Origin of the sequence: Kribbella sp. NBC_00889 (genome assembly GCF_045207705.1) — a bacterium.
In the GTDB taxonomy this organism is placed as follows: domain Bacteria; phylum Actinomycetota; class Actinomycetes; order Propionibacteriales; family Kribbellaceae; genus Kribbella.
The window spans coordinates 1,365,938-1,478,583 of sequence record NZ_CP108783.1 but is presented as its reverse complement, the minus strand read 5'-3'; the positions used below and the strand labels follow the sequence as shown (position 1 = coordinate 1,478,583).

Annotated in this window: 112 protein-coding genes (2 of these 112 running past the window's edge); 41 read left to right on the top strand and 71 right to left on the bottom strand. The window is 68.4% G+C overall.

All coding sequences use genetic code 11. The features are described from left to right. The 5 genes from OG817_RS07230 to OG817_RS07210 all read right to left on the bottom strand — a co-directional run. Positions 1 to 2,799 carry the 5' portion of a vitamin B12-dependent ribonucleotide reductase gene (locus OG817_RS07230; protein ID WP_406052933.1) on the bottom strand. Its footprint begins 105 nt before the window's first position, so only the first 2,799 of its 2,904 coding nucleotides appear in the window; its start codon is at positions 2,797 to 2,799; the stop codon falls past the left edge of the window. Between the two features lie 98 nt (positions 2,800 to 2,897). Next, on the bottom strand, positions 2,898 to 3,392 hold the full coding sequence (gene nrdR, locus OG817_RS07225) for a transcriptional regulator NrdR (RefSeq protein WP_406052932.1): 495 nt from the start codon (positions 3,390 to 3,392) through the stop codon (positions 2,898 to 2,900). A 280-nt stretch (positions 3,393 to 3,672) separates the two neighbouring features. Continuing rightward, positions 3,673 to 5,361, bottom strand: a complete 1,689-nt coding sequence (locus OG817_RS07220) for a dihydroxy-acid dehydratase (RefSeq protein ID WP_406052930.1) — start codon at positions 5,359 to 5,361, stop codon at positions 3,673 to 3,675. Further along, positions 5,358 to 6,245: a dihydrodipicolinate synthase family protein gene (locus tag OG817_RS07215; protein ID WP_406052929.1), complete on the bottom strand. Its 888-nt coding sequence runs from the start codon at positions 6,243 to 6,245 to the stop codon at positions 5,358 to 5,360. The genes OG817_RS07220 and OG817_RS07215 overlap by 4 nt, the downstream gene beginning before the upstream one ends. An 85-nt stretch (positions 6,246 to 6,330) precedes the next feature. Beyond that, a complete protein-coding gene (locus OG817_RS07210; RefSeq protein ID WP_406052928.1) occupies positions 6,331 to 8,046 on the bottom strand; it encodes a GH39 family glycosyl hydrolase in 1,716 nt (571 codons plus the stop codon). Positions 8,047 to 8,327: 281 nt separating this feature from the next. Between OG817_RS07210 and OG817_RS07205 the strand changes: the two genes are divergently transcribed. Beyond that, positions 8,328 to 9,020 carry a GntR family transcriptional regulator gene (locus OG817_RS07205; RefSeq protein WP_406052927.1) on the top strand — a complete coding sequence of 231 codons (693 nt, stop codon included), beginning with the start codon at positions 8,328 to 8,330 and terminating at the stop codon, positions 9,018 to 9,020. Between the two features lie 25 nt (positions 9,021 to 9,045). Continuing rightward, a complete protein-coding gene (locus OG817_RS07200; protein WP_406052926.1) occupies positions 9,046 to 9,996 on the top strand; it encodes a nucleoside hydrolase in 951 nt (316 codons plus the stop codon). Here the strand turns inward: OG817_RS07200 and OG817_RS07195 are convergent. Next, entirely contained in the window at positions 9,989 to 10,579 is a 591-nt protein-coding gene (locus tag OG817_RS07195) for a TetR/AcrR family transcriptional regulator (RefSeq protein ID WP_406052924.1), read from the bottom strand. The genes OG817_RS07200 and OG817_RS07195 overlap by 8 nt on opposite strands. Positions 10,580 to 10,660: 81 nt before the next feature. On the opposite strand from OG817_RS07195, the gene OG817_RS07190 reads away from it, so the two are divergent. Together OG817_RS07190 and ubiG are read left to right on the top strand one after the other, a co-directional pair. Further along, a complete protein-coding gene (locus tag OG817_RS07190) occupies positions 10,661 to 11,230 on the top strand; it encodes a GNAT family N-acetyltransferase (RefSeq protein WP_406052922.1) in 570 nt (189 codons plus the stop codon). A gap of 9 nt (positions 11,231 to 11,239) precedes the next feature. Continuing rightward, positions 11,240 to 12,016, top strand: a complete 777-nt coding sequence (ubiG, locus tag OG817_RS07185; protein WP_406052921.1) for a bifunctional 2-polyprenyl-6-hydroxyphenol methylase/3-demethylubiquinol 3-O-methyltransferase UbiG — start codon at positions 11,240 to 11,242, stop codon at positions 12,014 to 12,016. 7 nt (positions 12,017 to 12,023) lie between these two features. Here ubiG and OG817_RS07180 read toward each other — a convergent pair whose 3' ends face one another. Continuing rightward, positions 12,024 to 12,560, bottom strand: coding sequence for a LysM peptidoglycan-binding domain-containing protein (locus OG817_RS07180; protein WP_406052920.1), 537 nt, complete (start codon positions 12,558 to 12,560; stop codon positions 12,024 to 12,026). A 355-nt stretch (positions 12,561 to 12,915) separates the two neighbouring features. On the opposite strand from OG817_RS07180, the gene lexA reads away from it, so the two are divergent. Together lexA and OG817_RS07170 are read left to right on the top strand one after the other, a co-directional pair. After that, entirely contained in the window at positions 12,916 to 13,692 is a 777-nt protein-coding gene (lexA, locus tag OG817_RS07175; protein ID WP_406052919.1) for a transcriptional repressor LexA, read from the top strand. A gap of 48 nt (positions 13,693 to 13,740) precedes the next feature. Beyond that, complete coding sequence (locus OG817_RS07170; RefSeq protein ID WP_131354846.1) at positions 13,741 to 14,250, top strand: glutathione peroxidase; 510 nt, start codon at positions 13,741 to 13,743, stop codon at positions 14,248 to 14,250. A gap of 189 nt (positions 14,251 to 14,439) precedes the next feature. Here the strand turns inward: OG817_RS07170 and ligD are convergent, their stop codons facing one another. The 5 genes from ligD to macS form a co-directional block, all read right to left on the bottom strand. Further along, a complete protein-coding gene (ligD, locus tag OG817_RS07165; protein WP_406052918.1) occupies positions 14,440 to 15,417 on the bottom strand; it encodes a non-homologous end-joining DNA ligase in 978 nt (325 codons plus the stop codon). Next, the gene (locus OG817_RS07160) at positions 15,414 to 17,411 is read right to left on the bottom strand and encodes an ATP-dependent DNA helicase (protein WP_406052917.1); all 1,998 of its coding nucleotides are present in this window, start codon (positions 17,409 to 17,411) and stop codon (positions 15,414 to 15,416) included. Before OG817_RS07160 ends, ligD begins: the two co-directional genes overlap by 4 nt. Positions 17,412 to 17,475: 64 nt before the next feature. Further along, the gene (gene secD, locus OG817_RS07155; RefSeq protein ID WP_406052916.1) at positions 17,476 to 19,776 is read right to left on the bottom strand and encodes a protein translocase subunit SecD; all 2,301 of its coding nucleotides are present in this window, start codon (positions 19,774 to 19,776) and stop codon (positions 17,476 to 17,478) included. A 73-nt stretch (positions 19,777 to 19,849) separates the two neighbouring features. Beyond that, on the bottom strand, positions 19,850 to 20,485 hold the full coding sequence (locus OG817_RS07150; RefSeq protein ID WP_360452126.1) for a response regulator transcription factor: 636 nt from the start codon (positions 20,483 to 20,485) through the stop codon (positions 19,850 to 19,852). After that, positions 20,482 to 21,603 carry a MacS family sensor histidine kinase gene (macS, locus tag OG817_RS07145; protein ID WP_406052915.1) on the bottom strand — a complete coding sequence of 374 codons (1,122 nt, stop codon included), beginning with the start codon at positions 21,601 to 21,603 and terminating at the stop codon, positions 20,482 to 20,484. The genes OG817_RS07150 and macS overlap by 4 nt, the downstream gene beginning before the upstream one ends. A 227-nt stretch (positions 21,604 to 21,830) precedes the next feature. Between macS and OG817_RS07140 the strand changes: the two genes are divergently transcribed. Next, the gene (locus tag OG817_RS07140; RefSeq protein WP_406052914.1) at positions 21,831 to 24,206 is read left to right on the top strand and encodes an immune inhibitor A domain-containing protein; all 2,376 of its coding nucleotides are present in this window, start codon (positions 21,831 to 21,833) and stop codon (positions 24,204 to 24,206) included. Positions 24,207 to 24,268: 62 nt separating this feature from the next. Here OG817_RS07140 and hflX read toward each other — a convergent pair whose 3' ends face one another. After that, positions 24,269 to 25,759, bottom strand: coding sequence for a GTPase HflX (gene hflX / locus OG817_RS07135; RefSeq protein ID WP_396394135.1), 1,491 nt, complete (start codon positions 25,757 to 25,759; stop codon positions 24,269 to 24,271). A 529-nt stretch (positions 25,760 to 26,288) separates the two neighbouring features. Then, the gene (gene dapF, locus OG817_RS07130) at positions 26,289 to 27,131 is read right to left on the bottom strand and encodes a diaminopimelate epimerase (protein WP_406052913.1); all 843 of its coding nucleotides are present in this window, start codon (positions 27,129 to 27,131) and stop codon (positions 26,289 to 26,291) included. Positions 27,132 to 27,155: 24 nt separating this feature from the next. Between dapF and OG817_RS07125 the strand changes: the two genes are divergently transcribed. Continuing rightward, complete coding sequence (locus OG817_RS07125; RefSeq protein ID WP_406052912.1) at positions 27,156 to 27,419, top strand: hypothetical protein; 264 nt, start codon at positions 27,156 to 27,158, stop codon at positions 27,417 to 27,419. Here OG817_RS07125 and OG817_RS07120 read toward each other — a convergent pair. From OG817_RS07120 to OG817_RS07100, 5 genes are read right to left on the bottom strand one after another with little or no spacing between them, the layout of a single operon-like run. Beyond that, positions 27,406 to 28,959 carry an amidohydrolase family protein gene (locus tag OG817_RS07120; RefSeq protein ID WP_406052910.1) on the bottom strand — a complete coding sequence of 518 codons (1,554 nt, stop codon included), beginning with the start codon at positions 28,957 to 28,959 and terminating at the stop codon, positions 27,406 to 27,408. The genes OG817_RS07125 and OG817_RS07120 overlap by 14 nt on opposite strands. Further along, positions 28,956 to 30,389, bottom strand: coding sequence for a Na+/H+ antiporter NhaC family protein (locus tag OG817_RS07115; protein ID WP_406052909.1), 1,434 nt, complete (start codon positions 30,387 to 30,389; stop codon positions 28,956 to 28,958). The genes OG817_RS07120 and OG817_RS07115 overlap by 4 nt, the downstream gene beginning before the upstream one ends. Before the next feature lie 16 nt (positions 30,390 to 30,405). Then, positions 30,406 to 31,521 (bottom strand): o-succinylbenzoate synthase, encoded by a 1,116-nt coding sequence (gene menC / locus OG817_RS07110; RefSeq protein WP_406052908.1) that lies wholly within the window; start codon positions 31,519 to 31,521, stop codon positions 30,406 to 30,408. Beyond that, positions 31,511 to 32,155: a MurR/RpiR family transcriptional regulator gene (locus OG817_RS07105; RefSeq protein ID WP_396394129.1), complete on the bottom strand. Its 645-nt coding sequence runs from the start codon at positions 32,153 to 32,155 to the stop codon at positions 31,511 to 31,513. The genes menC and OG817_RS07105 overlap by 11 nt, the downstream gene beginning before the upstream one ends. Then, positions 32,148 to 32,816 carry a GNAT family N-acetyltransferase gene (locus OG817_RS07100; RefSeq protein WP_406052907.1) on the bottom strand — a complete coding sequence of 223 codons (669 nt, stop codon included), beginning with the start codon at positions 32,814 to 32,816 and terminating at the stop codon, positions 32,148 to 32,150. Before OG817_RS07100 ends, OG817_RS07105 begins: the two co-directional genes overlap by 8 nt. 101 nt (positions 32,817 to 32,917) lie before the next feature. Between OG817_RS07100 and OG817_RS07095 the strand changes: the two genes are divergently transcribed. Next, positions 32,918 to 34,009: a M20/M25/M40 family metallo-hydrolase gene (locus OG817_RS07095; protein WP_406052906.1), complete on the top strand. Its 1,092-nt coding sequence runs from the start codon at positions 32,918 to 32,920 to the stop codon at positions 34,007 to 34,009. Here OG817_RS07095 and ggt read toward each other — a convergent pair. The 4 genes from ggt to miaA form a co-directional block, all read right to left on the bottom strand. Next, positions 34,002 to 35,855 carry a gamma-glutamyltransferase gene (gene ggt, locus OG817_RS07090; RefSeq protein ID WP_406052905.1) on the bottom strand — a complete coding sequence of 618 codons (1,854 nt, stop codon included), beginning with the start codon at positions 35,853 to 35,855 and terminating at the stop codon, positions 34,002 to 34,004. The genes OG817_RS07095 and ggt overlap by 8 nt on opposite strands. A gap of 68 nt (positions 35,856 to 35,923) precedes the next feature. Beyond that, positions 35,924 to 36,610: a hypothetical protein gene (locus OG817_RS07085; protein ID WP_406052904.1), complete on the bottom strand. Its 687-nt coding sequence runs from the start codon at positions 36,608 to 36,610 to the stop codon at positions 35,924 to 35,926. Positions 36,611 to 36,616: 6 nt separating this feature from the next. Next, positions 36,617 to 37,135, bottom strand: coding sequence for a SigE family RNA polymerase sigma factor (locus tag OG817_RS07080; RefSeq protein WP_131354892.1), 519 nt, complete (start codon positions 37,133 to 37,135; stop codon positions 36,617 to 36,619). Continuing rightward, positions 37,122 to 38,111 carry a tRNA (adenosine(37)-N6)-dimethylallyltransferase MiaA gene (gene miaA, locus OG817_RS07075; RefSeq protein WP_406052903.1) on the bottom strand — a complete coding sequence of 330 codons (990 nt, stop codon included), beginning with the start codon at positions 38,109 to 38,111 and terminating at the stop codon, positions 37,122 to 37,124. The genes OG817_RS07080 and miaA overlap by 14 nt, the downstream gene beginning before the upstream one ends. Before the next feature lie 160 nt (positions 38,112 to 38,271). Between miaA and OG817_RS07070 the strand changes: the two genes are divergently transcribed. Both OG817_RS07070 and OG817_RS07065 read left to right on the top strand, forming a co-directional pair. Next, entirely contained in the window at positions 38,272 to 38,511 is a 240-nt protein-coding gene (locus OG817_RS07070; protein ID WP_360452156.1) for a hypothetical protein, read from the top strand. 110 nt (positions 38,512 to 38,621) lie between these two features. Then, the gene (locus OG817_RS07065) at positions 38,622 to 38,864 is read left to right on the top strand and encodes an antitoxin (RefSeq protein WP_396394122.1); all 243 of its coding nucleotides are present in this window, start codon (positions 38,622 to 38,624) and stop codon (positions 38,862 to 38,864) included. A 249-nt stretch (positions 38,865 to 39,113) separates the two neighbouring features. Here OG817_RS07065 and OG817_RS07060 read toward each other — a convergent pair whose 3' ends face one another. Continuing rightward, positions 39,114 to 39,530, bottom strand: a complete 417-nt coding sequence (locus OG817_RS07060) for a GNAT family N-acetyltransferase (RefSeq protein WP_406052902.1) — start codon at positions 39,528 to 39,530, stop codon at positions 39,114 to 39,116. Positions 39,531 to 39,658: 128 nt separating this feature from the next. Between OG817_RS07060 and OG817_RS07055 the strand changes: the two genes are divergently transcribed. After that, positions 39,659 to 40,495: an alpha/beta fold hydrolase gene (locus OG817_RS07055; RefSeq protein ID WP_406052901.1), complete on the top strand. Its 837-nt coding sequence runs from the start codon at positions 39,659 to 39,661 to the stop codon at positions 40,493 to 40,495. On the opposite strand, the gene OG817_RS07050 is transcribed toward OG817_RS07055, so the two are convergent. After that, positions 40,467 to 41,000, bottom strand: coding sequence for a hypothetical protein (locus tag OG817_RS07050; protein WP_406052900.1), 534 nt, complete (start codon positions 40,998 to 41,000; stop codon positions 40,467 to 40,469). The two genes, OG817_RS07055 and OG817_RS07050, sit on opposite strands and share 29 nt — an antisense overlap. 52 nt (positions 41,001 to 41,052) lie before the next feature. Beyond that, positions 41,053 to 41,541: a GNAT family N-acetyltransferase gene (locus tag OG817_RS07045; protein WP_406052899.1), complete on the bottom strand. Its 489-nt coding sequence runs from the start codon at positions 41,539 to 41,541 to the stop codon at positions 41,053 to 41,055. Positions 41,542 to 41,665: 124 nt separating this feature from the next. Here OG817_RS07045 and OG817_RS07040 point away from each other — a divergent pair, with 124 nt between their 5' ends. After that, entirely contained in the window at positions 41,666 to 42,118 is a 453-nt protein-coding gene (locus OG817_RS07040; RefSeq protein ID WP_406052898.1) for an NUDIX domain-containing protein, read from the top strand. 68 nt (positions 42,119 to 42,186) lie between these two features. After that, positions 42,187 to 44,022, top strand: coding sequence for a LamG-like jellyroll fold domain-containing protein (locus OG817_RS07035; RefSeq protein WP_406052897.1), 1,836 nt, complete (start codon positions 42,187 to 42,189; stop codon positions 44,020 to 44,022). Here OG817_RS07035 and OG817_RS07030 read toward each other — a convergent pair. Both OG817_RS07030 and miaB read right to left on the bottom strand, forming a co-directional pair. Then, on the bottom strand, positions 44,019 to 44,681 hold the full coding sequence (locus OG817_RS07030; protein ID WP_396394116.1) for a phosphotransferase: 663 nt from the start codon (positions 44,679 to 44,681) through the stop codon (positions 44,019 to 44,021). The two genes, OG817_RS07035 and OG817_RS07030, sit on opposite strands and share 4 nt — an antisense overlap. After that, positions 44,678 to 46,150, bottom strand: a complete 1,473-nt coding sequence (gene miaB, locus OG817_RS07025; protein ID WP_396394115.1) for a tRNA (N6-isopentenyl adenosine(37)-C2)-methylthiotransferase MiaB — start codon at positions 46,148 to 46,150, stop codon at positions 44,678 to 44,680. The genes OG817_RS07030 and miaB overlap by 4 nt, the downstream gene beginning before the upstream one ends. A 101-nt stretch (positions 46,151 to 46,251) precedes the next feature. Between miaB and OG817_RS07020 the strand changes: the two genes are divergently transcribed. From OG817_RS07020 to OG817_RS07000, 5 genes are all read left to right on the top strand, one after another. Further along, positions 46,252 to 47,802, top strand: coding sequence for an amidohydrolase family protein (locus OG817_RS07020; RefSeq protein ID WP_406052896.1), 1,551 nt, complete (start codon positions 46,252 to 46,254; stop codon positions 47,800 to 47,802). Between the two features lie 121 nt (positions 47,803 to 47,923). Next, positions 47,924 to 48,685, top strand: a complete 762-nt coding sequence (locus OG817_RS07015) for an amino acid ABC transporter ATP-binding protein (protein ID WP_406052895.1) — start codon at positions 47,924 to 47,926, stop codon at positions 48,683 to 48,685. 50 nt (positions 48,686 to 48,735) lie between these two features. Then, the gene (locus OG817_RS07010; protein WP_406052894.1) at positions 48,736 to 49,578 is read left to right on the top strand and encodes a glutamate ABC transporter substrate-binding protein; all 843 of its coding nucleotides are present in this window, start codon (positions 48,736 to 48,738) and stop codon (positions 49,576 to 49,578) included. 80 nt (positions 49,579 to 49,658) lie between these two features. Further along, positions 49,659 to 50,348 carry an amino acid ABC transporter permease gene (locus OG817_RS07005; RefSeq protein ID WP_396394111.1) on the top strand — a complete coding sequence of 230 codons (690 nt, stop codon included), beginning with the start codon at positions 49,659 to 49,661 and terminating at the stop codon, positions 50,346 to 50,348. Beyond that, the gene (locus OG817_RS07000; protein ID WP_406052893.1) at positions 50,345 to 51,256 is read left to right on the top strand and encodes an amino acid ABC transporter permease; all 912 of its coding nucleotides are present in this window, start codon (positions 50,345 to 50,347) and stop codon (positions 51,254 to 51,256) included. The genes OG817_RS07005 and OG817_RS07000 overlap by 4 nt, the downstream gene beginning before the upstream one ends. A 61-nt stretch (positions 51,257 to 51,317) precedes the next feature. Here the strand turns inward: OG817_RS07000 and OG817_RS06995 are convergent, their stop codons facing one another. After that, complete coding sequence (locus tag OG817_RS06995; protein WP_406052892.1) at positions 51,318 to 52,607, bottom strand: aspartate aminotransferase family protein; 1,290 nt, start codon at positions 52,605 to 52,607, stop codon at positions 51,318 to 51,320. Between the two features lie 66 nt (positions 52,608 to 52,673). On the opposite strand from OG817_RS06995, the gene OG817_RS06990 reads away from it, so the two are divergent. Continuing rightward, positions 52,674 to 53,768 (top strand): LOG family protein, encoded by a 1,095-nt coding sequence (locus OG817_RS06990; RefSeq protein ID WP_406052891.1) that lies wholly within the window; start codon positions 52,674 to 52,676, stop codon positions 53,766 to 53,768. Here the strand turns inward: OG817_RS06990 and OG817_RS06985 are convergent. Continuing rightward, on the bottom strand, positions 53,761 to 54,222 hold the full coding sequence (locus tag OG817_RS06985) for a GNAT family N-acetyltransferase (RefSeq protein ID WP_406052890.1): 462 nt from the start codon (positions 54,220 to 54,222) through the stop codon (positions 53,761 to 53,763). The two genes, OG817_RS06990 and OG817_RS06985, sit on opposite strands and share 8 nt — an antisense overlap. Positions 54,223 to 54,261: 39 nt before the next feature. On the opposite strand from OG817_RS06985, the gene OG817_RS06980 reads away from it, so the two are divergent. Continuing rightward, on the top strand, positions 54,262 to 54,966 hold the full coding sequence (locus OG817_RS06980) for an alpha/beta fold hydrolase (protein WP_406052889.1): 705 nt from the start codon (positions 54,262 to 54,264) through the stop codon (positions 54,964 to 54,966). Between the two features lie 6 nt (positions 54,967 to 54,972). Here OG817_RS06980 and rlmN read toward each other — a convergent pair whose 3' ends face one another. The 3 genes from rlmN to OG817_RS06965 all read right to left on the bottom strand — a co-directional run bounded on the left by rlmN (position 54,973) and on the right by OG817_RS06965 (position 57,063). After that, positions 54,973 to 56,094, bottom strand: a complete 1,122-nt coding sequence (rlmN, locus tag OG817_RS06975; RefSeq protein WP_396394105.1) for a 23S rRNA (adenine(2503)-C(2))-methyltransferase RlmN — start codon at positions 56,092 to 56,094, stop codon at positions 54,973 to 54,975. A 67-nt stretch (positions 56,095 to 56,161) separates the two neighbouring features. Continuing rightward, positions 56,162 to 56,560: a LysR family substrate-binding domain-containing protein gene (locus tag OG817_RS06970; RefSeq protein ID WP_406052888.1), complete on the bottom strand. Its 399-nt coding sequence runs from the start codon at positions 56,558 to 56,560 to the stop codon at positions 56,162 to 56,164. Positions 56,561 to 56,580: 20 nt separating this feature from the next. Further along, the gene (locus tag OG817_RS06965) at positions 56,581 to 57,063 is read right to left on the bottom strand and encodes a LysR family transcriptional regulator (protein WP_406052887.1); all 483 of its coding nucleotides are present in this window, start codon (positions 57,061 to 57,063) and stop codon (positions 56,581 to 56,583) included. Between the two features lie 71 nt (positions 57,064 to 57,134). On the opposite strand from OG817_RS06965, the gene OG817_RS06960 reads away from it, so the two are divergent. Continuing rightward, positions 57,135 to 57,989: an oxidoreductase gene (locus OG817_RS06960; protein WP_406052886.1), complete on the top strand. Its 855-nt coding sequence runs from the start codon at positions 57,135 to 57,137 to the stop codon at positions 57,987 to 57,989. A 36-nt stretch (positions 57,990 to 58,025) separates the two neighbouring features. On the opposite strand, the gene OG817_RS06955 is transcribed toward OG817_RS06960, so the two are convergent. Then, the gene (locus tag OG817_RS06955; RefSeq protein WP_406052885.1) at positions 58,026 to 58,709 is read right to left on the bottom strand and encodes a C39 family peptidase; all 684 of its coding nucleotides are present in this window, start codon (positions 58,707 to 58,709) and stop codon (positions 58,026 to 58,028) included. A gap of 201 nt (positions 58,710 to 58,910) precedes the next feature. After that, positions 58,911 to 59,825, bottom strand: a complete 915-nt coding sequence (locus OG817_RS06950) for an LLM class flavin-dependent oxidoreductase (RefSeq protein WP_406052884.1) — start codon at positions 59,823 to 59,825, stop codon at positions 58,911 to 58,913. A gap of 61 nt (positions 59,826 to 59,886) precedes the next feature. On the opposite strand from OG817_RS06950, the gene OG817_RS06945 reads away from it, so the two are divergent. Together OG817_RS06945 and OG817_RS06940 are read left to right on the top strand one after the other, a co-directional pair. Next, positions 59,887 to 60,291: a MarR family winged helix-turn-helix transcriptional regulator gene (locus tag OG817_RS06945; RefSeq protein ID WP_393397090.1), complete on the top strand. Its 405-nt coding sequence runs from the start codon at positions 59,887 to 59,889 to the stop codon at positions 60,289 to 60,291. Positions 60,292 to 60,322: 31 nt separating this feature from the next. Beyond that, positions 60,323 to 61,324 carry an LLM class flavin-dependent oxidoreductase gene (locus OG817_RS06940; RefSeq protein ID WP_406052883.1) on the top strand — a complete coding sequence of 334 codons (1,002 nt, stop codon included), beginning with the start codon at positions 60,323 to 60,325 and terminating at the stop codon, positions 61,322 to 61,324. Here OG817_RS06940 and OG817_RS06935 read toward each other — a convergent pair. The 6 genes from OG817_RS06935 to rpsB form a co-directional block, all read right to left on the bottom strand. Beyond that, positions 61,314 to 61,904, bottom strand: a complete 591-nt coding sequence (locus OG817_RS06935; protein WP_406052882.1) for a GNAT family N-acetyltransferase — start codon at positions 61,902 to 61,904, stop codon at positions 61,314 to 61,316. The two genes, OG817_RS06940 and OG817_RS06935, sit on opposite strands and share 11 nt — an antisense overlap. A gap of 4 nt (positions 61,905 to 61,908) precedes the next feature. Next, on the bottom strand, positions 61,909 to 62,757 hold the full coding sequence (locus tag OG817_RS06930) for a phosphatidate cytidylyltransferase (RefSeq protein ID WP_406052881.1): 849 nt from the start codon (positions 62,755 to 62,757) through the stop codon (positions 61,909 to 61,911). Then, entirely contained in the window at positions 62,757 to 63,311 is a 555-nt protein-coding gene (gene frr, locus OG817_RS06925) for a ribosome recycling factor (protein WP_360452262.1), read from the bottom strand. Before frr ends, OG817_RS06930 begins: the two co-directional genes overlap by 1 nt. Positions 63,312 to 63,450: 139 nt before the next feature. Further along, on the bottom strand, positions 63,451 to 64,212 hold the full coding sequence (pyrH, locus tag OG817_RS06920) for a UMP kinase (RefSeq protein ID WP_238163420.1): 762 nt from the start codon (positions 64,210 to 64,212) through the stop codon (positions 63,451 to 63,453). 55 nt (positions 64,213 to 64,267) lie between these two features. Beyond that, positions 64,268 to 65,086, bottom strand: coding sequence for a translation elongation factor Ts (tsf, locus tag OG817_RS06915; RefSeq protein WP_131354969.1), 819 nt, complete (start codon positions 65,084 to 65,086; stop codon positions 64,268 to 64,270). A gap of 84 nt (positions 65,087 to 65,170) precedes the next feature. Beyond that, positions 65,171 to 66,196, bottom strand: a complete 1,026-nt coding sequence (gene rpsB, locus OG817_RS06910) for a 30S ribosomal protein S2 (protein WP_406052880.1) — start codon at positions 66,194 to 66,196, stop codon at positions 65,171 to 65,173. A gap of 300 nt (positions 66,197 to 66,496) precedes the next feature. On the opposite strand from rpsB, the gene OG817_RS06905 reads away from it, so the two are divergent. Next, positions 66,497 to 67,138 carry a M23 family metallopeptidase gene (locus OG817_RS06905; protein ID WP_406052879.1) on the top strand — a complete coding sequence of 214 codons (642 nt, stop codon included), beginning with the start codon at positions 66,497 to 66,499 and terminating at the stop codon, positions 67,136 to 67,138. 8 nt (positions 67,139 to 67,146) lie between these two features. Here OG817_RS06905 and OG817_RS06900 read toward each other — a convergent pair whose 3' ends face one another. The 3 genes from OG817_RS06900 to OG817_RS06890 form a co-directional block, all read right to left on the bottom strand. Next, positions 67,147 to 67,548, bottom strand: a complete 402-nt coding sequence (locus OG817_RS06900; protein ID WP_406052878.1) for a VOC family protein — start codon at positions 67,546 to 67,548, stop codon at positions 67,147 to 67,149. Between the two features lie 68 nt (positions 67,549 to 67,616). Next, positions 67,617 to 68,096, bottom strand: a complete 480-nt coding sequence (locus OG817_RS06895; RefSeq protein WP_131354981.1) for an Rrf2 family transcriptional regulator — start codon at positions 68,094 to 68,096, stop codon at positions 67,617 to 67,619. Positions 68,097 to 68,159: 63 nt separating this feature from the next. Beyond that, positions 68,160 to 69,101, bottom strand: a complete 942-nt coding sequence (locus OG817_RS06890) for a tyrosine recombinase XerC (RefSeq protein WP_406052876.1) — start codon at positions 69,099 to 69,101, stop codon at positions 68,160 to 68,162. 136 nt (positions 69,102 to 69,237) lie between these two features. Between OG817_RS06890 and OG817_RS06885 the strand changes: the two genes are divergently transcribed. The 4 genes from OG817_RS06885 to dprA all read left to right on the top strand — a co-directional run bounded on the left by OG817_RS06885 (position 69,238) and on the right by dprA (position 74,276). Further along, positions 69,238 to 70,866, top strand: a complete 1,629-nt coding sequence (locus OG817_RS06885) for an APC family permease (RefSeq protein ID WP_406052874.1) — start codon at positions 69,238 to 69,240, stop codon at positions 70,864 to 70,866. A 76-nt stretch (positions 70,867 to 70,942) separates the two neighbouring features. Then, positions 70,943 to 71,299 (top strand): YraN family protein, encoded by a 357-nt coding sequence (locus tag OG817_RS06880; protein WP_360452222.1) that lies wholly within the window; start codon positions 70,943 to 70,945, stop codon positions 71,297 to 71,299. Beyond that, positions 71,299 to 72,876, top strand: a complete 1,578-nt coding sequence (locus tag OG817_RS06875) for a YifB family Mg chelatase-like AAA ATPase (RefSeq protein ID WP_406052872.1) — start codon at positions 71,299 to 71,301, stop codon at positions 72,874 to 72,876. The genes OG817_RS06880 and OG817_RS06875 overlap by 1 nt, the downstream gene beginning before the upstream one ends. Before the next feature lie 122 nt (positions 72,877 to 72,998). Then, positions 72,999 to 74,276, top strand: a complete 1,278-nt coding sequence (gene dprA, locus OG817_RS06870) for a DNA-processing protein DprA (protein WP_406052871.1) — start codon at positions 72,999 to 73,001, stop codon at positions 74,274 to 74,276. 28 nt (positions 74,277 to 74,304) lie between these two features. Here dprA and OG817_RS06865 read toward each other — a convergent pair whose 3' ends face one another. The 11 genes from OG817_RS06865 to OG817_RS06815 all read right to left on the bottom strand — a co-directional run bounded on the left by OG817_RS06865 (position 74,305) and on the right by OG817_RS06815 (position 82,493). Beyond that, complete coding sequence (locus tag OG817_RS06865) at positions 74,305 to 74,628, bottom strand: DUF2469 domain-containing protein (protein WP_012922325.1); 324 nt, start codon at positions 74,626 to 74,628, stop codon at positions 74,305 to 74,307. A 76-nt stretch (positions 74,629 to 74,704) separates the two neighbouring features. Then, entirely contained in the window at positions 74,705 to 75,403 is a 699-nt protein-coding gene (locus OG817_RS06860; protein ID WP_131517714.1) for a ribonuclease HII, read from the bottom strand. Between the two features lie 82 nt (positions 75,404 to 75,485). Then, the gene (gene lepB, locus OG817_RS06855) at positions 75,486 to 76,250 is read right to left on the bottom strand and encodes a signal peptidase I (RefSeq protein ID WP_131355009.1); all 765 of its coding nucleotides are present in this window, start codon (positions 76,248 to 76,250) and stop codon (positions 75,486 to 75,488) included. After that, the gene (gene lepB, locus OG817_RS06850) at positions 76,247 to 76,876 is read right to left on the bottom strand and encodes a signal peptidase I (RefSeq protein WP_238163422.1); all 630 of its coding nucleotides are present in this window, start codon (positions 76,874 to 76,876) and stop codon (positions 76,247 to 76,249) included. The genes lepB (OG817_RS06855) and lepB (OG817_RS06850) overlap by 4 nt, the downstream gene beginning before the upstream one ends. A 144-nt stretch (positions 76,877 to 77,020) precedes the next feature. Continuing rightward, a complete protein-coding gene (gene rplS, locus OG817_RS06845) occupies positions 77,021 to 77,380 on the bottom strand; it encodes a 50S ribosomal protein L19 (protein ID WP_131355015.1) in 360 nt (119 codons plus the stop codon). Positions 77,381 to 77,564: 184 nt separating this feature from the next. After that, on the bottom strand, positions 77,565 to 78,764 hold the full coding sequence (gene trmD, locus OG817_RS06840; RefSeq protein ID WP_406052868.1) for a tRNA (guanosine(37)-N1)-methyltransferase TrmD: 1,200 nt from the start codon (positions 78,762 to 78,764) through the stop codon (positions 77,565 to 77,567). Continuing rightward, the gene (gene rimM / locus OG817_RS06835; RefSeq protein WP_406052866.1) at positions 78,764 to 79,312 is read right to left on the bottom strand and encodes a ribosome maturation factor RimM; all 549 of its coding nucleotides are present in this window, start codon (positions 79,310 to 79,312) and stop codon (positions 78,764 to 78,766) included. The genes trmD and rimM overlap by 1 nt, the downstream gene beginning before the upstream one ends. Positions 79,313 to 79,407: 95 nt before the next feature. Further along, the gene (locus tag OG817_RS06830) at positions 79,408 to 79,659 is read right to left on the bottom strand and encodes an RNA-binding protein (protein ID WP_131356518.1); all 252 of its coding nucleotides are present in this window, start codon (positions 79,657 to 79,659) and stop codon (positions 79,408 to 79,410) included. 5 nt (positions 79,660 to 79,664) lie between these two features. Further along, positions 79,665 to 80,228: a 30S ribosomal protein S16 gene (gene rpsP, locus OG817_RS06825; RefSeq protein ID WP_406052864.1), complete on the bottom strand. Its 564-nt coding sequence runs from the start codon at positions 80,226 to 80,228 to the stop codon at positions 79,665 to 79,667. A 172-nt stretch (positions 80,229 to 80,400) separates the two neighbouring features. Then, on the bottom strand, positions 80,401 to 81,744 hold the full coding sequence (locus OG817_RS06820) for a 6-phospho-beta-glucosidase (RefSeq protein ID WP_406052862.1): 1,344 nt from the start codon (positions 81,742 to 81,744) through the stop codon (positions 80,401 to 80,403). After that, entirely contained in the window at positions 81,741 to 82,493 is a 753-nt protein-coding gene (locus OG817_RS06815; protein WP_131355030.1) for a DeoR/GlpR family DNA-binding transcription regulator, read from the bottom strand. The genes OG817_RS06820 and OG817_RS06815 overlap by 4 nt, the downstream gene beginning before the upstream one ends. 130 nt (positions 82,494 to 82,623) lie before the next feature. On the opposite strand from OG817_RS06815, the gene OG817_RS06810 reads away from it, so the two are divergent. The 4 genes from OG817_RS06810 to OG817_RS06795 are packed head-to-tail and all read left to right on the top strand — an operon-like array spanning position 82,624 to position 86,613. Next, positions 82,624 to 83,571 (top strand): carbohydrate kinase family protein, encoded by a 948-nt coding sequence (locus tag OG817_RS06810; protein ID WP_406052861.1) that lies wholly within the window; start codon positions 82,624 to 82,626, stop codon positions 83,569 to 83,571. A gap of 5 nt (positions 83,572 to 83,576) precedes the next feature. After that, entirely contained in the window at positions 83,577 to 84,863 is a 1,287-nt protein-coding gene (locus OG817_RS06805) for an extracellular solute-binding protein (protein ID WP_396394085.1), read from the top strand. Next, positions 84,860 to 85,792 carry a sugar ABC transporter permease gene (locus OG817_RS06800; protein ID WP_360452242.1) on the top strand — a complete coding sequence of 311 codons (933 nt, stop codon included), beginning with the start codon at positions 84,860 to 84,862 and terminating at the stop codon, positions 85,790 to 85,792. Before OG817_RS06805 ends, OG817_RS06800 begins: the two co-directional genes overlap by 4 nt. Next, the gene (locus OG817_RS06795; protein ID WP_406057393.1) at positions 85,792 to 86,613 is read left to right on the top strand and encodes a carbohydrate ABC transporter permease; all 822 of its coding nucleotides are present in this window, start codon (positions 85,792 to 85,794) and stop codon (positions 86,611 to 86,613) included. Before OG817_RS06800 ends, OG817_RS06795 begins: the two co-directional genes overlap by 1 nt. Here the strand turns inward: OG817_RS06795 and OG817_RS06790 are convergent. Both OG817_RS06790 and OG817_RS06785 read right to left on the bottom strand, forming a co-directional pair. Then, complete coding sequence (locus tag OG817_RS06790) at positions 86,579 to 88,825, bottom strand: caspase family protein (RefSeq protein WP_406052859.1); 2,247 nt, start codon at positions 88,823 to 88,825, stop codon at positions 86,579 to 86,581. The two genes, OG817_RS06795 and OG817_RS06790, sit on opposite strands and share 35 nt — an antisense overlap. A 1-nt stretch (position 88,826) precedes the next feature. Then, complete coding sequence (locus OG817_RS06785; RefSeq protein WP_406052858.1) at positions 88,827 to 89,210, bottom strand: hypothetical protein; 384 nt, start codon at positions 89,208 to 89,210, stop codon at positions 88,827 to 88,829. A 119-nt stretch (positions 89,211 to 89,329) separates the two neighbouring features. On the opposite strand from OG817_RS06785, the gene OG817_RS06780 reads away from it, so the two are divergent. Then, positions 89,330 to 89,524: a hypothetical protein gene (locus OG817_RS06780; protein ID WP_360452250.1), complete on the top strand. Its 195-nt coding sequence runs from the start codon at positions 89,330 to 89,332 to the stop codon at positions 89,522 to 89,524. A gap of 27 nt (positions 89,525 to 89,551) precedes the next feature. Beyond that, positions 89,552 to 90,901, top strand: coding sequence for an SPFH domain-containing protein (locus OG817_RS06775; protein ID WP_396394083.1), 1,350 nt, complete (start codon positions 89,552 to 89,554; stop codon positions 90,899 to 90,901). A gap of 9 nt (positions 90,902 to 90,910) precedes the next feature. On the opposite strand, the gene OG817_RS06770 is transcribed toward OG817_RS06775, so the two are convergent. From OG817_RS06770 to ffh, 7 genes are all read right to left on the bottom strand, one after another. After that, positions 90,911 to 91,549 carry a response regulator transcription factor gene (locus OG817_RS06770; protein ID WP_131355058.1) on the bottom strand — a complete coding sequence of 213 codons (639 nt, stop codon included), beginning with the start codon at positions 91,547 to 91,549 and terminating at the stop codon, positions 90,911 to 90,913. Beyond that, positions 91,540 to 92,769 carry a histidine kinase gene (locus tag OG817_RS06765; protein WP_406052855.1) on the bottom strand — a complete coding sequence of 410 codons (1,230 nt, stop codon included), beginning with the start codon at positions 92,767 to 92,769 and terminating at the stop codon, positions 91,540 to 91,542. Before OG817_RS06765 ends, OG817_RS06770 begins: the two co-directional genes overlap by 10 nt. 108 nt (positions 92,770 to 92,877) lie before the next feature. After that, complete coding sequence (locus tag OG817_RS06760; RefSeq protein WP_406052854.1) at positions 92,878 to 94,218, bottom strand: N-acetylmuramoyl-L-alanine amidase; 1,341 nt, start codon at positions 94,216 to 94,218, stop codon at positions 92,878 to 92,880. 180 nt (positions 94,219 to 94,398) lie between these two features. Beyond that, complete coding sequence (locus OG817_RS06755) at positions 94,399 to 95,487, bottom strand: amidohydrolase family protein (RefSeq protein WP_406052852.1); 1,089 nt, start codon at positions 95,485 to 95,487, stop codon at positions 94,399 to 94,401. A gap of 24 nt (positions 95,488 to 95,511) precedes the next feature. Continuing rightward, positions 95,512 to 96,654, bottom strand: a complete 1,143-nt coding sequence (locus OG817_RS06750) for a lytic transglycosylase domain-containing protein (protein ID WP_406052851.1) — start codon at positions 96,652 to 96,654, stop codon at positions 95,512 to 95,514. Positions 96,655 to 96,885: 231 nt separating this feature from the next. Continuing rightward, positions 96,886 to 98,220, bottom strand: a complete 1,335-nt coding sequence (locus OG817_RS06745; RefSeq protein ID WP_406052850.1) for a lytic transglycosylase domain-containing protein — start codon at positions 98,218 to 98,220, stop codon at positions 96,886 to 96,888. Between the two features lie 164 nt (positions 98,221 to 98,384). Continuing rightward, a complete protein-coding gene (gene ffh / locus OG817_RS06740; protein WP_406052848.1) occupies positions 98,385 to 99,956 on the bottom strand; it encodes a signal recognition particle protein in 1,572 nt (523 codons plus the stop codon). Between the two features lie 135 nt (positions 99,957 to 100,091). On the opposite strand from ffh, the gene OG817_RS06735 reads away from it, so the two are divergent. Further along, positions 100,092 to 100,976, top strand: a complete 885-nt coding sequence (locus OG817_RS06735) for an arginase family protein (RefSeq protein WP_406052846.1) — start codon at positions 100,092 to 100,094, stop codon at positions 100,974 to 100,976. Here the strand turns inward: OG817_RS06735 and OG817_RS06730 are convergent. Genes OG817_RS06730 through OG817_RS06715 form a run of 4 tightly spaced genes read right to left on the bottom strand, consistent with a single transcriptional unit; the run spans position 100,965 to position 105,950 of the window. Continuing rightward, entirely contained in the window at positions 100,965 to 101,990 is a 1,026-nt protein-coding gene (locus OG817_RS06730; protein WP_406052845.1) for a DUF2332 domain-containing protein, read from the bottom strand. The genes OG817_RS06735 and OG817_RS06730 overlap by 12 nt on opposite strands. A gap of 10 nt (positions 101,991 to 102,000) precedes the next feature. After that, positions 102,001 to 104,265, bottom strand: coding sequence for a [protein-PII] uridylyltransferase (locus tag OG817_RS06725; RefSeq protein WP_406052843.1), 2,265 nt, complete (start codon positions 104,263 to 104,265; stop codon positions 102,001 to 102,003). Continuing rightward, positions 104,266 to 104,604: a P-II family nitrogen regulator gene (locus OG817_RS06720; protein WP_329479584.1), complete on the bottom strand. Its 339-nt coding sequence runs from the start codon at positions 104,602 to 104,604 to the stop codon at positions 104,266 to 104,268. Beyond that, a complete protein-coding gene (locus OG817_RS06715; protein ID WP_406052840.1) occupies positions 104,601 to 105,950 on the bottom strand; it encodes an ammonium transporter in 1,350 nt (449 codons plus the stop codon). Before OG817_RS06715 ends, OG817_RS06720 begins: the two co-directional genes overlap by 4 nt. A 254-nt stretch (positions 105,951 to 106,204) precedes the next feature. On the opposite strand from OG817_RS06715, the gene OG817_RS06710 reads away from it, so the two are divergent. Beyond that, entirely contained in the window at positions 106,205 to 106,876 is a 672-nt protein-coding gene (locus OG817_RS06710; protein ID WP_406052838.1) for a TetR/AcrR family transcriptional regulator, read from the top strand. Here OG817_RS06710 and OG817_RS06705 read toward each other — a convergent pair. From OG817_RS06705 to OG817_RS06695, 3 genes are read right to left on the bottom strand one after another with little or no spacing between them, the layout of a single operon-like run. Further along, on the bottom strand, positions 106,805 to 108,043 hold the full coding sequence (locus tag OG817_RS06705; protein WP_396394070.1) for a hypothetical protein: 1,239 nt from the start codon (positions 108,041 to 108,043) through the stop codon (positions 106,805 to 106,807). The genes OG817_RS06710 and OG817_RS06705 overlap by 72 nt on opposite strands. Continuing rightward, the gene (locus tag OG817_RS06700) at positions 108,040 to 108,546 is read right to left on the bottom strand and encodes a sigma factor-like helix-turn-helix DNA-binding protein (RefSeq protein ID WP_396394069.1); all 507 of its coding nucleotides are present in this window, start codon (positions 108,544 to 108,546) and stop codon (positions 108,040 to 108,042) included. The genes OG817_RS06705 and OG817_RS06700 overlap by 4 nt, the downstream gene beginning before the upstream one ends. 26 nt (positions 108,547 to 108,572) lie before the next feature. Continuing rightward, positions 108,573 to 109,517 carry an NAD(P)/FAD-dependent oxidoreductase gene (locus OG817_RS06695; RefSeq protein ID WP_406052837.1) on the bottom strand — a complete coding sequence of 315 codons (945 nt, stop codon included), beginning with the start codon at positions 109,515 to 109,517 and terminating at the stop codon, positions 108,573 to 108,575. Between the two features lie 76 nt (positions 109,518 to 109,593). Here OG817_RS06695 and OG817_RS06690 point away from each other — a divergent pair, with 76 nt between their 5' ends. The 4 genes from OG817_RS06690 to OG817_RS06675 all read left to right on the top strand — a co-directional run. Beyond that, on the top strand, positions 109,594 to 110,169 hold the full coding sequence (locus tag OG817_RS06690; RefSeq protein ID WP_406052835.1) for a helix-turn-helix domain-containing protein: 576 nt from the start codon (positions 109,594 to 109,596) through the stop codon (positions 110,167 to 110,169). Between the two features lie 55 nt (positions 110,170 to 110,224). Continuing rightward, positions 110,225 to 111,184 carry an asparaginase gene (locus tag OG817_RS06685; protein WP_406052833.1) on the top strand — a complete coding sequence of 320 codons (960 nt, stop codon included), beginning with the start codon at positions 110,225 to 110,227 and terminating at the stop codon, positions 111,182 to 111,184. A gap of 189 nt (positions 111,185 to 111,373) precedes the next feature. Further along, the gene (locus tag OG817_RS06680; protein WP_406052832.1) at positions 111,374 to 111,763 is read left to right on the top strand and encodes a group 1 truncated hemoglobin; all 390 of its coding nucleotides are present in this window, start codon (positions 111,374 to 111,376) and stop codon (positions 111,761 to 111,763) included. A gap of 5 nt (positions 111,764 to 111,768) precedes the next feature. Then, positions 111,769 to 112,646: the 5' portion of a globin domain-containing protein gene (locus OG817_RS06675; protein WP_396394064.1), read on the top strand. 259 nt of this gene lie beyond the right edge of the window; 878 of the gene's 1,137 nt are visible here — the first part of the coding sequence; its start codon is at positions 111,769 to 111,771; the stop codon falls past the right edge of the window.

The following is a 112,646-nucleotide window of genomic DNA, read 5'->3' as shown; positions in this document are numbered from 1 at the left end:
GCCGGTGATGAGCTCGAACATCTCGGCGGTGGTGCGGACCTCGGAGGTGTCGAGCGGCTTGGCCGCGGCCGCTTCCGCCACGACCGGCTTGTCGGCGCTCTCGGCGGCCGGCTCGACCGACTTCAGCGACTCGGCCTCGGAGATCTCGACCGGCGCCGGCTCGTAGGAACCGGTGTCGAGCTGCCGGGACCGCTCGTCCGCGGAGTAGATGCCCAGGGCGGCCCGGTCGTCGAACGGCAGGTAGTCCAGGGCCAGGCGCCGGAAGATGTAGTCCATGATCGACTGCGCCATCCGGACGTCCGGGTCGTCGGTCAGACCGGCCGGCTCGAACTTCAGGTTGGTGAACTTCTGGACGTAGGTCTCCAGCGGTACGCCGTGCTGCAGCGCGATCGAGATCGCGATCGAGAAGGCGTCCATCACCCCGGCCAGGGTCGAACCCTGCTTGCCCATCTTCAGGAAGACCTCGCCCAGACCGTCGTCCGGGTAGGAGCCGGCGGTCATGTACCCCTCGGCGCCACCGACGCTGAACGACGTGGTCCGCGACGGCCGCGACTTCGGCAGGCGCTTGCGGGTCGGCCGGTACTCGATCACCTTCTCGACGATCTTCTCCGCGACGGCCTGGGTCTCGACCGCGGCGGCCTCGGAGGCCTTCTTCGCCTTGGCGTCGGCCAGCGGCTGGCCGACCTTGCAGTTGTCGCGGTAGACCGCGAGCGCCTTCAGGCCGAGCTTCCAGCCCTGGAAGTAGACGTCGGCGATCTCCTCGACCGTCGCGGTCTCCGGCAGGTTCACCGTCTTCGAGATCGCGCCGGACAGGAACGGCTGCGCGGCCGCCATCATCCGGACGTGGCCCATCGGCTTGATCGCCCGCTCACCCATCGCGGTGTCGAAGATCTCGTAGTGCTCCGGCTTCAGGCCGGGAGCGTCGACCACGTGACCGTGCTCGGCGATGTACTCGACGATCGCCTCGATCGTCTCCTCGGTGTAGCTGTACTGACGCAGCGCCCGCGGCACCGTCTGGTTGACGATCTGCATCGAGCCGCCGCCGACCAGCTTCTTGAACTTGACCAGCGAGAAGTCCGGCTCGATCCCGGTGGTGTCGCAGTCCATCATGAAGCCGATGGTGCCGGTCGGTGCGAGCACCGAGGCCTGCGCGTTCCGCCAGCCGTTCTTGCCGCCGACCTTCAGGACGGCGTCCCACGCGGCAGTGGCGTGCTTGTGCACGTCCTTGTCGATCTCGTGCAGGCTGCGGATCGCGTCGTTGGCCGCGGCGTGCTTGCGCATCACCCGGGTGTGCGCGTCCTTGTTCCGCTCGAAACCGTCGTACGGGCCGACGACGCCGGCCAGCTCGGCCGAGCGCTTGTACGACGTACCGGTCATCAGTGAGGTGATAGCGCCCGCCAGTGCGCGACCACCGTCGGAGTCGTAGGCGTGACCCGTTGCCATCAGCAACGCACCGAGGTTCGCGTAACCGATACCGAGCTGCCGGTAGGCGCGGGTGGTGTCGCCGATCGCCTCGGTCGGGAAGTCGGCGAAGCAGATCGAGATGTCCATCGCGGTGATGATCAGCTCGACGGCCTTGACGAACTTCTCCGAGTCGAACAGGTCGTCGTCGCGCAGGAACTTCATCAGGTTCAGCGACGCCAGGTTGCAGGACGAGTTGTCCAGGTGCATGTACTCCGAGCACGGGTTGGACGCGGTGATCCGGCCCGTCTCCGGCGTCGTGTGCCAGTCGTTGATCGTGTCGTCGTACTGCAGGCCCGGGTCGGCGCAGGCCCACGCGGCCTGAGAGATCTTGTCGAACAGCGACCGCGCGTCGACGGTCTCGATCACGGAGTTGTCCAGCCGTGCCCGCAGCCCGAACTCACCCTTGTCCTCGACCGCGCGCATGAACTCGTCGGTGACCCGGACCGAGTTGTTGGCGTTCTGGTACTGCACCGAGGTGATGTCGCGACCGCCGAGGTCCATGTCGAAGCCCGCGTCGCGCAGGACGCGGATCTTCTCCTCCTCGCGCATCTTGGTGTCGACGAACTCCTCGATGTCGGGGTGGTCGACGTCGAGCACGACCATCTTGGCCGCGCGCCGGGTGGCGCCACCGGACTTGATCGTCCCGGCGCTCGCGTCCGCGCCGCGCATGAAGCTGACCGGGCCGGACGCCGTACCGCCGCTGGACTGCAGCAGCTCCTTGGACGAACGGATCCGGGACAGGTTCAGACCGGCGCCGGAGCCGCCCTTGAAGATCAGGCCCTCTTCCTTGTACCAGTTCAGGATCGAGTCCATCGAGTCGTCGACGGCGAGGATGAAGCAGGCCGACACCTGCTGCGGCGACGAGGTCCCGACGTTGAACCAGACCGGCGAGTTGAAGCTGAAGTACTGGTGCAGGAGCATCCAGGTGAGCTCGTGCTCGAACACCTCGGCGTCGGCCGGGGTGGCGAAGTACCCGTGCTCCTCACCGGCCTTGCGGTAGGTCTTCACGACCCGGTCGAGCAGCTGCCGCAGGCTCCACTCGCGGTTGTCGTGACCGACCGCGCCACGGAAGTACTTCGTGGTGACGATGGTGGACGCGTTCACGCTCCAGTAGTCGGGGAACTCGACCCCGCGCTGCTCGAAGACGGTCTCACCGGTCTTCCAGTTCTGCTGTACGACGTCGCGGCGCTCCCACGTCACCTCGTCGTACGGGTGCGCACCCTCGGTGGTGAAGATGCGCTCGATGGTGAGTCCCGCTGGCGCGTTCTTGCGCCCACGGAACCCGGCCGCCGACCTCTTGGTCGACCCCGAGTGGCCGGTCACCGTCTCTGTCATGGTTGCTCCTCGCCGTGTGTCTGCACTGCCGCGGTCTGTCGGGACCGCCCCGTTGAGTAACGCCAGGTGTTGCAGATGGTGGTGCTGAAATCCCCGATTTATGTCTGCTGGGTCGGCTTCAGCGGGCGCGGCTCGGTGCCCTCAGGCTCCTTCTCCGCCCGCAGCAGCGCGATCTCCGTCTCGAAGTCGTCGGCCGACTCGAACTGCCGGTAGACGCTCGCGAACCGCAGGTAGGCGACCTCGTCGAGCTCCCGCAGCGGCCCGAGGATCGCGAGTCCGACCTCGTGCGCGGGCACCTCCGGCGAGCCGCTCGCCTTGAGCGCGTCCTCGACCTTCTGGCCCAGCCGGGCCAGCGCGTCCACGTCGACCGGCCGGCCCTTGCAGGCCTTGCCGACGCCGTTGATGACCTTCTCCCGGCTGAACGGCTCGGTCGCGCCGGAGCGCTTCACGACCGTGAGCTGCATCTGCTCGACGGTGCTGAACCGCTTCTCGCACACCGGGCACTGCCGGCGGCGGCGGATCGCTCCGCCGTCCTCGGCCACCCTGCTGTCGACGACCCGGGAATCGACGTGCCGGCAATACGGACAGTGCACGACGAATCACTCCTCCCGTGAGGCCGCCCAGCGGGCGTCCTGTGGATCTTTCTGGGGACAACTTGTGTATGACGTGTGCGTAACTGACCACTACCTGTGGAAAATTACACCCGTGTAACCACTACATCTAGCGATCCTAGATCGCTGCTCCGACAGTTTGCAAGAACGCCGGAATCTCGCGCGCGTCTCTTTGTTCCAACACCCGCGCGGCCTGGTGTACTCCCGCGTGGCGCCGCCGGAACGGGCCCGCGGAGGAGCAAACTACGGCCCGCCGAGGGCCTCAGGAGCCAGGCAGGCAGAAGTCGAAATCGCAGCCCTGATCCGCTCCCAGAACGTGGTCGCGGAACAACTTTCGGTAGCCGGTGACGGGCGGCGGAGCGGACGCCGGGAGATCGGCTCGGCGCTGCTCCAACTCGTCCGGCGGGACCAGCAGGTCGAGCCTGCCCTCGGACACGGACAGCCGGATCTGGTCGCCGGTGCGGACCAGGGCCAGCGGACCGCCCAGGGCGGCTTCCGGGGTGACGTGCAGGACGATCGTTCCGTACGCCGTCCCACTCATGCGCGCATCGGAGATCCGGACCATGTCCCGGACACCGCTCCGGGCGAGTTTGGCCGGGATGGGCAGATAGCCGGCCTCAGGCATGCCCGCTCCGAGTGGTCCGGCGTTCTGCAGGACCAGTACGTCGGAGGGCTCCACATCCAGCCCGGGGTCGTCGATGCGGGCCGCCAGGTCCTCTAACGAGCTGAACACGACAGCACGCCCAGTCGTCTCGAAGAGCGCCGGGTCGGCGGCGGACCGCTTGATCAGCGCACCGGACGGCGCCAGCGACCCACTCAGCCAGACCAGACCGCCCTTGTCCCGACTCGGAGCGCTCAACGGACGCACGACATCCCGATCCACCCAGGGCGGTCCGTCACCCAGCCGCTCCCCCAGCGTCTCCCCGGTCACCGTCAGCACAGACAGGTCCAGCAAGTCCCGCAGCTCATGCAGTACGGCGGGCAGTCCGCCGGAGGCATGCAGATCCTCCATGTAGTGGGCACCGGTCGGCTTCAGCTCCACCAGGACCGGTGTGGTGTCACTCAGCTCGTTCAGCTCGTCCGGATCGATCCTCAGCCCGAGCCGTCCGGCAATCGCGGTCAAATGGATCAAGGCATTTGTCGACCCGCCGATCGCCAGCAACACCCGCAGCGCGTTGCGTACCGAGGCAGCGGTGACGACCTGGTCCGGCGTACGTCCGGCGACGGCGATAGACACTGCGGCGGCACCGGTCGCTTCACCGATCCGCAGCCGGTCCGCGTGCACCGCGGGAGCCGCAGCGCTGTCCGGCAGAGCCATGCCCAGAGCCTCCACGATGCAGGCCATCGTCGACGCGGTCCCCATGACCGCACAGGTGCCTGCGGTCGTCGCCAGGTTGCGCTCCACCCGCCCGATCTCTTCCTCCGACACCTCTCCGGCTCGGTAGCTCGCCCAGAAGCGACGGCAGTCGGTGCACGCACCCAACCGCTCGCCCTGGTAGCGACCGGTCGACATCGGACCGGTGACGAGCTGGATCGCCGGCCGCCCGGCCGACAACGCTCCCATCAGCTGCGCCGGTACGGTCTTGTCGCAGCCGCCGACGAGGACGACACCGTCCATCGGCTGCGCCCGGACGAGTTCCTCGACGTCCATCGCCATCAGGTTGCGGTAGACCATCGAGGTCGGCTCGAGGAAGCTCTCCCCCAGCGAGACGGTCGGGAACTCCATCGGCAGCCCGCCGGCCGCGATGATGCCGCGGGCCACGGACTTCACCAGCTCTGGCTGTTGCCGGTGGCAAGGGTTGTAGTCGCTGGCCGAGGTGGCGATGCCGATCACTGGACGGTCCAGCGACTCTGGCGACCGGCCGCTGGCATGCAGGAACGCCCGCCGCAGGAACCGCGAGAACTCCGGGTCCCCGTAGCTGACCAGTCCCCGGTAGATGCCCGTCGTCACAGTGCTCCTGGTGTCCGGCGAAGGTGTTCCTCCAGCAACCGCAGCATGCTCTCCGGCGGTACGGCGGCCGGCGCGCGGACGGCGTCGTACGTGATCAGCCCGCGCAGGACCAGACTGCGCTTGCGGAGACCGAGCGCGATGCCGGCCTGGAACTCGAAGTTGACCAGCGGCAGGTAGTCCCGCCAGACCTCACGCGCCGCCTCGAAACCGCCTGAGCGGTACGCCGCCACGCACGCGAGCAACCCCTCCGGCACGGAGAAGCCGGTCATCGCGCCGGCGGCGCCGACCGCCAGTTCGTCGAGCAGGCAGGTGCCGCCGAGCCCGCCGAAGATCGGTACGTCGAGTCCGGCCGCCAATTCGGCCACCGCGGGCGGGCTCGGCGACGACTCGGACTTCACGGCCACAGCCGACGGCACGGTGCGTACGGCGGCGACCAGGTCGGTGGTGGCGATCGAAATACCGGTGATCACCGGGTAGTCCTGCACCACGAGCGGGCGGTCGGTGCGCTCGGCAACCTCGTTCAGATAGTTGCTCAACGCATCCGGATCGCCGGAGTTCACTTGAACCATGAGTCCGGCGAGGCGAGACCCGACGGCCGGCAACACATTGGCCGCCTCGGCCACCACCTCGTCGAGCTTCAGTGCGCTGATGCCGATGACGAGCGGCAGCCGAGCCGAGGAGGCAACGACCGTCTCCACCACCGTCCGCCGCTCCACGGGGCTCAGGCGCGCCGCCTCGCCGAAGACACCGAGCACGGTCAGCCCCGTTGCCCCGATGGACTCGTAATGCCGGACCTGCCGCGCCAGCGACTCCGTGTCGACCGCGGATCCGTCCGCCGTCAGTGGCGTCGCCAGCACGCCCCACACCCCGGGATCCAGCGTCATGGAGTTCCTCTCGTCGTCACCGCGGCTGCCAGTGCCACCCTCTCTGCCCTACTCGGACAGCTTTACCCCACCGAACGGCGAGGAATCAGACCGCCCTGGTCAGGATGACGAGGCTCAGCGACGGCAGCGGAAGGTCCAGTGTGAGAGAGAGCGTTCCGTCGACCGTGACCGCGGCGTCTTCGGCGAACCGCTCGAGTCCCTGGCGATCGGTGATCGTCGCGAGCTGCTCGGGTGTCGGGTCCTGTGGGCCGCCGAGATCCTGCCAGACCGTGTGGCTATTGCTGTGGCTGTGGTCGATCCGGTAGTGCTGCACGGTCCAGTCGCCGGAGTCCAGTCCGCTCACCTCGAGGTCGACCCGAGCCGTCGTGGTGTCTGCGGCGTACTGGTCGTCGGCGTGCCGCCAGACGAGGACGGCGACACTGCCGTCCGCCGAGGCGCGGCTCGCGATCACGTCGACCTCCTCGGGCAGACCGTTGCCCAAGGCGCTGATGTCGGAGACGTCGGCGGAGCGGTCGGACGAGGCTGCGATCCGGCGGTCGCCGAGGAGCGCGAACACCCGGTAGGCGTTCATCAGCGGCTTCTCGACCCCCGCCGCGGTGACGAAACTCCGGGTGCCCTCGAAGTACCGCTCGCCCTCGATCTGGAAGCTCCAGGTGGTTGCCTCGTGCACCTTCGCCGTGTGCTGCTCGTTGAGGTCGAGCACCTTCTTCATCAGCTTCGCCTGGAAGACCGGGTAGTACTCGTTGTTGCGGTAGGCGAAGTTCGAGTTGTCGTAGATCCCCCAGTGCGCGGGCACCGACGCGTCACACTCGTCCACGATCACCGGCTGACCGGCGTACTGCGGGAACTCCTCGATGACGGCCAGCGCACGGTCGATCTCACGGAGCATCTTCGGCGTCGACGGCGACTGCCGCAGGGACGCCGGCGCACCGATCGGGCCATAGGTGCGCCATGGCGTGAAGTGCGAACCCTTGGTGTGGAAGGAGACGAAGTCCACGGGCAGGTCGCGATCCGCGCAGGCCTGCAGGAAGCCGCGGAGGAACTCGGCACCGTGATCGCCACCGGTGACGGCGGGTCCGCCGACCTTGGCCTCGGGGTAGACCTGGCGGATCGACTTGACCGTGACGTCGTACAGCTCGTGGAACTGTTCGGGCGTGCCCTTCCAGTACGAGATGTCGGGCTCGTTCCACAGCTCCCAGAGCCAGTGCTGGACCTCGTCGGCGCCGTACCGCTCGAGGGCGTGCTCGACGAGCGCGGCGACCAGGCCGCCCCACTTCGCGTAGTCCTTCGGCGGGTACGTCCACCAGCCGGCCTCGTACCCGCTGTACTGGCTGGGGCTGTTGCCGAACGGGAAGTCGGTCTTGGCCTCCTCCGGCACCAGCGCGAGCGGCGTGAACGCGAGCTCGACCAGGGGATGATGACCGGCCTCGACGATCGCGTCGTAGGTCAGATCGGCGATGGTGAAGTCGTAGAACGGCTTCCCGTCCGCGTCCTCGTGGTAGACGTTGCCGCTCCCCCAGTGCGGCAGGCCGAAGCCGGTGCCGCTGTTGAAGATGTTGTGCGGGCGGACGTGGTACGGCGTCTCTGCGAACCCACCGATCGTCCGCAAGGTCCGGCGCCCCTGCGGGGTGTAGGTCCAGTTGATCTCGTCGTATCCGAGGCTGGCCCACGGGCGGTCGAGCTCGCCCAACTCGCGGGCCGCGTCGACGACGACGCGGGCCTGGTCCAACCGCGGCGCGTCAGGGTCGGACGGGGCATACGGGAGTTGCTGAACCGCGCTGGGAGAGCTGTTCTCGGTCATGTCAGCCTTTCAGTCCGGTTGTATCGATAAACGCGCTTCGGCCTCAAGACGCGGCCGGCCCCGAGGGCCAGGGCGGCGCGTCGCCGGGAGATCGGGCGAGTCGAGTGGAGGTCGGGCGGAGTCGTCCCGGGGACGAGATCGGGCCGGGCAGCCAGGACCGACCCGCGGCGGACAGGCAGCCAGGGTCTCCGGCTCCGACCTCTCCCCGGGGCGAGTCCTGCGAGTTAGCCTGGTCGCGGCATTGTTAAATGTCAATGGTTAACAATCAACGTTTTGCACCGATGGAGGAACCGACCGTGGCCGGACCGCTGGATCAGCTCGCCCGGCAGGCCGAGCGCAGTCCTGCGTTGTGGGCGACCGTCGTACCAGCGCTGCGGCAGATGATCATCAGCGGTGCCCTCGCACCGGGTGAACACCTCCCCGAGGGTGAGCTCGCGGCCGTGCTGGAGATGAGCCGTGGCCCGATCCGGGAGGCGCTGATCGAGCTCGAGCGCGAGGGTCTGGTCGTACTGCGCCGGCATCGCGGCGCGCAGGTGATCGCGCTGACCAACGAGGACATCGAGGAGATCTACACGCTCCGGCTGAGCCTCGAACAACTGGCGATCGCCCGGGCACTCCCCCGGCTGACCGACGAGCACCTGGCGACGATGGACGACGTACTCGAGCAGATGCGGGCGCTCGGGCCGGACTACGAGCCGCAGACCGCACTGGATCTGGACCTCGCGTTCCACGACGTGATCTACCAGGCCGCCGGGCATTCGCGGCTCGACCGGGCCTGGCAGCAGATCCGCAGCCAGGTCGCGATGTTCCTCCACTCGCGGCATGTCGCCCGCCGCGACTTCCACGAGATCGCGTACGCCGAGCACAAGGCGATCCGCGACATCATCGCTGGCGGCGACCCCACCGCCGCCACCGAGGCTATCGACAACCACCTCACCGGCGCCTACCACCGCCTCATCACCGCCCGCCAGTGACCATGCATGCGTGAGGATGGGCCGTATGAGGCCGGTGATTCTTGATGTTGATACGGGGTTGGATGATGCGTGTGCGCTGCTGCTGGCCGCGCGGCATCCTGAGGTCGACCTGAAAGCGGTGACCTGTGTTGGTGGGAACGTCGGGCTGGACGACGTGGTGATCAACACGCTGACAGTGCTGGAGGCTGCCGGGCGGACTGACGTGCCTGTGGCCCGGGGAGCAGCGGTGCCGTTGCTTCAGCCGGTTCGCGCTGCGCCCCACGTCCATGGCAGCGACGGGCTGGGCGACCTGGACTGGCCGCGGTCGACTCGTACGACGGACGCTCGGCACGCGGTCGAGTTGCTGCGGGATGTACTGCGTGACGCCGCGGCGACCGGAGAGCTCGTGACGCTGATCCCGTTGGCACCGATGACGAACATCGCGCTTCTGCTCCGGACGTACCCCGAGGCGGCGGCCGGACTCCGCGAGATCGTGTTCATGGGCGGCGCGGCCGGGATCGGGAACGCCACCGCCTCGGCGGAGTTCAACATCTGGACGGATCCAGAGGCGGCTGCGGTCGTCCTCACCGCGGCCGGCGAGCTCCGCGTACCGGTGACGATGTACGGCCTGGATGTGTTCTACGACGTGGTGATCACGATGGAGCAGGCGCGAGGGCTGGGTGGATCGCCGTCGGCGGACCTGGCTCGGCGGCTGATCGAGAAGCGGAGCGAGCTGTACAAGTCGGACGGTGCCAGCATCGGCGACGGTGGCGCGGTGTGTGCGGTGATCGATCCGGACGGGCTGACGACGCAGCGCTTCCCACTGCGGGTAGAGCTGTCCGGGACTTGGTCGCGCGGGCGGACGATCGTCGACACCCGCGACTGGGCGGCCGACCTCAGCAGCGATCCCCATGGGCCGTCGTCGACCGTCGTACAGGTGGCGACCGCGGTGGACGCCGCGCGGTACGCCGAACTCTGGTTGAGCACGGTCAAGTAGCCAGCTCCTGCAGACGGGCGCGCAGTCCGTCCATGAACAGCTCGAGGCCGTCGCCGAAGAGGTCGGCGGTACCGCTGGACTCGGCGACCACGGCGGCGAGAGTCCAACGGGCGCTGACCTCGAAGAGATGACGCGCCTGCGATTCGGGTACGCCGAGGTCCACGAGGGAATCGATCTGCGCGCGGACCAGCTCAGCTCGTGATCCCTCGCCCCGATCCCGGTCCGGGGTCGCCTTGGCCTGGATCAAGCCGGCCAGGCCAGGATGGTCGGCGTAGAACGCCCGCAACTCCAGCGCCCCGGCCTTGGTGACCGCAATCCACTCGTCGACACTGCGCACCCCCTGGTACGCCGCGTTGTCGCCGGTGAACTGATCGAACGCGTTCCGGGCAACCAGATCGAGGAGTTCGTCCTTGTTGTGGACGTGGTGGTAGAGCGACGGTGCGCGGACGTTCAGGCGCTCGGCGACGGATCGCATGGTCAGTCCGTCGACGCCGTCGCCACGGATGACCGCCAGGGCGGCGTCGGCGATCGCGGTGACGGAGATCCCTGCGGCCGCATGGGAGGACGGGTCGCGTCTGGTCACGAAAACCTCGTTGTCGGGTCGGGTCCCGGGCGGTTAGGTTGCTGTCTAACGACATTAGACAGCCTATCCGAGGACGGCATCGTGCCTGGACTGCACCCCGACTATCCGCTGCGCACCGAGCGACTCGACCTGCGGCCGCACCGGATGGACGACCTGGACGACCTGTACGCGTTCCACTCGCGACTCGAGGTGGTGCGGTACACACCGTGGCCGGTACGGGACCGGGAGCAGACGCGGGTCGCGCTCGAGGCCAAGCTGTCGCAGGGCGAGCTGACCGAACCGGGTCAGTGGCTGGTGCTCGCGATCGAGCTTCGCGAGACCGGGACGGTGATCGGCGAAGTCCTGCTGAAGTGGGCGAGCCAGACAGATCGGCAGGGCGAGATCGGCTTCGCGCTGCACACCGACTATCAGGGCAAGGGCCTGGCCGCGGAGGCTGCGCGCGAGGTTCTGCGGGTCGGCTTCGAGGACCTGGGGCTGCACCGGATCGTTGCGATCCTGGACGATCGCAACACGCCGTCCGCCCAGTTGCTGGAGCGCCTGGGGATGCGTCGCGAGGCTCACCACCTCCACGCCCTGCAGTTCAAAGGCGAGTGGGCGAACGAGTACGTCTACGCTCTCCTCGAGGAGGACTGGCGCGCGACAGCCTCTTAGGAGGTTGCGGTGGGGATCGACAACCAGATCTACAACCGGATCGGCGGCGGTTGGTGGGACGAGGCCAATCCGCTGAACATGCTGAACGGGAGTTTCACGCCTGGCCGGTTCGCCTACTTCCGCCGCGTTCTCGCACGCCGCGGCCTCGACCCGGCCGGCTTGCGGGCCGTCGACATCGGGTGCGGGGGCGGATTCATGGCCGAAGAGTTCGCCCGGCTCGGATGCCAGGTCGCCGGCATCGACCCGTCGGAGGTCTCGGTCAGGACCGCGCGGGAGCATGCCGGTTCGTCGGGTCTCACCGTCGGCTATGCCGTCGCATCCGGCGAGCGGCTACCCCTCGACGCCGAGAGCGTTGAGCTCGCCTGTTGCTGCGACGTACTCGAGCATGTGTCGGACCTGGATCGGGTGATCGGGGAGACCGCGCGCGTGCTGAAACCGGGCGGGATCTACTTGTTCGACACGATCAACCGGACGTTCGCGTCAAAGATCCTGGTGATCAAGGTGGCGCAGGACTGGCGGCTGACGAGGGCCATCGACACCGAGTTGCACTCGTGGAACCTGTTCATCACGCCGACGGAGCTCGAAGGAACCCTGCGCCGGCACGGGCTGCGCCGGGGCGAGATCACCGGCCTCGGACCTCGCGCGAACAAACTCGTCGTACTGCGGAGCTACCTGCAAGCCCGCCGTGGTCGCATCACCTTCGGCCGGCTCAGTGAACTGATGGACATCGGCGAGGTGAAGTCCACCGGCGTCTCCTACATGGGCTACGCCATCAAGAACGAATGATCACCGGTCAGCGAGCGATCGGGATCTGCAGAGTCTGACCGGGCACGAGGTCGGCCGGGCCGGACAGTTTGTTGAGGTCGGCGATCTTCTCGACGACGGTCGCCGGGTCCTGCGCCGGGTTGGTGTCCTGGGCGATCGACCACAAGGTCTGACCGGGCGCCACCTGAACCGGGACCGTGTGGGTGAAGTCGGGGCCGGGCTCGAGTACACCGCTGATCCGCAGGCCGAGCACGACGATTGCCGAGCCGAAGACCAGCACGGACAAAGCCGTCATCACCATCCGGCCGCGCCGGGTCAGCCGCAGCGCCGGCGCCTCGGCCTCCGCAGTACGGCGGACGCGGGCGGGGTCTGCGTGCCGCCGGACGAGGGTCGGCTCGGTCGTGTGACGGCCGAGAACCTCGCCGGAGCAGGCACGGACCGGGAGTGGCTCGGTCGTCGTACCGGCGATCGTCGGGCGGCGGCGGGGCACACTGTTCGGAGACGGCGCAACCTCGGGCGCCTGGCGTCCTGCCAGTGCGTCGGCCGCGAGAGCCGCTGTGCTCATCGGATCCTCCAGACCTCGGTCAGTCCACGTCCTGCGGTGTCGATCCCTGTCTACCGGCCGCCTCCGACAGTTTCTGAAAGCTGCCCGCTCGACCGGCCCGAACACCTGTTCGATCGAACGCCTGTACGAATGATTAACCGACAGGCACCCGTCGCGCAACCACTTCCAACCACGACACGCCCGGGAAATTCCCCGCGCCGCCGGCGCCTTATAACCCGACACACGAACAAACGTACGAACCGACACGCCTTCGAACAGATGTTTGAAGAATCTCAGGATTCGGTCTACGGTCAGTGTCAGTCGAGCAAGCTTGGCCGGTGCGCGAGCGGCGGCCCGACCCGAGGAGCAACGACCGATGGCCAGGACGCCGAGCGGTTCCAGTAAAGGCGAGCGCAGCGGTGCGGACGAGGTCGCGGACCGGACCGTGACCGAGTTGCCGGACGGCCCCGCCGACGCCACCGGCCTGACGCCGCGCCAGCGTCGCGTTCTGGACGTCATCCGCGACTCGGTCGACAGCCGTGGATACCCGCCCTCGATGCGCGAGATCGGTGAGCGGGTCGGCCTGACCAGTTCCTCGTCGGTGTCGCACCAGCTTCGCGTGCTGGAGCAGAAGGGCATGCTCCGCCGCGACCCGAACCGCCCGCGGGCCATCGAGGTCCGCTACCCCGCCGAGGTCGACGCCGCGGCCCGCCGGTCGGCGCTCGGCTCGGTGCGGCAGACGTCGTACGACGAGACCGGGGCCGGCGACGCGCATCCGGACGCGGCGTACGTGCCGGTCGTCGGGCGGATCGCCGCCGGTGGCCCGATCCTGGCCGAGCAGGAGATCGAGGAGATCTTCCCGTTGCCGAAGGCAATGGTCGGCGAGGGCACGCTGTTCATGCTGCGGGTCAAAGGTGAGTCGATGATCGACGCGGCGATCTGCGACGGCGACTGGGTCGTGGTCCGGCAGCAGCCGAACGCGGAGAACGGCGACATCGTGGCCGCGATGATCGACGGCGAGGCGACGGTCAAGACGTTCAAGAAGACCAAGACCGAGATCCTGCTGCTACCACACAACCCGGCCTTCGAGCCGATCGACGGCAAGGATGCCATCATTCTCGGAAAGGTCGTAACAGTTCTGCGCCGTGTCTGACATCTCAGACGGCGAGCGAAGTCGGGCGTGTCGTGTCAGCATTGAACCATGACGACTGTCTATGACTTCAGCGCGCGGCGGATCGAAGGCAATGAACAGTCTCTTGCCGATTTCCGCGACCAGGTGCTCCTGGTGGTGAACACGGCGTCGCAGTGTGCCCAGACTCCGCAGTACACGGGGTTGCAGAAGCTCTACAAGGCTTACCGTAGACAAGGCTTCTCGGTGCTGGGTTTCCCCTGCGACCAGTTCGGCCACCAGGAGCCTGGTGACGAGAATGAGATCGCGAACTTCTGTTCGACGATCTATCACGTCACGTTCCCCATGTTCGCCAAGATCGATGTGAACGGGTCGAAGACGCTTCCGCTGTTCAACTGGTTGAAGCGTGAGCAGGGCGGCCTGCTCGGCGGGCGGATCAAGTGGAACTTCACCAAGTTCCTGATCGGCCGTGACGGCGGCGTGATCGCCCGCTACGCCCCGACTCACGCACCGGACAAACTCGCCGACAAGATCGAGGCGGCCCTGGCGATTCCCGCGCCGTCCCGGGAATCGAACGACTGAACCATCCGGCGCGGTTCCCGGGGGAATCGTCGCCGCAGGCAACAGTCGTTGACGTGAAGAGCACAGGAGTTCCTTCCGCCGTTGCCGGAATGTCGTTGCTGAATGAGACACCTGAACATCGACCGTCTCAGCGCAACGCACATCTCTCCGAATTCCGGACAATGTCGTCGGCGACCGGCCCGGCGCAATTCAGCGGTCGACGAGAACCGCGTCGGCGTTGATGTCCAGCCGCAGACCGCGCCAGACCGGATGACGCAGGCGAGAGTCCGCGGCCCACCCGGAGTAGGTCACCTCCGCGACCAGGACCGGGTCCAGCCAGTGCGCGATGCGGCGGTCGTGGGTGGGGATCGTCGAGGGGTCGAACGGCGGATCGCCGATCTCGAGGCCGGCCAGCTCCGCGCTGAACATGTCGAGCGTGGCGAAGTCGAGGCCCGAGCCGACCTTCCCGATCAGGACCAGGTCACCGCCCGGCTCGGAGTAGGCGCCGCAGTAGAACGAGCCGATCTTGCCCTCGCGGTTGCCTTCGCCCGGGTGCCAGCCGCAGAGGATGACGTCGCGGGTCAGGACCGGCTTGATCTTGATCCAGTCCGAGCTGCGCCGGCCGGACAGGTAGCGCGACTTCCGGCGCTTGGCCACCACGCCTTCGAGCCCGGTCGACATCGCCACGTCAAGCGCCGCGCCCCCGTCGTCGAACGCCGGCGGTGTCTCCCAGAACGGGTCGCCGATGTCGAGCGAGTCCAGCAGCCCGCGGCGATCGTCGTACGTTGCCTCCAGCAACCACTTGCCGTCGAGGCGGAGGACGTCGAACAGCCGCACCGAGACGGGCACCTGGGTGATCAGGTGCCGCAGTTGGCGCGGGTCCCGCACGTGCATCCGCCGTTGCAGCAGACCGAACGACGGTGCGCCGTTCTCGTCCAGGGTGACGATCTCACCATCGAGTACGGCGGGGAGTCGCAGGCCCCGGGCGTCGGCGAGACCGATCAGCTCGGGATAGCCGGCGGAGACGTCGCGGCTGTTGCGCGACCAGAGCCGGCAGACGCCGTCGTCCACCTCGGCGATGACGCGGATGCCGTCCCATTTCAGCTCGTACGACCAGCCGGCACCGGACGGCATCTCCCCCAGGGAGGCCATCATCGGCAGCACCGGAGGACTGGTCGCGGGGCTCATGTCGACTGCAACCGCTTCAGGGCGCCGAGCACCTTCTCACGATCGGCGGTCGGCCACATCGGAGGCAAGGAGGCGCGCAGGTACGCGCCGTACCGCTGGGTGATGATGCGGGGGTCGAGGATGGCGACCACGCCGCGGTCGCTGCTGCGGCGAATCAGCCGGCCCGTCCCCTGCGCGAGCAGCAGTGCGGCGTGCGTCGCGGCGACGGCCATGAAGCCGTTGCCGCCCGCTTCGTCCACGGCGCGCTGGCGGGCCGCCATCAGTGGCTCGTCCGGTCGCGGGAACGGCACCCGGTCGATGATCACCAGGTTGCAGGTCGAGCCCGGTACGTCGATGCCCTGCCACAGCGACAGCGTGCCGAACAGGGACGTCTCCGGATCGTCGACGAACTCGCGCGCCAACTCGCCCAACTGGGCGTCACCCTGGCAGAGCACCTTCAGGTCGGTCGCCTCGCGGACCGCGGCCGTCGCCGCCTCGGCCGCGCGGCGCGAGGAGAACAGGCCGAGGGTCCGGCCACCGGCGGCCGTGATCAGGTCGATGATCTCGTCGAACTGCTTCTGCCCCAGTCCGTCGCGATGCGGAGGCGGCAGGTGCTTGGCGACGTACAGGATCGCCTGCTTCTCGTACTCGAACGGGGAGCCGACGTCGAGGCCGCGCCAGGGCAGCGGGCCGGTCTCGGAATTCTCGTCGAGCTCCGGCATCTCGTCGTCGTCATCGAGTTTGTCCGCCGGGCGAAGGCCGACCTGGCGGGCGATCGCGTCGAAGTCGCCGCCGAGGGCGAGGGTCGCGGAGGTGAGTACGGCGGTCCGGTCCTTGAGCACCAGCTCGCGGAGCAGGCCGGCGACGGTGAGCGGCGCGATCCGGAGCTCGCGGCCGAAGCGGTCGCGGTCGGTCATCCAGACCACGTCGGCGTCGCTGAGCGCGGCGACGCGCTCGGAGACGTCGAAGATCTCCTTCACCGCGCCCTTCGACTGCCGCTTCGCGCCGTCGGGGTCGTCGTCCTTGTCGTCGGACTTCTTGTTCAGGTCGGAGTACAGCGAGCGGGCGGCGTCGCGGACCAGCGCGGCGGCCTCCAGCACCGCGGCGTTCGACGGCTCGATACGGCCCTCGCGAGTGCCGTCGAGGGCGGCACGGAGAGCGTCGGAGGCATCGATCAGGTCGTCGGCCTTGTCGTCGTCGACGAAGCGGCGGGATCGTTTGGCGGCGCGCTCGACCATCTGCGGGGAGAGCTCGTCGCCGGCCGCGCCGGTGACGCGGGCGGGCAGCTCGTGCGCCTCGTCGACGATGATCACGTCGTGCTCGGGCAGCACGGTGCGGTTCTCGAACGCGTCGATCGAGAGCAGGGCGTGGTTCGTGATCACGATGTCGGCCTTGCGGGCCTGGTCCTTCGCCTTCTCCGCGAAGCACTCCTCGCCGTACGGGCATTTCTGCGCGCCGAGGCACTCGCGAGCGGCGATGGCGACCTGCTGCCAGGCTTGGTACTGGTGTGAGGGTGCGTGGTCGCGGTCGCCGGCCTTGCCGTCGAGCAGTTGCTGCTCGGCCCAGTCGCGCAGCTCGAGCACCTGCTGCCCGATCTGGCCGGGCGGCGGGACGTCGATGAGCATGCCGTCGTCGTCCGGCGCGCCCTCGCGGATCCGGTGCAGGCAGGCGTAGTTGTTGCGGCCCTTCTGGATCGCGTACGACGGTCTGCGCGGGAGGAGCTTCTCGGTCGCGTCGAGGAGTGCGGGGACGTCGCGGTCGACGAGCTGCGACTGGAGCGCGAGGGTCGCGGTGGACACGACGACGCGGCGATCCTCGATCGCGTGCAGGAGTGCTGGGACGAGATAGCCGAGCGACTTGCCGGTGCCGGTGCCGGCTTGCACCAGGAGGTGCGAACCGTCGTGCATCGAGGTGTCGACGGCCTGCGCCATCTCCACCTGACCGGGCCTGGTCTGCCCGTTGATCCCCGACACAGCAGCCTCGAGCAGTTCCCGCACATCAACACCCACCGCCACACCCTAGCCCGCCCGACGGACAGATTTCCGTTCGGACGCCGCGGGTGTGGATAACGCCAGACTGCTAGACGACGGCGCCGCGGTCGGGTTGGGCGTCTCGGTCTACCTGGGGGCGTTTGGGGCGTGGGGGTGGGGCTGGGTAGCGGCGTTCCAGCTCGAGCAGCAAGGGGGCCGCGGTGAGGTTGGACGAGTAGGTGCCGACGAGGATGCCCAGGAGTAGTGCCAGGGCGAAGTCGGCCAGGGAGTCGCCACCCAGGAAGAGGAGGGCGCTGAGGATGAAGAGGGTCGAGATGCCGGTGTTGATGGTGCGGGGCAGGACGTTGACGATGGCGGTGTCGATGACCGGGCCCAGGTTCTCGGTGGAGCGGGCGTTGCGAGTCTCACGGATGCGGTCGAAGACGACCACCGAGTCGTTCACCGTGTAGCCGATGATCGTGAGGATCGCGGCCAGGAAGATCCCGTCCACCGGTTTGCCTGTCCACGCGAACACACCGACCACGACCGCCACGTTCTGCAGCAACGCCAGCACCGCGCCGGCCCCGAATGTCCATCGGAACCGCGCAGCCAGATAGATCAACTGCGCCAGCAGCGCGATCCCGAGCGCGATCAGGCCCTTGTTCCGCAGTTCCTCACCCAACGACGGCCCGATGCTCTCGTTGCGCACCAACTCCGTGCCGCCACCGATCTCGGAGATCGACTCGCGGATCTTCTCCGCCTCGTCGTCGCTGATCGTCCCGGTCCGCACGGTGATGTCGTCGGCGCCGGACGCCTGCACCACCGCGTTCGGGTACCCGGCCTCGGCGACCGCGGCCCGCGCCTGGTCCGGTGTGATCCGCTGCGCCGTGCTCACCTCGAGCAGCCGGCCACCAGTGAACTCGATGCCGAGATTCAGCCCGCGTACGGCGACCCCCGCAAGACTCACGATGATGGCGACAGCCGTGATCAGCAGCCAGCGGCGGCTGTGCTTCATCAACGACGGGCGCCGCGCCTCCAGCCAGGTCCGAACCCGTCCGTGTCCGGCGATCCCACTCAGCTGCGGGCGCCGCACCACGAAGCCCCGCGACACCACGAATTCGGCCAGCACGCGTGTCACGACCAGCGCGGACAACACCGAGGCGATCACACCGATGCTCAGCGTGACACCGAACCCACGGACCGGCCCGGCAGCCAGGAAGAACAACAGCCCGGCAGCCAGCAAGGTCGTGATGTTCGAGTCCGCGATCGCAGACAGCGCGTTCCGGAAACCACTCCGCAGCGAGCGACGCAGCCCGTCCGTCCGCCCCGCGATGTAGTCCTCACGCGCCCGTTCGAACACCAGAACGTTCGCATCGACCGCCATACCGATGGCCAGCACGAAGCCGGCCAGGCCGGGCAGCGTGAGCGTCGCCCCGAGCACGGTCAGCGCCGCGTACGACATCCCGGCGTACCCGATCAGGCCGAGGACCGCCATCAGGCCGACCAGGCGGTAGACGATCACGATAAAGAGCGCCGTGAGCGCCAGGCCGATGATGGCGGCCAGCGCGCTCGCCTGGATTGCGTCCTGTCCGAGCGACGGGCCGACGGTGCGCTGGTCGATGACCTCGACCGGAACCGGCAGCGCGCCGCCGGAGATCAGCGCGGCCAGGTCCTTGGCCTGCTCCTCGTTGAAGGAGCCGGAGATCGTCGTCGTACCGCCGCCGATGCCGACGTTGCACAGCTGGTTGCCGCCGTTCGGGTCGACCTGCGGCGCGCTGATGATCTCGTTGTCGAGCACGATCGCGATCAGCCGCTGCGGCGTGTTCAGCGGCTGGCAGGCGGCCTTGCCGGTGATCGCGGCCCAGGTCTTGCCGCCGTCACCCTTGAAGTTCATCTCGACGAACCAGCCCATGGCGGCCTGCTGCGGGTCGAGCCGGCCCTCCGCGCCGCTGACCATCTCGCCTGTCATCGCGGGCTTGGCCAGCCGGAGGAAGCCCTGACCGGTGTCGCTGGGCAGGTAGAGCTCGCCCGCGGCCGGTTTGGCCGGCTTCGTCGCGACCTGGTCGAGCACCTCGTGGAAGGTGAGCTGCGCGGTCTTGCCGATCACCTGCGCGGCCTCGCGCGGATCCTGGACGCCGGGCAGTTCGACGATGATCCGGTTCTCGCCCTGGCGCGTCACGTTCGGCTCGCTGACGCCGAGCGCGTCGATCCGCCGGTGCAGCACCTGGGTGGCCTTGTCCGTGGTGTTCTTGTCCGCCTTGACCGTCGGCGAGTCCTTCGCCTCCAGCACGATCTGCGTTCCGCCACGCAGGTCGAGGCCGAGCTGCGGCTTGGCCGTCAGCACGACGTACGTCGAGGCTGCCAGCACGAAGAACGCCAGCAGCGCGCGGACGAGGGACGACCGGTTCACAACAGCCTCCGGAGGCTCTCGGCGAGGAGGCCTCAGTCTATGGAGCTGGCGCAAAAGTCCATCCGGCTCCGAACTATTCGGGTGCGTCGATCCCGTGTTCGATCGCGTAGCGGACCAGTTCGGCCCGGTTGTGCAGTTGCAGCTTCCGCAGCGTGTTCTGCACGTGGTTCTCAACCGTCCGGTGCGACAGCACGAGCCGGGTCGCGATCTGGCGTGCGGTCAGCCCGCGGGCAACCAGGCGGAGCACCTCTGTCTCCCGTTCGGTCAGATGCGGCACCTCCGGCCCCGCGCCGAGCCGTCGGTACTCCCCCAGCAACAGTCCGGCCAGTCCGGCGCTGAACACCGCGTCGCCTTCCGCAGTACGCCGCACTGCGTCGTCGAACTCGTCCAACGACGCCGACTTCACCAGATAGCCGGAGGCGCCGTTCTTCACCGCGTCCAGTACGTCGCTCTGCTCGGCGCTGGCCGACAGCACCAGCACCCGCGTGTCCGGCAGCGCCGCGGTGATCTCCCGGGTCGCGTCGACGCCGGACCCGTCGCCGAGCTGCAGATCCATCACCACCACGTCCGGCCGGGTCGCCAGCGCGATCTTCACCGCACCAGCCACGTCCGAGGCTGTCGCGCAGACGTCGTACCCACGGCTGCCCAGATCGCGCGCCACGCCCTCGCGCCACATCGGATGGTCGTCGACGATCATCACGCGTGTCATGTAGCCACCTTCAGTTCCCACTCGGTTCCCTCGCCGGGGGCGGTCCGGACCATGACTGTGCCACCCAGATCGGCGATGCGGCCGCGGATCGACTCGCTGACGCCCAGGTGCCCGTCGACGCGGGCCTGCTCCAGCCGGGCAGGCGTAGTACCGATCCCATCGTCGCGGATCGACACGACCACCTCGTCGCCGAGGTCCTCGACCACCACCCAGGACCGGGCAGCTGGACCGGCGTGCTTGTCCACGTTGCTCAGCGCTTCGTTGACCGCGGCCACCAGTTCGGCGGCGGTTGCGGCTGGCAACAGGACCGGCGAGGCAGGTACGACGACGTCCACCCGGGTGGTGGCCAGCGGCAGCAACAGCCCGCACAGGTCGAGGCTGTCGCCCTCGCCGACCGTCGGACGGGACGACATCAGGGTGCGTAGGGCAACTTCCTGCTCGGCGGCCAGCTCTGCCAGCTCCAGCGCCTCACCGCCGATCGCCGTCCCGCGGCGCTGCACCTGGGCCAGCACCTGCAGGACCCCGTCGTGGATGGACCGACTGAGCCGCAGCCGCTCGGCGGTGGCGCTCTCGGTCGCGATCGCTTCGCGCAGGCGCGCTCCCGCCTGCCGCATGGTCGAGGCGGCGTACCCGACGACCAGACCGGCGACCAGGAGGAGTTGCACGTTGCCGAGGATCTTGGACGCGTGGTCGTCACCGCGTAGCGACAGCAGCGCCAGGCTCACGGTCACGGCGCCGAGCAGACCGCCGTCCCGCCCGCGGGAGATGGCCAGCGCGAGCACCGGTCCGGCCGCCCAGACCGAGGTCAGCACGGACGCGCCGGCGCGAATGTCGAGCAGCGGTTGCGCGAGCAGGGTCGCGTACATGCAGCCGACCGTGATGACCAGGTCGGCGAAGGCCAGCCGGGTGTTGCGGCGTCCCCAGCGCCGGCTGTAGCCGATCGAGGAGACGACGGTCCAGACACCCATGACGGCCAGTAGCAGCACCGCCCCGGACGGCCGGACGATCCCGTCCCACCGGGTCCAGACGCCGAAGCACGCGAACCCGAAGGCGATCACGCGGAAGGCGACCAGGGCACGCCACAACGGCTGCAGGAGGTCGACGGGGTCGGACTTCACCGGGACAGTCTGCCAATCGACCGGCCCGCCGCGGCTGAGGCGTCGTACCGGACTGGTCAGGTAGTTCTACGCATGGCGCAGGATTCCCCCCAGGTTTCCCGGATTTTCCGCTATCCACTTCAGGTCTGCCGGTTTTCGCCGTACTCTCGCGCAAAACACGCTCGGGGGAGCTTCGATCACGCCACGTCACCATCGCGGTGGCAGCGACCAAAGCATGGAGGGGAATCGTGCGCAAGCTACCCGCCGGGCTGTTCAGCCTGGCCCTTGCGGTGACGTTCGGACTGAGCATGGCTTCGTCCGGCGCCGCCGCCCCGCCTGAAGGGGCTCCTGCAGCCACGAGCGCCAGCGAGCCGGCCCAGACGTCCGACGAGCTGTCGAGCCCGCTCGAGGACCAGCGTCGCGAACTGCGCCAGGAAGCGCTGACGAAGGTGCTGAACGGCACCGCCAAGGCCGAGAAACGCGGCGCCAGCACGGTCGTGAAGGTCGGCACCAAGTCGGCCGCGGCCAAGGGCCAGACCGGCCCGAAGGCCCAGCAGACGGTCGACCAGTACGTCGAGCTGAGCCGGGAGAAGACCGACCGGATCTTCGTGATCCTGGCCGAGTTCGGCAACGAGCGGCACCCCAGCTACCCGGACAAGGACCAGGCACCGAGCATCCCCGGCCCGGCGACGTTCGAGGGGCCGCTGCACAACGCGATCCCCCAGCCGGACCGATCGGTCGACAACTCCACCGTCTGGCAGGCCGACTACAACCAGCAGCACTTCCAGGACATGTACTTCGGCAACGGCAACTCCGTGAAGAAGTACTACGAGACGCAGTCCTCGGGCCGCTACTCGGTCTCCGGTGAGGTCACCGACTGGGTCAAGGTGAGGTACAACGAGGCCCGCTACGGTCGCTCGAACGGCTTCCCCTGCACCGGCAACGTCTGCAACAACACCTGGTTCCTGATCCAGGACGCGGTGAACCAGTGGGTCGCCGACCAGGAGGCGGCCGGCCGCACCAAGGCGCAGATCACCGCCGACCTGAAGACGTTCGACCAGTGGGACCGCTACGACTTCGACGGCGACGGCAACTTCAACGAGCCGGACGGCTTCATCGACCACTTCCAGATCGTGCACGCCGGCGGCGACCAGGCCGACGGCGACCCGCAGCAGGGTGAGGACGCGATCTGGTCGCACCGCTGGTACGCCGGCTTCCCCGGCGGCCCGGCGGACAACCCGATCGGTGGCGCCCAGATCGGCGACACCGGCATGTGGGTCGGCGACTACACGATCCAGCCGGAGAACGGCGGCGTCAGCGTCTTCGCGCACGAGTACGCGCACGACCTCGGCCTGCCGGACGAGTACGACACCTCCGGTGCGGCGGTCGAGAACGGCGTGAACTGGTGGACCCTGATGGCCCAGAGCCGGGTCAGCGCGGCCACCGACGGCGGGCTCGGCGAGCGTGCGGCCGACCTGAACGCGTGGGACAAGCTGCAGCTGGGCTGGCTGGACTACGAGATCGTCAACTCCGGCCAGAAGCGGACGCTCGAGCTCGGCCCGCACGAATACAACTCGAGCAAGGCCCAGGGGTTGGTGGTGACGCTGCCGAAGAAGGCGCGCGTCAACGAACTGGTGCCACCAGCGGCCGGGACCAAGTCGTGGTGGAGCGGCGCCGGCGACAACTTCACCCACACGATGAACCGTCAGGTCACCCTGCCCGCCGGGGCAGCGGCCAGCCTCACGTTCCAGGCCAACTGGGACATCGAGGACTGCGGTACGACGGCGTGTGACTACGCCTACGTCGAGGTGAACGACGGCACCGGCTACAAGCCGATCCCCGGCACCATTGCCAACGCGGCCGAGGGCAACGGCATCGACGGCAAGAGCAACGGCTGGAAGCCGGCGACCTTCGACCTGTCCGCCTACGCGGGCAAGACGGTCGGTCTGCAGTTCCGCTACACCACCGACCCGAACACCGGCGGCAAGGGCTTCTTCGCCGACGAGATCAACGTGACGTCCGGGACGACCACGGTGCTGACCTCCGGCGCGGAGACCTCGCCGGACGGCTGGACACTGAACGGCTTCAGCGCCCAGGGCGCGAGCTTCACCAGCATGCACGACAACTTCTATCTGGCGTCGCACATCAACTACGTCGCCCAGGACCAGTACCTGAAGACCGGTCCGTACAACTTCGGCTGGCTGAACACCCTGCCGGACCAGGTCGAGCACTTCCCGTACCAGGACGGCCTGCTGGTCTGGTACTGGGACACCTCGTTCAACGACAACAACACCAACACCCACCCCGGTGGCGGGTTGATCCTGCCGATCGACTCGCACCCGACCCCGATCAACCGGATCGACGGTCAGGTCTGGCGGCCGCGGGTGAGCGCGTACGACGCGCCGTTCGGTCTGGAGAAGGCGGACTCGTTCACCCTGCACATCAACGGGCAGGCGAGCTACGTCCGCGGCCAGGACGCCGTACCGACGTTCAACGACAGCAAGCAGTACTGGTCGGCGGACCTGCCGACGAGCAGCGTGAAGGTCCCGAACAACGGGGTCAACATCAAGGTCGTGTCCCGCACCGGGACGACCATGAAGGTCCAGGTGTCCAAGCGCAGCTGACCTGCTGAGCACAAGACAACGGCCCCGGGAGAATCCTCCCGGGGCCGTTGTCTGTGTCTGCCTTACTGAGCCGTTGCCACCTGGTACGGCGTCAGGTCGCCGGCCAGATCCGGGTGGACCCGGGCAGTGACGCGGGTGCCGTCCGCGGTGTGCTCCAGCTGGTCGACCGAGCCCTCGGAGTGGATCCGGGAGACCAGGTCACCACGCTCGTACGGGAGCAGCAGGTCGAGCGCCACGTCCGGCTGCGGCAGCGAGGCCTCGACCAGCGACTTCAGCTTGTCGATGCCCTCGCCGGTGCGGGCCGAGACGACGATCGCGCGCGGCTCGCGGTGCAGGATCGGGGCGAGCGCCATCGGGTCGGCCAGGTCGGCCTTGTTGATGACGATGATCTCCGGGACGTCCGCGGCGCCGATCTCGCTCAGCACCTCGCGAACCGCCTGGATCTGCGCGAACGGGTCGGCGTGCGATCCGTCGACCACGTGCAGCAGCAGGTCCGCGTCCGCGACCTCCTCCAGCGTCGACCGGAACGCCTCGACGATGTCGTGCGGCAGGTGCCGGACGAACCCGACCGTGTCGGTGAACGTGTACACGCGGCCGTCGGACGTCGTCGTCCGCCGGGTGGTCGGGTCCAGGGTCGCGAACAGGGCGTTCTCGACCAGGACACCGGCACCGGTGATCTTGTTCAGCAGCGAGGACTTGCCGGCGTTGGTGTAGCCCGCGATCGCGACCGACGGGATCGCGTGCCGGCGGCGCTCCTGGCGCATCGTCGACCGCGTGCCCTTCATGCCCTTCAGCTCACGCCGCAGCTTGGAGATCTTGGTGTTGATCCGGCGCCGGTCGGTCTCGATCTTGGTCTCACCGGGACCACGGCCACCGATACCGCCACCGGCCGCACCGACGCGTCCACCGGCCTGGCGGGACAGGTTGCCACCCCAACCACGCAGGCGCTGCTTCATGTACTGCAGCTGGGCCAGCTCGACCTGGGCCTTGCCTTCCTTGCTCTTCGCGTGCTGGGCGAAGATGTCCAGGATCAGCGCGGTCCGGTCGACCACCTTGACCTTGAGCTTGTCCTCCAGGTTGCGCAGCTGCGCGGGCGCCAGCTCGCCGTCCGCGATCACCGTGTCCGCGCCGAGCGACGCGACCAGGTTGCGCAGGTCGGCCACCTTGCCGGAACCGATGAAGGTCGCCGGGTCCGGCTTCTTCCGCCGCTGGATCACACCGTCCAGTACTTCGGAACCGGCGGTCTCGGCGAGCAGCTTCAGCTCGGCCAGCGAGTTCTCCGCGTCCTCGGCGCTGCCCTCGGTCCAGACGCCGACCAGCAGCACCCGCTCGAGCAGCAGTTTGCGGTACTCGACCTCGCTGATGTCGGTCAGCTCGGTCGACATGCCGACTACGCGGCGGAGCGCCTGGCGTTCTTCGAGCTCGAGGCCCTCGGTACTGAGCTCGGAGTCGTGTGAGTCGTGACCCGTCAACGAATCGCCGGAGTCATCGCCCTCGATGAGGTCAAGTTCGACGTCGGTGGTCTCGTCGTAAAAGTTCGAATGGGTCGTCATATACCTTCCATCGTGGCACGGGCCACCAGTACAAGCGACCCGATTAACGGTAGTCAACGCCCCACGCGCTGCCCGAATTCCTGATCAATGCCTGGACGGGCCACTCCATCCGCCGACACCAGCGCTCCAGCGGCCATGATCTGGCCACCATTCAGGCCTCGCTGCTCGGTGCGGGGGCGTGCTCGGGGAGAAGCATAGCTGGTGTCCGGCCCGGATGGCTGCGGCTGTTCCGGGGTGGGTGGGCTGTGCATCTCGACAGGAGGTGTCGGCCCGAGATGGTGGTCGGCGGGCGCAATCACGCCTGGGACCGGCCGGGTCGTGTCCATACGTCCTGTCGAAATGCACCCGTCAGAAACCAGCAGGCTGGACCCGGTCGTCGGTGGTGCGGCTGGCGGGTTATGTGATCACTGGCGGGTAGTTTCCGGTCAGCGAGTACATAACCCGCCAGCCAACAGAGCGAGAGCCCCATTTCAGGGGTTGGCCGACCGCTTGAGGCAGTGGCTGGACGTGTTGCTCGACAGATCCAGGCTCAGGCAGGCAGCCAGGTCCGATCGAAGTCCCCGCGAGCGTGCAGAACGGCCGGTCCGGTCAGCTCCAGGTGGTTGTCCGCGCGCCATGTCACGGTGACCTCACCACCCGGTACGCCGATGCGGTACGTGACCGGCAGCTCCTCGCGGGCGGCCCGCGCGGCCGCCACCGCGACGGCACACGTGCCCGTCCCGCAGGACCGCGTCTCGCCCGCTCCGCGCTCGTGCACCCGCATCTCGACGTCCCGGGGACCCCGCCGTACGACGAACTCCAGGTTGACGCCGGCGGGAAACGCTTCCTGGGGCGACCAGGTGGGCTGGTCGCAGAGGTTGCCCGGCTCGTGCAGGTCGTCGACGAATGCCACGGCGTGCGGGTTGCCCATGTCCACGTGCACGGCGGGCCACTGGTGACCGTTCGCCTCCACGACGATGCCGGCCGGATCGGGCAGCACGGGCTCGCCCATGTCCACGGTGAGCGTGCCATCGTCGTTCTGCACGACCTCTTTGACCCCGGCGCGGGTCCCGACCCGGACCGGCTTGTCCCCGGTCAGTCCCGCCTCGGCCAGATACCTCGCGAACACCCGTACGCCGTTCCCGCACATCTCCGCGATCGAGCCGTCGGAGTTGCGGTAGTCCATGAACCAGTCGCCGCCGTCCTCGACATACGACTGCTTGCTGCCTTCGATCACGCGCAGTACGCCGTCCGCCCCGAGGCCCGCGTGCCGGTCGCAGAGGAACCGCACCAGATCCGCGTCCAGGTCCCCGTGGACCGAACCGTCGGGGTCGGGCAGGATCACGAAGTCGTTCTCCGTGCCATGCCCCTTCAGCCAGGGAAACGTGCTCATACCGAAGATCGTACGGTGTCCCTCATGGAGCTGATCGCGTACTTCTGGGAGCAGGAGGACGCCGAGGCGGCCGCCGAACGGCTCGGCGGCCAGTTCCGGCGCGGGCGCTTCCACGGCGAGGACGACGACGAGGACCACCCATGGGTCGTCGTACTGCGCGAGGTGGACAAGGCCGAGGTGGACGAGGTCCTGGCGGAGTACGACGGGTGGCTCGAGACCGCGGCCGACGACGAGCCCACCGCTCCTCCCCCGCTGCCGACCGCGCCCAAGCGTTTCAAGAAAGCGTGAGCACCCGGCCCGGCCGCGCGGCCGTCGGTACGCCGTCCGTCAGCACCGGTTGGCCCGCGACGAGCATGTGCTCGATGCCGACCGACAGTTGCCACGGATCGTCGTACGTCGACCGATCGGCGACCTGGGCCGGATCCAGTACGACGAGGTCCGCGACGGCACCGGGTTTCACCACACCGCGGTCGTCGAAGCCGAGGCGGGAGGCCGGGAGCGAGGTCATCCGCCGGATCGCCTCGGGCAAGGTAAGGACGCCGAGGTCGCGGGTGTAGCGGCCGAGGACGCGGGGGAACGTGCCGAAGTTGCGGGGATGCGGGTGACCGGTGCCGGTGGCGTCGAGGATCCAGCCGTCGCTCGCAACGCTCGTGCACGGGTGCTGCAGCACGGTGACGACGTCGTCCTCGTTCATCGCGTGGTTGACGACGCTGACCGCGGCCCGGTGGTGTTCGAGCACGCGCAGTGCGGCTTCGGCCGCGTCCACCTCGTCGCGGCGAGCGATCTCGGCCAGGCTGAGACCACGGCAGTCCTCGTACCGGCCGGGTGGCAGCGACGCGATCACGACGGCGTTCCCATCGAGCAGGTCGCGGGGCCGGATCGCCTCCGCGATGCGCTCCCGTTCGGCCCGGTCGGCGAGCCTGGCCAGGAGGGCATGCGGGCCGCCGCCCATCGCCCACGTGGGTAGCCGGGCCGTGAGCGTCGTACTGGAGGCTGTGTACGGATAGACGTCCCAGGCCACGTCGACTCCGTCTGCGCGGGCTTGGTCGAGGAGCTCGAGTGCACCGGTGACAAGGCCGTAGTTCGCCTTGCCCACTGCCTTCAGGTGGGATACCTCGAGTCTCGCCCCGGCGGCCCTCGCAGCGGCGATCGCCTCGTCCAGTGCTGCCAGCAGGTCCGCGCCTTCGTTGCGGATGTGCGTCGAGTAGAGCAGACCGCACTCGGCCGCGGTCGCCACCAGGGCAGCGACCTCGGAGGACTCGGCGTACGCGCCCGGTGCGTAGATCAGCCCGGTCGAGAAACCGACAGCACCTTGATCGGCGGCCTTCCGCAGCAGGTCCTGCATCGTCCGCAGCTCGTCCGCCGACGGCGCCCGCTCGGCGCTGCCCATGGCCGCGATCCGGAGCGACGAGTGCCCCACCTGCAGCGCGAGGTTGACGGCAGGTTGCAGGGGTGCAGCGAACTCACTCGTGTCCCGCCACGACCAGTCGTGCTGCGGGTCGAGGAACGCCGTACCGGCCTTCATGGACTCCAGATCGGTGATCGGGAACGGCGACCAGCCGCAGTTCCCTGTGACCAGTGTGGTGACGCCTTGATGCAGCTGCGTGGCCGCGTCCGGCGACGTGCGCACGGAGAAGTCCGCGTGCGAGTGCAGGTCGATGAACCCGGGTGCCACGATGTTGCCCGCGGCATCGATCACCTCGGCGTCGGCCGGCGCGGAGTCAGGCGGCAGTACGTCGGCGATCCGCTCGCCGTCGATCAGCACCGTTGCAGCGACTGCGTCCGCACCACTGCCGTCCAGGACGAGGCCACCCGTGATCGCGATCATGTTGTCACCAGCAGTATCACGGCGTACATCACGCAGGCGGGCACCAGCATCATCCACCCGGTGATCAGCATGCTCTTCAGGTCGGAGGATCGGGCCAGGCCCATCGCACCGACCATGTTGGCGTTCGGGAACGGGCCGTAGGTGTCCGCCTTCGACGCGAACAGCAGCACCACAACCCAGGCTCCCGGTCCGACCCCAGCGCTCGCCGCCAGCGTCCCGAACACCTTGTCCAGCAGGACGACCTGGGCCGCGGTCGCGCCCGGTACGCCGACCCAGCCGAGCAAGGCGATCGCGATCGCCACCCCGAAGCCGGACACCGTCGCGAGCTCCGGACCGAGCTGGTCGAGGATGACCTTGAACGGCGCGAGCTGGTCGATCAGCGCGAAGAGGGCCGCCAGCAACCAGAAGAGCAACAGGATGCTGATCAGCTTGGCGCCACCGCGGTACATGTGCTCGGCGATGTCCTTCGCGGAGAGGCGTCCGGCCAACCCGGTGACGATGCCCAGCACCGGCAGCGCGAGCAGCGGGAAGTTGGTGCCGGCCTCGGTCACCGTCGCATACACGACACTGCCGAGCAGTACGACGAGGAAGGTGGCAGTCGCGGCGCGTGGCGCCCGAGCGGTCGTCGCACTGTCGTCGGAGACGAGTTCGGCAAGGTCGTACTCGTCGCCGGTGCGCGCGGTCCGGCGCTGGATGTAGGCCACCACGAACGGTCCGAGCACCAGCGAGAGCAGTGCCAGCGGTCCGGCGCCGTACCCGAGGTAGGTCAGGTAGTTGACGTCGGCCGCGGTCATGATCGCGACGTTCGAACCGGCGAAGGGCGCGATCGTCAGGCCGGCGCAGCCGCCGATGAAGATCATCGACGCGGTCGCGGCGCGGGTGTAGCCCAGCCGCGCGGTGATCGGCAGCACGATCGGCGCCGCGATGGCCAGGGCTCCGGCGAGGGTGCCGAGGCTGGCGACGAGGACCAGGCATGCGACCATCACGCCGAGCACGACCGCCACCTTGCTGCGGTTGCCGGCCACCCGCATCACGCCGGACACGATCGTCGACGCCACGCCGGTGACTCTGAGGACCTCGCCGACGCCGGCGCCCAGCACGATGATCAGGCCGATCGCGGTCACCGAGTCGGCCAGCGACTTGCCCAGCAACGTGCCGGTCTCGATCGGGCTCAGTCCCGCGATCAGTACGCCGGACAGCACGGCGACGACGGTGCCGACGACGATGTCCATGCCGAGCAGGCACAGGACGGCGTACAGCACGATCGGCAGCAGGCCCCACAGCGTCGGGCCGTCGGTGAGCAGGCCGGCGACGATCGAGACGACCAGCCCGGCCCCGGCCAGCGCGTTCACCAGTCGGCGGCGCCCGGGCGCGACTTCGACCTGGTAAGCGTTCGCAGACGTGGTCGTGCTCTTCTGGTCCTGGCTCATCAAGAGTCCTGTTCGTTCAGAGGGACAGCGTGGCAACGGTGTTCGCGGCGATCAGCTCCGCGTCGACCGTGTGCCCGAGACCGGTTCCTGTCGGCACCTGGACGACACCCCGGGTGGCAGTCACCGCGGGTGTGATCACGTCCTGGGCGTAGTACTTCTCCGAGGCGGAGACGTCCGACGGGAGGGAGAATCCGGGGAGACTGGAGATCGCGACGTTCGCGGCGCGGCCGATGCCGAACTCGTGCATGCCGCCGCACCAGACCGGGATGCCGGCCTGCTGAGCGCGGTCATGCGCGGCGCGGGCGGCGGTCAGGCCACCCATCCGCGACACCTTGATGTTGAGCACCTTCAGAGCCTCGACGGCCAGAGCGGTCTCCAGGTCGTCGAGGGTCTCGATGCTCTCGTCCAGGCAGATCGGGGTTGTCATCGCCTGCTGCAGGCGGGCGTGGGCGAGCAGGTCCCGCGGCGCGAACGGCTGCTCGATCATGGTCAGGCCGAACTCGTCCAGCGCCCGCAGCCCGTCCGACTGCTCCGCGGAATAGATGCCGTTGGCATCGACATGGAGATCCAGTTCCGGGTACGCCGCTCGCACCGCCCGCACCGGTTCGACGTCCCAGCCGGGCGCGATCTTCAGCTTGACCCGCGGATACCCGGCTCCCACCTGGCGCTCGACCTCGGCCAGCAGATCGTCGATCGTCGGCTCGATCCCGAGCGACACCCCGGCGACAACCTCGGTCCGCGTTCCGCCGAGTGCCTCGGCCAGCGGTACACCTCGCACGGTCGACCACAGCACCCAGGCGGCGACATCCACGCCGGCCTTGGCGAACTGGTTCCCCCGAACCTTGGCCCACAACTTCGGAACCTGCTCGGGCCGCTCCCAGGTCTGCCCGAGCACGGCCGGAAGGAGGTAACGCTCGGCAATCTGCCAGCACGTCTCGACGGTCTCCGGCGCGTAGTACGGATCCGATGGCGAAGCGATCTCGCCCCAGCCGACGGCTCCCGACGCGTCTTCCACCTCGACGAGGATGTGATCGAGGTAGGTCTTGCGGTGCGAGCTGGTACGGAAGGCATGCACCAGCGGCATCCGGACCCGGTGCAGCCGGGCCGCGGTGATCTTCAGGTCAGTTGACATACAGGCCCAGCTCCGTGTTCAGGCGGTCGCGCTCCCCCAGCCGCCGGCGCGCACCCTTGGCGCTCGCCGTGGTCAGGGTCGCCAGCACGTGCAGCACGGCCGCCACCACCGTCGGCGAGTCGACGTACGACGCACTGCCGGTGGCGACGTAGATGGACTGGTCCGCGATCTTCGCCAGCGGCGCGTCCTCGAAGTCCGTGACGGCAACGAGTTCGCCGCCGGCCTCGACGAATCTGCGGGCGATCTCGACGGTGTCGCGGCGATACCGGCGCAGCGAGAACGCGACCATCAAGTCACTCGACCGGACGTCGGACAGTACGTCGACACCGCGGACGACGGTGCCGTCGATCAACGTCACCTGGGACAGGCCGGCGCTCAGGTCGAAGGCGAGCAGCGAGGCGTACGAGAACGACTTCGCGGAGCCGATGATGAACCGGCGGCGGGCGGCGACGATCCGGGCGGCAGCCTGGGCGATCGAGTCGTCGGCCAGGATCTCGTCGAGTGCCTGCTCGATCGAGGCTCGCTCCTGCTCGACCACGCGTCGCTGCAACAGAGTCGACGACCGGCGCTGGAGGCGGGCGTCGTACCGCTCTTGCGGGCTGGTCAGTTCGCGGTTCCGCAGATCGTCAGACATCGTCCACCGGTCCGAAGTAGTAGACGGCGTTCCCGTCCGGCAGCCGGCGGCAGGACACCGCGGCGAGACCCTTGGCGAACAACTCCTCGAACGCCGCTCGCACCTCGTGCCGGTCCTTGTCCGTCGACTCGGCCGGCATCACCAGCTCGGTCAGCTCCTGGTCAGGGACAGCGTTGGGCTGGTCGGTCAGATCCCACTCGACGACGACCCGGTCGGTGCCGGGTCCGTACATGTCCGGGGCGAACCAGTGACCGCGGGCGCCGAGCACATCGAAGTTGAAGTGGCCGTTGCGGATCTGGAACGGATCGTAGGTCCAGCGCATCCGGGTCATGCCCGAGCCGAGCGCCACCTCGCGCTGCGCGTACTTCAGCTGCCGGCCCAGGCCGCGTCCCTGGTGTCCGGCGGCGACCACGGCCGATTGCGAGTAGTGGTAGAAGCCGCGCTTGTCCGTACCGCAGAAGCCATAGGCGAAGGCGACGAGCCGATCGCTCTCGTCCAGTACACCGACCACCGATCCGCCGTTGCTCGCCAGTGCACCGAGCAGCCGCGGGTTCAGCCCGTAGTCGGGGTGCTGGTAGCCGAAGACCTCGCGATACAGCACCGCGGCCTCCGCGTACCGGTCCTGGGTGGTGAGCGAGACGGATCTGAAGCTGTCCTGCACCGGCCCACTCCTCTCGAAGATACGTAACAGATCCTGAGTAAATCCCCTGGACAATAAGAGAGTCAATTGGTGACCAAATGATGATACGTTGCATATCTATGATGATCGATCGACTCCGGGAGTACGTCGGGCACGAGACGCCGACCGGTGCCGCCCAGGCACTGAACGCCTTCGCCGACCGGCTCCTCGACCGGTACGCCGAGCTCGGCGGGACTGCCCGTCGCGTTGCGGCACCGACCGGCGACCACATCGTTGCCGACTTCCCCGGCCACGGTCCGCTCGCTGCTGAGGCGCCGCTGCTCTTCATCGGTCACCACGACACGGTCTGGCCGATCGGGCAACTGCGCGACGCGATGCCCTGGCGCGAGCAGGACGGGCTGCTGCACGGTCCCGGCGTCTTCGACATGAAGGGTGGGCTGGTCGTCCTCGAGGCGGCGCTCGAGCAGATCGCGGATCGCGATCATCGCCCGGTGCGCGTCGTCGTGGTCGCGGACGAGGAGGTCGGATCGCCGACCGCCCGCGAGCTTGTCACCGCCGAATCGTCCGGCGTGGTCGCCGTCTTCGGTTTCGAATCGCCGCTCCCGAACGGCGACCTCAAGACCGCGCGCCGCGGCAGCAGCCGGGTCCGCATCGAGGTCACGGGCCGCGAGGCGCACGCCGCACTCGACCCCGGCCGCGGAGTCTCCGCGATCGACGAGCTCATCGACCAACTGGTCGCCGTACGCGCCTTGGTCGCGGGGTACGACGACGTGCTGTGCAACGTCGGCACGATCACGGGAGGTGGACGGACGAACGTCGTAGCCGGGGCGGCCGCTGCCGACGTCGGGTTCCGGTTCATCGACCCGGAGACCGAGCGGGCGGTGCTGGACGCCGTGACGAGTCTCGAGCCGATCCGGCCCGACGCTCAGTTGCAGGTGTCGGTGATGTCGAACCGGCCTGCCTGGCAGCCGTCGGCGGCGACCGATGAGCTGCTGCGGAAGGTGCAGGCGGCCGCGCGATCGGTTGGTCAGGAGATCGGTGGTGCACCGGCCTCAGGCGCCGCCGACACGAACCTGACCGGCTGGCTGGGCATCCCGACCCTGGACGGCCTGGGCCCCCGAGGGAAGGGTGCCCACGCCGTCCACGAGCAGGTGATCGCGGCGAGCCTGGCCGAACGGGCCGACCTGGTCGCCGCCATCATCACAACTATCTAGGCCACAGCTGTTTGACCGTTCCCGCCGCTCCGCCACCACGGCGCGTCGGCTCAGCGGCAGCGAGGATCCCACCGCCTGGCAGGAACTCCAGCGCGGCAACGGCACCGATCTCCGCGGCCGAGGTGAACGCGTCGCCCGACGGGACCAGCGTGTGGCCGTACGGCTTAAGGGCGGCGGCGTACGCGTCGATGAACGGCGGCTCTGCCGTCACGGTCGCGGTGTTGCGCTGAGACGCACGTGGCGCCGCGATTGCCTCCGGCAACGTCATGTCCCGGTCGAGCCGGTTCGTCAGCGTCTGCAGGACGGTCGTGATGATGGTCGAGCCACCCGGCGAACCCAGCGCCAGGAACGGCTTGCCACTGCGCAGCACGATCGTCGGCGACATCGACGACCGCGGCCGCTTGCCCGGCTGGATCCGGTTCGGGTCGGCCTCGTCGTAGACCGCGGAGAAGTCGGTCAGCTCGTTGTTCAGCAGGAACCCGCGACCCGGCACCGTGATGCCGCTGCCGCCGGTCTGCTCGATCGTGAGCGTGTACGAGACGACGTTGCCCCACTTGTCGGCGGCAACCAAGTGTGTGGTCGACAGACCTTCCGTGTCCGGCCGCTGCGTGGTCGCTACACCCTTGGCGCACTGCGAGTACTTGCCGTCGGGCGAGCCGGCCTTCACCGGCTTGGTCGCGGCGTGCTCCGGGTCGATCGCGCAGGACCGCTCGGCGCCGAAACCGCGCGACAACAGCTCCTTTGTCGGTACGTCGACGTACGCCGGATCACCGACGTACGCGGCTCGATCCGCGAAGGCGAGGGCGGACGCCTCGAGGTAGGTGTGCAAGGCCTGCGGGGTGTCCATCTTGTCCAGCTGGAGCGGCTGGAGGATGTTCAGCGCCTCGCCGACCGTGGTCCCACCGGATGACGAAGGGGGCATGCCGTACACGTCCAGGCCGTCGTACCGGACCTTCGTCGGCTCCCGGTTGATCGTCTTGTACTTGGACAGGTCGCTGGTCGTGAGGTAGCCGGGCATCACGGGCAACGTTGCACCCGCGGCCTTGGGCGGGGTCTTCACGACTGCCTCGATCTCGGACGCCAGCGGGCCGCCGTAGAAGGCCCACAGGCCCTCCTTGCCGAGCATCCGGTAGGTGTCGGCGAGCTCCGGGTTCTTGAACACCGAGCCGACCTTCGGCGCGTCACCGCCGGGAAGGAACAGCTTGGCCGTCGGCACGATCGCGCTGAACCGGGCCTTGTTGTCCAGGGTCTGGCTGCGGAAGGTGTCGTCCACGACGAAGCCCCGATCGGCCAGGTCGGCGGCCGGCTTCAGCGCCTTGCCCAGCGACAGCGAACCCCATTGCCGCAACGCCGAATCCCAGGTCGCCAAGGTGCCCGGGATGCCGACCGAGACGCCGGATGTCACCAGCTCCGGGGTGAAGCGGTACGGCTGACCGGTTGCCGGGTCGATGAACGCGTCGTTGGGCATCGTGGCGGGCGCGGTCTCGCGGCCGTCGATCGTGAACACCTTGTGTTTCTTGGCGTTGTAGAAGACGAAGTACCCGCCTCCGCCCACTCCCGCGGAGTACGGCTCGGTCACGCCGAGCGCGGCGGCGGTGGCTACCGCGGCGTCGACGGCGTTGCCGCCACGGCGCAGTACGCCGAGGCCGGCGTTCGTGGCTTCGGGGTCGACCGAGGCGACCGCACCACCGAACCCGATGGCGGTCGGATGTTTGGCCGGCGGCTGCTGCGAGCCGGCGGCCGCGCCGCTCGCACTCAGGCCGGACAGGACGAGGGCACCTGCAGACAGGGATGCGACCAGCTTCTTCACCAGGTTCTCCCGCGGGGCGTCGGCGTACAGGGTCAAGCCCTTGCCTATCCCGAACGGGGCCTGCGCGCCAGTTGTGGCGCGGCTAGTTCCCCGGTCAGTTCCTGTTAGTTCACTGTGCAGGAGTCCAGGAAGCGGCGGAGCAGCTCGGGGTTCCAGTCCTTGTCCCCGGCCGGAAGCTCGACCAGGAGCCACCGATCGGGCAGCTTCACCTGACCCGCGACGCGGCCTTCGAGCCGGCCGATGTGGAACGTCTTGCCGGCCGACTGGGTGACCTGGACCGATGCGAGCGTGCGAGCCTCCGGAGCCGCCTGCAGGACCACCTTGGTGTCGGTGTCCGCGGTCCGCATCGTCGGCCGGGACAGGATGACGCGATCCTGCGGGATCGGGGTCTCGGCGCTCCAGCCCTTCGGGGCGAGGGTGCAGCCGATCGTGTTCCAGGACTGCTGGTTGGCGACCAGTTCGACCACGGACGCACCGAACATCGACATCGTCTCGCCGCCTTCGGCCGGCGCGGGTGACGAGGACGACGGCGCTGCCTGCGCGGTCTCGCTGTCGGCCGGTCCACCGGCGACCTCGGTCCCCGGGTTCCCCCACCACTTCACCTGGTTGCCGATCGCGAGCACGGCCGCTGAGACCGCCGCCACGCACAGCACACCGGTCACCCGGCGACGCCGCTTGATCCGGCGCAACGCCCGGCGCCCACGCGCGACGTCCGCGTCGATATCCGCCGTCGGCAGCCCATCGGCGGCCTCGTCGGCGAACCCCTCCAGCAACCTCTTGACCTCGTCCACTTCTCCTCAACTACTCCCGGTCGCCTGATCCGACGGTTCGTCGGTCATCAGGTCCTTCAGTCTCTTCAGTGCCTTCGCGGTCTGGCTCTTCACGGTCCCCTCGGTGCATTGCAAGATCCGCGCGCACGTCGCCACGTCGAGATCCTGGAAGTACCGCAGTACCAGGACCGCCCGCTGCCGCGGTGCGAGATCCAGCAGCGCCCGCCGGACGGCCAGCGTGTCCACCGGGTCCGCCTCGTCGGTCAGCCGCGGCTCGAGCGTCTCCGCGGTCACCACCTCAGGGTGGCGGCCGGCCCGGCGGCGCTCGTCCAGGAAGGCGTTGACCAGGATGCGGTGCGCATACGGTCCGGCGCCCTCGTGCTTGATCCGGTGCCAGTGCACGTACACGCGGGTGCAGGCGGTCTGGACCAGATCTTCGGCGGTGTGCACATCCCCCGCGGTGAGCAGCAACGCCGTTCTCATCAGTCGGGTGCGGTCCGCGAGCAGGTACTCGCGGAACTCGGCCTCACGGTCACCCCCTCGCATCGACGGACCCCCGGCCATGGGCTGGGCCCTCTTCCACCCCGACTACGCCGCCGGTCCCCCTTCGGTTGCCTTCGGCTATCACGTTCAGTGCCTTCTCCACCAGATCGGGGTCGTCGTACGGGAGCCACGCAATGCGTTGGTCCTTACGGAACCACGAGTCCTGCCGCCGCGCGAACCGGCGGGTGGACTGGGCGGTCCGCTCCCGCGCCTCCTGCTCGCTGATCTCACCGTCGAGCAACGCGATCACCTGCGAGTAGCCGAGGGCACGGTTGGCCGTCTTCCCTTCAAGCAAACCCTTGTCCAGCAGATCTCGCACCTCGTCCACGAAACCCGCGTCGAACATCCGGTCCACCCGCCGGCCGATCCGCTCGTCCAGCTCCGGCCGCGGTACGTCGAGACCGAGCTGCACCGCACCCGGGTAGACATAGTGATGCTCGGGCAACGTCGCGACGTACGGCCCGCCGGTGATCTCGATGACCTCCAGCGCCCGGACGATCCGCCGCCCGTTGCTCGGCAGAATCTGCTCGGCCGCCTTCGGATCCACCTCGGCGAGCCTCTGGTGCAGCGCTCCGGACCCGACGCGTTCGAGCTCCGCTTCCAGCTTTTCGCGTACGGCGGCGTCCGTACCGGGGAACTCGAAGTCGTCGAGGATCGCGCGCACGTACAACGCGGAACCGCCGGCCAGCACCGGCACCACGCTCCGGCTGACACAGTCGTCGATCGCGGCCCGCGCCAACTGCTGGAACTCGGCCACGGTCGCGGTCTCGGTGACGTCGAGGATGTCGAGCAGATGATGCGGTACGCCGTTGCGCTCGGCCGCCGTGATCTTCGCCGTACCGACGTCCATGCCGCGGTACACCTGCATCGCGTCGGCGTTCACCACCTCGCCACCCAGGCGTTTGCACAGGGCAACGGACAGGTCGGACTTGCCGGCCGCGGTGGGGCCGACGACCGCGACGACGAGTGGTTCGGCCATCACTCCAGTGTGTCAGTGTCGCTGCCGTCCCCGCTCCACGGCCCTGGCCAGGATCAGTTGAAGAGTGCACCAAAACCCGGCACCGGGCTTGTGGTTGACCCGGAAAGTTCGGTAGGACTCATCTTGATGATCGCAACACCGATACGGGAGGAATGACGCTGTGACGAATCCGTTCGAGGAAGAGTCTGACGCGGCGAAGGACGCGCTGGACCTGGGGGGCGACAGCAAAGAGGATCTTGCTGCCGCAAAGCGCAGTGGTGGGGACGTCGAGTTGAAGCGCAGTGGTGGCGACGTCGAGTTCAGCGGCGGTGACGTCGAGTCCGACTCCGGCGGCGATGTCGAGTCCGAACCTGACGGCAGCGGTGGTGACGTCGAGTCCAGGCCCGGCGGCGACAGCTAATTCCTGTCACGACGGCGGCGGTGCAGGTCCCACAGTTCGGGGCCGGGAGGTGCGAAGATCACCGCTAGCTGTCCGTAAGCAGTTCACTACGCAGGAATGGGAGCCCGACGATGGGCATCTTCGACAAGTTCAAGGGCAAGGCCGAGGGCCTGAAGGACAAGGCCGGCGACCTGGTCGACCAGCACGGCGACAAGGTCGGCGAGGGTCTGGACAAGGCCGGTGACTTCGTCGACGAGAAGACCGGCGGCAAGTACGGCGACAAGATCGACCAGGGTGTCGAGAAGGCCAAGGAGGGCCTGGACGGCCTCGACGGCCAGAACGACGACATCCCCGGCACGAACCGCCCCGCCTGACCGCACCACCCGAAGGGCCGCGAGATTTCTCGCGGCCCTTCGGCCTGCGACGGCTCACGGATCTGCAGCCCAGAAACAACGCGCCTTCGGCGCGGCTGTCCATCCAGCCGCCTCCGGCGGCGCGCTGACCCATCATACGCACTCACCGACCGTCGCGATCTTCGGAAACAAAAGTGCGCCCAGCGACGAAAAGTTTCCGGTGATCGGTGCAGTCACGCAGTCGTGGGTTGTCGCCCGGCGGGCGGCACCTCACCTTGAGCACCCGTCAACCATCACGGCGGCGGTTCGATGGTTGATGGGCGCACAGAGTGAGGCCAGTCCACATTTAGTGCTCGAGGCGGTAGAAGAGCTTCGCCAAGCCGAACACCAGCAAGCGCCGCGACGGCTCATCGCCTGCGAAACGTACAGCTCCTTGAGATAGAGCGAACGTGTCAGGCCGACGGCGGGCCAGAGGTACGAGTAGGAAGCGAAGGCGACCACCGTCTCGCCCTCCAGCGCGAGCAGCACCTGGGCCGCCGGCATGTCACCAAAGAGGGCCTCGTGAACTTGTTGACGTCGAAACTCGACAGGATCCAGGTCTGTGCCGCCGTAGAAGCGGTCCAGCTCTTCAGTGAGCCTCAGAAGCTCGTCGATGTCATCGGCAGTGGCTGGGCGTACCACAATCACAGCAGGGGTCCTCTCGCAATGGGCTGACAGATCTCGGACCGCGCAGGCTCGTGCGGGCTCGAGGAGGTGGGGCGGCCGCGTCATCGCAGTGTCAGGGTGGTGTCAGGGCGGGGGTTGATGGTGGGTGCATGACGAAGAACAGCATTCCCTCGACCGACTCTGGATGGGCCGGCATGGTGTCGGTTGATGACACGGCTCTGGCCGTTACGGACACCGGCGGGTCCGGCGTTCCCGTGGTGTACCTCAATGGGCAGTTTGCGACTCAGGGGTATTGGCGGCGGGTGATCTCCGAGCTGGGGTCGGGATGGCGACACATCAGCTACGACGAGCGGGGGCGCGGCAAGAAGTCGAAGCCTTCCGCGGACTATTCGTTCGAGGCCGCCGTACGGGATGTCGACGCCGTACTCGCGGCCCGGGGTGTGGACCGGGCGCTGGTGGTGGGCTGGTCGTACGGAGCGTTCGTCGCGGCGCATTGGGCCAGCCGGAATCCGGAGCGTGCCATCGGCGCGGTCCTGGTTGACGGCGCGGAACCGTACGACTGGCTGGACGAGGCCATGGAGCAGCGGATCCGGAAGCTGTTCCGGCGGATGGGGTGGTTCACGCCGCTGCTGCGCTCGACGGGTCTGGTACCGCGGATGAGCGCCGAACAGCAGGCCGAGTGCAACATCGAGCTCGGCAAGATCTCCCGGGAAAGTGAGCTCGGCCCGGTGCTGGACAACATCAGCGTCCCGGTGCGGTACGTGCTTGCGTCGGGGTCGTCGTTCGGCAGCAAGAGTGACGAGCAGGAACGAATTCGCGCGAGCCTCGATCAGGTCTTCGAGCGGAACCCGAACCTCGAGCTCAGCGCGAAGGTCGCCAGCAGCCACGGCGCGATCCTCAAGAAGGACTTCCGCGCCATCGCCGACGCCGTACGAGAGGTCGACGCCCGCGCGGTGGTTACGCCTCAGGAACCCGGCGGCGAGTGAATCTCGAGCGGAACTTGGAGTCGTACTCCAGTCGCACGTACCCCGAGGAATGCACTCCTACCGCGACGAACCCCACGGCCAGGAACACGATCCCCGCGATCATGGACATGTGCCAGAACGCCGCGGTGATGCCGACGAACGCCGAGCCTTGTGCGACTGCCTTGGCGAGTCCGACCAACGGTGACCTGCTCGCTCGACGACGAAACTCCTCCTGCCGATTCAGCACCAGGAGCGCGGCAAGCAACGGGATCGAGACGGCGAACGCGATGACACACACCATCGCCGACGGGTCGAGCGAGGGCTCGGTCAGGAATGGCTGCACCACGACCAGACCGGCGGCACCCAGTCCGCCGTAGATCAGGTTGGACTGGCGGATCCACTCCTGCTGAGCCGCCGGGTCGGCGGTGGCGTCCTCGGCCTCCTGCCGGATCCGTTCGGCATCGGCTTCGGCTTGCGCCCCGGCGAGCTGCGCGTGCTCAGCCAGGAAGTCCTCGTCCTCGTTCATGTGCACATCCTCCCCGACGCCTCGCTGGCCCACGGCCGGTCCAGGCGGAGGGTCAGGCAAGCGTCTTGCGGAGGACGGTGATCATCGTTTCGTACCGGGTCACCGTGCCGTCCGGTGTCTCCCGATTCCAGCCGCCAGGCTCGCGGCCGACCACGACGTACCCGAGGCGTTCGTAGAGTGCACGCGGCCGTGCGGCGTTCTCGTCCACTCCCAGCTCGGCCAAGGTGAGACCACGTCCGCGGATCCGCTCCTCCAACGCCTGGACGAGGACTGTGCCGATGCCACAGGACCGTAGCGGCGCATCAACCTCCAGCTGCCAAAGCACCGGAACACCCGAAGGCTTGGCGTAGTCGACCCCGCCGGTCGCCACAGGAATCCCCGACGGCGGACAGACCGCGAGGAAGTCCACTTCCCCGCGCTTCGCCCGCTCAAGTACCTCGAACGTCCCCGCAAGATGCGTACCCGTCCAGCCGGAGAACCCCGGGTACAGATCCTCGGCAACCAGATCCCTCACCGTCAGCGGCACCACGACATCCGGCATACGCGCCACCATGTCACCAGCCCACCCACCACCGCCACAGGATTTCCTACCCGCAGCCCTCGGAGGAGGAGTCCTTTCCGGGAGGTCCGGCTGGGTTGTCGGCGGGGGTGATTAGGGTGCTTGTATGGATCGGTTTCGCGTGGTTCCGGCGGCTTATGTGGTGTTGCGGCGGGGGGATGAGGTGTTGATGATGCTGCGGGCCAACACCGGTTACATGGATGGGTACTGGGCGGTGCCGGCGGGGCATGTGGAGAAGGGCGAGTCGGTGCTCGAGGCGGCGGTGCGGGAGGTGCGGGAAGAGGTTGGGGTGGAGATCGATCCGACGGATCTCACGCCGGTGACCGCGATGCACCGGACCGGCGGGAACGGTGACCCGATCGACGAGCGGGTCGACTTCTTCTTCACGACGTCCCGCTGGAGCGGTGAGCCCCGGCTGATGGAGCCGGACAAGGCAGGCGGCCTGGAGTGGTACTCGCTGGACAAGCTCCCCGACCCGGTCGTTCCGCACGAGGCGCGGGTGCTGGCCGGTCTGGCCGGTGACGGCCTTCCCGCGGTGATCGCCCACGGTTTCGACTGAGTTCACCGACGCTTAGATCGCCTCGCTCTAGAGTTCGCTGCGATGTCAGCGAGCTTCGGAGGCGAGCGATGGACGAGCGGTACGACGGGACGAGCCGGCGGCGACTGTTGCAGGCGGGTGCACTCGGCGCGGGTACGGTGCTCACATCGGGCACGCTGAGCACCGGAGGGGCCGCAGCGGCGGCGACCCAGGCAACCCAGGCGAGCAAGGCATCGGGTGGGCGGATCGACACCGAGCACCCGCGGTTCACGGTCGCCGTCGTGCCGGACACGCAGTACCAGTTCGACCTGGACCGCGGCGATCCGGCGCCGCTGACCGCGAGCTTCGAGTACCTGATCGACCAGCGGTCGGCCGAGAACATCGTGTTCACCGCGCACCTCGGTGACGTGGTCGAGAACGCGCAGGCGTCCGAGTTCGCCCAGGCGGACCCGGTGTTCAAGATCCTCGACCAGGCCCGGATGCCGTACTCCGTTCTCGCCGGCAACTACGACATCGACGCGTCGAAGGACGACACCCGCGGCGACTCGGCGTACTTGCAGACGTTCCCGCCGCAGCGGTTCCGGCGGATGGCGACGTACGGCGGCTCGACGCCGAACGGGTACAACTCGTACCACGTGTTCCGCGCGGCCGGCCGGCAATGGTTGCTGCTGGCAATGGACTGGCGGCCGTCGGACGCCAGCTTCGCGTGGGCGCGGGACGTGATCGCCAAACACCCGACGCTGCCGGTCATCCTGACCACGCACGAGTTGGTGAACGCCGACCACGGCCGGCCGGTGGCGTACTTCACCGACCACGGCAACCGGGTCTGGGACCAGTTGGTGAACGGCAACGACCAGATCTTCCTCACGCTGAACGGCCACTTCTGGCCGCCCGGCCGGGTCGTCCGCCAGAACGCTGCCGGCCACGACGTACACCTGCATCTGACCAACTACCAGGACCGGTACTACGGCGGATCCGGGATGATCCGGCTCTACCACTTCGACCTGGCCCGGAACACGATCGACGTCGAGACGATCGCGCCGTGGCTCCTCGGCCAGGACCCGGCCAAGCGCAACGCGCTGGCCGAGGGCGATCTGGAGCTGACCGACGACACCAACCGGTTCAGCATCCCGATCGACTTCGCCGAGCGGTTCGCCGGCTTCGACCCCGTCCCGGTCCGCCCCGCGCGGCCGGCCGCGCAACTCGTCATTCCGGGTACGGCGGCGTACTGGCGCTTCGACGGGCCGGTCACCGACAAGGTGGTCGACCACTCAGGCAAGGGCAACCACCTGACCCGCGTGCAACTGGCCGGCGATGGACCGCAGGCCTCGACGGAGTTCCACCAGGATCAGCCCGGGCACGCCAGCTGGCTGTTCTCCGGCGGCAAGAACCCGGCCCGCGGCGGCTACCTGCGGACCGCCGACGGCGCGCCACTCAACGCCCTCACCTTCACCAACGGCTACACGATCGAGGCGTTCGTGAAGCTGGCCGACGACGGCGCCGACCACGCCTGGGAGGGCCTACTGAGCCGGATGGGCACCGGCGCGGATGCGGGCAGGACCGGCAGCGATCCGTCGGAGCCGGTGGTCAACCTCGCGTTCTCCGGCGGACGCCAACTGCAGTGGGCCGTGTACCCGCTCGACCGCAACGACACGTTCACGAACTGGGGCCACGAACAGGTCGCCGGACAGTGGCTCCACCTCGCGGTGGTCAACGACGGAAGGCACAGCACCTTGTACGTCGACTCGTCGCCGCTGCTCCGCAATCCGGCCACCACGTCCAACGGACTGGCGACCGCCGGCAAGCCCTGGCTCCTGCGTGCGAACCACTACGCCAACGTGATCGAGCAGTCCTTCGCCGGCCACATCGGCGAGCTCCGCATCGTCACCCGCGCCCTCAAGCCGTCCGCGTTCCTGAACGCCTAGAGATGTGAGCGGATCAGGGCTTCCTGGGCCGGCAGCATCGCCAGCTCCTCGCTGGAGAGGGTGGGATTGTTGCTCCGAGCACGGAGCGCGGCGGGCAGACCAGGCGTCGGGTCGATGGAGTGTGCGAGGTAGCTGCCGAGAGCCTCGCGCAGGAGGGGTGACAGCTCCGCGAACGCCGGGTCGAGGGCGACCTGGGCGAAGATGATCGCGCTCATCGCGACGTCGAACTCCGCCGGTCCCTCCTCGGCGTTGCACCAGTCGATGACGACCGGACCATCGGTCGTCGCGATGACATTGAGCGGATGCAGATCGCCGTGCACGACGACCAGCCCGTCGGCACCGCTCGGAGGCGGGATCGCATGCAGCCGCCGGTGCAGGTCGGCGTGCAGCTCACCCAATTCGGTCGCGGTCAGCTGACCTGCGATCGCGGCGTCGCCCAGCGTCGGACCGTCGATCCGCTGCATCACCATGTCCGGCCCGTCGACCTCGAAGACCGTCGGCACCGGGTAGTCGTACTTCGCGACATGCCGCATGTACTCGGCCTCGTCGCGCACCGGATGCCCGTTGCGGTACCGCCGCAGTACCCGGCCGTCGCTCAGGGCGTAGACGTCCGCATCGCGCCCGTTGGCGAACGGCTCGGCGCCGGCTGGAAGCTTCATCCGACCTGGCACCCGCCGACCGCGGGCTCCAGCGGCTTCGCTCCGATCGTGGGCATGCCGAGCATCACTCCTGGTGTCGAGGCCGGTGCGTCCTGGGCTCGCTCCCAGGCGTCGCCGGCGCGCGTACGTCGTACTGCACCGAAGACATCCGCGACGAGGTGGTGTGGCGCGGCGTACGTGACCTCGACCGTTGCCATGTCACCCGGTCGCGGAGCCTCGACGCCCTCCGGCAGCGCGAAGTGGACGAGCCGGTTGTCCCGCGCGCGGCCGCTGAGTCGATGGGTGGCGGCGTCCTTGCGCCCCTCCCCCTCGGCAACGAGCACCTCGAGCGACCGGCCGACGGTCAACTTGTTCTCGTCCCAGGCCATGTCGTCCTGCAGCGCGACCAGACGTTCGTACCGATCCTGGACGACGTCGCGCGGGACCTGGTCCTCCATCGACTCCGCCGGCGTCCCGGGACGCTTCGAGTACTGGAAGGTGAACGCACCCGCGAACCGCGCCTGCCGGACCACGTCGAGCGTGCCCTGGAAGTCCTCCTCGGTCTCACCGGGGAAACCGACGATGATGTCGGTGGTGATCGCGGCGTCGGGCATCGCGGCCCGCACGTCCTCGATGATCTTCAGGTACCGATCGCGGCGGTACGAGCGCCGCATGGCCTTCAGAACCCGGTCCGAGCCGGACTGCAGCGGCATGTGCAACGAGGGCATCACGTTCGGCGTCTCGGCCATCGCCTCGATCACGTCCGCGGTGAAGTCACGCGGGTGCGGCGAGGTGAACCGGACCCGCTCCAGCCCGTCGATCGTGCCGCAGGCCCGGAGCAGTTTGCCGAAGGCGTAGCGGTCGCCGAACTCGACGCCGTACGAGTTCACGTTCTGGCCGAGCAGGGTCACCTCCAGCACGCCCTCGGCGACCAGCGCCTCGACCTCGGCGAGTACGTCGCCCGGCCGGCGATCCTTCTCCCGGCCGCGCAGCGACGGCACGATGCAGAACGTGCACGTGTTGTTGCAGCCGACGCTCACCGACACCCAGGCCGAGTACGGCGACTCGCGCCGGGTCGGCAGCGTGGACGGGAACACCTCGAGCGCCTCGAGGATCTCGACCTGCGACTCCTGCTCCACCCGCGCGCGCTCCAGCAACGCCGGAAGCGAGCCGATGTTGTGGGTGCCGAAGACGACGTCCACCCACGGCGCCTTCTTGGTGATGCTGGCCTTGTCCTTCTGCGCCAGACACCCACCGACGGCGATCTGCATGCCCGGCGTCTTGGCCTTCACCGGCGCCAGGTGACCGAGATTGCCGTACAGCTTGTTGTCGGCGTTCTCCCGGACCGCGCAGGTGTTGAAGACGACCACGTCGGCCTGATCACCCTCGGGCGCGCGGACGTAGCCCGCGTCCTCCAGCAGCCCGCGCAGCCGCTCGGAGTCGTGAACATTCATCTGGCACCCGTAGGTGCGGACCTCATAAGTACGCATGACAGCCACCTAGAGTACGTGCCGCGGTAGACATTTCCCTACCTGGGACCGGGTCCCTGTAACCCCTGACCAGCAAGCACCTGGCGAGAATAGTGAGGGGCATGAACAGTTCTCGTCGCCAGTTCCTCGCCCGTACCGCCGCCGGCGCCGCCGTGATCGCCGGGGGCTCCTTCACCGCCACCACCGCGTCAGCCCTCGTGAAGCCCTCGGTGAGCTCCTTGGGTACGACGCCGATCACCGCCCTCACCAACGCCACCGTCATCGATGTCGCCACCGGACGCCGGGACCGCAACCAGACCGTCCTGATCAGCGGCGACCGCATCATCGGCGTCGGCCGCAACCTCCCGGTCCCCCGCGGCACCGTCCGGATCGACCTGACCGGCAAGTTCGTCATCCCCGGCCTCGCCGACATGCACGTGCACAGCCTCGGCGACGAGCGGGTGTCTCCCCCGCTGTACCTCGCCAACGGGCTGACCATGGTCCGCGAGATGGCCGGCACCGATCCGGCCCTGTACGACTGGCGCGACCGGATCGCCGCCGGCACGCTGCTCGGCCCGCGGATGGTCGTGGCCAGCCAGATCATCGACGGCGATCCGACCCTGTGGGACCCGAACCTGCTGCATGTCCTGGTCGTCGAGGACGCTGCCGCCGCGCGGGCCGCCGTACGCCAGGTCAAGGCCGAAGGCGCCGACTTCGTGAAGGTCTACTCGCGGCTCAGCCGGCCGGCGTACGCCGCCATCCTCGACGAGGCGCGCAGGGTCGGCCTGACGGTGCACGGCCACGGTCCCGACGAACTCTCCTCGAAGGAGGTCAGCAACGCCGGCCAACACAGCATCGAGCACATCCACTCACTCGGCCTGTCCGTCTCCACCCGCGAGGCCGAGGTACGCCGGATGGTCCGCGCGATCAGCGTGAAGACCGGCGACTACAACGCGTGGTTCCGGCAGATGCACCCGATCGAGTGGATCGCCGCGAACACCTTCAGTCCGAGCCGGGCCGCCGATGTCCTCGGCACGCTGCGGCGCAACCGCACCCGGGTGACGCCGACGCTGACCATGCACAACGTGCTGGACCGGCCTGACTACACCGCCCTCGACCCGGCGACCACGAAGTACCTGAGCGCGGACTCGATCGGCACCTACGACTACGTGATGGAGAACCTCTACAAGGCCAACCGGACCGCGGAGGAGATCTCGCACCAGCGGCAGATGTGGGAGTGGCGGCAGCGCTTCGCCCACGAACTTCTTGCCCACGATGTCCCGATCCTGGCCGGCACCGACACAGGTACGCCGTACTCCGTCCCGGGTTTCGCTCTGCACGACGAATTGGAGCATCTCGTCCAGGCCGGCGCCACCCCGCGACAGGCCCTGCACGCGGCCACCGTCGAGCCGGCCAGGTTCCTCGGACTCGGCAACGATCTCGGCTCGGTCGAACCCCGCAAGATCGCGGATCTCGTTGTATTGGAGGCCGATCCACTGAAGGACATCCGCAACACGCGACGGATCCATTCGGTCGTCACTCGCGGCCGGGTGATCTCGCCGGCCGCCCGTCAGAGCATGCTGGCCGACGTCGAGGCGGCGGTCCAGGAGCCGCCGTCGGCCGCAGCGATCGCTGCAAGTGGCTGTTGCGGAACAGGGGTTAATGGACACTGAAGCGCAGATCATGCGGGCTGTGACCAGTCGGTCACAGCCCGCTCCGCTTTGTTGCAGATCGTTACCACCGTGGAACCGGGGCGTCGTTTGTCCGTGCCCCCCACTCCAGTAGGTTCTGGCCATGAGCGATTCCGGAACCTTGACGAAAACCGGTCTGGTCGCCCTGACCGAGGTCAACAAGCATTTCGGTGACCTGCACGTCCTGAAGGACATCAACCTGTCCATCGCCAAGGGCGAGGTCGTCGTGGTGATCGGTCCGTCCGGATCCGGCAAATCGACGCTCTGCCGCGCGATCAACCGGCTGGAGCCCATCGACTCCGGCACGATCACCCTGGACGGCCAGCCGCTGCCCAGCGAGGGCAAGGCCCTGGCCCGGCTCCGCGCCGACGTCGGCATGGTGTTCCAGTCGTTCAACCTGTTCGCGCACAAGACGATCCTGCAGAACGTCACCCTCGGCCCGAGCAAGGTGCGCGGCCAGTCCAAGTCCGGGGCCGAGGAGAAGGCCCGAGGGCTCTTGGATCGGGTCGGCGTCACCGCCCAGGCCGACAAGTACCCGGCCCAACTGTCCGGCGGTCAGCAGCAGCGGGTCGCGATCGCCCGCGCGCTGGCCATGGATCCCAAGGTGATGTTGTTCGACGAGCCGACCTCGGCCCTGGACCCCGAGATGATCAAAGAGGTCCTGGACGTGATGGTCGACCTGGCCAGGCAGAGCATGACGATGATCGTCGTCACGCACGAGATGGGCTTCGCCCGCCGTGCGGCGAACCGGGTCGTGTTCATGGCCGACGGCCAGATCGTCGAGGAGGCCGAGCCGGAGCGGTTCTTCACCGATCCGCAGACCAAGCGGGCCCAGGACTTCCTGTCGAAGATCCTGACCCACTGACCGCCTACAACGCCGTCCCAGCGCAGTACTGATCAACGGAGGAAAAGACAATGCGACAGCGAATCATCGCTGCCCTCGGCATCGCGGGCCTGGCGGCGACCGGACTGGTTGCCTGTGGCGACGACACTGACGCCAGCTCCGGTTCCGGCGCCAGCGGTGGCGAGAAGGTCACCATCGGCATCAAGTTCGACCAGCCGGGTCTGGGCCTGAAGGAAGGCGCGGACTACACCGGCATGGACGTCGACGTCGCGAAGTACGTCGCCAAGGAGCTCGGATACGGCGACATCACGTTCAAGGAGTCCCCGTCGGCCCAGCGCGAGACGCTGCTGGCCAACGGTCAGGTCAAGATGATCTTCGCGACCTACTCCATCACCGACAAGCGCAAGGAGAAGGTCTCCTTCGGCGGTCCGTACATGGTGGCCGGCCAGGACCTGCTGGTCCGCTCCGACAACACCGACATCACCGGACCGGAGTCGCTGGGCGGCAAGAAGCTGTGCTCGGTGACCGGCTCCACCTCGGCGCAGAAGGTCAAGGACCAGTTCGCCGACACGGTGCAGCTGCAGGAGTACGACACCTACTCCAAGTGTGTCGAGGCCCTCGGCGCCGGCGCGATCGACGCGCTCACCACCGACAACACCATCCTGGCCGGCTACGCCGCGCAGGAAGCCAACAAGGGCAAGTTCAAGGTGGTCGGCAAGACCTTCTCGACCGAGCGCTACGGCGTCGGCCTGAAGAAGGGCGACACCGAGACCTGCACCAAGGTCAACGACGCGCTGAAGAAGATGGTCGACTCCGGCGAGTGGCAGAAAGCCTTCGACAAGAACCTCGGCCAGGCCGGTCTGACGCTGGACAAGGCCACCAACCCGCCGAAGACTTTCGACGCCTGCGCCTGACCTAGCATGCTCCGGGGAGGGACCGTCCGCGGTCCCTCCCCGGTGTGCTGGTCTCCGCCTCGTTCCCCAGCAGGAGAATCATGGACGTGATATCGGAGTTCTTCTCCGAGTACGACGGTCTGCAAGCGTTCCGGACGACCATCTACCTCACGCTGCTGTCGGCACTGTTCGCACTGCTGATCGGCACGGTGGTGGCGGTGATGCGGGTCTCCCCGGTCCGAGTGCTGCAGATCATCGGCACCGCCTACGTGAACATCGTCCGGAACACACCGCTGACGCTGGTCATCGTGTTCTGCAACCTCGGGCTGTTCCTGCAGCTCGGCGTCTCGCTGGCGAACAAGGACTCGAACACCTTCATCACCGACAACAACTTCCGGCTGGCCGTCCTCGGTCTGTCGGTGTACCACGCGTCCTTCGTCGCCGAGGCGATCCGTAGCGGCGTGAACACCGTCCCGCTCGGCCAGGCCGAGGCGGCCCGGGCGATCGGCCTGCCGTTCCTGAAGACGCTGTGGTACGTCGTCCTGCCGCAGGCGTTCCGCGGCGCCATCGCACCGCTCGGCAACGTGCTGATCGCGCTGACCAAGAACTCGACGGTTGCCTCGGTCATCGGCGTGACCGAAGCATCTGCGGTGATGAAGGTGATGATGGAGGACCGTCCGGACGTGCTCTTCGTCGTGTTCGGCATCTTCGCGGTCGGCTTCGTGATCCTGACCCTGCCGATCGGCATCCTGTTCACCTCGATGTCGAAGCGACTGGCGGTGAAGCGATGAGCGGCACCGTCCTGTTCGACGCGCCCGGCCCGCGCGCCAAGCGCCTGTACGCCGCGGTCGGCGTCGCCAGCGTCCTGATCCTGCTGCTGGCGCTGTGGTTCGTGATCGACAAGCTCAACGAGAAGGGACAGCTCACCGCGGCGAAGTGGGAGCCGTTCCTGACCGGTGAGATCTGGACCGAGTACCTGATCCCCGGCCTGATCGGCACGCTCACCGCGGCCGCGATCTCGGTCGTCTTCGCGATGGTCCTCGGCATCCTGCTCGGTGTCGGCCGGCTGTCCACCCAGGTCTGGATCCGGTGGCCCAGCAGCATCGTCGTGGAGTTCTTCCGCGCGGTACCGGTGCTGTTGATGATGTTGTTCACGTATGCCTTGTACGCGAACTACGACCTGTTCCCGCCGGATCGGCTCGCTCTGGCCGCCGTCGTCACCGCTCTCACGCTGTACAACGGCGCGGTGGTCGCCGAACTGGTCCGCTCCGGGGTGTACTCCCTGCCGAGGGGGCAGAGCGAGGCCGCGATGGCGATCGGCCTGACCACCGGGAAGTCGATGCGGATGATCCTGTTGCCGCAGGCAATCACCGCGATGCTGCCGGCGATCGTCGGCCAGCTGGTGGTGATCCTGAAGGACACCGCGCTCGGCTACATCATCACCTACGAGGAACTGCTCCGGAAAGCCGAGCAGATCGGCAACTACAAGTCGAACCTGCTCCCGGCGCTGATCGTCGTGGGCGCGATCTTCGTGATCATCAACTACCTGCTGAGCCTGCTCGCACAGCGGGTCGAGCGCCTGATGCGCCGCCGCGGCCGCTCCGCCGGCGGTCCGCTGACGGCCGAACCGCTCGACCAGTCCGCCGTCGGCACCACCGAGGCGCTGACCATGGGCGACGGGCCACCCTCGGCCAACTGATCACGCGAAAGGATCCCGGGAAGCAATTCCCCGGGACCCTTTCGTTTGCTCGAGAAGCTCCTCAGCGCAGGGTGTTGAAGGAGTCGCGGATGATCTCGAGGGCTTCGGTGGCCTCGTCCTCGGTCAACGTCATCGGTGGCGCCATCCGGAGGACGTTGCCGTACAGGCCACCCTTGCCGACCAGGAGACCCCGGTTCTTGGTCTCCTGCTGGAGTTTGGCGGTGGTGGCCGGGTCGGGGCTGTTGTCGTCCGGCTTGACGATCTCGGCGGCCAGCATCAGGCCCCTGCCGCGGACGTCGCCGAGCTCGAGGAACTCCTCGGAGATGCCGCGCAGGCCGTCGACCAGTTGCGAGCCGCGCTTGGCCGCGTTCGCCTGCAGGTCGTGGTCGAGCAAGTAGTCCAGCGTCGCCTTCGCCGCGCTGGTGGAGATCGGGTTGCCGCCGAACGTCGACAGCGAGTTGGCGCTCAGGCTGTCCATCAGCTCCGGCGTCGCGACCACACCGCCGATCGCGAACCCGTTGCCGAGGCCCTTGGCGAACGTCATCGCGTCCGGCACCATGTCGTGCGCCTGGATCCCCCAGAAGTGCTCGCCGGTGCGGCCCCAGCCGGTCTGCACCTCGTCGGAGATGAACAGGATGCCGTACTCGTCCAAGACCTCCTTGAAGGCGGCGTACAGGCCGTCAGGGCCGGACGAGAAGCCGCCGACGCCCTGGATCGGCTCGGCGATCAGGCACGCGACGTCGCCCGCGGTCGTGGTCTCGATGACGTTGCGCAGATCGTCGACGCAGACCTTGATGTAGTCCGCGTCGGGCAGGTCACGGAACGGGCTGCGGTACCGGTAAGCACCTTGCACGTATTGGACGTTGAGCGGTGACAGGCTGCTCGCGGACCAGCCGCGGTTGCCGGTGATGGCGACCGTGCCGAAACCGCGGCCGTGGTAGGAGTTGCGCATCGCCAGCACCTGGTTGGACCGGCGCCGCTGGGTGGCCAGCATCAGGGCCGCCTCGTTCGCCTCGGTGCCGGAGTTGGTGAAGAAGACCTTGGCGTTCGGGATCCCGGACAGCTGCGCGATCTGCTCGGCCAGCTCGATCTGCTTGCGGATCAGGTAGACCGTCGAGGTGTGCGCGATACCGGTGGCCAGTTGCTCACGCACCGCGTCGGAGATCTCCGCGATGTCGTAGCCGATCGCGTTGGTCAGGATGCCGGCGAAGAAGTCGAGATAGGTGGCACCTTGGCCGTCGGTCACCCGGCGGCCCGATCCCTGCACGATCTCGATCGGCTCCTCGTAGTACAACGCGAGCCAGTCCGGCATGACGGCCTTGTGACGCTCCCAGAGCTCCGCATGTGTCATGCCTAAGCATTACCTCATCGCGTCGCTCGCTCATAGTGGGCTTCTATGACGGTTAAGGTGCTCTGCGTGACATTGCCGAGCATCCCGCACGTGGACATCGAATCCTTGGCGCATTTCGACCGGATCGTGGCGGCGGGCGCCACCTCGATGGCGGGCTGGCGGGTTCAGTCGGTCGACCTGACCGGCCGGACGGCGGAGCTGCTCGGGCTGAGCCCGATGGGCTCCCTGTTCCTCGGCTGCGTGCTGGAGGAGAAGGCCGACGCCTGGATCCGCGACGGCGGCGGGCTCGTGTTCCCGGCGATCCCGTCCCTGCCCTTCGACGCCTACCGCGGCACGCTGTACGACGCCGAGGAGCTCTACGCCGACCTCGAGAACGGGTACGACGCCACACCGGACGCGCAGATCTACGCATGGTCCCGGCAGCACGACGAGAAGGGCGACACCAGCCGGACCCTCGCGGCCGCCCTGCACGACCACTCCATCGCCGACGCGCTCCACGAGTTGCCCACCGACCAGCCGTGGATCGGTGTCATGGGCGGACACGGTGTCGCCCGCGGGAGTACGTCGTACCGGTCGGCCGTCATGCTCGGGCGCAGCCTCGCCCGGACGGGCCGCACCGTGGTGACCGGCGGCGGTCCTGGCGCCATGGAGGCGGCGAACCTCGGTGCATCCCTGTCCGGGTACGACGTGTCCGCCGTCGACACCGCACTGACCGCACTGGCCGCCGTACCGTCGTTCAAACCCTCGGTGGCCGAGTGGGCCGCCGTGGGGCTCCGCGTACGGCGTGAGTTCCCCGGCGCCGGCGGGGTGTCGATCCCGACGTGGTTCTACGGGCACGAGCCACCGAACGTGTTCGCGTCGTCGATCGCCAAGTACTTCTCCAACGCCCAGCGGGAGGACGTGCTGCTCAGCCGGGCGAAGGGCGGGATCGTCTACCTCCCCGGCGCGGCCGGAACGGTGCAGGAGGTCTTCCAGGCGGTGACACCGAACTACTACGGCGATCCGGCGACCCAGATCCCTCTCATCCTCGTCGACGTCGAGCACTGGACCGTCAAGCTGCCGGTCTGGCCGCTGCTGCAGTCCCTGGCCGCGAAACGCGCGATGGCGACATCACTCCACCTGGTCGACACCATCGACGAGGCGACCGCGCTGGTCAGCTGAGGACCCTGGTGAGCTTCACGTCCTCCTCCTCGAAGCCGAGGCTGCGGTAGAAGCCGCGTGCGGACATGTTGGCGGCGCCGGTGTCGAGCGTGATCGTGGTGACGCCCAACCGACGTGCGTGGTCGGTCACAGCGTCGATCAGAGCACGGCCGACGCCTTCGCCTTCGTGACTCGTGGACACCACGAGCTCACCGACGTACAGCTCCTGGTCACCGGACCAGTGCGTCCGCCGCTCGCCGGTGACGAAGCCGGCGACCACACCGTCCATCTCGGCGACGTACACGAACCGGCCTGGTTCGGCGGCTCGCTCGACCGCTTCGACGACCCAGCCGGTGACAGCCGCACGCACTCCATCCGGTGAGCGCCAGCGGGCCACTCCCTCCATCAGTCGCGGCGCCAGGTCGAGCACCGCCTGCCTGTCCTTCTCCTCGTACCGACGTACCTCACCACGCATGACCCAAGTTTGTCGGAGGCTTGGTCTACCGTGCGCGGCATGACGAACTTCGTGTTGGTGCCAGGGGCGTGGCTCGGTGCGTGGGCGTGGGACGAGGTGGCGGCCGGGCTGCGCGCGGAGGGGCACGGAGTTTATCCGCTGACGCTGAGCGGGCTGGCCGAGCGGCACGGTCCGGATTCCGCTCAGGTCGGACAGCAGCAACATGTCGACGACATCGTGGCGGTGATCGAGAGCCACGATCTGCGGGACGTCGTCCTCGCCGGGCACAGCTACTCCGGGATCCCGGTCGGCCAGGCCGCCGGGCGGATCGGCGACCGGCTGCGGCGAGTGGTGTACGTCGACTCGAACATCCCCGCCGATGGGAAGTCGTTCGTCGACGGCTGGTCCACCGAGGGACGCGCCTGGGTCGAGGGGCAACTGGCCGCGTCCGGCGGGTTCTGGCCACCGCTCGCGGCCGAGGACTACGCCGACCAGGATCTCTCCGACGAGGCGATAGCCCTGATCGTCGCTCGCAGTACGCCGCACCCCGGCCGGGCAATCTCGGAGCCGGCCCGACTGACCCTCCCGATCGGCGACCTGCCTACGACGTACCTCAAATGCCTGCTGGACGGCGCGACGCCTTCGGCAGACGTCGCCGAGCAGCTCAAGAGCCCGTCCTGGGAACTGCTCGAGCTACCCACCGGCCACTGGCCGATGTTCTCCCAACCCGCAGCTCTCACCAAGCTGCTGGGCGAGTTGGCCTGACGGGAATCAGGATTTGTTGGCGGCGGCCAGCTGGCCGCACGCTCCGTCGATCTCCTGGCCGCGGGTGTCGCGGACCGTGGTCGGGATGCCGCCGGCCTGGAGGCGACGGACGAACTCGCGCTCGTCGGCCGGGTCCGAGGCGGTCCACTTCGAGCCCGGGGTCGGGTTGAGCGGGATCAGGTTGACGTGCACCCAGCCCCAGTCGCCACGGGCGGCCAGCTTCTCCGCCAGCAGGTCCGCGCGCCAGGCGTGGTCGTTGATGTCACGGATCATCGCGTACTCGATCGAGACCCGGCGCTTCGTCTGCCGCGCGTACCCCCACGCCGCGTCGAGCACCTCGTCGACCTTCCAGCGGTTGTTGATCGGCACGAGCTCGTCGCGCAGCTCGTCGTCCGGCGCATGCAGCGACAGCGCGAGCGTGACCGGGATGCCCTCGGTGGAGAGCTGGTTGATCCGCGGCACCAGGCCGACCGTCGACACGGTGACACCGCGCGCCGAGATCCCGAGGCCCTCCGGCGACGGGTCGGTGAACCGGCGGACGGCGCCGATCACGGCCTTGTAGTTGGCCATCGGCTCGCCCATGCCCATGAACACGATGTTGTTGACCCGGCCCGGCCCGCCGGTGATCTCACCGCGCGACAGCGCCCGGGCACCGTCGACGACCTGCTCGACGATCTCCGCGGTCGTCATGTTCCGGGTCAGGCCGGCCTGACCGGTCGCGCAGAACGGGCACGCCATCCCACAGCCGGCCTGCGACGACACGCACATGGTGGTGCGGTCCGTGTACCGCATCAGGACGGACTCGACCAGCGAACCGTCCAGCAGCTTCCACAGCGTCTTGCGGGTCTGCCCGTTGTCGCACTCCAGGTCACGCACCCGGGTCAGCAGCGGCGGCATCAGCTCGGCCACCAGCTTGTCCCGGGTCGCGGCCGGGAGATCGGTCATCTCGGCCGGGTCGGACACCAGCCGGGAGAAGTAGTGGTTCGACAACTGCTTGGCCCGGAACGCGGGCTCGCCCAGCGCGGCCACCGCCGTACGCCGTTCCTCCCCGGTGAGATCGGCCAGATGCCGCGGCGGCTTCTTGGCACGGCGCGGCTCATCGAAAACAAGGGGAAGGGAGGTAGTCATAACCGACCTATTGTCGCCCGCCGCCCCGACCGTTCACAAATTCACATCCCATGACCCCTGTCACCCCTCAGCCGGTGGTGGTGATCTGACCGGACTCGGCCAGCTCGACCACCACGTCCCGGACGGCGGGCAGGATCGGCGACGGGTTGGCGGGCAACCACACCATCTCCGTCGAGACGGTTTGACCGGCCACGGGGACGAAGACCACCCCGGTACGACGCAGGCTCTGCGCCGACCGGGCCAGTTTGGTCACCCCGACACCGGCTGCCACCATTCCGAGCAGCACCTGGACGCTCGAGTCGCGGTGCACCACGTTCGGCACGAATCCGGCCGCCCGGAACTCCTCGTCGTAGAAGTCGTGCCACGGTCCCCAGGCGCTCCGCGGAGTCAGAAGCCACGGGTCACCGGCCAACTCGGTGAGCTTCAGTTCGCTGCGGCCGGCCAGCGGATGCCCAGCCGGCAGCACCGCGCAGACTTCCTCAGCGATCAGCGTCCGGTCGCCAGCGTGTCGACCAGCGGTGGTCGCGAGAAGGCGATGTCGTACCGGCCGCTGGTGATGCCCTCGACCAGCTGACTGATCGTGGTCTCCTCGGTCGACAGCCGCAGCTCGGGAAGGCGCTCGCGTACGGCCCGGACCACCGGCGGCAGCAGATAGTTCGCCGTCGTCGCCAGAAACGCCAGCCGCAGCTGCCCGGCCTCGCCACGGACTGCCTGGCCGACGACGCCCATCGCCGCATCCGCACGCGCCAGCACCGCTCGCGCCTCGGGAAGGAAGACCGCGCCGACCTCGGTCAGCGCCGTGCCCCGGCTGTCACGGTCGAAGAGCTTCGCACCGACCATCCGCTCCAGCAACGTGATCTGCTGCGACAGGGACTGCTGCGCGATGGTCAGCCGCGCCGCCGCCCGGGTGAAGCTCGACTCCTCCGCCACCGCGACGAAGTACCGCAACTGCCGGAGCTCGGGGGTCACAGGCCCAGGCTACTGCCGCGCCAGGCAGCCGATGTTGGCCCCGCAAGCAGGCCCGGACGAAGACTCGAAGTGTGAACAACACACTGGAAACACACGACGAACAAGGCCGGGTCTGGCTGATCACCGGCTGCTCCACCGGCTTCGGACGGGAGCTCGTCCTGGCCGCTCTCGCGGCCGGCGACCGAGTGATGGCCACGGCCCGGCGGCCCGAAACCCTGACCGACCTTGCCGAGCTGGGCCATGGCCGGATCAGTACGGCCGTTCTGGACGTCACCGACTCTGCCTCGATCGAGGCAGCGGTGCAGGCGACGATCGCGGTCTTCAGCCGGATCGACGTACTGGTCAACAACGCCGGCTCGATGGTGCTCGGCGCCGTCGAGGAGGCGTCGATGGCGGATCTGCGCGAACAACTCGACGTCGTCTTCTTCGGTGCCGCCGAGGTGACGAAGGCCGTCCTGCCGGTGTTCCGCTCGCAGGGCTCGGGAACGATCGTGCAGATGAGCTCACTCGGCGGGCTCAAGACCTATCCCGGCTACGGCGCGTACCACGCGGCGAAGTACGCGCTGGAAGGTCTGTCCGAAGCGCTGGCGACCGAGGTCGCACCCCTCGGGATCCGCGTCCTTCTGGTGGAGCCGGGCGCCTTCCGGACCGAGTTCAACCGCAACAAGCGAGCCACCGCCGAGCTGGACAGCTACCGGGACACCGCAGGCGCGACCCGGGCCGCGACCAGACAACTGCTCGACTCCGAGCCGAACGACCCGGTCAAGGGCGTCGCGGCGATCATGAAGGCGCTGGACAGCGACAACCCGCCGCTGCGGCTGCTGCTCGGCAATGACGCGGTCGACGGACTCCGCGCACACCATGAGGCGCTCCTGGCCGAGGTGACCGAGTGGGAGCAGCTCAGCCGGTCCACTGCCATCGAGTAGCGGGCTGGAGCGGTCGCACTCCAGCCCGCTGGGCGATCAGGCCGAGTAACCCTTCGGCGGAATCAGCGTGGCGAGCTGGTTGAAGGTCAGCCAGTACGTCGCGGTCGGGGCGAAGCCGGCCGGGTCGGCGATCAGCACGGTCATGTCGCTGGAGTCGTACCCGATCACGGTGAAGTAGTGGTAGATCGTGTAGTTCGGGTAACCCGGCGGGTGGTTGCCGGCCGGGGCGACGATGTTCGCGACGATCGGGTAGTTGTTGTCGATGTCGAGGGTGACGTCGCGCCAGAGCAGGTCGCGCTGCGCCTGGGTGGGCGGGTCGTTCGGCATCTCCTTGGTCTCGTACCAGCCGGTGCCGAGGTGGTTGTTGAGCACCCGGGTCACCTGCCCGATCCAGTCCGTACCGTTCGTGGTGGTGGGCAGTTCGTTGGCCAACTGCTGCTGGCTCGGCGGTGAGATCCGGGCGGACAGGGCGATCCGGGTCGCTGCCGGGCCACACCAGTAGCTGGTCTGCTGGTACTGGAAATCGATGGGCAGCGTCTTGACGGCCTGCGTGGCGTAGCCGAGCGTCGGCACCGGCTTGGCGGCCGCAGTGGCCTTGGCGGAGATGGCGGGCGCGGTTGCCACCGCGGTCGCCGGAGTGGATGCCATCGGCAACGCTGCTGCCGCGACCAGGGTCAGACCGCTCAGTGCGGCCTTGAGTTTCGTCGTCGTATGCCTCATGTCAGCTCCTCAGCCTCACAGGGACGCCCGGGGCGTGGTCGTCCCATCACTGAGTGCATTCCTGCCGCCCCCGCCTTGTAAACCCCTCCAGCACCCGTCCCGGCACCGGCGCGACTGGTGTTTGCCCAGGTCAGAAGCGGTTTCCAGTCACGGTGGGGAGGCGTGAAAAAATAACCAACCCTTTCCATCCAGCTCGAAGGGTCAGGCTGCGGAGGTCTCCTCGAGGACCGGATCGATGATCTCCCGGACCAGCCACTGAGCCGCCCGATCCGGGTACGGGCGGGTCAGCGAGAGCACGATGTGGTCGAACCCCAGCCCAGCCGCCCGCCGGATGATCGTTCGGGTCGCGGCCGGATCGTCGTACGAGACGAGTTGCTGCAGCGAGCGGCTGACTGTGGCCGGGTCGCGGCCGATGCGGGCGCACTCCGCGTCGAGTCGACGGGCCCGGTCGGCGAGAACTTCGAAGTCGGTGTGCGGCGGGCCGCTGATGTTCCAGATGTCGGCGTACTCGGCGATCAGCCGCATCATCCGGTTGCCCCAGCCGCCGATCAGGAGCGGCGGTCCCGGTCGCTGGATCGGCTTGGGCTCGTTCCGGTTCTGCTCGAGCGTGTAGTACCGGCCGTGGAAGTCGAAGACGTCCTGCGTCCACATGCCACGCAGGATCTCGATGGTCTCGCGGAGTCGGTCCACCCCCTCCCCCGGCGGGACCAGCGTCAGCCCGTACGCCTCGTACTCCGCGACGGCCGGGTTCGGTCCAGCGATACCGCCGGCGCCGGGCGGTTGATGCGTACCGCCGGCACCGAGGCCCATGGTCAGCCGGCCGCCCGAGATCACGTCCAGGGTGCTGGCGATCTTGCCGAGTACGGCGGGCGCGCGGACGCGGTTGCTGGTCACGAGCAGACCGAAGCGAAGGCGGGTCGTCTGCGCGGCGAGCGCGGTGAGCAGCGTCCAGCCTTCCAGTACGTCGCCGTCCTTGGGCCCGACGAGCGGCAGGAAGTGGTCCCACAACCAGGCGTCGCGGAACTGCGGGAACTCGTCGGCCTCGAGCCAGACGCGCTGGATGTCGGCGTACGGGACATGCATCGGGGTGGTTTTCAAGCCGAAAGTCAGAGTCATAATCGTCAGGGTAGCTGATGATCAGCAGTCCTGACGATCAGTGGAGCGGTAGATTTAGCCCATGATGTCCGACCGGCTGGGGTATCTGCTCAAACATGTCCTCGCGCAGCTGACCGACGAGCAGGCCAAAGCGCTCGCCCCGTACGGGCTGAACGGCCGGGATCTCGCCGTACTGTCCGCAGTGGTTGCCGGTGAGCCGCTCTCGCAACTGGAGGTCGCCTCCAGGCTCCGAGTCGACCGGACCTCGATCGGCGACCTGCTCGACAGCCTGGAGGAACGCGGACTGGTCGAGCGCCGGCGCAGTCCGGAGGACCGGCGGCGCAACGTCGTGGTGCTCACCGCCAAGGGCGAGTCGACGTTCGAGGAGGCGGAGCGGGTGCGGCTGGAGGTTGAGCGCGAGTTCCTGGCCTCGCTGCCGGATGCCGACCGGTTCCGTGAGGATCTGCGGCTGCTGCTCGGGGAATGACCGCTGGGCAGCCGCAGTTGGAAATGAAGTCATGGCTGCTCTCACTGGGGTTCCGCTCTCCGTCTTGGACCGCTCGCGGACGCGGGCAGGTGAGACGGAAGCGAAGACATTGCGTGCGACCGTCGAGCTCGCGCAGCAGGTGGAAGAGCTTGGCTACAAGCGTTTCTGGGTCTCAGAGCACCACAGCGTGCCCGGAGTGGTCGGATCGGCTCCCACAGTGCTGGCAGCCGCGATCGCAGCCCGCACGAGCCGGATCCGCGTCGGCACCGGCGGCGTGATGCTGCCGAACCATCAGCCGCTCGTGGTGGCCGAGCAGTTCGGAGTGCTGGAGTCGCTGTACCCGGGCCGCATCGACATGGGCCTCGGCCGCTCTGTCGGCTTCACCAACGGCATCCGCCGCGCCCTGGGCGTCGAGAAGGACGCGGCCGAGGACTTCGCCACACAGGTCCAGGAGCTACTGGGCTACTTCACCGGCACACTGCAGAACCAGGTCCACGCTCGTCCCGGAGAAGGTCTGCGCATCCCACCCTTCATCCTCGCCGTCGGCGAGGGCGCCCACCTCGCCGCTTCGCTCGGACTCCCCCTGGTCATCGCCGGCAGGGATGAGTCGGCTTTGCTCCAGTTGGTCGACGGCTACCGAGCCGAGTTCCAGCCGTCCACGTGGGCTCCGCGGCCGTACGTCGTACTCGCGGTGACTGCCGCTGTTGCGGAGACCACGGAGGAGGCCAGGCAGTTGCTGTTGCCCGAGGCATGGGCGAGTGCCTACTCGCGTACGCGCGGGGTGTTCCCACCGCTGGAGCCTTCGGTACCTGGCGACCTGACCGCGAAGGCGCGCGAGCTCTTCGAGCAGTCGCTTCGCGGCCAGATCTACGGCACACCCGACCAGGTCGACGAGGCCCTCGGCGGGCTGGTACGTCGTACCGCCGCCGACGAAGTGCTGATCACCACGAACACCTACGACCGGGCCGACCTGGTCGCGTCGTACGCCGCTCTGGCCGAGCTGGCGGGCACTCGCCGTACCGTCAGCGGTTGAGCCGGTCCTCGAGGCGCTTGCGGACCTCGGGCCACTCGTCGCCCAGGATCGAGAACACCACGGTGTCGCGGAAGGAACCGTCAGCCTGCCGTCTCTCCCGGCGCAACACGCCTTCGCGGGTCGCACCGAGCTTGGCGATGGCCGCCTGCGACCGGGTATTGGTGGAGCCGGTCTGGATCTTCACCCGGCCGAATCCGCAGTCCTCGAAGGCGTGCTGGAGCAGCAACAGCTTGGCCGCCGGGTTCACCGCCGTACCCCAGACCGCCGGCGCGTAGCCGGTCCAGCCGAGGTGGATCGATTCGTTGGTCAGGTCGACGTCGCCGAGGCTCGACGTACCGACGAGGGTGCCGTCGGCAACCAACCGGACCGCGTACGCGTAGCGCTGCTCCGATGACGGGATCCACTGCGCCCGCATGGCTTCGGCATCGGCCGGCATCCCGGCGATTCCACCGGCGAAGCCGGCGGCGTACACCTGCTCGTTGCCGATGGCGGCGTACAACTCCTCGATGTCGCCGTCCTGCAGCCGGTCCAGCCGGACGACCTCGCCTGCCAGCGACCGTCCGTCGGGCGCCACCGTCATGCGCTCACCCCTTCACCAGAAGATGCAGCAGCAGCCAGACCGCAGGGGCCGTGGCCAGCAACGAGTCCAGCCGGTCCATCACACCGCCGTGCCCCGGCAGCAGGTTGGACATGTCCTTGATGCCAAGGTCGCGCTTGATCATCGACTCGCTGAGATCGCCCACCGTGGCTGTCAGCACGGCCACCGCGCCGACGATCGCACCGGCCCACCAGTCCCCGTCGAGCAGCCACACGACCGAACCGATGCCGGCACCGATGCACGCGAGGGTCGAGCCCGCGAAGCCCTCCCAGGACTTCTTCGGACTGATCGTCGGAGCCATCGGGTGCTTGCCGAACAGCACCCCGGCCGCGTAGCCGCCGACATCACTGGCGACCACGACCAGGAAGAAGGTCACAACCCGCTGCGGGCCGTCCGACTCCGGCTGGACCAGCAGGATCGCGAAACCGGCCAGCAGCGGTACGTAGCCGATCAGGAACACCCCGGCGCTCGCGTCCCGGACGAACCCGACCGATCCGCCCGGCATCCGCCACCAGATCGTCGCCAGCACCGTGAGCGCGAGCGCGATCAGCAGCGCCATCGGTCCCCAGAAGTACGCCGCCATCAGCATCGCCGTCGTACCGGCGAACAGCGGGATCCTCGGGATCACCGCGCCGCCCGCACGCAGAGCCTTGATCATCTCGTCGACGGCCACCAGCACGGCGGCCAGCACGAGGACGGCGAACAGAACCTTCTGCCAGAACAGCGATCCGAGGATCAGGGCGCCGAGACCGACCCCGACCGCGATGGCCGCAGGCAGATTCCGCCCGGCGCGGCTCGGGCTGGGACTCGGCGCGGGCGTGCTGTCGACGCCCATCACACCTCGAGCAGTTCGGCTTCCTTGTGCTTGAGCAGATCGTCGATCGAGTCGACGTACTTCTTCGTCAACCCGTCGAGCCGCTTCTCAGCACTCTTGCCCTCGTCCTCGCCCGCGTCGCCGTCCTTGACGGTCTTGTGCACCTGGTCCATGGCGTGCCGGCGGATGTTGCGGACCGAGACCTTGGCTTCCTCGGCCTTGGTCTTGGCGACCTTGATGTACTCCTTGCGCCGCTCCTCGGTCAGCTGCGGCATCACCACCCGGATCACCGCACCGTCGTTGCCCGGGTTCACCCCCAGGTCTGAGTCGCGGATCGCCTTCTCGATCGCCGCCATCGCACCCTTGTCGTACGGCGAGATCAGCACGGTCCGGGGCTCCGGGACCTGGAAACCGGCCAGTTGCTGCAGCGGCGTCGGGCTGCCGTAGTAGTCGGCCAGGATGCCCGCGAACATCTGCGGGTGGGCCCGGCCGGTGCGGATCGCGGCGAAGTCGTCCTTCGCGACCTCCACAGCCTTCGCCATCTTCTGCTCGGCTTCGCGGAGAGCTTGGTCGATCACGACATTCCTCGCTTCCTCAGGGCCGCCTCGGCGCGGCCACTGCATACCCTACGAACGCAGGTTTACCAGATAACGGACATCCACCCGTGTCGAACGATCCTAGTGGTACGCCGCGGTACCGGCTGCGGCCGGGGGACTACTGACCGGGAGAAACGATGGTCCCGATCTTCTCGCCGTGCACGACCCGGGCGATGTTGCCCTCCTCGAGGCCGAAGATCACGATCGGTAGCGCGTTGTCGCGGGCCAGGCTGATCGCGGTGGCGTCGGCGACCCGCAGTCCGCGGGCGAGGAAGTCGTCGTACGACAACTGGTCGAACTTCACCGCGTCCGGGTTCTTCTTCGGGTCGGAGTCGTAGACCCCGTCCACGCCCTGCTTGCCCATCAGCAGCGCCTCGGCGCCGATCTCCAGCGCCCGCTGCGCGGCGACCGTGTCGGTGGAGAAGTACGGCATGCCGGAACCGGCGCCGAAGATCACCACGCGGCCCTTCTCCAGGTGCCGCTCGGCCTTGCGCGGGATGTACGGCTCGGCGACCTGGCCCATCGTGATGGCGGTCTGCACCCGGGTCTCGATGCCGAGCTTCTCCAGGAAGTCCTGCAGCGCCAGGCAGTTCATCACCGTGCCCAGCATGCCCATGTAGTCGGCCCGGTTGCGCTCCATCCCGCGCTGCTGCAACTCGGCGCCGCGGAAGAAGTTGCCACCGCCGACCACCACGGCGACCTGGACGCCGGCCCGGGCCACCCCCGCGATCTGCTTGGCGATGGAGTTCACCACGTCGGGGTCGACGCCGAGCTTGCCGCCGCCGAACACCTCACCCGACAGCTTCAGCAGCACCCGGTGATAGGCCGGCGCGAACGGCGAAGAGGCCGGACTCGTCTCGGTACCCAGGGTTTCCGTCACGATTCCGGCCTCCTCGATCGTTGCTGTCTTGCTGATCCTTCGAAGATCCCGAAGCTCAGGCGCCGACCTCGAAGCGGGCGAACCGCTTCACGGTCACGCCGGCCTCGTCGAGCACGGCCTTCACGGTCTTCTTGCTCTCCTGGACCGACGCCTGCTCGAGCAGGACGACGTCCTTGAAGAAGCCGTTCACCCGGCCCTCGACGATCTTCGGCAGAGCCTGCTCCGGCTTGCCCTCCTCGCGGGCGGTCGCCTCGGCGATCCGCTTCTCGTTCTCGACCGTCTCGGCCGGGACCTCGTCGCGGGTGGTGTACAGCGGGCGCATCGCGGCGGCCTGCATGGCGGCACCGCGAGCGGCCTCGACGTTGTCGCCCTCGAACTCGACCAGCACGCCGACCTGGGCCGGCAGATCGGCGGCACGCTTGTGCATGTACGCCGTCACCTGGCCGTCGAACACCGCGACCTTGCCCAGCTCGAGCTTCTCGCCGATGACCGAGGCCAGCGCCTCGATGTTCTCGGCGACGCTCTTGCCGTCGGACAGCTTCTCGCTCAGCAGGCCCTCGACGTCGGCGACCTTGCTGGCGGCGGCGTGCGCGACGATGTCGGCGGCCAGCTGCTGGAACTGCTCGTTCTTGGCGACGAAGTCGGTCTCGCAGTTCAGTTGGACCAGCGCGTTCTCCGCCGCGGCCACCAGGCCGTTGGTGGCGGAGCGCTCGGCGCCCCGCTTGGCGGCCTTGGCCGCGCCGTGGATGCGCAGCTCCTCGATCGCCTTCTCGAAGTCGCCGTCGGTGGTCTCGAGCGCCTTCTTCGCGTCCATCATGCCCGCGCCGGTGGCGTCGCGGAGCTTCTTCACGTCAGCGGCGGTGTAGTTCGCCATTCCTCGTTCTCTCGTCTTGTCGATGCGGCTGGATAGGCGGGCTCGAGTGCCGCCCGGTGTGAACCGGGCGGCAACTCAGGGCTGTCAGGCCTCGTCGGCCTTGGGGGCCTCGTCGGCCTTCGCGGCGTCGACGGCCGGGGTCTCCTCGACAGCAGCCGGGGTCTCCTCGACAGCAGCCGGGGCTTCCTCGACAGCGGCCGGGGTCTCCTCGACAGCGGCCGGGGCTTCCTCGGCAGCGGCGGCCGGCGCCTCGGCGGCGGCATCCTTCGGCGCCTCGGCGGCTTCCGGAGCCTTCGCGGCGTCGCCATCAGCGGACTTGGCCTCGGAGGTGCCGTTCTGGCTCTCCAGCAGCTCGCGCTCCCAGGCGGCCAGCGGCTCCTCGGCGCCGAGCTCCTCACCGGCAGCGGCGGCACCCTGACCCGAGCGGGCCATCAGGCCGTCGGCGACGGCGTCGGCGACCACGCGGGTCAGCAGGCCGACCGAGCGGATCGCGTCGTCGTTGCCCGGGATCGGGAAGTCGACCTCGTCCGGGTCGCAGTTGGTGTCCAGGATGCCGATGATCGGCAGCTTCAGCTTGCGCGCCTCGTCGACGGCGAGGTGCTCCTTCTTGGTGTCCACGATCCACACGGCGGCCGGAACCCGGGCCATGTCGCGGATACCGCCGAGGGTCTTCAGCAGCTTGTCGTGCTCGCGCCGCTTCTGCAGCAGCTCCTTCTTGGTGACGCCCGAGGCCGCCACGTCGTCGAAGTCGAGCAGTTCCAGCTCCTTGAGCCGCTGGAGCCGCTTGTTCACGGTCTGGAAGTTGGTGAGCATGCCGCCCAGCCAGCGCTGGTTCACGTACGGCATGCCGACGCGGGTCGCCTGCTCGGCGATCGCTTCCTGAGCCTGCTTCTTGGTGCCGACGAAGAGGATCGCCCCGCCCGAGGCGACCGTGCTGCGGACGAACTCGTAGGCGCGGTCGATGTACGACAGCGACTGCTGCAGGTCGATGATGTAGATGCCGTTGCGCTCGGTGAGGATGTAGCGCTTCATCTTGGGGTTCCAGCGCCGGGTCTGGTGCCCGAAGTGCACGCCGCTCTCGAGGAGCTGCTTCATGGTCACGACGGCCATGAGGGTGTTGCCTCCTGTCGCGCTTTCCCGGGTCGCTCGATCCGGTCGGCGCAGTCTCGGTTGTCTCGCGGCGGACCGGGGTGGCCCGCCGTGCCTGATGCCCGTCGGCACGCAACCCACCCGGGAGGTCCCGGGACCGAGGGAGGCGCGCTGTTGTGCGGGCATGCGTAGTCGTCCCACTCACAGGGGACGCCACCGGAAGTGTACGGGACCACCCCGGCCCAAAGCGAACCGGGCCCGGTTGTCCACAGCCCCGAACTCACCGCCGGAAATCAGGGGTTTCGACGGCATGTTCCAGGCATGAACGTCGTCCTTCTCGCCCTGACCCTCGCCACCGCAGGCCCGGATCCTGCGAACTGGCCCCTCCAACCCCGTCCCGAGGTCGTCCGCGGCTTCGAACTGCCCGCCAAACCCTGGCTCCCGGGCCACCGCGGCGTCGACCTGACCGGCTCCCCCGGCCAACCCGTCCGCGCCGCAACCTCCGGCACAGTCACGTACGCCGGCCAGCTCGCCGGTCGCGGCGTTGTCGCGGTGTCACACGGCGCGCGCCGGACCACCTACGAGCCGGTCGTCCCAGCGGTCACCGTGGGCACTCCCGTCACCATGAGCACGGTGATCGGCCACCTCTCGGGCGCCGGCTCACACTGCTCACCCGCGACCTGTCTTCACTGGGGCCTGATCGAAGGCAAGCGCTACCTCAATCCGCTCACGCTGCTCCCGGACCGTCCGGTCCGCCTACTCCCTCTCAGTTCCACGCAGGCCGCGGGCGCGGCGCGGCCTGTCGAGGCGCAGCCGGTTCACACCACCGCATCGCCACCCCCGCAGCCGGTGCGCTCGACCGCGTCACCGCCGGCTTCAAGCTCCAACCGGACAGGCGCGATCGTGGTCGCGAGTACGGCGGCCTTGGCCCTGGCCGGCGGGCTGCTGCTCAAGCGCCACTAGGACAGGCCTTAGGCCAGGTTGAGCTGCCACGAGATCCCGAACCGGTCGCCGACCCACCCGAACTTCCGGCTCCAGCCGTACTCCCCCAGCGGCATCATCACCTTGCCCTTCTCGGACAAGACGGCGAACAGGCGGTCGATCTCAGCCTCGTCCGCACAGTCGACCCAGAGCGAGATCGACGGCGTGAAGTCGAACCCGTGCTGCACCGGGCTGTCGCTGCACATGTACTGCTGACCCGCCAAGGTGAAGATCGCATGCATCACCGAGCCGTCGGCGCCGGGTCCCTCCGGCCCGTAGCGAGTGATCGAGACGACCTCCGCATTGTCGAAGAGCGACAGGTAGAAGTTCATCGCCTCCTCGGCCCTGCCGTCCTGGAACATCAGGAACGTGGTGGTCTTCTGCTCAGCCATCAGTCCTCCTGTAGTCACGGCTTATATAAGGCCACACTGTAACAGTCGGATCAGGGTCCGGGGAGAGGTCAGCTGCCAGGAACGCGCGCTTGCCAGGCGTCCTCGTCGCGGGAGCGACGCTCGACGCCGGCCGGGAGCTTGTTCTTGGCGAGATCGATGAGCGTGGTGTGCTCGAGCACGTCCCGCAGACTCGCGCGGGCGGCGATCCAGACCCGTTGCAGTACGACGGCGCGCTCGTTGTACGCGACGCTCTCGGGCCGCACCCCCGAGATGCTCACGATCGGTCCGTCCACCGCACGCATCACGTCGGCGACAGAGATCTCGTTCGGGTCCACGGCGAGTTTCCAGCCGCCGGACTGTCCCCGCTGACTCGCCAGGATCCCCGCACGCCGGAGGTCGGCCAAGATCCCCTGGAGGAACCCATGCGGAATGCCCTGTGCACGGCTGAGCTCCTCGGCCGACACGACCGACGGGTCGTTCGCCACCCATCGTTGGGTGATCTCGATCAGCGCCCGCAACGCATAGTCAGACTTCGCCGAAACCCGCATGAACCGCAGTCTGCCCCATCCCCGCACCCGCTCGCCGCATCCACCCGCGGACAGCCCGACAGATCAGGCCCGAGGGTGAGCCTGTTCGTAGGCCCGGCGCAGACGGTCGGTGGAGATGTGGGTGTAGATCTGAGTGGTCGCCAGCGATGCGTGACCGAGCAGTTCCTGGACGCTGCGAAGGTCGGCACCACCTTCGAGCAGGTGGGTTGCCGCGGTATGGCGCAGACCGTGCGGCGACAGGTCGGGGGCATCGACGACTCCGATCCGCTCGTGGACAAGGCGTCGTACCGCTCGCTGATCGATTCGGCCGCCACGGGCACCCAGGAACACCGCCGGCCCACTCCCCTGCCGCGCCAGCTGCGGGCGGGCTTCGTCGAGCCAGCGCCGCAGTGCGTCGGAGGCCGGCACTCCGTACGGGACAGAGCGTTCCTTGCGACCCTTGCCGAAGACGCGGACAACTCGGCGCGAGGTGTCGATGTCGTCGATGTCGAGGGCACAGAGTTCGCCGACGCGGATGCCGGTCGCGTAGAGCAGTTCCATGATCGCCAGGTCACGCAGGCCGATCGGGCTGCCGTCGTCCGCCGCCACGGCCGCCGCGTCGAGCACGGCACGCGTGTCGGCCTGCCCCAACACTCCCGGCAGGCTCTTGTGCGGCCTCGGACTCGCCAGCAACGCGCCCGGATCCGTGCTGATCCGTCCGGTTCGCTGCGCCCAGGCGGTGAAGACACGCGCGGCGGTGGCGCGGCGCGCCATCGTGCTGCGTGCCTTCCCGAGGCTTTGCTGCTTGGCCAGCCACGACCGCAGCCCTCGGATATCCAGGCCTTCAAGATCATCGTGACCAAGACGAATCAAATGTTCGAGTAAATCCGCGACGTCCCCACGGTACGCTCTGACCGAATGTCTGCTGAGGTCCCTCTCCGCCGCCAGATGCCGTTCGTAGTCAGCCAGTAACGCAGTGAAACCTTCCGGCCAGGAAGGGTTCGCGCTGACATCGTCCGGCCTCATGCCTCGACGATGCGGGAGCCGGCGCGGCATCGCAAGGCACCGCGCGGGGGCCGAGGAGAGGAGGTCTGGTCGATAGCCCGACGGTCGACTACTGTTCGGCCCGATTGCCCTAGTAGCAACGGAGGCACCCCTGACCATGGCCCCCTCAGCGAACGGACAGACCGTAGGCCGGCGCCTGCCGGTCGAGTCGGCGTTCACTCGAGTCGAGGACGCACGGCACCGTCTGCCGCGCTTGTTCGGTCGTCGCGATCTGGTCGTACTCGGCCTGGGCGTGATGATCGGGTCCGGCATATTCAGCATCAGCGGCAACCAGGCGGCCAAAGTCGCCGGTCCGGCCGTGATTTTGTCGTTCGTCATCGCGGCGATCGTCTGTGTGCTGGCCGCGGCCTGTTACGCCGAGCTGTCGTCCACGATTCCTGTTTCGGGTAGCGCGTACACCTTCAGCTATGTGACCTTCGGCGAGATGTGGGCCTGGCTGGTCGGCTGGGCGCTCGTGCTGGAACTCGTCACCGCGGCCGCGATCGTCGCCCGCGTCTGGTCGGCGTACTTCCTGGCCACACTGGACGGGTTCGGACTGACACTGCCCGACGGCGTGGCGAAGTTCTTCGGCCCGGATGCGAAGGTCAACCTGGTCGCGCCGCTGCTGCTGCTGATCCTGACCGCTCTGATCGTGACCGGTACGAAGCTGTCCGCCCGGGTGCTGACCGTGGTGGTGATCGCGAAGGTCGCCGTGATCGTGCTGGTCGTGGTGGTCGGCGCGGCGCACATCAACATGGACAACTACCACCCGTTCGTGCCGATGGCCCGGGCCGCGCCCGCGACCGCCAGTCCAACCTTGCTGGGCTGGATCCTGGACTCGTCGTTCGGTTCGTTCGGGATGATGGGCATCTTCACGGCCGCGAGCTCGATCGTGTTCGCCTACATCGGGTTCGACCTGATCGCGACCGCGTCCGAGGACGCGCGCAGCCCGCGCAAGACGGTCCCGCAGGGCATGCTGCTCGGCGTCGGCGCCGTCACGATCCTCTACATCGCGATGGCCGTCGTTCTGGTCGGAATGCGCCCGTACGGCGAGCTGGGCGGCAGCGCACCGGTCTCCGAAGCGTTGGCGGCGACAGGGGTCGGGTGGGCCGCGAAGGTGGTCAATCTGGGTGCATTGCTCGCGCTGATGACAGTGATCATGGTGGTGCTGATCGCGCAGAGCCGTGTGTTGTTCAACATGGGCCGTGACGGTCTGCTGCCGAAGAGCCTCGGCCGGGTCAGCCGGGTGTACTCCTCCCCTGCCCGCGCGGCGGCCGCTGCCGGCTTCGCGGCACTCGCGCTGACGCTCTACCCGAAGGTGCTGGAGCTCGAGGAACTGCTGGTCATCGGTGCATTGTTCTGCTTCGCGTTCTGTGCGATCGGCGTGCTCACCCTGCGTCGCTCCGAGCCGAACCTGGAGCGTGGTTTCCGGGTGCCGATGGTGCCGCTGATCCCGCTGCTGTCGCTGGCCGCAACGGTGTGGCTGATGCTGAACCTGAAGACGAGCACGTGGACGAAGTTCGGTATCTGGATGGTCATCGGCCTGGCGATCTACGGGCTGTACGGGCGCTGGCACAGCCGGCTGGCCAACGAGGACAGCTGGGACTACGACATCGGCGACACCGACCCTGGGACCGGTGGTCTGCAGGCGATCCGCACCGAGCAGCCTGGCGAACCGACGAACGAGTTGCGCGCTGTCCGCACGCCGCCGCAGAAGCCGACGCGCGGCAAGCACATGCGCAACTGAGGTTGTCCACAGGAGAAAAGTGATGTCCGAAATCGAGGCCTGATCCCGGCATGTTCTCTGCCGGAGGTGGTCATCGATGCGGACCAAGAACGTCGTCGGACGATACGGCGAAGACCTCGCCGCCAGGTATCTGGCCGGAGAGGGCTTCGCCATCCTCGAGCGCAACTGGCGCTGCGAGCTGGGCGAGATCGACATCGTCGCGCGCGAGGGCGACACGCTTGTCGTCTGTGAGGTGAAGACCCGGCGCGGGCTGAACTACGGCAGCCCGCTGGAGTCGATCACGTACCGGAAGCTGACCACGCTGCGGAAGCTGGCGGGTCGCTGGCTGCAGACCCACCAGCTCAAACCTGGCGCGATCCGGATCGACATCGTCGCCGTGCTCTTCGACCAGAACACGGCGCCGCAGGTCGACCACTTGCGAGGTGCGGCCTGATGGCGCTCGCACAGACGTGGTCCGTCGCGCTGGTCGGTCTCGAAGGCCACCTGGTCGAGGTCGAGGCCGACATCGCGCAAGGCCTGCCCAAGACGACGCTCATCGGACTGCCGGACGCATCGTTGTCCGAGGCCCGTGATCGGGTCCGCGCCGCGGTGGTCAACAGCGGGGAGCGATTCCCCGATCGCAAGGTCACCATCGGCCTCTCACCGGCCACCCTGCCGAAGACCGGTTCGCATTACGACGTCGCCATCGCGCTCGCCTTGCTCACGGCCGCGGGAGTGATCGACGCCGAATCGCTGCGGCAGACCGCGATCATCGGTGAGCTCGGCCTGGACGGCCGGATCCGCGAAGTCCGTGGTGCGCTCGCGATGACCCTGGCCGCGGCCCGTTCCAGCTTCGAGCGCATCGTCGTCCCGGAGCTGAACTCGGGCGAGGCGCGCCTCGTGCCCGGCATCGAGGTGTACGGCGTGCGCTCGCTACGGCAGGTGCTTGCCCTGTTGCGTGGCACCGAGATCCCGGACGAGGCACCGCCGCGGGCTGAGCCCCGGCTGCTGTCCGAGTCGCTGACCCGGGTTCCGGAGGTCGATCTGGACGACATCATCGGCCAACGCGAGGGGCGACGGGCGATCGAAGCCGCGGCCGCGGGCGGGCACCACCTGTTCCTGCACGGGCCGCCGGGGTCGGGCAAGACGATGCTGGCTGAGCGGCTGGCCGGATTGATGCCGGACTTGAGCACGGACGACTCGCTCGAGGTGTCCGCGGTGCATTCGCTGGCGGGGCTGCTGACCAACGACGCCGAGCTGGTGGTGCGTCCGCCGTTCATCGCGCCGCACCACACCGCGTCGCTGTCCAGCCTTGTCGGTGGTGGCTCTGGCATGCCGCGGCCGGGGGCGATCAGCTGTGCGCATCGCGGGATCCTGTTCATCGACGAGGCGCCCGAGATGCATCCGCTGACGCTCGACACTCTGCGGCAGCCGCTGGAGTCCGGGTACATCGAGGTCCATCGGTCGGCGGCTGTGGCGAAGTTCCCGGCCCGCTTCATGCTCGTGCTCGCGGCCAATCCGTGTCCCTGCGGCATGTCCGGCGCCGGGAACGCGATCTGCAACTGCACGCCGCAGGTGCTGGCGAGGTATCGGCAGCGGATCAGTGGACCGATCAAGGATCGCCTCGACATTCAGCGGCAGATCCTGCCGACCGCACGAGGGGTCGCCGACCGCGAGGCCTCCGAGTCGACCGCGGCAGTCGCCGAGCGCGTGAAGGCAGCACGCGACCGGCAGGCGTACCGCTACCGCGAGACCGGCTGGATCCTCAACAGCGAGGTCCCCGGCCCGGTGCTGCGGCGCGAGTTCCCGTTGGATGCCGCCAGCCACAAACTCCTCGAGGACCTCTACACCGCCGGCCGCCTCACCGCCCGTGGCTTCGACCGCGTCGTCCGAGTGGCTTGGACCCTCGCAGATCTCCAAGGCATCGACCAACCAACCGCTGCCCTGACCCACGAAGCCTTCCAACTCCGCACCGGCGAACCCCTGACCGACCTCTCCGACACCCGCCCCCTCAAAGGAATCCCCGCATGACGCTCAACTGCATCACGGCTCCAAGGAACCTGGCTTCGCAGGAACCGGCCTCTGCCATCACCTCAGGCAATCAGTTGCCTGCGCCCCCATCCCGTCGCAGCACGTGTACGTCCTCTCCCCCGATGACGTTGCCTCGGGCATCCAGCACCTCCGCGGCTGAGGCACGTGCCTCGGTGGCGGTCGCGGAGGGGGTGGTGGGTGGAGCTGACGTGGTGGACGAGGCGTCGGTGGATGGGGTTGGCGGGACAGGTGGTGGTGGGACCGCGGGAGTTGGCGGGGGCGGGGATGAGGAGCGGCTGGTTCGGGTGGGGTTGTCCCGGGTGGTGGAGCCCGGGGACCTGGCGGCCTTGAAGGCGTTTGCAGGGATGGAGGTGCTGGAGATCTGGGAGCGCTTGCGGGGGAAGGCGCCCGGCACCGAGCGGTGGTCCACGCGGCTGGCTACGGCGCAGCCTGAGCGGGACCTCGAGCGGGCGGCTGCTGCAGGAGCGCGGTTCGTGATCCCTGGGGACGACGAGTGGCCCGAGCAGGTGGAGGTGCTGGCCGAGGCCGGGCAGTTGACTCGTCGGGCCGGCGTGCCGTTCGGGCTGTGGGTCCGAGGGCCGGCGCATCTGCGCAAGACGCTCGCGCGATCCGTCGCGATGGTGGGTGCTCGCGCGTGTTCGTCGTACGGCGAGCATGTCGCGGCGGAGCTCGCGGGTGGGCTCGCGGACAACGGGATCACGGTGGTGTCAGGCGGGGCGTACGGGATCGATGCGGCGGCGCATCGGGGTGTGCTGGCTGGTTGCGGGGTGACGGTCGCCGTGCTGGCGTCTGGGGTTGATACGAGCTATCCGAAGAGCAACTCCGCGATGTTCAGCCGGATCGTGGAGGACGGGTTGGTGGTGAGTGAGCTGCCACCGGGATGTTCACCGACCAAACTGCGGTTCCTCGCGCGCAACCGGCTGATCGCGGCGGGCACGCTCGGCACGGTCGTCATCGAGGCAGCGGTCCGGAGCGGAGCGCTGAACAGCGCAGGTTGGGCCGAGCAGTGCGGACGTGCCGTCCTCGCGGTGCCCGGGCCGATCACGTCCCGCATGTCCGCAGGCAGCCACCTGCTGGTCCGCGAACGAGACGCCGTACTCGTCACGAGCGTCGCCGAGATCATCGAGGCCGTCTCCCCGCTCGGCACCGGCCTCGCGCCGCGCCCACAAGCCCCCAAGAATCCCAGCGACGACCTGCCCCACGACGTCCGCCGCACCCTCGACGCCGTCCCGGTCGTCAACCCAGCGCCCGCCGCCCGCATAGCCACCACCGCAGGCCTGGACCTCCCGACCACCCAGTCCTGCCTCGAAACCCTCGCCGCCCTCGCCCTGGTCCACCCCACCCCAACCGGCTGGCGCCTGACACCTACCCCACCCTGATGTGGGGTGGGGTAGGAGTCGGCGGGGGTCAGCGGCCGAAGTCGGAGTCCTTGGGGACTTCCAGGTCGGACTTGGCCAGTTCTTCGATGTTGACGTCGCGGAAGGTGACGACCTTCGCGTTCTTGACGAAGCGGGCGGATCGGTAGACATCCCAGACCCACGCATCGGCCATCGTCACCTCGAAGTACACGTCGCCGCCCTCGGTGCGGACCTTCAGGTCGACCGCGTTGCACAAGTAGAAGCGCCGTTCGGTCTCCACGACGTACTTGAAGATCCCGACGACGTCCTTGTACTCCCGATAGAGCTGCAGCTCCATATCGGTTTCGTACTTCTCGAGGTCGTCAGCGCTCATACTTCCACCTCGCAACGCTCGGATCCGGCATGAGCGCTGAGAGCGCTGTGCTTGTTTGGGCGCTCGCTGCGCTCGCTCATCGGCTCTCCACTCCGGTGGGACTGGTCACATTCTGTCCCATATCGGGTCGCAGACTGCGGCGGACATTCTCGAACCGCCGTCGATGTTGTGGGCACGGGCCGTATTCGTCCAGCGCCGCCTGGTGTTCGGGTGTGCAGTAGCCCTTGTGGATCCCGAAACCGTACTGCGGGTACACCTTGTCCCAGTGCTCCATCACCCGGTCGCGCGTCACCTTCGCGATGATTGACGCGGCAGCGATACAGGCGGCCACGCGATCACCCTTCCAGATCGCGAGGCCGGGGACGCCGAGCCCGTCGACGCCGAACCCGTCGGTCAGCACGTACGCCGGGCGCACGTCGAGGCGGAAGAGCGCGCGGCGGAGCGCCTCCACGTTGGCGACGTGCATGCCCAGGCGATCGCACTCGGTGGACTCGATGGCGACGACCGACCAGGCCAGGGCGCGCTTGCGGATCTCGTCGTAGCAGCGGTCGCGGGCCTTCGCGGTCAACAGCTTCGAGTCGGCGAGCTCCGGGATCTGGCCGCGCTTGCCCTCGGGGAGGATCACCGCAGCCGCGACCAGCGGTCCCGCGCACGGTCCGCGGCCCGCCTCGTCCACGCCGGCGATCGGATCCAGGCCGACGCGGCGCAGCGCCCGTTCGTACCCGTACAGCCCGGCATCGCGCCGTACCGTGCTCCCGCGCGGCAACACGCTCATGCAGCCCTCCGCATCACAGCTCCCACCCTAGGCAAGACCACCCTAGGCACGACCACCGACGTCCCCGCTGAGCGGGGTCTTGTCATTTGGGCGGTGGGGTGAGGGATATCGAGGGTTTGTCCGGCGCGGGCCCGGGGGCCGGGACGGCTTTGAAGGTGTCGGGGACGCCGAGCTTGCCCCAGCGGCCCGCGGGCCAGACGATCATGATGGCGCGGCCGGTGACCTTGTCCATCGGGACGAAGGCGGCGTCGCCGGGATTGTTGCCGTTGGCGTCCACGTCGCTCAGATGGACGCGGGAGTCGCCCGAGGCGGACCGGTGGTCACCCATCACGAACACCCGCCCGGCCGGGACGGTGACCTGGAACTCCATCTGGGACGGTGCGTCGCCCGGGTACAGGTAACTGGTCTCGTCCAGAGGCTGGCCGTTCACCAGCAGCCGGCCCTTCTCGTCGCAGCAGGCGACCTTGTCGCCCGGCATGCCGATCAGGCGCTTGATCAAGTGGCCGTGGCTGGAGTCCGGCAGCAGGCCGACGATCTCGAAGAACCGGCCGATCGACCCACGCTTCTGACCGCTCTCCTCCGGGCCGAGCCAGCCGCCCGGGTCCTCGAACACGACCACGTCGCCGCGCTTGACGTCGGTGAGCTTCTCCACCACGACGCGGTCGCCGACCAGCAGGGTGTTCTCCATCGACTCGCTGGGGATGATGAACATCTGCCCGACGAACGCCCGCAGGATCGACGAGACGATGAGCGCCCCGACCACGATCAGCACGAACTCGCGAGCGGCGGCCGCGAAGCCCGATCGGTGTGCGGGTTTCTCGTCCGTCTTCGTCGGTGTATCGGTCACTTCTTCAGCCCCGGCTTCTTGAAGGTTTCCGGAGGACGCAGCATCGTCATCCGGTCAGACGGCCAGATTACGCAACAGGCCCGGCCAACCACGTTCTCGACCGGCACGAACCCGCCACCGGGGCCGCCCATATGGGCGCGGGAGTCGGCGGATTCGGCGCGATTGTCCCCCATCACCCACAGGTGGCCTGGCGGCACCACCACGCTGAAGGGCAGCTCGGACGGCTTCGCGTCCTTGAGCAGGTACTCGCGTTCGTCCAGCGGGATGCCGTTGACGGTGATCCGGCCCGAGCGGTCGCAGCAGATCACCTTGTCGCCGCCGACGCCGATCACCCGCTTGACCAGGTGCCCCTCGCCGCTGCGCGGCAGGATGCCGACGAACTCGCCGACCCGGCGGAACGGGCCGGGCTCGGTCTGCGCCTCGTTCAGCCAGTTCGCGGGGTCCTTGAACACGATGATGTCGCCGCGGTCCACGTCCCGGTGCATGTAGCTGATCTTCTCGGCCAGGATGCGGTCGTTCGTGGTCAGCGTGTCGTACATCGACTCCGACGGTACGTAGAACGCTTCCGCGACGAACAGCCGCAGTACCACCGTGATGACGAGGGCGAGCACCGTGACGGTGCTCATCTCGATGAGCAGGCTGAGCAGCGGATTGCGCTGCTTCAGCCTGCGGTGACGTCCCTTACTGCGACGTGCCCTCCGGGCGACCGGGCGAGGGCGAGCGCGAGTCGCAGTGCTCGGCGCCATAGGTGACCGTCGTCGCTACGACGCTCAGGAGGCCGGGACGTCCCGCTTCTCCTTGATCTTGGCTGCCTTGCCGCGCAGCTCACGCAGGTAGTACAGCTTTGCCCGGCGGACGTCGCCGCGGGTCACGACCTCGACCTTCTCGACGATCGGGGTGTGCAGGGGGAAGGTCCGCTCGACGCCGACACCGAAGCTGACCTTGCGGACCGTGAAGGTCTCCTGCAGGCCACCACCCTGGCGCCGGATCACGACACCCTGGAACACCTGGACGCGGGACCGGTTGCCCTCGACGACCTTGACGTGCACCTTGACGGTGTCACCGGGACGGAAGGCGGGGATGTCGTCACGCTTGCTCGCGTTGTCGAGCTCGTTCAGGATGTTGCTCATCAGGTGTCTCTTCCTCGCGCGTGCCACAGGTCACCCACGAATCTCGGTGGTGATGAAGTCATCAGGAGGCTCTGCATAGCTGCACAGCTCATCGCGTGCTGCCGGTCGGTGGTCACCCCCTGTGGCAGGAGCACCGAAGGGCAGCAACGAGCAATCTTGCCACACCGGCCCAGCGGAACCGAAATCAGCGTCGCCTGCGACGCTTGGTCAGCACCACCAGTTCGACCTTCGCGGTCTGCGGCACGCGTCGTGTCTCACGGTAACCGGCTTTCCGGTACAACCCGAGGTTCCGCTCACTCTCCGCACCCGTGTTCAGCTCGTACGACGTGACCTCGGCCGGCGCGAGCTTTTCCGCGACCCGCAACAGCCGGACACCCAGACCGCGCCCCTGCCAGTCCGGCGCGACGATCAACCGATCGATCCGGCCCACCTCACCGTCCACGCTCAGCTGCACCGACCCGACGATCCTGGTGCCGGCCACAGCCTTGAGTACGCCGCCCTGCTTGAGCCGCTCGACACTCGCGGCCGGGTCCTCCGAGAGTGGCGGGATCGTCAGGTCGTCGTAGATCCGCCCCTCCGAGAGGAACGCGGCCAACTGGAGCGTGTGAATCTCCCCCGCGTCCGCCTCCGTGGCCGGCAGCAGCCGGACCTCCGACGCCGGATCGTCCTTCCCCGCGACCGCGTCGCCCCACGCCGCAAGCAGATCAGGCCGGCGCTCCGCAGTACGTCGTACCGACTCGTCGTGATGCCACTCGGCGATCAGACGATGGTTTCCGGACAGCAGCACCTCGGGTACGTCGTGCCCGCGCCACACCGGCGGTTTCGTGTAGACCGGGTACTCCAGCAGGCCATCGCCCGAGTGGGACTCCTCAGCCAACGACTCCGGATTGCCGATGACACCGGGCAGCAGACGGGCGACCGCCTCGACCATGACGAGTACGGCGACCTCCCCGCCGTTCAGCACGTAGTCGCCGATCGAAACCTCGTCGACGCGCATCCGCTCCGCCGCGTACGACGCCACCCGCGCGTCGATGCCCTCGTAGCGGCCGCAGGCGAACGCAAGCCATGGCTCGGCGGCAAGCTCGTACGCGAGCTCCTGGGTGAACGGGCGGCCCGCCGGCGTCGGCACGATCAGACGAGGCTGTGAAGGGCCGTCCGGGGGCGCAACAGCGTCCAGCGCCTCTCCCCATGGCTCCGGCCGCATCACCATGCCCGCACCACCGCCGTACGGGGTGTCGTCGACGGTCCGGTGCCGATCGTGGGTCCAGTCGCGCAAGTCATGGAGGCGGATGTCGAGGAGGCCGCTCTTCGCCGCCTTGCCGACCAGGGAGACGTCGAGCGCGGCCAGGTACTCCGGGAAGATCGTGAGGACGTCCAGCCTCATCAGTCGGCGCCCGGCTCGGTCGGAACCACGTCAGCGCCCTCCGGGTCCAGCAGACCCGGCCGGTCGGCCACGACGACGTACTGCTTGTCCAGATTGATCTCGGGCACGAGCTCCTCGACCAGCGGCACCAGTACGGCGTTGCCCGCGGGACGCCGGATCTCCAGCAGGTCCTGCGACGGCAGGTGGACGACGTCGATCACGTCGCCGGCCTCAGCGCCGTCCGAGGTCCGGACCGCCAGGCCGACCAGCTCGCGGTCGTAGTACTCCTCCGGGTCCTCCGGCCGGGCGTCCTCGTCCACCTCGGCCTGCACGAACAGGTTGCGCAGCTGTTCGGCACCGGTCCGGTCCGCCACCCCGGCGAACTTCACCAGCAGCCGCCCGCTGTGCCACCGGCTCGCCTCGACGGTCAGCTTGCGCGGGACCTTCGAGTCCGTCACCAGGGTCGCGCCGTCGGCGAACCGGAGGTCCGGCTCGTCCGTCCGGACGTCCACACCGACCTCGCCCTTGATCCCATGCGCCCGGCCGAGCCGTCCGACAGTCACCAACACCCGCACAAACCTCTCTCTTGACACACACGATGGACCCGAGGATATGGCGAAGGGCCGCACCGGTGCGGTGCGGCCCTTCGGGGAACTGCTGCGAGTCAGCGGCGCGGACGCCGGTTGAACTCGTCGACGAAGTCGATCCGGATCGACGACTCGGAGCTGAGCGCACCGACGACGGTACGGATCGCGGTGGCGGTCCGGCCGTTGCGGCCGATCACCTTGCCGATGTCGTCGGGGTGGACGTGCACCTCGAGGGTGCGGCCACGCCGCAGGTTCCGGGCCCGGACGCTGACCTCGTCGGGGTTGTCCACGATGCCACGGACCAGGTGCTCGAGCGCCTCGGTCTCCATCATGGTCAGGCCTTGGCGTCGTCGGCCGGCGCGGCCTCAGCCGGGGCCTCGGCGGCCTCAGCCTTCGGCGCCTCAGTCTTGGGAGCGTCGGCCTTGGGAGCGTCAGCCTTGGGAGCGTCAGCCTTGGGAGCGTCGGCCTTGGCGGCCTCGTCCTTCGGCGCGTCGTCCTTCTTGTCCGCCTTCTTCGCCGCCGACTTCTTGGCGGTGGTGGCCTCGGTCTTCAGCGTGCCGTGGGCCTCGGCCAGCGCCTCGTTGAAGATCTCCTGCTTGTCCCGCTTGGGCTCCTTGACCCGCAGCGGCGCCGGAGCGGCCTCACCCTTGAACTTCTGCCAGTCGCCAGAGGCCTTGAAGATCGCCTCGACGGCCTCGGTCGGCTGCGCGCCGACGCTCAGCCAGTACTGCGCCCGGTCCGACTCGACGTGGATGAACGACGGCTCGGTCTTCGGGTTGTACTTCCCGATCTCCTCGATGGCGCGACCGTCCCGCTTGGTCCGGGCGTCCATCACGACGATGCGGTAGTGCGGCGCACGCTTCTTGCCGATGCGCTTCAAACGGATCTTGACAGCCACGTTTGTGGGGTCTCCCTCGGATTACATGTCTGGGTGAGCAGCACAGCGTCGTGGGGACAACGGGTGACCACTCGAATGGGCCGGCCGGGCAGTGGAGTTAGAGGGCTGCACGAACCTGGACGGACTCAGCAGGCCATTGTGCCAGATTCCGACCCCACCACCCAATCCGGTGTCAAGCCCGGAACCGGGCCAGGTCCGGCAGCTGCTCGGCATACGACTCCAGCAGCTTGCCAGCCGCGGTCACGGAGTCGACCAGGGGGTGCCAGGCGAAGGCGCGCAGCGCGGCGGACCGGGAGCCACTGACAGCAGCCTCGATCGTCGAGCGCTCGACCGCCTTGACCGAGCAGATGAGCCCGGCCTGGTGGTCGGTCAGCTGGGACACCGTGACCGGCAGCGCGCCGTTCGCATCGACCGTGCACGGGATCTCCACCACCGCGTCGTCGTCCAGGTGATGCAGCACTCCGCGGTTGCGCACGTTCAGGATCAGCGAGGCGCGCTCGTTGTGGGCGATCGCCCGCATCAGCGACAGCGCGACCTGCTCGTAACCCCCGGCGGCCATGTCCCGCTCGTCGCGTTCACCAGCGTCCGCGACCTCGCGACTCTCCACCATGTACGTCGACTCACGCTCGGCCCGGGTCTTCTGCCACAACTCCAGCGCCCGCTCCGGATGCCGGACCGTCTCCGCATAGAACGCGGACTGCTGCTCCAGCAGGAACTTGCCCCGCGTCTGCTGCACAGCCTGTACGGCGGCCAGCGTCTCGCGGGCGAAGTAGTAGTAATGCAGGTACTCGTTCGGAATGGCGCCCAGCGACCGCAACCAGTCCGCTCCGAACAGCCGCCCCTCCTCGAACGACGACAACGCGTCGGAGGACTCCAGCAACGCCGGCAGCCGGTCGACTCCACCGGACCGCAAGCCTCGCAGCCAGCCCAGGTGGTTCAGCCCCGCGTAGTCGTAGAACGCCGTCGATGGGTCCACTCCGAGCGCCAGCGCGGCCCGGCGCCCCAGTCCGGACGGGGAGTCACAGATCCCGATGACCCGGTCGCCCAGGTACGGGATCATCGCTTCGGTCACCATCCCGGCCGGGTTGGTGAAGTTGATGACCCACGCCTGCGGCGCCACCGCTGCGATCCGCTGGGCGATCCCCACCGCAACCGGCACCGTGCGCAGCCCATAGGCGATCCCGCCGGCCCCGACCGTCTCCTGACCGAGTACGCCGAGGTCCAGCGCGACCCGCTCGTCGACGGTCCGCCCTTCCAGCCCGCCCACGCGGATCGCGGAGAACACGAAGTCCGCACCGCGCAGCGCCTCGTCCAGGTCTGTCGTCTCGGTCACCACCGGCGCGTCCGCGACGCCCGCGGCCTGCTGCCGCAACACCGCCGCGATCGACGTCAGCCGAGTCCGATCGGTGTCGAACAGCGCCACCGACGTGATCCGGCCGGTACCCCGGTCTCCGAGCAACGCCTGATACACCAGCGGCACCCGGAATCCCCCGCCGCCAAGGATTGTCAGTCTCACGCAAGCACCACCTGTACGCCCGCCTCTGTCAGTTGGGCCCGGGTCACCTCGTCGGCGCCGGGCTCGGTCACCACCATGAACAGCTCCCCCGGATCGCAGACCCGCCCGACGCCATGGCCCGGGAACTTCGTCGCGTCCGCCAGCAGCACCACCCGGTCGGCGGCCTGGATCATCGCGCGCTTCACCGGTACCTCGATCATCGTGCTGTCCATCACCCGCCCGTCCGGCCGCACTCCGCTGGTGCCGAGGAACAGCCAGTCGACGTGGATCTGCCGCAGGCTCTCCTCGGTCAGATACCCCACCAGCGAGCGATAGCTCCGCCGGACGAACCCACCGAGCACGATCAGCTCGATCTGCTCGTCGTTCTCCAGCTCCTCCAGTACGGCGAGATTGCTGGTGACCACCGTCAACGACCGGCCATGCAGATGCTGGGCGACGCGCAACGCCGTCGTACCGATGTCGAGCAGCAACGACTCGCCATCGTTCACCAGCTCAGCGGCCCGCCGCGCGATCCGGTCCTTCTCCGCGGCATGTACGGCGTTGACGTCCGCGAACGGCTCGTCTCCACCGTCAACCGCGAGCGCACCCCCGTACACACGGGTCAATCGGCCTTCCGCGTGCAGTTGCTCGAGGTCGCGGCGGATCGTCGCCTCACTGACCCCGAGTCGCGTGGCCAGCACTTTGACGCCCCCGGCCCCGTCGGCCCGGAGCGCGCGGATGATCTGATCCTGTCGCTGCTTCGGCAACACACCCAGACCGTATCACGCAAACTCCGTCATTTTCAGTCAAAGTTATGGGCAGGTATTGCGTATCTTGCGCAAGCGTTTCAAGATTCATGCACGAGTTTGATCGACCCTGCAGAAGTGTGGTGGAAAGTAGATGAGTGAGCTGGACGTGGTTGTGTCCGGCCTGGTCTTCCAGGACCTGGTGCTCGGCCTGCCCACGCCGCCGCGGCCCGGCACCGAGGTGTGGGCCACCGACTCACAGGAGAGCCCGGGCGGCATCGCGAACTTCGCCGTCGCACTGGCTCGGCTCGGCCTGCGCACGGGGCTGGCCGCGGCCTTCGGCGCCGATCCCGACGGCGACAGCGTCTGGGACCGGCTGGCGCACGAGGGCATCGATCTGACTCTCTCCCGCAAGCTCGCCGGCTGGCGGACCCCGTTGACGGTGGCCCTTGCCTATGACAACGATCGGGCACTGGTCACCCGGGGCACCCCTCCCCTGCTGTCGGCCGACGAGCTGATCACTGCGCCGCCGGCCGCTCGAGCTGTCGCCGCCCACATCGGCCCCTGGCCGAACGAGTGGCTGGCGAAGGCGAAGGCGGCCGGTTGCGTGGTGTTCGCCGATGTCGGGTGGGATCCGTCGGAGCGGTGGGATCCCGCAGTACTCGACCAGCTCGAGCACTGTGACGTGTTCCTGCCGAACGCCGACGAGGCGATGAACTACACCCGGACGAACAGTCCGGAGCAGGCGCTCGACCGGCTGGCCGAACTGGTGCCGCAGGTCGTCGTCTCGAACGGCGCCGCCGGCGCCCTGGCGATCGACGCCGGCACCGGCGAGCGGGTCGCCGTACCGGCGTATCCAGTGCAGGCGGCGGACACCACCGGGGCGGGTGATGTGTTCGCCGCCGGCTTCATCGCGGCCACGCTGTGGGATCTGCCGCTGGAGCTGCGGGTGCGCTTCGCCGCGCTCACCGCGGCCCTGTCGGTGACCCGGCTCGGCGGTGCCGACGCGGCGCCCCGCTGGGAGGACCTGTCGGCGTGGCAGGCCGCGCATCCCGAAGACCATCACCTCGAAGCGCTGATCAGCGCCCACTCAGGAAGGTAAGAACCATGGAGCTCTCACGTCGGACGCTGCTCGCTGGGGGCTTCGCAGCCGTGCTCGGCGGTTCCCTTGTCGGCTGCTCGTCCGGGATGGACGCCTCGTCCACGAAGAAGAATGCCTCGGGCAACATCGCGCTGTGGTGCTGGCCGGGCGGACTGGGCAAGTCCGTGCTGGACGACACCATCGCGCACTTCCCGGACCAGCACATCAAGTACTCCGAGATCGGCGACGACTTCAAGCAGAAGCTGCTGACCACGTTCAACGGCGGCACCAACATCCCCGACATCACCGGGCTCAAGGGCGAGGACATCGCCTCCTGGCTGCCGCAGGCGGACCGGTTCGTCGACCTGAACACCGTCGGCGCGAAGGACATCCTCGGCGACTACCTGGAGTGGAAGGTCAAGCAGGCCACCACGCTGGACGGCAAGCTGCTCGGCATCCCGATCGACATCGGCCCGACCGCGCTGTTCTACCGCGAGGACGTGTTCACCGCGGGCGGACTGCCCGGCAAGCCGGACGAGGTGGCAGCGCAACTGAAGACCTGGGACGACCTGCTGGCGGCCGGTCTGGAGCTGAAGGCGAAGAACCCGAAGGCGCTGATCGTGTCCGACGCGACCGACATGTACGGGATCATCGTCAGCCAGGGCACCGAGCGCTACATCGACAAGGACAACAAGTTCATCGGCGACCAGGACCACATCCGCCGCGCTTGGGACCTGGCGGTGAAGGCGATCAACACCAAGGTCGACGCGAAGACCCTCGGCGGTACGCCGGACTGGAACGCCGGACTCGACCAGGGCACGGTGCCGGCGCTGTCCGGTGCGGCCTGGGTCGCGCTGGACGTGAAGGCGGCCTGCAAGACCAGCGTGGGCAAGTGGCGGCTGGCACCGACCCCGAGCGGCCCGGCGAACTTCGGTGGCTCGTTCCTCGGCATCACCAAGAACGCCGCCGACCCGTCCGCCGCGTTCGAGGTGATCAAGTACATGCTCAGCGCGGACAACCAGGCCAAGGCGTTCGCCGACGCTCAGATCTTCCCGGCCGCCCCGAAGGCGTACGACATGCCGCAACTGAAGGCAGCCGACCCGTTCTTCGGCGGGCAGGTCCCGATCGACGTGTTCGGTCCGGCCGCCAAGGCCATCCCGATCGCGTACGAAGCACCGCTCGACTCCGCGGTCGGAGCGCCGTACGGGACCCAGCTGAAGACTGTGCAGTCCGGCAGCAAGTCGTCGGAGCAGGCCTGGAAGGACGCGGTCGCGCAAGCGAAGCAGATCGGCAAACGTCAGGGCGTGCAGTGACCCTGACCGCCACGGCGCCCCGCAGCGACGTCGGTACGACGGGATCCGGGCGGAAACGTCCGGTCCGGTCGTACTGGCGGTTCTACCTGGCCCTGTCGCCGTTCTACATCCTGTTCGTCGTCTTCGGGCTGTACCCGGTCGCGTCCACGATCCTGCTCGCGTTCCAGAAGTGGGACGGGCTCGGGGCGCGGCAGATGGTCGGGCTGCAGAACTTCAAGTTCCTGATCGAGGACAACACGTTCTGGCTGTCGCTGTGGAACACGCTGGTGCTGTTCGTCATGTCGACCGCACCGACGCTGTGCCTGGCGCTCCTGCTGGCGGTGATGCTGCACTCGGCGGTGCGGTTCAGCAGCGTCTACCGGTTCGCGTACTTCGTCCCGAACATCACCTCGCTGGTCGCGGCGGCGATCTTCTTCGGCGCGATCTTCAGTACGAACTTCGGTCTGATCAACGCCGGCCTGCGGTCGCTGGGACTGCCCACCGAGGACTGGCTCGGGCAGCCGTGGGGCATCAAGATCGCGATCTCGACGATGATCGTGTGGCAGTGGACCGGGTACAACACGATCATCTACCTGGCCGGATTGCAGGCGATCCCGACCGAGCAGTACGAGGCGGCCAAGGTGGACGGCGCCGGACCGGTCCGGACGTTCTTCTCGATCACACTGCCGCAGCTGCGGCCGGTGGTGTTGTTCACGGTGATCATGTCGACGATCGGCGGTCTGCAGACGTTCACCGAACCGCAGGTGATGGTCGGTACCAGCGGTGGCGCGGGCCAGAGCGGCCTGACCGCGGTCATGTACTTCTACACCCAGGCGTTCGTCGCCAACGACTACGGCTACGCGGCAGCCGTTGCCTTGAGCATCTTCATGCTCGTGCTGCTGGTGACGGCGATCAACTGGCGGCTGTTCCGGGGCAGGAGTGATTCATGATCAGGCGGCGTGGACGGATCCTGCTGCACGTGGGCCTGGCGGTGACGGCACTGATCTCGCTGTTCCCGTTCTACTGGTCGTTGGTGATGGCAACCAACACCACGGCGGACATCTACCGGTTCCCGCCGAAGTTCACCTTCGGCTCGCAGCTCGACGACAACATCCACCATGTGCTGACGAACATCGCGTTCTTCCAGTCGATGGGCAACTCGGCGATCGTGGCGGTCTCGGCCACGGTGCTGGTGCTGTTCTTCGACTCGCTGGCCGCGTTCACGTTCGCGAAGTTCCGGTTCCCCGGCCGGAACGCGTTGTTCGTGATCCTGCTGGCGACGATGCTGTTGCCCGCACAGCTGGCGACCATCCCGCAGTTCCAGACGATGGTCGCGCTCGGCTGGGTCGGCTCGCTGAAGGCGCTGATCATCCCGGGTGCGGCGAACGCGTTCGGCATCTTCTGGATGCGGCAGTACTTCCAGCGCTCCATCCACGACGAGCTGGTCGAGGCGGCGACGCTGGACGGCTGCGGGTTCATGGGGACGTACTGGCACGTGGCGCTCCCCTCGGCCCGGCCGGCGCTGGCGTTCCTGGGCATCTTCACGTTCGTCGCGTCCTGGAACGACTACCTCTGGCCGCTGATCGTGCTCACCAACCCCGACCACCTCACGCTCCAGGTGGCGTTGTCCCAGCTGAATCGGTCCCACGGTGTCGACTACAGCATGGTGATGACCGGTGCCCTGCTGGCGATGATTCCGCTGATCATCGTCTTCGCACTCTTCGCCCGCCAGTTCATCAAGGGCGCGACTGAAGGCGCAATTCGCGGCTGAGCACGCCGGCCACGACCAGCACGTTCCCGAGGACGGCGGTGACGAAGGCCGGCGGCGAGTTGCCCTGGGTCAGGGCGGGGATGACGGAGATGCAACTCATCACTGCGACCGTCGTCACCGCCGCACCCAGCCAGATCCGGCTTCGCTTGTCGGTCGCGGCCACAGCGAGCCAACCCAGCCCCGCCGTGAAGACGGGCTCGATCAGAGCCAGCTTCGTGACCGTGAACCAGGAATAGCCGTCCGGGTGGTGGATCAGGGCGCTGACCAGTATCAAGACGCCACCGGCAACGACCAGCGCCGCGGCCGCCAGCGGGACGGGCCAGTACCGCCAACTCGTCGGTCGGAGCACGATCAGCAGTACGGCGACCATCGCGGCCGTGACAACCGTCGAGAGGGCCCACGGCGTGGTCTCGTCCGCCGAGATGCCTCCGCCGAGGATGACCACGCCGTCCTCGAGCACCGAGAGAGCACACCCGGCGACGACACCGAGCGCCAGCGGTCCCGACCACCGAGCGACCAGGCTCGCCACCACCGCACAGACCGACGCCAGGATCGCAGCGTCGCCCCAGCTGCGGTACACCCACCACCCGGTATCGCTGTCGCTCCACAGGTACTGCGAATGCAGCGGACCGGGCCAGTTCAGGTAGACGAGCGCCACACCACCGAGCGCCAGTACGGCGATCGCCCACCACGGAGGCGCGGATCCAGCCTCGGGTTGCGCGGAGGGCAGAGACGGTGGCACGGGTTTGGATGTCGGCTCGGGCTCCGTCTCGGCAACAGGAACTGGCTTGGACGCGGCGGCCGCCTCAGGCTCCGGCTCAGACAGAGCGGCCGGCTCGGCAACAGGTGCCGCCTTCAAGGCAGAGGCCGTCTCAAGCCCCGGCGCGGACACAGGGGCAGGCTCGGCAATGGGTGCCACGCCGGACGCGGCAGCCGGCTCGGGACGGGGTGGTGGTGGCGCGGGTTTGGATTCGGGGAGGGTTAGGTGGACGGGGACTGTGCATTCGCCGGTTGGGCCGGCGACGATGAGCGAGGACTCGTGGGTGCCGGGGTCGGCAGGGTCGGCGCTCACTCGGATAGTCATGCCGTCCTGTTCGACCCGGACCCAGGCGGCACCAGGCGACGCCACGGCAGTTCGGGCGACCGGCGGGCCTTCGACCTGCAGCTCAACGCTCGGCACAGCTTCGCCGAGTTCGACCTCGCCAGGCGTCACCCGCGGGACCGCTGAGGCGATCGCCTCGCCGGCGGCCTCGGACACCTTGCGGCTGTCGTCGGCGACCATCCGGTGCAGTGCCTGCCAAGCGGCGTACGCCTGCCCGAGGTCGTCGCCGTCCAACCGTTCGCGCAGGTAGTCGACCACGCCGAACCTTGCCGCCGGCAACGGACTCTCCATCGCCTCGAGCAGAGCCGGCGCAAGCGGCGTGGGCGTGATCCGGCGGACCCGGCTGCGCGCGATCAGCAGCTCTCCCTGCGATCCGAACGTCCACATCTGCGGGTTCTGATTCGGAGTGACCCGATGGACCCGATCGGTGACGAACCCGACCAACTCCGTGAGCCCGACCCACCCGTCGCCGTCCCGATCCGCCTCGCCGGTCGTCAGGCCGTCCACCACGGCGCTGGTGAACACCGACGGCGCCGGCGTGGTGGCGGCGGTCGCCAACTGCCCGCCCTCGAAGGCGTACTCCATCGCGCTGGAGGCCGTCACCACCACGCGTCCACGTCCGCCGCCGACCTCTTCCTGGCCGACGAAGGCGTCGCGTACCTGCGCCTCACCGGACGCGCGCACGACCATGCCACGCGGGAACGCGCCGCCGTAGCAACAATCGAGGAACAGTGCGATCCGCTGCGCGCGACTGTCCGCCATCTGCCGGTTGACGAAGTCCGCGGCCAGCGCGGTCGACGCGAGCCGGTTCGGCTTGGTGTCGGCGACGGCCAGGAACAACTCCCCCGCGGAGTTCTTCAGACCGTGGCAGGAGAAATGCAGTAACAGCAGATCCTCCGGCGCGCGATCGGCGAAGAAGTCCTCGACCGCGAACCGGATCTCCTGGGCGGACTCGTTGTGCAGGACCTGCACCGCGAACCCGCCGACCGACGGATCCGCCAGCACCTCCGCCAGTGCGGCCGCGTCCTGGGCGGGCGCGACAAGCCTGCGCAGACCGGGATCGTCGTACTGGTCGTTGGCGATGACGAGCGCGACCCTCTTGCCGTCCATCTCACCCGTCCGCCATGGAGTGCCTTCGGACGAACGCATCCACCAGTTGCTGCTGGGCCTGGTCGCTGGCGCCGGTCAGCTCGATCACGTCTCCGTCGATCGTGAGCTTCACCGTCCGCTCGTTGCCGGACCGGCGCAGCCAGCCGCGGACCACCGCCACGATCGCACCGACCGCTTGCACCCCTGGGGCCACCGAGACGCTGAGCATGCCGGCGATCGCGGCGAGAGCACTCCGCGATCCCTCCGGTGCTTCGCCTTCGTAGTACGGCTCGACCGACCGTACGTCGAGCGTCAGCAACTCCTCCCGGAGCAGCAACGCCAGTTCCTCGAGCCGTGCGTCGTCCGACCCCTCTTCGACGACCCCCAGCCGTACCTCCGCGCCCATGACCCCTCCCCCGCCCCCAGGCCGCGCGTCGATGCCTCCACCATGCGCCCGCGAGCGTCCGGGCCACAAGGCGTTAAGCTGCGGAACCCAGAGCAGCCGCGGTACGTCGGAGGGGCGTCATGGTAGGCAAACGGGGGCGCGTGATCGGGCGGATCGCACCTGGGATCGTCGGCGAGGTGATGCTGCCGGTCCGGGGTGCCACCGAGGCCTTCTACGCTTACCCCGCGACCGACGAGGTGATCGAGGTGGGCACGCAGGTGGTGGTCGTCGACTACGACCCGCCGCGCACTGTCTACGTCGCTCGCGCCATCTGATTCATCGTTCCGTTCCCTGGAGGGGAAATGCTCTGGACGTACGTGATCATCGCCGCGGTGGCGGTGGTCGTCCTTCTGATCGTGTTCCGGATGGTCTGGCGGGTGGCGGAGCCGAACGAGGCGCTGATCATCTCCGGTCTCGGCGCGCACTCGAGCCAGGAGCAGGTCAACGAGACCCTCGGCTTCAAGATCGTCGTCGGCCGCGGCACCGCGGTCCTGCCGGGATTCCAGACCGTACGGCGGTTGCCGCTGGACATCCGCGCGACGCCGCTGACCGTCACCTGCGTGTCCAGCCAGGGCATCCCGCTGCACATCAAGGGTGTGACGGCGTACAAGGTCGGTGACGACTACGGCTCGATCGCGAACGCGGCCCGGCGGTTCCTGGAGCAGAGCGACGAGCAGGTGATGAGCACGATCCACGAGCTGTTCGCGGGTCATCTGCGCGCGATCGTCGGCTCGACGACGGTCGAGGAGATGCTGCACGACCGGGAGACGCTGACCACGAACATCCGCGGCTCGCTGGCCGGCGACATGGAGAAGCTCGGCCTGGTGGTCGACTCGCTGCAGATCCAGGAGATCGACGACGAGTCCGGCTACATCAAGAACCTCGGCCGCCCGCAGGCCGCCGCGGTCGAGGCCGCGGCCCGGATCGCGCAGGCCGAGCGGGACCGGGAGGCGACCGAGCGCGAGCAGGCCGCGGCGGCGAAGAAGGCCGCGGCGGTGCGGGAGAGCTCGATCGCCCAGGCCGGCTACCAGGCCGAGGTCGATCAGGCGAACTCGAAGGCGTCGCAGTCCGGTCCGCTGGCCGAGGCGCTGGCCCGGCAGGAGGTCGTCGTCGCCGAAACGGAGACCGCGAAGCTGAACGCCTCGCTGGCCGAGAAGCAGTTGGAGTCGTCGGTGCTGAAGCCGGCGGACGCCGAGGCGTACCGGCAGCGCACGCTGGCCCAGGCTGCCCGCGACGCTCAGATCGCGGCCGCCGAGGCGAACGCCAAGGAGGTCCAGCTGCGCGGTGAGGCCCAGGCGAAGGCGACCGAGCTGACCGGTAAGGCCGAGGCCGCCGCCGTCCAGGCGAAGGCCATGGCCGAGGCGGCCGGTATCAAGGCCCGGGCCGAGGCGCTGGCCACCAACACCGACGCGGTCGTCGCGCAGCAGTTGGCCGAGGCCTACCCGGAGATCGTCGCCGCGGCGGCGGGCTCGTTCGAGAAGGTCGGCAACATGGTCGTGCTGAACGGTGCCCAGGGCATCGAGGACACCCTGGTCAAGACGATCACGATGGGCGGCTCCGGGTTCGCCCTGGCCAAGCAGCTGATCGACTCCCTCAGCACCCCGAAGGACCACAAGCCGGCGCTCGAGTCGGTGCCCGACCAGCCGGCCTGATCGGCTGGGTCAGAGACCGAGGTAGGCGAGGACTGCGAGGACGCGGCGGTGGCCGGCATCCGTTGGCGGTAGGTCGAGCTTGAGGAAGACGTTGCCGACGTGTTTGTGGACGGCGCCTTCGGTGACGACCAGGCGGTCGGCGATCGCCGTGTTACCCAGTCCTTGCGCCATGAGTGCGAGTACCTCGCGTTCCCGAGGGGTGAGCCGGTCCAGCGGACTGCTCCGCTTCACCATCAACTGGCTCACCACCTCGGGGTCCAGCACGGTTCCTCCGGCGGCGACCCGGCGTACCGCTTCGAGGAACTCGTCGACCCGGGAGACGCGGTCCTTGAGCAGGTACCCGACGCCCTCACTTCCGGCGGCGAGCAATTCGGCCGCGTAGACCTCCTCGACGTACTGCGAGAACACCAGGACGGGCAGGCCGGGCCGCACCCGGCGGGCCTCGATCGCGGCCCGCAGACCCTCGTCGGTGAAGGTGGGCGGCAGCCGTACGTCGACCACCGCGATGTCCACCTCGTGCTCGGCGATCGCCTTCGCGAACCCGTCCGCGTCGGCGGCGACCGCGGCCACCTCGAAGCCGGAGTTGCCCAGCAGCAAACCGAGGCCCTCGGCAAGGATCGGGTTGTCCTCGAGGATCATCACCCGCACGGGAGGATCACCTCGACGGTGGTCGGCCCACCGATCGGGCTCTGCAACTCCAGCTGACCGTCGATCGCCTGCACCCGGTGGAGCATGCCATGCAGACCACTCCCCCGGCCGAGCAGGTCCGACCGGTCGTTGATCCGCGCTCCCCCGATCCCGTCATCGGTGATCACCAGGTGCAGCTCCGCATCCCGCCGTTCCATCAGTACGTCGACGTGTCCAGCGGCAGAGTGCTTGGTGATGTTGGTGAGCGACTCGGCGACGACGAAGTACGCCGCCGCCTCGACAGGCGCGGGTACTTGCCCGAGCTCACCCAGCCGGAGGTCGACCGGTAGTGGGCAGCGGGCGCACAGTGCGGAGACTGCACCGGCCAGACCGCGGTCGGCGAGGATCGGCGGGTACATGGTCCGCAGTACGCCGCGCAGCTCGTGCATGGCCTGCTCCGCGCCGTCGCGGGCGTCGTCGAGCAGCTTGGCCGCCTTCTCCGGGTCGTCCGCCATGGTCTTCTTGGCGAGCCCGATCCGCATCGCCAGCGACACCAACTGCGCCTGCGTACCGTCATGCAGATCCCGCTCGATACGCCGCAACTCGGCACCATGCGAATCCACCGCACCAGCCCGGCTCTTGGTCAGCTCCTCCACCCGCTGCTCCAACCTGGCCGTCTCCAACTGGGACTCGGTCGGCGCAAGCAGATCGAGTGCTGCCTTCGCGTGGCCGCGCGCCAGGGCCGGCGCTACCCACCAGAGGAAGCTAAGACTGACCAGCACTTGCAGCGGACCGAGCGTCAATGCCCTGGTCCAGCTGTCGACGTCGAGCGCCATCAGGCTGGCGCCGTTGTTGAACTTCCACGTTGCCATGCTGATGAGTGCCGAGGGCGCTCCGGCCACCGAGACGACCGCAACCACCAGTTCGGGGATCATCACCAGCGGCATCAGCAGACACCGCAGACTGCGCTTGAACGACTTGTCCTTGAACAGCGCGACGACATCGCCCGGCCGGCGGCGCGCCGCCCGTGGCAGCAGCTCGGGCTCCGGCACACCGAGGTACGACGCGGCGCGGTACCGCTCGATGTTGGCCAGTCGCACCAGACCGGCGGTGAGGTCCGGAATGATCCAGCCCAGCAGCAGGCCGATCGGCAGCGTAGGAAGCAGCACCAGCGACTTCAGGAAGCGGACCATCAGATAGCCGCTGGCCGGCATGCCCCGTGACAGGATCTTGGTCAACATGTCTCAATCGTGCGCCAACCGGACGCCATGGTCGGTACAGCAGGCTCTACTGTTCGGGCTCCAGCACACCAGAAGGCCCGGGTGATCCCCCCGGGCCTCCTGTCGTGATCAGCACTCAGGGACGCCCGGGAGCTTTGGATTCGGGTCTTGGATGTAGATGTTGCTCATGTAGCCGCCCTGGTCGCGGAGTTTCGCCCACCAGGCGTTGGTGGTGCCCTCGGCCGTCACCGGGTCGCCTTGCACCTGGCACGTGACGAACACCTGGGTCGGGCCGGGCAGCTCGGTGATGATGGAGGCAGTGAGGCTGGGGGCCGAGCGGACCCGGACGCCGGTGCCGTAGGTGGTGAAGTTGTACTCCGGCGGGTTCGGGTTCCCTCCGTTCACCAGCTCCATGTAGTAGTCCCAGTTCCAGTTCGGACCCGGGTCGGTGTGGGTCTGGTTCGGCATCTCGACGTGGCCCTTGATGTGGGCCCGGTCCTTCGGGATGCCCCGGCGGTCCGCGATGTTGCGGGTCAGCGCGGCCGACGAGCGGTACATCGCGTCGGTGAACCAGGAGGGCTGATCGACGAAGCCCTCGTGCTCGATGCCGATCGTGTAGCCGTTCTCGGAGCCCACGTGCCAGGCCGTGTCCTTCTCGGCCACCATCTGGGTGACCTGGCCGTCGCTCGACCGGATCACGTAGTGCGAGCTGACCTGCGCCGACGGGTTCTTGAACCAGCTGATCGTGCCTGCGTACGACCCCTGCGTCACGTGGATGACGATGGTGGAGATCGCCGCGTTCCGGCCGACCCGGTAGTTGCTGGTGCTGGCCGCGTTCCAGATCGCGCCCGGGTAGTCGACCGCCGCGACCGAGGCCGGTGTGCGGGTGCCGAGCGGGGTGACGTTGGCGTAGGCGCCGAGGACCGGCGTGACCTTCTTCGGCTCGGTGGTCACACCCGCGGCGCGGACACCCGCGCCGATGATCCGGTAGACCTCGTCGGTGTACAGCCGGGCGGTCGGCCCGTCGGCGGAGTGCGAGTACTTCGCGACCACGCCGTACCACTTGCCGAGGTTGGACCGATCGGTGAGACCGGCCTGGTCGGCGTACGAGTCCAGGACCGCGGCGGCGCCGAGGATGTTCGACGCGTTGTCCTTGGACAACTGCGCGAGCGGCAGGCCGGTGAGCTTGGTTGCCTCGGACATCGTCTGGTTCTTGTCGTTGCTGACCAGGTGCATGACGCCATAGCCGTTCGCCTGGCTGGGTTGGCCGTCGTGACCGTCCAGGTGCGATTCGGCGTACCCGACGCCGACGAGCACCTCACGCGGTACGTCGTACTTCGCGGCGGCGGTGTAGAACGCGGACGAGAGGCCCGCGGAGCCGGAGGTTTGCGTCGGTTCGGCCGCGTTGCTCGGCAGGGCGCTCAGCGCGAGTGCGCCGGCGGCCGCGACGGCCAGGAGCGTTGTGGACACGTGTCTGGGTACTCGGGCGGTTTTCCCCATCGGGCGGTTCCTTCCCTTGGTCGGTCCGCCGAGGGGCGTCGGCGGTCCCGGGCTCACGCTAAGCCAAAATCTTCCGCCGAAACCAGAGTTCAGGTGAATTTTTTCCCGTCACGGCGTGAAGTCGGCCGATCACGCGATCATGCCACCCGATCAGCTCACCACCCGGCCGCGCAGGACGATCAGCCGCGGATGGGTCAGCACCGCCGGGTTCGCCCGCGGGTCCTCGTCGTACACCACCAGGTCGGCCGGCTCGCCCGGCCGAAAGGTGCTCGGGGCACCCAACCACTCGCGGGACGCCCACGAACCGGCGGCCAGCGCCTGCTCCCCCGACATCCCGATCCCGGTCAGCGCCTGGATCTCCTGCGCCACCAGGCCGTGCCCGAGGACCCCGCCCGCATCGGTCCCGGCATACACGGGTACGCCGGCCTCGAACGCGTCCCGGAGTCGCTCGAGACGGCGGTCGTAGAGGTCGCGCATGTGAGCCGAGTACACCGGGAACTTCGCAGCGGCCTGATCGGCGTACTCCGGGAAGTTCTCCAGCTGGATGAGCGTCGGCACCACCGCGACACCGTGCGCGGCCATCTGGTCGAGCATATCCGGCAGTACGCCGGTGCCGTGCTCGATGCAGTCGATGCCGGCGGCAAGCAGATCGGGCAGGGCGTGCTCGCCGAACACGTGCGCGGTGACGCGCGCGCCGAGCTCGTGGGCGCGGGCGATCGCCGCGTCGAGCGCCTCGGCCGGCCAGCAGGCGGTGAGGTCACCGGCATCCCGATCGATCCAGTCGCCGACGAGCTTCACCCAACCGTCGGCACGGCGGGCCTCCTGCTCGACGTACGCGACCAACTCGTCCGGCTCGATCTCCCAGCCGTAGTTGCGGATGTACCGCTTCGAGCGGGCGATGTGCCGGCCGGCCCGGATGATCTTGGGCAGGTCCTCGCGCTCGTCGATCCAGCGGGTGTCGGCGGCCGAACCGGCGTCGCGGACCAGCAGCGCACCGGCCGCGCGGTCCGCGATCGCCTGCTCCTCCTGCGTTTCCTTGTCGACCGCACCGCGCTGGTCCAGGCCGATGTGGCAGTGGGCGTCGACCAGACCGGGCACGATCCAGCCACCGGAGTGCACGGTGGTGACATCAGCAGCGGTGGGCCGGTCGACGACCAGCCCACCGCTGAGATGGAGCTCTTGCTGTTCGCCGGCCGGCAGCACCGTGCCGACGATTCTGAGGACGCCGGAGTCGGTCATACCGCGACCGTATCCGGGCAAGCGTCAGCCGTGTGAGCCGCCTCCTGGGGTGCAGCTCGGCGTGGTCGGCTCAGCCGTGCAGGGCGTCCCGCTCGGCGTGTCCGTCGGCGTCTGCGACGGGGTCTCGGTCGGCGTCTGGGTCGGGGTTTCCGTCGGCGTAGGTGTCTTGGTCGGCGTCTTGGTCGGCGTCTTGGTCGGAGTCTTCGTCGGCGTCTGCGTCGGCCGGGTCGGCTTGTGCGTCGGCGTCTCGATCGGATCCGGCACCGTCGGCTCGCCGACCGGTGTCGACGGATGCTGCGTCGGCGAGGTCGTCTTGTCGTCCGGCACGTCCGGGACCTGGCGCGGGTCGACCTTGCGCTCCGCGTTCCCGGTGGACTTCGCCGTCGACAGGCTGCCCTTCTCGTTCGGGATCAGTACGGCGTTCTTGCTGTAGACCCGCATCCACCGCAGCACCGTGGAGACGAAGTCCTTGGAGTGCTGGTACCGCAGCAGGGAGGCGACCAGGTCGCGGGGTGCCTTCAGGTCGTCGCCCTCGGAGCACAGGTAGACCGCGACCGTGGTGACCGCGTCGTACACGTTGTTCGGGTTGCGGAAGCCGTCACCGTTGCCGTCGGCGCCGAACTCGTCCCACACCTGGGGAATGATCTGCATCGGCCCGACCGCACGGTCCCAGGTCAGATCGCCGTCGAACCGGCCCTTGTCGGAGTCGGTGACCCGGCCGTTGCCGGCACGGCCGTTCAGCACCGGGCCGAGGATCTTGCCCCGGGTGGTGCCGGCCACGTCGACCCGGCCGCCGCTGGCATGGTCGGACTCGACCTTGCCGATCCCGGCCAGCAACGGCCAGGTGAGCCCACAGTTCGGCCGGACCACGGCGAGATTCGCGGTGGCGCGACGGTAGGCGGGGAACACCCCGCGCGGAATGCCGTTGACCGCGTCCGGGCGGCCCGGGCGGACCACCGAACGGCCATCGGTCGCCCCCTGCACGGGGACGTCGGCGCGGGCGGGTCTATCGGAGCCGAGCCGGCCGTCCACTCCGGGACGCTGCGGCACGACCATCGTCAGTTCGTCGAACTCACCGCTGTTGAGCCCGGCCCCAGGCGATGGGGCGACCGGGCTGTCCGCCGCGAGCTGACCGGAGGCACCGGCTCCGCCCGAGGCGACTGTCACGATGGCCCCGACCAGGAGCGGGGCTGTGCACAGTGAAGCGATGATGATTTTGACCCGACGGTTACCACTACGGGTTAGGCGCATGATCCCCTCAACGATCAATACGCCAGAAAGTTACATCAAGACGACGCAAAGTTACCTGACTCGCCAACACAGCCGAAAACAGGCACCCGGGTAACGCTCAGAACTACGTTGCCAGAGGTATCCGGGCCCCGGATCGCGGGTCGTTGCTCAGTTGGCCGGCTCGGGCGCCTCGCCCGGAGTCGCGGCCGTGCTCTCGTCCGACCCGGGTGCGTTGGTGTCGCACGGCGTGGGGGTCGGGCTCGGGGTCTCCGTCGGTGTCGTCGTCGGCGGGTCCGTCGGGGTGGGCGTCGGCGTACAGGTCGTCGGCGGCGGATCCGAGGTCGGCGGCGTCGTCGGCGGAGTGGTCGTCGGCGGGGTCGTGGTCGTCGGCGGAGTGGTCGTCGGCGGCGTCGTCGTCGGCGGCGGGGTCGTCGTCGGCGGCTTCGTCGTCGTCGACGGCGGCGGCGTGTTCGGCACCTGGGTGGGCGGCTTGCTCGACGGCGGCTTGCTCGTCGTCCGGCTCGCGGTCGGCGTCGGCGTGGACGGCTGCGGCGTCGGCGTCGGCGTCGGCGTGGGACTCGTGGTGCCGCCCGCGCGGGTCGGGTCGTTGCTCTCGTCGACGTTCCCGTTGTCGCCCAGCGGCGGGCTGATGACGCCCGACGTGTCCGGGATCGTCACAGTCTCCTTGCTGTACGACTGCATCCACCGGAGCACCGTCGACACGTAGTCCATCGAGTGGTTGTAGCGCAGCACCGCCTGCACGAGCCCCTGCGGATTACTCAGGTCCGCTCCGCCGGAGCACAGGTAGTCACCGGCCGCACGGGCCGCGTCGAAGACGTTGTGCGGATCCTTGACCCCGTCACCGTTGCCGTCCGCACCGAAGACCTTCCACGTCCCCGGGATGAACTGCATCGGCCCGACCGCACGGTCCCACTGAGCATGCCCGTCGTACATGCCCTGGTCGGTGTCAGCGATCGCGGCCATCCCCGGGCCACCGTCGAGCACCGGTCCAAGGATCTTGCCGCGAGTGTTCCCGTTCGCCTCGACCTTGCCACCGCTGGCATGCGCGGACTCGACCTTGCCGATCCCGGCCAGCAACGGCCAGGTGATGTGACAACCCGGCGTCGCCACCGCGAGATCGTTCGCCGCCTTCTGGTACGCCGCCAGCACGGTGCCAGGAATGCCCGAGGCGTCACCGGAGATGCCCGGGATCGGCTGCACCGTGCCGTCGACGGCACCGGTCACCGGCACCGCGATCTGCGACTTCTGCTGGGTCGGGAGGCTGCCGTCGGCGCCGGGCTGGTTCGGGACGTTGTCGGCCAAGTTGTCGAACTGCGCGTCCTGGCGCGGTTGGGCCAGCGCGTGCGCGTCCACGATGAACGTGTTCGAGGTGAGGCCGCCCGCGACGAACACGGCGACCATCGCGATGGGAGGAGCCAGGCAGACCCAGGTGGCGGTCAGCTTCCCCCGCCACGTATCCAGGTTCTTGAACTGCTGCCTCATCCGCGTCCCTCGACGTTTCCGCAGTACTGAGTCTTGCCGGGCGTAGGCACGATCTTAGCCGTCGCAGGGTCGTGGACAACCGGTAACGGTGCGCCACTTCATGCAGTGACCAAATGCCGAAGCGGCGTCCACTCCCCCGTCACCGAGCGTTCACCGCCCCGGTGTCACTTCTTGTCGTCGCCGAGGATCTTGCGCAGTTCGTCCGGGAGCGCGAAGTCGCCGGCGTCCTGGCCGCCACCGCCGAACGCGGCGGGCAGCTGCCCCGGCTGCGGCGGAGCCGGCTGGGAGTTGCCCTGGTTCGCCCGCTTGGCCGGGTTGCCGGAGCCGCGCTTCTTGCCCTTCTTCTGTTGCTGCTTGGCCTTCCGCGCGCCACCGCCGCCCATACCGGGCATCCCCGGCATACCGGGCATCCCCGGCATTCCCTTGCCCGACGCCATCGCGGCCATCATCTTGCGGGCCTCGAAGAACCGCTCGACCAGGCCGCTGACGGTGGCGACCTCGGTCCCGGAGCCCTTCGCGATCCGGGCCCGGCGGGAGCCGTTGATGATGTTGGGATCGGTCCGCTCGGCCGGCGTCATCGAGTGGATGACCGCCTCGATCCGGTCGATCTCGCGCTCGTCGAAGTTCTCCAGCTGGTCCTTGAACTGGTTCGCCCCGGGCAGCATGCCGAAGATCTTGGTCAGCGGGCCCATCTTGCGGACCGACTGCATCTGGGCGAGGAAGTCGTCCAGGGTGAAGTCCTTGCCGCCGCGCTTCTGCAGCTTGGCGGCCGTCTTGGCGGCTTCCTCGGCGTCGAACGACTTCTCCGCCTGCTCGATCAGGCTCATCACGTCGCCCATGCCGAGGATGCGCGACGCCATCCGGTCGGGGTGGAAGACGTCGAAGTCCTCGAGCTTCTCGCCGTTGGAGGCGAACATCACCTGGCGGCCGGTGACCTGCGCGATCGACAGCGCGGCACCACCGCGGGCGTCACCGTCGAGCTTGGACAGCACGACACCGTCGAAGCCGACTCCGTCGAGGAAGGCCTGGGCGGTGGTGACCGCGTCCTGACCGATCATCGCGTCGACCACGAACAGGATCTCGTCCGGCGTGACCGCGTCGCGGATGTCGGCGGCCTGCTTCATCAGCACCTCGTCGACACCCAGCCGGCCGGCCGTGTCGACGATGACCACGCTGTGCTGCTTGGTCCGCGCCTCGTCCATCGCCTTGCGGGCCACGTCGACCGGGTCGCCGACGCCGTTACCGGGCTCGGGAGCGAACACCGGCACGCCGGCACGCTCGCCGACCACCTGCAGCTGGGTCACCGCGTTCGGGCGCTGGAGGTCGGCCGCGACCAGCATCGGCGTCTGGTGCTTGGTCTCCTTCAGCCACTTGGCCAACTTGCCGGCCAGCGTGGTCTTACCAGCACCTTGCAGACCGGCGAGCATGATGACGGTCGGCGGCCGCTTGGCCATCCGCAGCTCGCGGGTCTCGCCACCGAGGATGTTGACCAGTTCCTCGTTGACGATCTTGATCACCTGCTGCGCCGGGTTCAGGCCGCCGCGCACGTCCGCGCCGCTGGCCCGTTCCCGGACCGCGGCGATGAACTCCTTCACCACCGGCAGCGCGACATCGGCCTCGAGCAGCGCGATCCGGATCTCCCGCGTCGTCGCGTCGATGTCGGCGTCGGTCAGCTTGCCCTTGCCGCGCAGATTCTTGAACGCCGTGGACAGACGATCGGAAAGCGTGTCGAACACCAGGAACAGTCCGTTCTTCAGAAAACCCAGCTCACCCAGACAACTCCCCGAGTCTACCGGGCGCGGTTGACAACCGGAGGGTCAGGCCGCGAGGTTCTAACCGGTCAATCCATGCGGATCGGTTAGGGGACTCGAGTGGGCAGGCAGCGGGTAGCGCTGGACGGACCATCGAACCTGGGATTGCGGCCACCGGTCAAGGGCGCGGTGCCGGGCTGCTACAAGCTGGCCGGGGCGTTGCGCGACCAGGGATTGCTGCAGCGGATCAACGCTTCCGACGCGGGCTGTGTCACCCCACCGAGGTACGACCGGGAGGGTTGGAAGCCGGGCGACGGCGTGTTCAACGCCGAGGCGATGGCGTCGTACACGGTGCGGCTGGCTGATCGGCTGACGAAGTTGTTCGACGACCAGCGGTTCGTGGTGCTGCTCGGTGGTGAGTGCAGCAACCTGCTCGGGCCGGCCTTGGCGTTGAAGCGGCGCGGGCGGTACGGCGTGATCTACATCGACGGCCACTCCGACTTCCGCACCGTCGACAACTCGCCGTACGTCGGGGCAGCGGGTGGTGAGGCGCTCGCACTGGTCACGGGACGCGGCCAGGCGGACCTCACCGATCTCGAAGGGTTGTCGCCGTACGTCCAGGACACGGATGCTGCCCTATTGGGCATTCGGGAGGACGACGAGTACGTCGGTGACGTCGAGGCGGCCGGGATACCGGTGTGGTCTGCGCTCACGATGATGGCGGAGTCGGCTGCGGACGGCGTACTGGAGCATCTCGAGCGGGAGGAGCTCGACGGCTTCTGGGTGCATCTGGATGTGGACATCCTCGACGCCGAGGTGATGCCGGCGGTGGACAGCCCCGACCCGGGCGGCATCGACCACTCCCAGCTCAGAGAGCTCCTGCGCCCGCTGTTGGCCTCGCCTGCCTGCATGGGGATCGACATCGGCATCTTCGACCCTGATCTGGATCCCGACGGGGTCTACGCAGCCGAGCTCACCGACACGCTGGTCGCGTCACTCAGCTGACCAGACGAGACCTTGACCGTGTGGTTCGGCTCGGCCGAGGGTCCGCCGTTCGCCGCCGGGCCAGGTCTGCAGCTCGACCAGGACTGCTCGTGGCAGTGGCTCGAGGCGCAGGCGCGCGAGCGGGGTCGACTCGGTGGCCTGGGCACCGAGTTCGGCGAGGTGTTCGTCTACTGCGGCGCGGTCGTCGCGGCTCAGGTACTGCCACATGATCGAGTGCCACACCACGGTCACATGCCCCTGCGACAGCTCGAGACCGCGCACGAACGAGACGGCGTCCTCCCGTCGTACGTCGGCCGGCACCTGCCGCGCGATCTCCACCGCACCGCGCAACCGCTCCAGCCGCTGCGACATGTCCGGCCACACGTACGACGTCAGCGTGCGTGCGCCCTCCGATGTCAGTGGGTTCACCGGAGCGATGTCACTCCCGACCCGCTCGGCGATCCGCAGCACCGCCGGCTTCAGCGACTGCCCGGACCAGGCGTCCTCGAACACCACAGGACTGTCGGCCGGACCGTACGACGTCCCGTCCGCGGTGTAGCGGAAGTGGTCCGCACGGAGGTTGAGCCCGGCACTCGCACCGATCTCGAACAACCGGACCGGCAACGGCACGGCCTCGACCAACTGCAGCAGACCGCCGTAGAGCGCGGCGGCCCGGCCTACCTCATTCGTCTGCGGTGGCTGGGTCAGCAACGCCCGCAGCTCAGCGGACCGTGACTGCAGGACCTGCTCGAACGCCTCCCAGCCCAGCACCGGGTCCCACGACCCACCGACGCTCGGATAGAACGCCGCGAGCTCGGGCACCTCCCCGGCCAGTACCTGACCGTGCACCGCGGCCAGCAAGCGCAGAGCGATCGCGTCACCGAACGGGCGATCCTCATAGCCGGCCAGTACTCCGGTGGAGACGCCTCCGACCTCGTAGTCGTCCACGATCAGCCGAAGCAGTTCGGCGTACATCGGGGACCCGAGGTCCTCACAGGCAACCGCTTGATGCTGGAACGCCTCTACAACATGCACACCACTGACATTAAGAGGTCAAGCGATCCAGGACTGTCTTTGCCGTCGTGCGCGCGTCCTCCTCGTCGAGTGGAGAACCCTGCGGATCGGTGAGGTAGAAGACGTCCACGCACTCCGCACCCAGTGTGCTGACGTGGGCCGACCGGATGTCCGCTCCGGTGAACGCGATTGCCGCGGTGACGTCGTACAGCAGTCCGGGGCGGTCATGTGCTCGCACCTGCAGCACTGTGGCGGTCTCTGAGGCTCCGGGCAGGAGGTCGACCCGGCTGTCGAGCCGTTGCTTCACCGCGGATGAGTCTCGCGCGGCCAAACGTCGTACCAGGTCAGTGCTGTCGCGCAGCGCCACGGCGAGCCGGTCACGCAGCCGGATCGGATCAGGCAGCGAGCCGGCCACGGTCCACTGCGAGATACCCAAGCCCTCAACGGAGGTGATCACAGCGGACCGTACTGCGAGCCGCTCAACCGCCAACACGGCGGCAACGGTCGACAGCGTGCCCACTTGATCGGGTACGGCGACGTTGATGCGCAAGTCACCGTGATGGTCAGCCACTGACACGCCCAGCCGTCCTACGCCGACCACCTGATGCAGTGTGGGCACGGGAACCGGAGGAGCATCGGTCCACATGCCCTCGCCTCCCCCGGACAGCTCGCCACGCACCCGACGACACAGTTCACCGACCAGCCGCATCCGCCACGGTGACGCCGCCGCCGGACCGGCAGCCCGTGCGTCGGCGTACGTGAGGGCCTCCAGCAGGTCCAGTGTCTCGGTGGTGCGGACGATGCCCACGACCAGGTCGACAGTCATCGGGTCGTCCAGGTCTCGGCGAGTGGCGACCTGCGCAAGCATGAGGTGCTGCCGGACCAGCAGCGCGATGGTGTCGGCGTCTGCCTCGGTGAATCCGATGCGGCGAGCAACGGTCCCGGCGATCACAGCTCCGGTGACACTGTGGTCCCCATCGATCGCTTTGCCCAAGTCATGGAGCAATGCGGAGACCAGCAGGAGGTCAGGACGTCGGACGTCCCGCAGCATCTTGGATGCCTCGACACACGTCTCCAGCAGATGCCGGTCGACGGTGAAGCGGTGGACCGCGGACTGCGGCGGCCGGAACCGGACCGTGTCCCACTCCGGCAGGATCCGCGAGATGTAACCAGCCTGGTCCAGCGCCTCCCACACCTCGAGCAGTCCACTGCCGGCGCCCAGCAGAGCGCACAGCAACCGCCGCGCCTCACCCGGCCACGGCTCGGGCAACGCCATGGCGCTCCTGGCCAGCCGACCACACACAGCCGGCGACAGGACGAGCTCACGATCCGCGGCAACAGCAGCAGCCCGGAGGCCAAGTACTGCGTCACGCTCCGGCCGCGCGTCCGGCATCAGTACGACTTCACCCTCGTGCTGACCGACTCCGTCATCCAGCGCCAGCAGCAGGGGTCCACCAGTCCGCTGCCGACGCCTGGACCGCGGCGGCCGGGTCATCAGGCTCTCCACCCGCCGCCACGACACGTCACACACATGCGCCAGCGTCCGGCCGGTCGCGTAGACGTGCCGCAACAGTTCGTCCCGCCCGTCCAGGCCCAGCCCGGCCGCGACCTCACCGGCCAGGTCGGCCACCAGTCGGTCGGTGGAACGACCAGCAACCTTGTGCAGTTCGTCCCGGATGTCGAGCAGGTCCAGCCGCGCCCGCTCCACGACCGGGTGCGGTACGTCGACCAGCCAAGAAGCGACCAATGAGCGCAGTACGACGGCATCCCGCAGACCGCCGTACGCCTCCTTCAGATCCGGCTCGGCGAGATGCGCGAGCTCACCGACGGACGTGGCGCGGTCCCGGCACGCCTGCGCCAGCGCAGGCAGCCGCGTGCGCGCCGTACGACGCCAGTCCGCCATCAGCACCGAGCGCAGCTGCAGTGTGAGGTGCGAGTCCCCGGCGACATGTCGTGCGTCCAACAGACCCAGGGCGACGCGGACATCGTCGGCTGCCGCCTGCCGGGCCTCCGCCAAGGTCCGGACACTGTGGTCCAGCTTGGTCCTCGAGTCCCACAGCGGATACCAGATCTGTGCCGCCAACTCGTCCACACGCGGATACCCCTCGGCGTGCACGAGCATCACGTCGAGGTCGCTGTACGGCGACAGCTCCTCCCGGCCGTAGCCCCCGACCGCGACCAGGGCGACGCCCTCGGTAGGAACACCGAGGGCGTCACAGGCTTTGGAGAGGAGCAGGTACAGCAGCGCGTCGGCCTCCTCGGCACGAACGCGCCGCTGTTCTGCTCGGTTCACCATCTAGAGGGCGTCTCCATCCAGCTCGCCGGTGCGAACCCGGACGATGGTCTCGACCGGGGTGACCCAGACCTTGCCGTCACCGATCTTGCCGGTCTGTGCGGCCTTCACGATCACGTCCACCACGTCGCCGCTGTCACCGTCCTCGACGACGACCTCGAGCCGGACCTTCGGGACCAGGTCCACCTCGTACTCGGCGCCGCGGTACACCTCGGTGTGCCCCTTCTGCCGGCCGTAGCCGCTCGCCTCGGTGACCGTCATGCCTGTGACACCGAACGTCTCCAGCGCGGCCCGAACGTCCTCCAGCTTGTGCGGCTTGACCACCGCGGTGATCAGCTTCATGCGTTCGCACCTTCCTTCTCGGACGTCTCGGTGGTGCCATTCTCGGTCTCAGCGGTGCTCGGCCTGGCCAGCGGGGTGTGCCCCCGCAGACCCGACGCGCCCAGGAAGTCGTACGCCGTCTCGGCGTGCTCCACCTGGTCGACACCGGTGACCTCGTCGTCCTCCGTGACCCGGAAGCCGATGGTCTTGTCGATCACCTTGCCGAGGATGAAGGCGACCACGAACGAGTACACACCCACCACCAGGTTGGCGAGCGCCTGCTTACCCAGCTGGGAGACGCCGCCGCCGTAGAACAGGCCGTTCACGGCCGACGGGGCCGCCGCCGTCCCGAGGAGGCCGATCATCAGCGAGCCGAACAGACCGCCGACCAGGTGGACGCCGACCACGTCGAGCGAGTCGTCGAAGCCGAACTTGTACTTCAGCGACACCGCGAAGCAGCAGACCGCGCCGGCCAGCAGGCCGAGGATGATCGCACCGACCGGGGTGACCGCACCACAGGACGGCGTGATCGCGACCAGACCGGCGACCGCACCGGACGCCATGCCCAGCGTGGTGGCCTTGCCATGCCGGATCCGCTCGATGATCAGCCAGCCGATCACGGCGGCGGCGGTGGCGGCCTGGGTGTTCACGAAGGTGACCGCCGCAGTGGTGCCGGCGCTCAGCGCCGAGCCCGCGTTGAAGCCGAACCAGCCGAACCACAGCAGACCGCCGCCGAGGATGACCAGCGGCAGGCTGTGCGGCCGCATCGGGTCCTTCTTCCAGCCGATCCGCTTGCCGAGCACGATCGCCAGCGCGAGCGCGGCGGCACCGGCGTTCACGTGCACCGCCGTACCACCGGCGAAGTCGACCGCCTTCAACTTGTCGCCGATCCAGCCGCCCTCCCCGTCCTGCAGGAACCAGACCGAGTGCGCGACCGGGAAGTACACCAGCAGCGTCCAGCCGACGACGAACGCGATCCAGCCCCGGAACGTGGCCCGGTCGGCGATGGCACCCGAGATCAGCGCCGGAGTGATGATCGCGAACATCAGCTGGAACGCGACGAACGCGAGCGTCGGCGTCGAGCCGCTCACCGCGTCCGGGGACATCAGGCCCTTCAGGCCGACCTCGGAGAGGTCACCGACCACGTGCCCGGTGTCGCCGGCGAACGTGAGCGAATAGCCGACCACCACCCACATGATGGTGACGACGGCGATGGTGATGAAGCTCATCATCATCATGTTCAGCACGCTCTTCATGCGCACCATGCCGCCGTAGAAGAAAGCCAGGCCCGGTGTCATCAGCATCACCAGGGCGGCGCTTGCCAAGACCCAGGCGGTATCGCCGGCGTTGATCTCCATCAACGTCATCCCTTCCATCGTTGCGGGGTGACCGGCGCCCTCAGCCGGGGGAACTCCACAACGCCGGGGAGCCCACGCGCAACAGCCACACCGGACACGGTGTCGGGACGCCGTTTCAGCCAATCGGTCGGTTTGTTTCAGGCATGTGACAAAGAGGGCGATCAGGTGACATCGAGGTGACATCGGCCAAGGTGTGGCACTCTGGCCTGGACCACACGGGTACGCAGCCGCGCCACTGCGCCCGTCCGACCTGGGGATACGAGATGGGGATCAACCACGGGGTGAGGCCGCGCCGCGGCAGGCCGCGAGACCCGGACGCAGAGCCGAGGATCCGCAGGTACGCCGTGCAGCTGCTGCTGGAGCGCGGATTCGACGGAATGACGGTCGACGACGTCGCCGAGGCGGCGGGCGTCGGCAAAGCCACCATCTACCGTCGCTGGGCCAGCAAGGAATCGCTGGCCAACGACGCGATGGCGGAGCTCTTCGACATCCAGATACCGGACGCGGACACCGGATCGATCGCCGGTGACCTGCGCCAGGTCTACGCCGACGCACTGGCGTTCGTGAACAGCGAGAACGGCCTGGCACTGATCCGCCTGGCAGTCACGGAGGCGAACCGCGACGAGCGGTCCGCACGGATCTACCGTGAATTCCTGGACCACCGGATCGGGCTGACCCGGAACGCGCTGGAACGGGCCCGCAAGCGCGGGGAGCCGATCCGGAGCACGGTGGACCCGGTGCTGATGGTGCAGTGGCTGGCCGGCGTGTTCGTCGTCCGCGCGCTGACCGGAGAGCCGATGCCGCCGCCGGAGGACGCCGACCGGCTGGTGGAGTACACACTGCGCTGCATCATGGACACCGGTTCAGGGGCGAATCCCGGGTCCAACGGCCAGGCCGGCCACGGCCAGTTCGGTGACCCGGCGGACCCGGCCTGAGTTCAGGTCCCAGGCGAGCACCCAGCCTCGGACCTCGAACAGCGGGGTGTCGTGGTCGTACCAGCCCAGTACGGCACAGCAGCCAGGCTCACGCGCGTACGGCTCGTCCATTGGCTGGGCCGAGGACATCACCGTGGGGTCACCCAGCACCAGCAGGCGGCTGGGCTCTGCCCGCAGGGTCGAGATGGCCGCCACCACCTGCGGTTGTGAGGCTTCGGTGGTCACTGGGGTCAGATCGTCCGCGATGAAGAGCCGGGCGGCGGCCCTGTCCGTCGAGAAGGTCTGCCCGACCCATGCGCGCACCGGCAACTGCAGAGCGCTGTCGACGATCCACTGGCCACCGACCATGTACCGGAGCACAGCACCCTTGTCCAGCCGGAACGGCGCTGTGACCGCCGACGGATCCGCGGCGCCCGCGATCGCCACCAGCGGCTCCTCGCCGGTGCCGCTCTCCCCCACCAGCACCCGATACGCGATCCCCGGACCGCTGACGAGAACACGCTGGGCATCCGGTAGCCAAGAGACGCTGCGGATGTCCTGGGCCGGCATCTTGATGCGGAACACCTCTGCCGTCGCGACGTTGACGGTGACCAGCTCGCCCGGCTGCGGGAAGGCGGCGATCCGTCCGTCAGGCGACACCGCCCCGGAGCTCAGCGGCGTACCGGTGCGGATCGGGAGCAACTCCACGTCGGCTCGCGCCCAGGAGGAGTCGGATCCCAGCAGGAGTGGTACGTAGCGATCGCCACGGTCCTCGAGCACCACGGCGGCAATGCGGTCCAGCGGCCGGTCCGCCAGCGGCTCGACGTTGTCCGGTAGTTGCAGGAGGTCGCCGAGCGGCGTCTCGAGCCGGTCGAGGAACCGTTCGCTTCCGGACGGCGGAGCGACCCAGAAGTCGATCCCGTTGATCTGTCCGTCCGGGGCGCGGACGGCCGGGTCGCTGGGCGGTGTGATCGGTGGGGTGAACTGGGAGTTGTCGTCACCGCTGAGGCCCACTCCGATCGCAGCGATGACGGCAATCAGCACAGCGGAGATCAGACCGATGAGGATGCTGCGCCGCCGGCGGCGCCGGGTCTCCACTCCGGCGGCCCAGGCCGCGTCGGCCAGATCCGGTTCCGGCAGCCGGTCCGACGCCTTGGCGAGCATCGGCTGGACGTCCTCGCGCCTCATCGCTGGTCGCCCCCACCGATGTCGCGCGCCCTGTCGTTGGCGCTGTCAGGGGCGCTCTCGCTGGGGCCGTCACGCCAGTCGCCCCCGCCTAGCGCAGTACGGAACCGGCTGAAGGCCGACATGCCGTGCCCGTGCACGGTCTGGTGGGACATGTTGAGCATGTCGGCCACCTCGAACTCGGTGAGCTCCTCCAGGTGGAGCAGCACGAACACAGTGCGCTGTGCGGGCGTCAGCTCGGCCAGCGCGAGCTTCACCGGGTCGTCCTCGTCCGGGAACGCCGTCACCCGGCTCCACCGGTTCAGAGCAGGCTGGTAGAGCAGCCGCTGAACGAAGGCGTCCGGATCGTCGACCCTGGTCCAGCGCAGCGCCAGCCGGGTGAAGGCGTGCATCAGCGCATCCTCGGCACGCTCAGGATCGCCGTACACCAGGTACGCCGTCCGGAGCCATCTGCCCTGCCGCGCATCGACATACGAGGCGAAATCCGGGTCGACCGTTTCGTGCATCCACCCTCCCGCCTCTATTCAACTCCTCAACTACTGCGGGCGGCCACTGCCAGCCGCATCTCTTCGCCGATCAGGTCGAAGTTGATACCACCGGCAGCCATCAACCCGGCGGCCGCGGCGGGCATGACCTGCGCCTTCGGGTCGGTCACGTTGCCGGCCGCGAAGACTCCGGGCACCTGGGTGGCTCCCATCGCGTCGACCTGGACGGCGGTGCCCAGGACGGTCCCGTTGGCCTCCAGTTCGGTCGTCTCCAGCCCCAGGTCGGTCAGGAAGCCCGCACGCGCCCGCATGGTGGTCTGCACTGCCAGCGCCTGCCGTGGGATGACCTTGCCGCCCTCCAGCCGGACACCGGTGAGCTTGCCGTCCTCCACCTCGAGCTGCTCGACCTTCCCTTCCACTACCGAGATGCCGCGGGCCGCGAGCTCCTCCCACTGGTCATCGGTCGGCTCCGGCGCGGTGTGCAGGAACAGCGTCACGTCGTCACTCAGCTGCCGGAACAGCTGCACCTGGTGCAGCGCCATCACACTGGTCGCCAGTACGCCGATCGCCTGGTCGCGCACCTCCCAGCCGTGGCAGTACGGGCAGTGCAGCACGTCTTTGCCCCACCGCTCAGCCAGCCCCGGTACGTCGGGCAGCACGTCAGTCAGCCCGGTCGTCACCAGCAGCCGCCGGCCCTGGTACGTCGTACCGTCCGCAAGCTCGACCGTGAAATCGCCGTCCCGGCGGGCCGTGGTCACGGTGCCGGTGACGACCTCACCGCCGTACCCGATGACCTCGTCGCGGCCGATGGCGTACAGCTCGGCCGGTGAGACACCGTCCCGGGTCAGGTAGTTGTGCACATGCTCCGCCGGCGCGTTGCGCGGCGTACCGTCGTCGATCACCAGGACCGACCGGCGCGATCGGACCAGCGCCAGCGCTCCACTCAGCCCGGCGGCGCCTCCGCCGATCACAATCACGTCGTACTTCTTCATCTCCGGCTCCTCTCGGTTGCCTCGAGCCTGCGTGACGATTCTCGTTTTCGACAACTTTGTTTGCCAGAATGGCAACATGGAGTCCTACGACGACGTACTCGAAGCGGTCGGATCCCGGCTGCGCAGCCTGCGATCGGAGCGCGGTACGACGCTGTCCCAGCTGTCCGAGGAGACGGGGATCTCGGTGAGCACGCTCTCCCGGCTGGAGTCCGGGCAGCGCCGGCCGACCCTCGAGCTCCTGCTGCCGCTGGCACGGGCACATCAGGTCCAGCTGGACGAACTGGTGGACGCGCCGCCCACCGGCGACCCGAGGATCTACGCGAAGCCGATCAAACGCCACGGCACGGTGCACATCCCGCTGAGCAGGCGACCGGGCGGGCTGCAGGCGTTCAAGCAGATCCTGCCGGAGGGCTACCCCGGCAACGACGCACAACAGAAGACGCACGAGGGCTACGACTGGATCTATGTGCTCTCCGGACGGGTCCGGCTCAAGCTCGGCGACCAGGACTTCATCCTGAAAGAGGGTGAGGTGGCGGAGTTCGACACCCGGGTGCCGCATTGGTTCGGCAACCCCGGTCCGGGTCCGACGGAGGTCCTGTGCCTGTACGGGCCACAGGGGGAACGCCTGCACGTCCGGGCGCGCACCAAGTAGCCAGTAGGCTGCGGCGGTCTGTCGGGCGATCCGTGTGACTGAGGAGGAACTGGTAGTGAGCATCGCGTTGTTCACCCTGGGCGGCACCATCGGGATGGCCGGCAAACACCGACTGACCGGCGAGGACCTGGCCGCCGCGGTGCCCGGGTTGCAGGAGCTCGGCCGGCCGGTCGAGATCCAGGACATCGAGGCAGTGCCCAGCGCCAACCTGACCGCCGCGAAGATGCTCGAGGTCGTCGACGCCGCCTCGAAGGCCGTGTCCGCCGGCGCCACTGGGGTCGTGGTCACGCAAGGCACAGACACACTGGAGGAGACCGCCTTCCTGGTCGACCAGGTCTGGCCACATCCGCAGCCGTTCGTCCTCACCGGTGCGATGCGCAATCCCACTCTGGCCGGCCCTGACGGCCCGGCGAACCTCCTGGCTGCTCTCCGCGTCGCCTGCTCCCCCGCGGCCCGCGACCTCGGCGCACTGGTCGTGTTCAAGGAAGAGATCCACGCGGCCCGCTGGGTCCGCAAGACGCACAGCACGAGTACGGCGACCTTCGTGTCACCCAACACCGGCCCGATCGGACACGTGGTCGAGGACCGCGTCCGGGTCCTCACCCGCCCCCTGCGCCTCGACGGCGTACAGGGCAGTGCGGAGCCGGCAGAGCTCGACGCGACGCGGGTGGCGCTCTACACCGTCACGATGGACGACGACGGCCTGCTGTTGCAGGGGCTGGCGGACACTCACCAGGGTCTGGTGGTGGCCGGCTTCGGCGTCGGACATGTGCCGGCCGCGCTTGCTCCTGTGCTTGGAGGGTTGGCCGCGACGATACCAGTCGTCCTGACGTCGCGGACGGGCGCCGGTTCGATCGTCCGGAACACCTACCGGTCGGTCGGGTCGGAGTGGGATCTGCTACAGCGTGGCCTGATCGACGGCGGCTTCCTGGACCCGTACAAGGCCCGGGTCCTGCTTCGGTTGCTCTTGGCAACAGATGACGACATCGCGGCGGCGTTCGGACAATACGTTTGATTATTGCCTTGGGCAACGTTCCGGAATTCGGGTAGAGCTCCTACCCACGAATCGGCGCTGCTAACCAATCGCGGCAAAGATCGGACAAATCGTGGCAAATCCGTCTCCTGAACTTGACCTCTCAGCCGGACAGTGCTCGGATCGTCACCGCTCGGGGACCGATTTCGAGGGTTGGGAGATGGTTGCGCCGTGGTCGAGCAGACACAGGGCAGCACAGCGGGGGACAGCGATTACCAAGCGGTCGGCGGTGGTCCGGCGATCGCGTCGGTGGTGGATGTCTTCTACCGCAACGTGCTTGCGGATCCGCAGCTGGCGGGCTACTTCGCCGACAGCGACCTGGCCAAGCTGAAACGGCACCAGGTGCAACTGGTCTCGCAGGTCATGGGCGGCCCGGTGTCGTACGACGGTCTCGCGCTGGCCGAGGCGCACAAGGGCCGCGGCATCACCGGTGAGGACTTCGGTAAGGTGGTGGTGCACCTGGTCGCCGCGCTGGAGGCGCACGACGTGCCCGCCGACATCATCGGCCGGGTGGTGACAGCGCTGGGTGCCACCCAGGACGACATCGTCGGGGCGCACTGACGCGGATGGACCCGGCTGCGCTGAAGAACAGCTGGGCACTGGTCGCCAAGTCCGGTGACGAGGTGCCGCTGTTCTTCTACTCCCATCTGTTCCTTTCCCATCCCGAGGTCCGGGAGATGTTCCCGGTCTCGATGGCCGCCCAACGCGACAAGCTCGTCGGCGCTCTCGGCGCCGTGGTCAGCAACGCCGCTCAAATCGACGAGGTGGTGCCGTTCCTGCAACAACTCGGCCGCGATCACCGGCGCTTCTCGGTCGTGGCCGAGCACTACTCCGCGGTCGGCGCGTCCCTGCTCGCGACGCTGCAGCACTTCCTGGGTGCTGCCTGGACGTCCGAGCTGGCCGCCGACTGGGCCGAGGCGTACGGCCTGGTCGCGACAGTGATGGTCCAGTCCGCCGAGGAGTCCGCCGAGGAGTACCCTGCCTGGTGGTCCGGTGAGGTTCTCGGCGTGGACCGGCGCACGATGGACGTGACGATCGTGCAGATCCACCCGGAGCGACCGCTGGAGTACCGGCCTGGCCAGTCCGTGGCGGTCGAGATCCCCTACCGGCCGCGGCGGTGGCGCTACTACAGCCCTGCCAACGCACCGCGCAGCGACGGGTCGTTCGAGCTGCACATCGGCCTGGTCCCCGGCGGCCAGGTGAGCGGGCCTGCCGTCCGGTCGCTCAAGCGCGGTGACCCGGTCCGCATCGGCGCTCCGGTCGGCGACACCCTCAAGCTCCCGGAAGACGGCCGGGACCTCGTGATGATCGCCGGCGGCACCGGACTGGCGCCGTTCCGGGCGATGCTCGAGCAGCTCGACCGGCGGGCCCAGTCGAGCCAGGTCCCGCGCGTGCATCTGTTCCACGGAGCCCGGATGCCGTGGAACCTGTACGAGCACAAGCA

Excerpts from the sequence above, each read along its gene's own strand:
- OG817_RS07215 (WP_406052929.1), bottom strand. The coding sequence starts at position 6,245 with ATGACGCTGGATCCCGGGGTGTGGGGCGTGCTGGCGACGCCACTGACG.
- OG817_RS07210 (WP_406052928.1), bottom strand. The coding sequence starts at position 8,046 with ATGACCGAGAACAGCTCTCCCAGCGCGGTTCAGCAACTCCCGTATGCC.
- OG817_RS07205 (WP_406052927.1), top strand. The coding sequence starts at position 8,328 with ATGGAGGAACCGACCGTGGCCGGACCGCTGGATCAGCTCGCCCGGCAG.
- OG817_RS07200 (WP_406052926.1), top strand. The coding sequence starts at position 9,046 with ATGAGGCCGGTGATTCTTGATGTTGATACGGGGTTGGATGATGCGTGT.
- OG817_RS07180 (WP_406052920.1), bottom strand. The coding sequence starts at position 12,560 with ATGAGCACAGCGGCTCTCGCGGCCGACGCACTGGCAGGACGCCAGGCG.
- lexA (WP_406052919.1), top strand. The coding sequence starts at position 12,916 with ATGGCCAGGACGCCGAGCGGTTCCAGTAAAGGCGAGCGCAGCGGTGCG.
- OG817_RS07170 (WP_131354846.1), top strand. The coding sequence starts at position 13,741 with ATGACGACTGTCTATGACTTCAGCGCGCGGCGGATCGAAGGCAATGAA.
- ligD (WP_406052918.1), bottom strand. The coding sequence starts at position 15,417 with ATGAGCCCCGCGACCAGTCCTCCGGTGCTGCCGATGATGGCCTCCCTG.
- OG817_RS07150 (WP_360452126.1), bottom strand. The coding sequence starts at position 20,485 with ATGACACGCGTGATGATCGTCGACGACCATCCGATGTGGCGCGAGGGC.
- hflX (WP_396394135.1), bottom strand. The coding sequence starts at position 25,759 with ATGACGACCCATTCGAACTTTTACGACGAGACCACCGACGTCGAACTT.
- dapF (WP_406052913.1), bottom strand. The coding sequence starts at position 27,131 with ATGAGCACGTTTCCCTGGCTGAAGGGGCATGGCACGGAGAACGACTTC.
- OG817_RS07125 (WP_406052912.1), top strand. The coding sequence starts at position 27,156 with ATGGAGCTGATCGCGTACTTCTGGGAGCAGGAGGACGCCGAGGCGGCC.
- OG817_RS07120 (WP_406052910.1), bottom strand. The coding sequence starts at position 28,959 with ATGATCGCGATCACGGGTGGCCTCGTCCTGGACGGCAGTGGTGCGGAC.
- OG817_RS07115 (WP_406052909.1), bottom strand. The coding sequence starts at position 30,389 with ATGAGCCAGGACCAGAAGAGCACGACCACGTCTGCGAACGCTTACCAG.
- menC (WP_406052908.1), bottom strand. The coding sequence starts at position 31,521 with ATGTCAACTGACCTGAAGATCACCGCGGCCCGGCTGCACCGGGTCCGG.
- OG817_RS07105 (WP_396394129.1), bottom strand. The coding sequence starts at position 32,155 with ATGTCTGACGATCTGCGGAACCGCGAACTGACCAGCCCGCAAGAGCGG.
- OG817_RS07095 (WP_406052906.1), top strand. The coding sequence starts at position 32,918 with ATGATCGATCGACTCCGGGAGTACGTCGGGCACGAGACGCCGACCGGT.
- OG817_RS07080 (WP_131354892.1), bottom strand. The coding sequence starts at position 37,135 with ATGCGAGGGGGTGACCGTGAGGCCGAGTTCCGCGAGTACCTGCTCGCG.
- miaA (WP_406052903.1), bottom strand. The coding sequence starts at position 38,111 with ATGGCCGAACCACTCGTCGTCGCGGTCGTCGGCCCCACCGCGGCCGGC.
- OG817_RS07065 (WP_396394122.1), top strand. The coding sequence starts at position 38,622 with ATGGGCATCTTCGACAAGTTCAAGGGCAAGGCCGAGGGCCTGAAGGAC.
- OG817_RS07055 (WP_406052901.1), top strand. The coding sequence starts at position 39,659 with ATGACGAAGAACAGCATTCCCTCGACCGACTCTGGATGGGCCGGCATG.
- OG817_RS07050 (WP_406052900.1), bottom strand. The coding sequence starts at position 41,000 with ATGAACGAGGACGAGGACTTCCTGGCTGAGCACGCGCAGCTCGCCGGG.
- OG817_RS07045 (WP_406052899.1), bottom strand. The coding sequence starts at position 41,541 with ATGCCGGATGTCGTGGTGCCGCTGACGGTGAGGGATCTGGTTGCCGAG.
- OG817_RS07040 (WP_406052898.1), top strand. The coding sequence starts at position 41,666 with ATGGATCGGTTTCGCGTGGTTCCGGCGGCTTATGTGGTGTTGCGGCGG.
- OG817_RS07035 (WP_406052897.1), top strand. The coding sequence starts at position 42,187 with ATGGACGAGCGGTACGACGGGACGAGCCGGCGGCGACTGTTGCAGGCG.
- OG817_RS07030 (WP_396394116.1), bottom strand. The coding sequence starts at position 44,681 with ATGAAGCTTCCAGCCGGCGCCGAGCCGTTCGCCAACGGGCGCGATGCG.
- miaB (WP_396394115.1), bottom strand. The coding sequence starts at position 46,150 with ATGCGTACTTATGAGGTCCGCACCTACGGGTGCCAGATGAATGTTCAC.
- OG817_RS07020 (WP_406052896.1), top strand. The coding sequence starts at position 46,252 with ATGAACAGTTCTCGTCGCCAGTTCCTCGCCCGTACCGCCGCCGGCGCC.
- OG817_RS07015 (WP_406052895.1), top strand. The coding sequence starts at position 47,924 with ATGAGCGATTCCGGAACCTTGACGAAAACCGGTCTGGTCGCCCTGACC.
- OG817_RS07010 (WP_406052894.1), top strand. The coding sequence starts at position 48,736 with ATGCGACAGCGAATCATCGCTGCCCTCGGCATCGCGGGCCTGGCGGCG.
- OG817_RS07005 (WP_396394111.1), top strand. The coding sequence starts at position 49,659 with ATGGACGTGATATCGGAGTTCTTCTCCGAGTACGACGGTCTGCAAGCG.
- OG817_RS07000 (WP_406052893.1), top strand. The coding sequence starts at position 50,345 with ATGAGCGGCACCGTCCTGTTCGACGCGCCCGGCCCGCGCGCCAAGCGC.
- OG817_RS06995 (WP_406052892.1), bottom strand. The coding sequence starts at position 52,607 with ATGACACATGCGGAGCTCTGGGAGCGTCACAAGGCCGTCATGCCGGAC.
- OG817_RS06985 (WP_406052890.1), bottom strand. The coding sequence starts at position 54,222 with ATGCGTGGTGAGGTACGTCGGTACGAGGAGAAGGACAGGCAGGCGGTG.
- OG817_RS06980 (WP_406052889.1), top strand. The coding sequence starts at position 54,262 with ATGACGAACTTCGTGTTGGTGCCAGGGGCGTGGCTCGGTGCGTGGGCG.
- rlmN (WP_396394105.1), bottom strand. The coding sequence starts at position 56,094 with ATGACTACCTCCCTTCCCCTTGTTTTCGATGAGCCGCGCCGTGCCAAG.
- OG817_RS06955 (WP_406052885.1), bottom strand. The coding sequence starts at position 58,709 with ATGAGGCATACGACGACGAAACTCAAGGCCGCACTGAGCGGTCTGACC.
- OG817_RS06950 (WP_406052884.1), bottom strand. The coding sequence starts at position 59,825 with ATGACTCTGACTTTCGGCTTGAAAACCACCCCGATGCATGTCCCGTAC.
- OG817_RS06945 (WP_393397090.1), top strand. The coding sequence starts at position 59,887 with ATGATGTCCGACCGGCTGGGGTATCTGCTCAAACATGTCCTCGCGCAG.
- OG817_RS06940 (WP_406052883.1), top strand. The coding sequence starts at position 60,323 with ATGGCTGCTCTCACTGGGGTTCCGCTCTCCGTCTTGGACCGCTCGCGG.
- OG817_RS06935 (WP_406052882.1), bottom strand. The coding sequence starts at position 61,904 with ATGACGGTGGCGCCCGACGGACGGTCGCTGGCAGGCGAGGTCGTCCGG.
- OG817_RS06930 (WP_406052881.1), bottom strand. The coding sequence starts at position 62,757 with ATGGGCGTCGACAGCACGCCCGCGCCGAGTCCCAGCCCGAGCCGCGCC.
- tsf (WP_131354969.1), bottom strand. The coding sequence starts at position 65,086 with ATGGCGAACTACACCGCCGCTGACGTGAAGAAGCTCCGCGACGCCACC.
- rpsB (WP_406052880.1), bottom strand. The coding sequence starts at position 66,196 with ATGGCCGTCGTGACCATGAAGCAGCTCCTCGAGAGCGGCGTGCACTTC.
- OG817_RS06905 (WP_406052879.1), top strand. The coding sequence starts at position 66,497 with ATGAACGTCGTCCTTCTCGCCCTGACCCTCGCCACCGCAGGCCCGGAT.
- OG817_RS06900 (WP_406052878.1), bottom strand. The coding sequence starts at position 67,548 with ATGGCTGAGCAGAAGACCACCACGTTCCTGATGTTCCAGGACGGCAGG.
- OG817_RS06895 (WP_131354981.1), bottom strand. The coding sequence starts at position 68,096 with ATGCGGGTTTCGGCGAAGTCTGACTATGCGTTGCGGGCGCTGATCGAG.
- OG817_RS06890 (WP_406052876.1), bottom strand. The coding sequence starts at position 69,101 with ATGAGGCCGGACGATGTCAGCGCGAACCCTTCCTGGCCGGAAGGTTTC.
- OG817_RS06885 (WP_406052874.1), top strand. The coding sequence starts at position 69,238 with ATGGCCCCCTCAGCGAACGGACAGACCGTAGGCCGGCGCCTGCCGGTC.
- OG817_RS06880 (WP_360452222.1), top strand. The coding sequence starts at position 70,943 with ATGCGGACCAAGAACGTCGTCGGACGATACGGCGAAGACCTCGCCGCC.
- OG817_RS06875 (WP_406052872.1), top strand. The coding sequence starts at position 71,299 with ATGGCGCTCGCACAGACGTGGTCCGTCGCGCTGGTCGGTCTCGAAGGC.
- dprA (WP_406052871.1), top strand. The coding sequence starts at position 72,999 with ATGACGTTGCCTCGGGCATCCAGCACCTCCGCGGCTGAGGCACGTGCC.
- OG817_RS06865 (WP_012922325.1), bottom strand. The coding sequence starts at position 74,628 with ATGAGCGCTGACGACCTCGAGAAGTACGAAACCGATATGGAGCTGCAG.
- OG817_RS06860 (WP_131517714.1), bottom strand. The coding sequence starts at position 75,403 with ATGAGCGTGTTGCCGCGCGGGAGCACGGTACGGCGCGATGCCGGGCTG.
- lepB (WP_238163422.1), bottom strand. The coding sequence starts at position 76,876 with ATGAGCACCGTCACGGTGCTCGCCCTCGTCATCACGGTGGTACTGCGG.
- rplS (WP_131355015.1), bottom strand. The coding sequence starts at position 77,380 with ATGAGCAACATCCTGAACGAGCTCGACAACGCGAGCAAGCGTGACGAC.
- trmD (WP_406052868.1), bottom strand. The coding sequence starts at position 78,764 with ATGAGGCTGGACGTCCTCACGATCTTCCCGGAGTACCTGGCCGCGCTC.
- OG817_RS06830 (WP_131356518.1), bottom strand. The coding sequence starts at position 79,659 with ATGGAGACCGAGGCGCTCGAGCACCTGGTCCGTGGCATCGTGGACAAC.
- OG817_RS06810 (WP_406052861.1), top strand. The coding sequence starts at position 82,624 with ATGAGTGAGCTGGACGTGGTTGTGTCCGGCCTGGTCTTCCAGGACCTG.
- OG817_RS06805 (WP_396394085.1), top strand. The coding sequence starts at position 83,577 with ATGGAGCTCTCACGTCGGACGCTGCTCGCTGGGGGCTTCGCAGCCGTG.
- OG817_RS06790 (WP_406052859.1), bottom strand. The coding sequence starts at position 88,825 with ATGGACGGCAAGAGGGTCGCGCTCGTCATCGCCAACGACCAGTACGAC.
- OG817_RS06785 (WP_406052858.1), bottom strand. The coding sequence starts at position 89,210 with ATGGGCGCGGAGGTACGGCTGGGGGTCGTCGAAGAGGGGTCGGACGAC.
- OG817_RS06780 (WP_360452250.1), top strand. The coding sequence starts at position 89,330 with ATGGTAGGCAAACGGGGGCGCGTGATCGGGCGGATCGCACCTGGGATC.
- OG817_RS06775 (WP_396394083.1), top strand. The coding sequence starts at position 89,552 with ATGCTCTGGACGTACGTGATCATCGCCGCGGTGGCGGTGGTCGTCCTT.
- OG817_RS06765 (WP_406052855.1), bottom strand. The coding sequence starts at position 92,769 with ATGTTGACCAAGATCCTGTCACGGGGCATGCCGGCCAGCGGCTATCTG.
- OG817_RS06755 (WP_406052852.1), bottom strand. The coding sequence starts at position 95,487 with ATGACCGACTCCGGCGTCCTCAGAATCGTCGGCACGGTGCTGCCGGCC.
- OG817_RS06745 (WP_406052850.1), bottom strand. The coding sequence starts at position 98,220 with ATGAGGCAGCAGTTCAAGAACCTGGATACGTGGCGGGGGAAGCTGACC.
- OG817_RS06725 (WP_406052843.1), bottom strand. The coding sequence starts at position 104,265 with ATGGTGAACCGAGCAGAACAGCGGCGCGTTCGTGCCGAGGAGGCCGAC.
- OG817_RS06720 (WP_329479584.1), bottom strand. The coding sequence starts at position 104,604 with ATGAAGCTGATCACCGCGGTGGTCAAGCCGCACAAGCTGGAGGACGTT.
- OG817_RS06715 (WP_406052840.1), bottom strand. The coding sequence starts at position 105,950 with ATGACGTTGATGGAGATCAACGCCGGCGATACCGCCTGGGTCTTGGCA.
- OG817_RS06710 (WP_406052838.1), top strand. The coding sequence starts at position 106,205 with ATGGGGATCAACCACGGGGTGAGGCCGCGCCGCGGCAGGCCGCGAGAC.
- OG817_RS06705 (WP_396394070.1), bottom strand. The coding sequence starts at position 108,043 with ATGAGGCGCGAGGACGTCCAGCCGATGCTCGCCAAGGCGTCGGACCGG.
- OG817_RS06700 (WP_396394069.1), bottom strand. The coding sequence starts at position 108,546 with ATGCACGAAACGGTCGACCCGGATTTCGCCTCGTATGTCGATGCGCGG.
- OG817_RS06695 (WP_406052837.1), bottom strand. The coding sequence starts at position 109,517 with ATGAAGAAGTACGACGTGATTGTGATCGGCGGAGGCGCCGCCGGGCTG.
- OG817_RS06690 (WP_406052835.1), top strand. The coding sequence starts at position 109,594 with ATGGAGTCCTACGACGACGTACTCGAAGCGGTCGGATCCCGGCTGCGC.